Below are 115,343 nucleotides of genomic sequence, written 5' to 3'. Positions count from 1 at the left end.
TCAGCAAAACCCTCTCTGTTTTTCAGGGGTTCAATTGCTGAGGCAGCAATATTAATGCAGTCGGGTTTCGCATGTTTTTGCATATGCCCCGCAATATCAATTGCCCGATCACTGACTTGTTCCAGCGGAGTATCATCATCGATATAAACAAAGCCGCCATTTATGCCGCAGCGGACATGAAAGTTTCGTTTAATCTGTTTTGAGTGTTGATTAAAGTCAACCAGGCGTTCAAGAAGCATTTTGGCCGCGCTAACCGCCTCATCAATATTTTGAAAGCAGCTCATCATACCATCAGGAGTCATTGCATATTTAATGACATGGTTTTCTTTCAGGCACTGTATTACTAATTCATTGTAGCGATCGAAATCATAGGCCGCGAGGTACTTGTCTTCATTACGTTTCATTCCTGTGGAATCCACTACATCAATGGATAGAAATGCTAATTGCTGTCCCATCGCATCCAGTTTACTTTTAAGACGGGCAAACTCTTTCAACATTTTTCGCCGCTCGCTGGATGAGAGAGAGGAATCGAGCCGCGAAAATTTACTGTCGATTTCCTGCATCTGCTCCCTGGACAGGCGTTCCTCAAGTTTTTTTCGCCACTGCTGGTATTGAATACTTTCTCGTCTTTTGTATAGCAATAAACCGAGCTTATCCTGTATTACGCTTAAAAAGTGCAGGACTATTGAAATTAAGCCTATCAGGATGATCTGACTGAAGTCTGTCCCGGAAAATTGGTAGGGAACCGTTCTTTTGATTAATCCGATTGCTTCGGCGGTATGCGAGTTTGTAAACTGATTCAGTTTCATCAGGACAGGGTAGGCCTTTGGATCGGAGATATAATGGCTTAGAAATGAAATGGCAATGAGTATTATAACCAGGGTGCATAGCATTTTAATAAATCTGACAAGGTAAATGAGTCCTCTTGCGGTTGTGACTTGCATATAGAATGACCTCTTTTTTTTTGAAATAGCTCATTAAGCAGATTATATTTTCTCGCAAAAATCCTGATTCAGTGCAAGGTTCTCTTAAGATTTTAGCCCAAAATTCAACCTGCGCGTATTTTGAAGTTGTGGTGCACTGCCAAGGCATAATACAGAATTTTCATAATTCGAGCCGATTTGGGAGTCTGGAGTTTGTTTTGAGAGCTTAATTTACATAGAAATAGTCTTATTCATGGCAATTTTTCTTTAATTCTAGTAAATTAAGCGCTTTTGACGTGCAAAAAATCACAGGGGATTATTAGGCCATGCTAAATACATTGATGAAAAAAATGTTTGGTAGTCGGAATGAGCGGACCTTGAGACGCATGGAGAAGGTTGTGCTGGCTATCAATGGTTTTGAGCCAATGATGCAAAGCCTCTCTGATGAGCAATTGGCAGCAAAAACCAAAGAATTTAAAGCGCGCCTGGAGCAGGGTGAGTCGCTTGATGAAATGCTGGCTGAAGCATTTGCGGTCGTCAGGGAAGTCTCTGTACGGACAATGGGCTTGCGGCATTTTGATGTGCAATTGATTGGGGGAATGGTTCTGCATGAAGGGAATATTGCCGAGATGCGAACTGGTGAAGGTAAAACCCTTGTAGCCACATTGCCCGCTTACCTAAACGCGATTAGCGGGTTAGGTGTCCACGTGGTGACTGTAAACGATTATCTCGCCAAGCGGGATAGCCAGTGGATGAAGCCAATCTACGAATTTCTGGGCTTAACGGTTGGCGTCATTACCCCCGACATGGCTCATCCAGCAAAACAGGAAGCGTATAAAGCGGATATCGTCTATGGAACCAATAATGAATTTGGTTTTGATTATCTGCGCGATAATATGGCATTCAGCCTGGCAGATAAGGTTCAAAGAGAGCTTAACTTTGCTATCGTCGACGAAGTCGATTCCATCCTCATTGACGAAGCGCGAACGCCTTTAATTATTTCTGGTGCTGCAGAGGGTAGCTCTGACCTTTATGTGAAAGTAAATAAACTGATTCCCCAGCTTAAGAAGCAGGAGGAAGAGGGTGATGGCGGCCATTACACTGTAGATGAGAAGCAGAAACAAGCGCATCTGACTGAGTCTGGTCATCAGATTATTGAAGAATTATTGACCAATGAAGGCTTACTTAATCCAGGAGAAAGTCTGTATCATGCAAGTAATATTATATTAATGCATCATGTTAATGCGTCCTTGCGTGCGCATGTCATGTTTCATCGTGATGTCGATTATATCGTCAAAGACAATCAGGTTGTTATTGTGGACGAACACACTGGACGAACCATGCCCGGCCGTCGATGGTCCGAAGGACTGCATCAGGCTGTTGAAGCCAAGGAACGAGTGGCTATCCAGCATGAAAATCAGACGCTTGCGTCTATTACCTTCCAGAACTTCTTCCGTATTTATAACAAGCTGGCTGGAATGACCGGTACAGCGGATACTGAGGCATATGAGTTTCAGCAGATTTATAACCTGGAAGTAGTTGTCATCCCAACCAATCGCACGATGCAGCGTCAGGACCAGGCCGATCTGGTTTATCTGACTCAGAAAGATAAATACGAAGCGATTATTGAAGATATTCGTGATTGCATTACCAGACGTCAGCCGGTGTTGGTCGGTACGGCGTCTATTGAAGCCTCTGAGCTGGTTAGCCGCCTCCTGGACAAGGCCAAAATCAAGCATCAGGTGCTCAATGCAAAATTCCATGAAAAAGAAGCGCATATCATTGCTGAAGCGGGTCGGCCTGGTGTAGTGACTATTGCTACCAATATGGCGGGCCGGGGAACTGACATCGTATTGGGAGGCAGCTTGTCTGCCGCTCTGGCTGAATTGCCTGCCGATGCTTCAGAAGCTGATCGCCAGAAAGTAAAAGAAGAATGGCAAAAGCGTCATGAAGAGGTATTAAAGGCAGGGGGCTTGCGAATTATTGGTTCCGAGCGCCACGAATCTCGCCGTATTGATAATCAGTTGCGTGGGAGAGCAGGTCGTCAGGGGGATCCTGGCAGCAGCCGCTTTTATCTGTCGCTGGAAGATAATTTAATGCGTATCTTTGCTTCAGAGCGTGTGGCGAATATGATGCGCCGTCTGGGAATGAAACCTGGAGAGCCAATTGAACACAATCTGGTTACCAAAGCAATTGAAAATGCACAGCGTAAATTGGAAGGGCATCATTTTGATGTGCGTAAGCAATTACTGGACTACGATAATGTTGCAAACAATCAGCGTAAAGTGATTTATAGCCAGCGTGCTGAAATCATGGCAATGAGTGATCCTAAGGAAACTGTCGATTCAATGCGCGAAGATGTAATATTCGGTCTGGTTGATAATTATATTCCTCCCCAGAGCCTTGAAGATCAATGGGATTTAAAAGGTTTAGCCAGTACTCTGCAGGAAGATTTTCAAATTAAAGCCGATGTAGAAAGCTGGGTTGAAAACGATCACTCTTTGCAACCTGAACAAATCAGGGATCGAATCTTTGATTTATGCTTGAAACGCTATGAGGAAAAAGAGCAGCTTGCCGGACGCGAAGTGCTTGCACAATTTGAGAAATCAGTAATTCTCCAGACGATGGATACTCAATGGCGTGAGCACCTGGCAGCAATGGATCACCTGCGTCAGGGAATTCACTTACGGGGTTATGCTCAGAAAGATCCGAAGCAGGAATACAAACGAGAGGCTTTCACCTTGTTTACGATGATGTTAGACAATTTGAAATACGATATTATTCGTCTGCTTACCTCTGTTCAAGTGCAGACTGAAGAAGATGTGAATGCGGTCGAGGAGCAACGCCGCTCTGAACAGGTTCAGAAAATGCAATTTATTCATGAAGACGAGTCATCAACTGAACAAGACCAGCAGCAAGAAGGACAAACTACTTTTCGCCGAACAGAGCAAAAAGTGGGCCGCAATGAGCCTTGCCCTTGTGGTTCTGGTAAAAAATATAAAAGCTGTCATGGTAGTCTTGCGTGAAAGTAGTTGTTGCAGTCATTGTTGACCACTTGCAGAAAATTCTCATTACTCAAAGGCCCTTGCATGTTCCGCATCCAGGGGCCTGGGAGTTTCCCGGAGGGAAAGTCGAGGCTTCAGAAAATGCAGCCGATGCGCTGGTACGTGAAGTTCATGAAGAAGTTGGTTTAGCTGTAGAGAGTTATGATTTCTTAGGAGAAGTAATTCATTGGTATGGAGAGAAGCTGGTTCAACTCCAGGTCTTTATTGTTTCTGGATTTTCAGGCGTTGCGATTTGTAACGAGTCCCAACTTGGCCTGAAATGGGTTAGTCTTAATCACCTAAACGATTTTGAGTTTCCAGAAGCAAATCTCAAAATTATTCCAATGATAGAAAAGGCTCTTCAATAAAAAAACACCCAATTATCTGGATAGAGAAGGGACTAGTTATGCGTATTGAGAAGTTATTTATTTTTTATCTCTTATCCATTCTAATGCTTAATTCCAATAGCGTATTTGCCATATCATCGGGAGAGAGTGGTGATGCCTTCATTAAAACCTGGATAAATCAGGAGGGAAGTAAGACGTATACTTTAACGATCGAACGCAACCCCGCTGGATCCCGCTATCCTTTTCTTGTCAGAGGCAAGTCGCCTTTTAAGACATATGTATCTGATACTTGTGAGATGAAGTCATCTATTCTAATTTGGTGCGGTGTATATAGTCCGCCTGCTTTTTTTATAGAATTAAGGAGAAATGATGAGTTGCACAGAATTACCTATAATGATTTATCGGGTTCTCAATATCATTACTATGCCGAAGGTTCCCTTATTTCGGATAATCCAGCAAATAATTAACCAGTTTCAGTATTTCTAAGAGTAAGCACGTCGCAACTTGCATGATGCATGACTGCATTGGCTGTACTTCCTAAAAATGCAGGAATGCTGGAGCTATGACTGCCAAGGATAACCAGATCGCAGCCTAATTCTTTAATTTTTTGCAAAATATGCTGAGAAGCTGTGCCAATTTCAATGTATTGCTGTTCGGGCGGTATACCCAGACTTTCGCATAGTAGGTCCATAACTGTTTGGGCATCTTCCTTGGATGGCTTGGCAATTTCAGCAAATCCCAGGCTTTGTGCAAATTGAAGCGACTTGGGGGGCTCGATGACATGAAGAAAATGAAGCTCGGCATTAAAAGCCTTTGCTAACTTCACTGCCTGTTGACAGTAAATTCTATGATTTTCTTTTAAGTCCGTCGCGTGCAGAATTATTTTATACAAGATCGCCTCATCCATAAAACAGGTATCAACTTAATTGTAGTTTCTTTCAGTAAAAACAACAACCTTTATCCAGGCCGGTTTGTTCTGGTCTGATATATTTATAAAACCGAGGCTAAGTTGTCGTCTTTGCGAACAACGTGAAGCAATCCAGATGGAAGCTTGAATAAAGTCAGTATCTGGATTGTTTCGCTAGGCTCACAAAGACGGTTTATGCTAAACATAGACAACTTCCTCGTGAGAATCACTTAATTTGAAACAGTCTTTTTTTAAACGTTAAACCCTGGTCGCTGAATATCAGCCTGATCTAGTGAATTCATGTCCTGTACTGCAGGTTCCACAAAGGGAGAGGTAAATGAATCTACTCTGTAAGCATGTATTCCAAATTTCGAAAGATGCACTGCATTTTTTAATCGTGACTGATCTTCATTCGCTTTCTGTTTTTTAAGAGTATCAGTATCTTCGCTGTCATTAGCTCTTTTGAAAACTACACCACTTGCTATTACCTCATCGTCCTGAAAGGGATCTTCAGGTAATAGAGGGGGTTCATTAGAATAATCCGAAGACATTAATGCCAAAGCAGATGCTGCCATTAATTTCTTATGCTCAAACTCATCAACGCAGGTTTCATTTCTTATAAATTCTAAATTTTCTGAGATTTGCACCGGAATCGGCTTTTCTAGTGGAAATGAGCCAAGATATCTCACCAGGAATGTTGGGGTGCTGTGATACCGGGTATTAACGAACTTGCCGAGCTTTTCTAATTGCGTACATTTGCCGAGATAAGTGTCAATATCGCCTGGTATATCGATTGATCTATCCAGGGCGCTTCCCATTTCAATGGCAATAAAGCCGCCCGCTTCCAAACCCATCTGCGCCTGGCTAATTAATGGTATCATAAAGTTTTTGAACCAGTCCTCATATTTGGGATACAGTTTGTGTGACTGTTGTTTGCCTGGATAGTTCTCTTTATCGAAATAAGGAGGGGAGGTTAACATCATATGGTTTGGTTTGCCGTCTGGACATAACTGAGCTGGTGTGAGAGCCTCCATAGGAAGCGCATAAGTAAAGGTTTGGAAGTTTTCAGGTTGATGGTTTGCAATGATCTCGTTATAGGCTGGTACCAACTCAGTGTTCGGATCGGTCCCAACATAACGTTTTAGGCCCAAAGGGGAGGCACCAAATGCACCTGCCATCCGATCGCCCCATCCCATACATAAATCGAGATAGCTTTCCACTGAGTAACCGTATTCTTTTTTCAGGAAATCAATAAGTGAGCCTACGTATAAGGGATGATACTGGTTTACACCATATTTTCTTATAAGTGCATATCTAATTTTCGAGCATGAAAGATGCATGTCGAGCCTGTAAAAATTATACATATCTGATGATGTATTTTCAGATAGATTGAGAGATCTCTCCGCAGTTTGTACTTTCTGAGCATTTTTTCTGGCTTTCATTGCAGTCTGGCGAAGTTGTCCACAAAAAAATGAAGCCAGATTATCTGCAGCCCAGGCACTTAAAGGGGTATAGGCATTTGTCTTGGCACGTTGTCCATTGCTGACTGCATAACGGAAAGGATCCATATAGCGGGCTGAGGTAGATGCTCCTATTAGAGTTTGTGGAAAACTGTCGTTAAAAGACAGGGTCAGTTTTTTTGTTGTACCAAGCTTTGGCATAATATTTTTTAAAGCTTGCAAATCTTTTTCCGCGTCTTTTCTGCTTATCGGTTCAAACGGGAGTTCCAGTTTTCTCTCCCTGATTTCCTTGAGCAATCGTAAACCAATCATTTGGCATATCAGGAATTCGATGGCGTCGATCTTAAGCGCTTTTTCATCGGAGCTTAAGGGTGAGTGGCAGACCTGGATATAATTCTGCACTTCAATTAATTTGCTCTTGAAATAATCTGCACTGACAAAGATATTTTCTTTGAAGTTAAGAAAGTCAAAGCAATCACTGAATAAGATAGAAGTAATCAATTTGAGTAGTTGAGGGTTGTCCTTTACTTCTTTTTCAGTAGGAATGAAGTCCGAAGGAGATGCGTTTATAAGTTTCTTTTGTGAAAAGTACTTATAATTTTTCATTTCCTTAAAGTTAATATTTTTATAAGCAGCGCAATCGAGATTAAATTCCTTGCTAAGAAGATTGATTATTTGCTGAGAATTATTTAAAAATCGGGGCATAGTGTTCAGTACCGGAGTATTGCTTCAAAATCGGCTATTTTAGGTAGTTTATGGATGAATTGTCAACAAACAGATCATTTTGCTTTAATTATTTAGAAATGGTAAAACAGGTTTGGGTTGGATTTTTTGCAATAGAATCTGATACCTTACTGCCGTCGGGTAGTCGAATTTTCGGTGAGATTTCTAATAAGGGAAGAAACATAAAATCGCGCTCCAACAATCTTGGATGTGGGATCTGAAGCCGTGGATGGCATGAGAAATGCTTACCAAAAATCAAAATATCAATATCCAGGGTACGAGAACCCCAGCGTATTCGTCGGATTCTGCCATGTGTTTTCTCAATTTGCTGGCATTGTTTCAATAAATCTAAAGCCCGGAGCCGTGTTTTAACCTTGATGACTGTATTAAAAAAACAAGGCTGAATTTTTCTGCCCCAGGCAATACTCTCATACAGGCTGGCTGTCTTGAGTACCTGGGTCTTGGGTAACGAGGCAATAGCCTGAATTGCCGTTCGTATCTGTCTTTCAGGACTTTTCAGGTTACTTCCAAGCGCAAGATAGCAAATCATTCTGAAACCGATTTGCTCCGTTGTCTGCGTCTGGGTTTTCTTGACGGTGGGGGAGATATTTCGGTGATCATTTCATGCTGTCTGGTTTCGTCTGCATCCTGAAAATTCGTCCACCATTGGGCAAGCTCCATGGATTCATCACCAGCTAGCGCCCTTAATGCCAGAAAATCGAATGCTGCCCTGAATCGGGGATGTTGCAACAAATTAATCGCTCTTCCGCCATGCCGCTTGGTAAAACGAAATTGCAAAAGCCAGATTTCACGAATAACCTGAGTAAACCGTTTGGGAATAGCAATGACCTTATTCTGTTCAAAAATCACATGATTCATTGCTTTTTCCAGTGCCGATAAAGGCGGTAAATTTTCTGCTTGCTGATAAATCGCTGCCTGCTGTTTCAGAGGAAACCATAGCAATACGGCAAAAAGAAAGGCAGGGGTTACCGGTTTATTACCTTGTATTCGGGTATCTGTACTTTCCAGAGCAATCCCTAATAGCGCACTCACCGGGTACTCGGAATGAAGCAATTGCGAGGTTTGGCTGAAGAGCTCCGCAAATAAGCCATGCTCAATCAGCAAGCGCTGAACGGCCTCACCTTGTCCGCATTGATAGAGCTTGGTGATCTCATCAAATAATCTGGAGCTTGACACATGACGTATTAACGAACTCATTTTAGTCAGGGGTTTCGCCGTTTCTTCTTCCAGAGCAAAATTAAGTTTGGCGCTGAAACGAATGGCACGAAGCATCCTTACCGGATCTTCCTGATAGCGAATGAGCGGATCTCCTATCATACGCAATTGTCTGCGATGTATGTCATCCACTCCGCCAGTGAAGTCGACAATGGAGGAATCTTCAATATTATAGTAAAGCGAGTTAACGGTAAAATCACGCCGCCAGGCATCTTCATCCAGACTACCGTAAACATTATCACGCACAAGCATGCCGCGCTCATTAACCTGCTGGCTTTCATCAATTGACTGATTGCCGCGAAATGTGGCTACTTCGATAATATCGCGATGGAATATAATATGAACTAATTTGAAGCGGCGACCAATAATCCGGGCATTTCTAAATAAGCTTTTGATCTGGTTGGGTGTGGCGTTAGTTGCCACGTCAAAGTCTTTGGGAGCCTGACCTAGAAGAAGATCACGCACGCTTCCGCCAACAAGATAAGCTTGAAATCCAGCGCCATTAAGGCGGTTTAAAACCTTCAGGGCATTAGGGCTGATATCCGTTTTTGAAACATTATGCTGTGTGCGGGGTATGATGAAGCTGGCTTCTATAGGAGTATGTTTTCCCCTGGATTTTCGCAACAGCTTTTTTATTAACTTAATTATTGTAGTCACCTAAATAAAGATTGTATAACGCTGTCTATTATAGCTAAGATATGTAGTAAAGTGAAATGGTTATGTTTAATTAAAATCATAGTCTTATTCTTAAGAGAAAATTCATTTTTTTAACTCAATAAATAATTGATTTCGATCAAGTCATGAGAATTACAAATGGATATGCTGGATATCATATTTAGTCTGATAGCATTGGTTATATTAGAGATTGTACTAGGAATAGACAATTTAATCTTTTTATCAATCCTTACTGAAAAACTGCCTTTGGAGCAGCGTAAGGCCGCCAGACGATGGGGGCTTACATTTGCCTGGGTGACCCGTTTATGCCTGTTAGCCTCGGCCGTATGGCTGGCAGAGCTTAAGCATCCCTTATTTTCAATTGCCAGGTTTTCCTTCTCGGCACGGGATCTTTTTCTTTTCGCGGGCGGTGCGTTTCTCATCGTCAAGGCGACACAGGAAATTCATGATGAAGTGGGAGAGGATCCCCCGCTTATGATTGATAAGCCCTCCAGGAAAACCACTATGAAAGCGGTGGTAACACAAGTTGCAATTATGGATGTGGTGTTTTCACTGGATAGTGTTCTAACTGCGATTGGCCTTACTAACCGCTTCTGGGTTATGGCCGCTGCAATTACCTGCGCTATTCTGGTAATGATTTATGCCAGCGAACCAGTCAGCCGCTTCATCGATAAACATCCGACGATAAAAATGCTGGCCCTGTCTTTTCTTATTTTAATAGGTACGGTTCTTATCGCAGACAGCTTCTCATTCCATGTTCCCAGGGCTTATGTATATTTTGCGATGGGTTTTTCAATTAGCGTAGAATTGCTAAATATGTTAAGACGCTCGCGTCACAAACGAAGAAAAATTCATAAATAAGAAGTTCTACTTAATCCATTTAACTACATTTTCATCGACTGCGTTATCTTTTCAGTTAACACTGAAAACAGGAGCATAGGTTTGAGTTGGTTGAAGGCAACCTGTCTCAGTTTAAGGAATGCTTTGGTAAATTTGAAATTGCCATCTTTCAAAAGATGATAAGCCGGCTTGTTACGGGCCAGCTCGTGCAGAAACTCCTCTCGTGAGGAGAATGAAATCAGGGGCGTTTGAAATCCTGACGCTGGCGGATTGATTTTCCGAATCACAATCTCTTCGCTTTGCATCAAGTTTTTTAAAATATCTGGCGGAATGGTTAATAAATTGACGCCTGCAACTGAAAGCACCTGCTCTTTATTCCTGAAGCTGGCTGCCATAATTTCAGTAGAAATTCCATGGACACTATAATAATCAACTATCGATTGTACCAGCTCAGCCCCCGGGGATTGTTTCGATTCGATATGATTATTGGAATAATATTCATTCAGGCGCCCCACAAAAGGGGAGATAAGTGTTATTTTCGACTGTGCACAGGCTGCTGCTTGCACCAGGGAAAACACCAGAGTTAAATTACAATGAATCCCTTGCTTTTCCAACTCTTCTGCTGCCTTAATCCCTTCCCAGGTGGCTGCTACTTTTATCAGAATGCGCTCCGGCGCAATTCCATTTTTTTCATAAAGAGAAATTAAATATTGAGCTCGCTTGATTGTTTCAACCGTATTGAAGCTTAAACGAGGATCCAGTTCACTGGAAATTCTGCCAGGAATTACCTGTAAAAGTTGTGTTCCAATTTTGGTAATGAAGCGTGCTGCAAAGCGAATCGCTTGCGGGTAGCCGGAATTGTCATCTTTTTCAGCTTCGAACAGGGCTTCTTTCAATGTCCGTTGATAATCCGGATTAAGTGCGGCATCAAGAATCAGTTTTGGGTTGGTTGTTGCATCGCGCGTTTGAAATTCATTTAACAGTTTGATATCCCCAGTATCTGCAACCACTTCAGAATACTGTTTAAGTTGTTCTAGCTGGTTCATCATACCACCTCTCCATCATTGCCGTGAATTGGGCTGTATTGCTATTCCTGCTTATACAAGAATAGCAATAATTTGAGGGAGGTGCAGAAACGAAATTATTCCTCTATTTCAACCATCTCAAAGTCTTCTTTTCCTGCGCCGCAATCTGGACAAAACCAATTTTCGGGAACATCTTCCCAGCGAGTCCCTGGCTCAATGCCATCTTCGGGCCAGCCTTCCTGCTCATCGTAAATAAAACCACAAATCACACAAATGTATTTTTTGAAATCCTGCATAAATGAAAGTCTCTACCTTAAAAAAGCTGTAATTTAACGATTGTATTTTGTCTTGTAAAGTAAATTACAGTTAAGTATAGGAAGTGGTTATTTTTGATCAAATGGTTAAAAAAAGGTAGAATGACCCTCTTTCTTAGGCAAAGGAGTCGTCGTGAGTCAGTCTCAACAACTTTTTAATGAAGCTCAGGCCATTATTCCCGGTGGAGTTAATTCTCCTGTTCGTGCATTTCGAGGAGTTGGCGGTGAGCCCATATTCTTTAAACAGGGGAAGGGAGCTTATCTCATCGATGCAGACAATCGGCATTATATCGATTATGTGGGATCCTGGGGGCCATTGATTCTCGGGCATTGTCATCCAAAGGTAATTGAAGCGGTTTCTTTTGCCCTTCATAATGGAATGAGTTTTGGTGCGCCTACCGAGTTGGAAATTCGTCTTGCCGAAAAAATAATCCAGTTAATGCCCCGTATTGAAAAAATACGTATGGTTAATTCCGGCACTGAAGCGACAATGACTGCGATTCGCCTGGCCAGAGGATTTACCGGAAAAAATAAAATCATTAAATTTAATGGATGCTATCATGGTCATAGTGATAGTTTACTTGTCAAAGCCGGTTCAGGTCTTTTAACTTTAGGGATTCCGTCTACCCCAGGTATTCCAGCCAGTATTACTGAGCACACACTGACTGTAGATTTCAATGATCTTGCGTCTACCGCGCAATTATTTGAGGCCTATGCCGATGATATTGCAGCGGTAATTCTTGAGCCGGTGGCCGGCAATATGGGATTTGTTTTACCTCGTCCTGAATTTTTAGAGGGTTTGCGCGTACTTTGCGATCATTACAACTCGCTTCTGATTTTTGATGAAGTGATGACTGGTTTTCGTGTGGCACTGGGCGGTGCACAGGCGGTTTTCAGCATTGCCCCGGATATTACGACATTAGGCAAAGTGATTGGCGGCGGGATGCCTGTAGGCGCGGTAGGCGGCAAGGCCTCGATTATGAGCCATCTTGCGCCAGAAGGGAAGGTTTATCAGGCCGGTACTTTATCGGGCAACCCTTTGGCAATGGCCGCGGGATTAGCTACATTAAATGAAATAGAAAAGCCTGACTTTTTTGAAAATCTTGGGCAAACAACAAAAAACCTGGTTCAGGCCTTGGCCGAAGTGGCAGAATCATTAAAGATACCATTTTGCTCAGCGTCACTGGGCGGAATGTTCGGTTTCTGCTTTAGTGAAGCATCGCAGGTCTTTGGCTATGAAGACATTGCGGCATCTGATGAAGCACTATTTAAACGCTTTTATCACGGCATGCTTAACAAGGGCATCTATTTTGCGCCGTCTCTCTACGAAGCGGGATTCGTATCCTCTGCACATCAGAAAGAAGAAATTCAGATGACACAGGAGGCAGCGGCAGAGGTGTTGGAAAAATGTTTTAAAGTTGGGCAAGCGTCCGCTTAGAGAAAATCCCCTTTTTGAACCCCTCTCTCTAACTCTCTCCCCTGAGGGGAGAGAGGACTTGTGAAATTCCTCGGAACTGATTTATTTCAGTCCAAACACTTTCTCTGCAATCATCGCTTCCTCATCCCCGCGTATCACCAGTATGTTATGACCTACATCCGAGATGTTATCGCAGTTGTCTATCTTCTCGGAATTTTTTTCCTCATCGATAAAAAAATTAAAATGTTTTAGCGGGCTTAGAATCATTTTACGAATTTGAACGGCATTTTCACCAACTCCGCCTGTAAAGATAAGTGCGTCGAGTTGTTCTATTTGGCTGAGATAAGAGCCTATTACTTTTTGAATGGTATAAACATACATATGAATGGCCAGCTTTGCCTTCGAATCGCCTTTTGTGAATCGAGAAGATAAATTGCGCATGTCATTATCCCCGCCAATGCCATAAAGTCCGCTTTTTTTGTTTAACAGATGATCTACCTCTTTGGGGCTTAGGCCTTTATCTATTAAATAGAGTGGAATTGCCGGGTCAATATCGCCGCAACGCGTTCCCATAACCAGGCCAGCCAGTGGTGTTAATCCCATTGTAGTATCTGCGGACATTCCTCGTTTGATTAGGCATGCACTGGCTCCATTTCCCAGATGCAAGCTGATGAAATTACAGGCGTTCAAAGGTTTATCGAGGAACTGGGCGGCGCGTCTGGCAACATATTCATGATTAATGCCATGAAAACCGTAACGTCTGATTTTAAATTGCTTGCTTACTTCCATGTCAATTGGGTAATTGTAGACATGATCAGGCATCTGATGATGAAACCCGGTATCAAAAACAGCGACATGCACAGCGTCCGGAAAATTCTGCTGCGCCAGTTCAATTCCAATAACATTAACAGGATTATGTATCGGCGCAAGAAAACTTAATTCTTTAATTTGCTGGAGCGTTTGCGGAGTAATGACAGTAGGTTCAAACAAATCAGTACCTCCATGTACAACCCGATGACCAATCCGCGTGAGGGGATGATGGGCGAGATCTGATTTCAAGCGGGTAGACAACAGTGAAAACGCCTCGGCATGATTGGCTAATTGCTCCTGGGAAACAGAGCTGTTTTTAAAGTGGTGATGCCAGCTGGCACTTGATTCGCCAATTCCTTCAATCAAACCGCTTAGCAAAAGCTTGTGCCCTTTGCTGGTAAACGTATAGGCCTTGTATTTAATAGAAGAGCTGCCCGCATTAATAGAAAGAATATTCATAGTTTTTCCCGGTTGACCTGAAGTGCTGTAACCAGAATCGTATTGATCACATCCTGGGGTGTGCATCCTCTGCTTAAATCATTAATAGGTTTGTTCAACCCCAATAATACGGGGCCAATTGCCAATGCTCCACTTTCCCTCTGTACTGCCTTGTAAGTGTTATTCCCTGTATTCAAGTCGGGAAAAATTAACACATTCGCTTTGCCAGCCACTTTGGAATCAGGCATTTTCTTCGCGGCGACTTCTGCATCCACCGCTGCGTCATATTGCAAGGGACCCTCAGCGGCTAACTTAGGGTGTTTCTTGCGTAGAATTTCCATAGCGCCCGCTACTTTCGCTACACTTTGGCCTTTTCCGGATTCTCCTGAAGAATAAGATAGCAAGGCTACTTTGGGGCTTATTCCAAGTCTTCTTGCCATATCCACTGCCTGTTCAGCTATTTCGGCGAGCGTTTCACTGTCTGGTTCTGGATTAATAGCGCAATCGCCATAAATCAGCACACGGGTAGGCATACACATGATGAATACTGAGGATACCTTGGAAATGCCTGGTTTAGTTTTAATAATTTCCAGAGCAGGACGTACAGTATCTGCCGTAGTATGGGCTGCACCGGATACCATCCCATCGGCTTCACCACTGTAAACCATCATTGCTGCAAAATAATTCACATCCGTCATACGTTCAAGTGCAATGGGGAAATTGATATTTTTATGCTGCCTTAGTTTGAAATACTCATTCGCAAAAATTACCTTGTCAGTGGACTTGTCAATGTCAATAATACGGACATTGGGAAGTTCCAGCTCCAGACGTTTGGAATGCATCTTGATCTTTTGCGGATCACCAATGAGAGTGATTCTAACCACGTTGCGTTTGAGTAAATAATCCGCAGCAATGAGAATTCTGCTGTCTTCGCCTTCAGGGAGAACGATGTGGCATTTTTTTTCTCGGGCCTTACGGATTAATTCATAGAGAAAAATTGCCGGACTCATTGAGCGGATATAAGTTTTGCTGCTTAATACACTCAACAAGGGCTGTGACAGATAAGGCACCAGGGCCTGCATCGCTGTTTTAACCCGTTCCTCGTCATGGGTACTCAGGCTGAATTTTGCTGAAAATAATCGCGTGGCTGTTTCATAGGTTTTGTGTTCAACTAATAATACGGGGAAGCAATGTTCAAGACCGGTAATAATATTCCGGATAATGATGCCAGGTTTTTCCCCGCCGGTCAGGACAATACCAGCGATTTTTGGATAGTTGGCGGATTGTTCGGCCAGTAATGAACCCAGCAGAATGTCGATTCGATCATCCGGGGTAATAATCAGCATGCCGCCTCGGTCCAGACGTGATTCAAGAAAGTTACCTATGGTTTTTGCTGCGATGGTAAATTGCCGAACTGGTCTGTCCAGCTCCTCTTTACCGCAAAGTACTTCAGCCTCCAGCAACTCTGCAATCGCTTTGACCGAAGGACTGGATAATTGTTCAAACTCGGGGATAATTACAAGAAACGGGATGGAGGCAAACTGTTTTTTAAATAATAATTCAGCCTCTGTTTCATCCTGCACACGGCTGATAATGATCCCTGCAACGGCCACATGGGAGCGCCTGCACATTTCAATTGCCGTATTGAGTACTGCAAGAGTATGTTCCAGTGTTCTGTCTTTTGAAGAAACGACCAGAAATAATGAACAGTTTAACTGGTAAGCCATGTTAATATTAAACTGAAATTCATACACATCATTATCGCTTTCAAAATCAGTGCCTTCAAAATAATCGAGAGACGAGGTGTTATCAAGCTGCGTTTTTTCAAGAACCATCCCGAACAGATCATCGGGTTGAGTTCGCATCATGGATATCGCCTGGTTTACGTCCATAATTGCTGGAACCACTGTGCCGGTGGTTTTTTCTAACAGACACTTCTGGGCATCGTCTTTTTCGCTGAAAAGCTTAAAGCAGCGAAACGCAATATGCTCTGCTAATAAGGTAGAAACGATTCCCAGGGAGATGAATGATTTACCCGCTCGTTTCTCAATACCTGATAGATATATTTTTTTGTGCATATTGATTCTCTCTGGGTCAGTCTTAGTTGATTTTAGACTATCCGGATATCCAAGTTAAGAACTTTAATACAGTTTTTTATTTAGCTATTCATAAAAAGGGTGGGGTAAAGGCATAGACAGCTTAATAATTGCATGGCATAGTCAAAACAGACAATCTAAGAGAAGGACGTATTGTGTCGACAGAAGATAGAATCCAATCAGCCTTAACTCATTGGCCACGAGGTGTTTTTGCTCTGTTTTGTATTCAGATTTTTTCGACTTTAAGCTTTAGCGTTCTCTATTCAACTCTTGTTCTTTATATGACAGGCCCATTAAATCTCTCGGCGCAGAACGCCAACAGTATAATGGGCGTATTTGTCGCATTTAATTTTGCTCTTCATCTGCTGGGCGGTTGCTGGGGTGGCCGTTATCTTTCCAACCGAATGCTTTTTAGCATTGGAATGCTTGCTCAGGTTATTGGTTGTATTTTACTTTCAACTGAAAGTCTGGATTACCTTTATTATGGACTTGCCGCATTTTTAACAGGTTGTGGTTTAAATGTCACTTGTATTAACTGCATACTGACGCAATTGTTTTCTCCTGAGGATACGCGCAGGGAAACGGCCTTCTTGTATAATTATGCCGGCATGAATATAGGTTTTTTTGTTGGATTTAGTTTAAGTGGATATTTCCAGCTTTCTCAGGGATATGAACGATTATTTTTATTAAGCAGTCTGGGAAATTTAATAGCGTTGGTTATTTGTCTCTATAATTGGCCATCGCTTGCTGATAAGGATACAATTTATGCCAGGCTGCCAAGACAAAAGCAAAAAAAGTTTCTTGTAATGGGCGCTATAATGGTTTTCCTGCTATTCCTTATACTGCAGCCGCTGCTTCATTTCGCGGCATTTGCTAACAAGCTCGTTCTGACAACCGGTGGAGTGATGCTCCTGGTGATATTGTACCTTGCAAGATCACAGGACACCGTTGTGGCTCGAGACAAGATTTATGCATTTATTATATTGATGGCCGTAAGCACAGTATTCTGGACCTTGTATCAGATAGGCCCGATGGGACTGACTCATTTTATTGACCATAATGTCCAGCGTCACTGGCTATTTGTGACCATTCCCCCGCAGTGGTTCCAGAACATTAATACAATTTGTATCGTTTTCGGCGGACCGCTATTAAGTGTGATACTTAATAAATTGAGAGCCCGTAATATTGGTGTAAATATCCCCACGCAATTCGCGATTGCCTTGGTATTTATTGGCGTTGCCTTTGCGATATTACCGATAGGTATCAGCCATGCCGACGCTAAGGGACTGACTTCACCGTTTTGGGTTGTTAGCAGCTTTATTTTACAGAGCGCAGGTGAGTTATTAATTTCACCCATAGGCTATGCAATGGTGGGGAGCCTGGCTCCGTCTTCGTTGCAGGGGGCAATGATGGGAATGTGGATGCTGACCACAGGCGTGGGGGCAACGCTTTCAAGTTACAGCTCTAACTGGATGACAGCTGGAATGAATAGCCTGGATCCGCTTATTACAAATCCAGGATACGGCCACGTATTTCTTATTCTGGGTATAGCGGCTATCGCTGCAGGTTGTTTATTATTTACATTGACTCCATTATTGAAACGATGGATGTATAAATCCTCGCTTAATTCACAAGCAAATGTCAGCACATTAGCTGCAATTGGATAATAATTCAAAGGATTTCAGTGTTCATAAAGAGCTAATCGGGATACACTGTTGTCAGTTGTATTTTTGAAGAGCTCTTCATGTGAGTAATCCTTTTATTCCTATAGAAACTGCCAAAATTGACTGGCAGGAAAATACTCCTTATTCACTTGTGTACAAAGATTTCTATTTTCCCAGAGCAAATGCTTTGTCAGAGGTGAGAGATGTTTTCATAGAAGCTAATGATTTAATCCATCGCTGGTTAAAATTACAGTCAGCTTCACACAAGCAGTTTTGTATTGGAGAAACCGGATTCGGAACTGCCTTAAACTTTCTGACAACCTGGCATTCCTGGCTTCAATATGCGCCTGAAGAGGCCGTATTGTATTATTACAGTTGTGAAAAGCATCCATTATCTATTATTGATTTAAAAAAATGCCTTGCTCAATGGCCTGAGTTTGAATCCTTATCGGCGGAGCTGATAAGCCAGTATCCTTTATTGACGCCAGGATTTCATTATCTTTCTTTTTCTGAAGGAAGAGTCAAATTAATTCTTATGCTGGGCGAAGCGGACTCCTGTTTTAGGCAATTGCTAGTGTCAGGTGATTTAAAGCTGGATACCCAGCTAAAATGCGCACGATTTGATGCCTGGTATTTTGATGGATTTGATCCTGAAAAAAATGAATCCATGTGGAGTGTAGATCTTTTTAAAGTAATTGCTTTGCTGTCCAGGCCAGCCTGCACATTTGCGACATGGTCTACAGAAAGCAGGGTCAAAGACAATTTATTAAACTGTGGCTTTATAATCAACAAGCAAAAAAAACAGGATGCGAAGTCTGATATGCTAAGCGGAGAGCTTCTTGCCGCGCGGTATAGTGGCGGCAGGCGAAGTACTCCCTGGCAGTTTTCAACGAAAAAAGAGGTAGCAATCCGCAAAGCAATTATTATAGGCGCGGGCCTTGCAGGAGCAATGACTGCCAATGCGCTGGTCAGACGGGGATGGAAAGTCACAGTGCTTGAAAGGGCAGCCCATCCAGCTCAAGGTGCTTCAGGAAACTCGCAGGCGATTTTATATCCTCAGCTATCTGCTTTTAAGTCTCCGCTGACCGATTTCATGCTGATGGCCTATCTCTATGCGCTGCGGTTTTATAAGCAATTACCCGCAATTGAAAAGTTTGCTGATTTAAAGGGTATCATTCAGCTCGCTTATAGTGATAAGGAGCGTAAATTACAGTCCAGTTTAAAAAAATGGCTCGAACGCTACCCCGAAATGGCTGTTCCAATCGATGCAAAAGAGGCTTCTCAAAAAGCTGGTATCGTTTTGGAACAGGGAGGTTTGTTTATACCTGAAACCGGGTGGATTGATCTGCCTGAATTATGTCGTTTTTTACTGGAGCACTCCGAAATTAATGTCCAGACTGAGACATGCGTTTCTCAAATTTACTACGAGAACGGATGCTGGCTGGTTAATGGACAGAGAGCGGAGGTCCTGGTTATTGCTAACGGAGCTGAGGCAAGCCAGTTTGAGCAAACGAGCTGGCTGCCATTGAAACGAATCAAAGGGCAGATGACCTGGATTGATGAATCATTGGAAAGCCGTACTTTAACGCGGCCGCTGTGCGGCGATGGCCATGTGCTTCCTGCTCGAGATGGCCTTCATGCTTTGGGTGCTACCTTTGAATTAAGTTTTACGCATGATCAAGCGGATGAGCAGGGGAGCGAGCTGAACTTGGACAGGCTTTCAACCTTGGCTGCTAATGTAAACTGGCAAAAAGAAGTTCGGGCACAATGGGCAGGTGTTCGGGCTGCAGCTCCGGATTATCTTCCAGTGGCAGGACCAGTACCTGATGCGCACGCTTTTTTGCAACGCTTTGCAGGATTGGCCGATGATTCCAAACGCTGGATTGCGGCGAGTGGGGCCTATCTGCACGGATTGTACCTGTGCTCAGGATTTGGTTCGCGCGGCCTGACCAGTGTACCTGTCTGTGCTGAATGGCTTGCCGGACTTATAAATAATGAACCTGGATTTTTGAATAGAGAGACTATTCGATCACTATCCGCGGGTCGTTTTTTAATCAAACGTATTGTGTTTGGGAAAAAATAATAAGTATGCACAAAAAATAGATTCTGCGTTCAAATAACTTTTCCTTGATTCTGATTGCAGAGATAGTTAATCTTGGCAGCATTTGTTAAGACCGACTGCCATGAGGGGTTTGTTGTGTTAAGTATTGAAATTTTTCAAATAGATGCGTTCACTGACAAGATTTTTCATGGTAATCCAGCGGCAGTCTGTCTCTTAAGCGATTGGTTGAATGATGAGTTGATGCAGGCAATCGCGGTAGAGAACAATTTGTCCGAGACTGCATTTGTCATTGAAACGAGCAACGGCTTTCATATCCGCTGGTTTACTCCTAAAGGCGAAATCAGTCTTTGCGGTCATGCTACTCTGGCTGCTGGATTCGTTCTGTTTGAACTGGGCAAGTGCAGCGGCGACGTGGTCCATTTTTCCAGCATTGGGGGACAGTTAAGCGTCAAAAAGAAATCAGACCGTTACATGCTTGATTTTCCCAGACTTGGATATACGCAAATCCACGCACCGGAACAATATGAAACGCTGATCGATCAAAAAGTAGTGGAGTTTTACGAAAGTGAGCTGGATTATCTATTCCTGCTCTCTGATGAAACTGCGGTGGCTTTGGCACAAATAGATTATCGAAGTTTAAGCTTGTTGCCCAAACGCGGTTTAATTATTACCTCTGCTGCAGCAGATCATGATTTTTACTCGCGCTGTTTTTATCCAAAGCATAATATCACCGAAGATCCCGTCACTGGATCAGCGCATTGCGTACTGGCGCCATTTTGGGCTGAACGCTTGCAAAAAAACGCTTTAAAAGCAGTTCAGGGCTCTTTAAGAAAAGGCGAGCTTTGGTGTGAGGTGTCCTCTGATAGAGTATATATCACTGGCAGCTGCAAGTGGTATCTTAAAGGCCATCTGGTGATTTAACCTGGGAAAGATTCATTTTTAAGAGAAAATCCTCTCTCCCAGGTTTGGGAAAGAGACAGGGATTGCATGAAGGTTGGGCCCTTGGCCCAACATTGAGTTCTGGAGTGGTTCAACCCCTTTGTTGGGCCAAAGACCCAACCTGCGATAACTCCTTAATTTAATTGCAGTGAGGGTTGATTTAAATCTCTCTATCTAACTATTCCTTTGGAGAAAAGATATTTTTAAAGCATCGTCTGAATGTCAATGGCAAGTTTTAATATTATGGTTTATGCTGAATAAGTCGTCGGTAAAGACGATTTTTATAAATTGACTAAGGATAGTTAAAATGATGAACAATTGGAACAGCGTTATTTTCTTAAAAACTGAAAAATCATCTTCTGACATGATGAACATGATGTCCAAATGGGACGGCATAGAAAATATGTGGTCAACCACTGGCGATTGGGACTGGTGCATCAAGCTCGATAGCAAATCTTCAAGCCCTGAGAAAACTGAAGAATTTGTTAATCGCATGCGTGAAGGCCATTGGGCTACTCAAACCAAAACCAATTGGTGGAAGCAAATCGATAAACGATAAGCTGAAATTGTTTCTCGAGTGTTAAAGATTTAGTGCGCAATCCAAACTAAGCACTGATGATTTAATTTGGATTGCTCACGCAAGTCTCACTGTAGTCCGTATCAGTTGTATTCATTTAAGCTCTTGCTATTTCACATAAATTGCTTTTAAAACTTCTTCTTTTTCGTCTTGCCATACATCATCCATCATGTAAAAATGCCAACACACTCAGGATGGAATCATGTTATGGCTGAATCTGCAGGGAAACGATTTAGGTTATTAGTAAAAACCCAGGCACCACTTCAGGTGATGGGAACAATTAATGCATATTGCGCTATGCTGGCAGAGCGTGCAGGTTGCCAGGCAATTTATTTATCTGGAGCAGGTGTTGCCAACGCATCTCATGGTTTACCCGATTTGGGTATGACCAGTTTGCAGGAAGTTGCTGAAGATGCGCGACGGATCACCTCTGTTAGCGAGCTTCCGCTTTTAGTGGATGTCGATACGGGTTGGGGGCATGCATTCAATATTGCCAGGACAATCAGGACAATGGAAAGCGCGAAGGTTGCCGCCATTCACATAGAAGATCAGGTTATTGCCAAGCGTTGCGGTCATCGCCCCAATAAAGCAATAGTCAGCATGAGCGAAATGGGCGATCGAATTAAAGCCGCGGTGGATGCACGTACTGATGAACAGTTTGTCATTATGGCAAGAACGGACGCTTACTCGGTAGAGGGCATGACTGCTGCTATTGAGCGTGCCCAGCTCTGCGTTGAACTGGGTGCTGATATGATTTTCCCAGAGGCAATGGCTTCGCTTGATGAATACAAGCAATTCACAGATAGTTTGCCTGTACCTGTGCTGGCAAATATCACAGAGTTTGGCAAGACCCCTCTATTCACGCGCGACGAACTGAAGAAGGCAGGCATCAGCCTTATCCTTTACCCGCTGAGTGCTTTCCGAGCCATGTCAAAGGCTGCTTTACAAATGTATGAAACAATTCTAAATCAGGGAACCCAGTCTTCATTGCTTGACTCAATGCAAACGAGAGAAGAATTATATGATGTTTTGGGGTATCACCGCTATGAACAAATTTTGGATCAACTGAGGGAGAAAGAGGATGGTCAATAATACAGCCGGATTAGCTGGAGTTGTTGCTGGACAGTCAGCAATTTGTACAGTAGGAAAAGCTGGAAAGGGCTTAAACTACCGTGGATATTCGATTGATGATTTGGCCATGTATGCCAGCTTTGAGGAAGTGGCCTATCTTCTTCACTACGGTCATCTACCCACTCAAAAAGAGTTGGATGCTTATAAAGACAGATTGATGAGCTTGCGCAAATTACCTGAGCCATTAAAACAAGTCCTTAAAATGATTCCCAGGAATTCGCATCCAATGGATGTATTAAGAACAGCATGCTCGTTTCTGGGAAACATTGAGCCAGAAACTGATTTCAAACAGCAATATGATATTGCTGATCGCCTGCTTGCTTCATTTCCGGGAATGATTTGCTATTGGTATGCTTATCATTTTGAAGGCAAGGAAATTAGCCTGGAGACGGATGAAACTTCCATCGGCGGGCATTTTCTGGCAATGCTTCATGGCAGAAAGCCAGAAAAACTCGAACGAGACATGATGAATGTATCATTGATTCTTTATGCAGAGCATGAGTTTAATGCTTCAACTTTTGCTGCCAGAGTGACTGCTGCCACATTATCTGACTTTTATTCTGCAATTACTTCAGCTATTGGTACTTTGCGTGGACCCTTGCATGGCGGCGCCAACGAAGCGGCGATGGAAATGCTGGAACAGTTTAAAAATCCTGATGAGGCAGAATCACGGTTGATGTCAATGCTGGCCAATAAAGAAAAGATTATGGGATTCGGCCATCGGGTCTATACCGTCAGTGATCCTCGCTCGGATATTATCAAGGAATGGTCGAAGAAATTAGCTGAGGCGCGTAATGATACTCAGTTATTTCATATATCTGAGCGGGTTGAAGCGGTGATGCGCAGAGAAAAGAAGCTCTTTCCCAATCTGGACTTCTACAGTGCCTCTGCCTACCACTACGCAGGTATTCCAACCCCTCTGTTTACTCCTATTTTTGTGATGTCTCGTATCACCGGATGGGCTGCCCATGTGTTTGAACAGCGAGCGGATAACAAATTGATTAGACCTACTTCAGAATATACCGGTCCAGAGCCAAAATCTTACCTGCCCATTGAAAAACGAGGTTAATATGCATTCCTATGTTGAAGATAATATAAAACCAGATTATGACTCGGTGATTCAGGATATTGCAGACTACGTTCTGAACTATGAAATTAATAGCCCCGAGGCTTATGAGACTGCCAGGCTGTGCCTGATGGATACTCTGGGCTGTGGAATGCTTGCGCTTAATTTTTCTGAATGCACTAAGCTCCTGGGACCTGTTGTACCGGGGGCTGTGCTGCAGGGTGGGGCTAGAGTGCCAGGAACCTCCTACGAACTGGATCCGGTTCAGGCGGCTTTTAATATTGGCGCGATGATTCGCTGGCTCGATTTTAACGATACCTGGCTTGCGGCAGAATGGGGGCACCCATCGGATAATTTGGGGGCTATTCTTGCTGTTGCCGACTACATTACCAGACTTAATTTAAAACAGGGCAAGTCGCCTTTGTATATGCAGGATGTCTTGACTTCTATGATCAAGGCGCACGAAATTCAGGGTTGTCTGGCACTGGAAAACAGTTTTAATCGTGTCGGACTGGATCATGTTTTTCTGGTCAAAGTGGCCAGCGCAGCAGTTGCAGCTCAATTGTTGGGTGGTGATCGCGATATGCTGTTAAGAACCCTGTCGCAGGTTTTTGTCGATGGCCAAAGCCTTCGCACCTATCGCCATGCGCCTAATGCCGGTTCGCGAAAATCCTGGGCTGCCGGGGACGCTACTTCCCGTGCAGTTCGTCTGGCCTTAATTGCCGAGGCAGGTGAAATGGGCTATCCAAGCGCTTTGTCAGCACCCAAGTGGGGCTTCTATGATGTGCTTTTCAAGGGTAAGCCATTCGCTTTCCAAAGACCCTATGGCAGTTATGTCATGGAAAATGTCCTCTTTAAATTATCCTTCCCGGCGGAGTTTCATGCACAAACTGCAGTGGAATGCGCAGTGAAACTTCATCCGGAGGTTATTGCAAGGTTTGATGAGATTAGTCAAATTAAGATGATTACCCACGAATCGGCTATTCGTATCATCAGTAAGCAGGGGAAGCTGCATAATCCGGCGGATAGAGATCATTGCCTGCAGTACATGGCTGCTGTTGCCTTATTGCATGGTGATTTAAGAGCTGAGCATTATGAAGATGACTATGCTTCCGATCCACGTATCGACCAGCTGCGGGAATTGATGCATGTTACTGAAAATGAATCTTTTTCCAAAGATTATCATGATCCGGACAAGCGTTCGATTGCCAATAGTATGCAACTGGTGTTCAAAGATGGAAGCAAATCTGAACTGATAAGCATTGAGTATCCAATTGGACATAAGAGACGCCGTGCTGAAGGGATCCCGGTGTTAAATGATAAATTTATGCGTAATCTTAAAACCCGCTTCTCAACGCCGCAAACGGAGAAAATAGCCGCTGCCATGTATGATACCAATTCACTGGCTGCAATGTCTGTGGATCAGTTTATGGCGATGTGGCAGGTTAAGTAACTCCCTAGGTTCTTTAAATAGCTCCCTACATCCCTTGGCTTGTCCGAGGGATCCAGGAATCTCATGCCAGGAAGGGGCAAAGCATTTTAAAATTCACTACCATTTTTATGGATACCCCGCATAAAGCGGGGTACGTAGGCTCTTCTAGGATGGTTAAATTTTGTGACCATCTCTCAGGGACAAGCCGAGGGACGTAGAGTAGAGTGCCAATTATCTAAAGATAACTGATTCTAAAACTTACGTTTTATATTTGCAGCAGCGAGAATTTTGGTAGCGATTTCTTCAATAGAAAAGCGGGTGGAGTTCAGATAGGGAATATTCTCGTGTTTATACATCGCTTCAACTTCCGCAATTTCAAGCCTGCATTGTTCAGCAGAAGCATACTGACTATTTGGACGTCGTTCGGTTCTTATGTGCTGCAAGCGTTCGGGATCAATGGTTAAGCCGAATAATTTACTCTTGTAGGGCCGTAATATCTCGGGTAGATGATAATGGAGTGTATCCTCCTCAGTAAAGGGATAATTGGCGGCCAGAACACCGAAATGCAAAGCCATATAAAGACAACTGGGCGTTTTTCCCGAGCGTGAGACGCCCACAAGAATAATATCCGCTTTATCGTAATCCCTGATTTTTATTCCATCATCATGCATGAGGGCATAATCGACTGCCTCAATGCGATTACTGTAAGATTGAGAGTTGGCAACCCCATGGGTACGTCCTACAGTGTAGGATGATTTTGAGTGCAGTTCAGTCTCAAGCGGGCCGATAAAGGTATTAAATAAATCAAAAACACAGGCCTCTGCCAGTCGAATCGTTCTGGCGATTTCCATATTGACCAATGTCATAAACAGCAAGGGTTTAACGCCAGTTTCTTTATAGCAATTATTTATCCGCTCAACGACTTTTTCCGCTTTTTCATGAGTATCCACATAAGGGATGGTTTGTTTTTCAAATACGATATTTTCAAACTGGGTCATCAGGCTATTGCCTAAGGTTTCAGCAGTTATCCCGGTGCCATCTGAAATCATAAAAACATACCGTTTCATTCTTTTGCCTTTTGGTTTAGCAGATTGACACTATATTACAAAATTTATCCAGTCTCGGCAAACTTGGCAAGAGTGCATTCTTCTGCTATGTTCAATTTAATCATAAAGTTATAGAAACAATTTGAATGACTGAATTAAAAGAGAAAACAAGAGATTTACACGCCATTGCCACTGAAATCCAGGCAATAGCTCAAATCGGATTGGCATACAGCAAAGATCCTTTTGATCTCGAGCGCTACCAGCAATTAATGCGAATTGCTGCAGAATTATTTTCACCTCTTTGCGACTTAAATTCCGAGCATCTTTCTGTAGAATTTCTTACAGAAATTGGTTATTCCTGTCCTAAAATAGATGTCAGAGCCTTTATTCGTAAGGATGATCAATTATTATTAGTCAGAGAGGCTCAGGATAATAAGTGGTCTCTGCCAGGTGGATGGGCAGATGTAAATCTTTCGCCTTCGGAATGTGTGGCTAAAGAGGTATTGGAGGAAACCGGGCTAATCTGTCAGGTAAACAGATTACTTGCTCTCTGGGATACAGCAAAACATGATCATCCGCCGCATTGGCCCTATATTTATAAGTGTATATTTGATTGCAGTATAATGGGAGGGGAGTTTTCTGTAAGCCATGAAATTAGTGATGTCAGATTTTTTCCTTTAGATGATTTACCGCCCTTATCGCGCTATCGAATAACAGTTTCTCAAATAGAAAAACTGGTGGATTTACAAAGTGATGGAACATTATGCACAGTATATGATTAAGAGGATATGCGATGGAACCCAGTCGATTTGAGTACAATAATAAGTTGTTCATAACGGGTATGATTAGTCTTGCCATGTGCCTGGTGCTGATTTGCCTTGCCCTTTATCTGTTTCCTTATCTCATTTTCAACTGGGTTTATGATGTGCCAGAGTTTGCTATTACCTTTCGTCAATGGCTGGTTGAAAAGTATGGCATTAGTGAAGCAGCAGCTGGCTGGAGTGTTTTTCTGATGTTTTTAATCCCGGCGTTGATTACAGGGTTAATTTCTTATAGTACTTCCAATGCCATCGACAATAAAATTCATGGGTTCGACAAGCCTTCAGATGAGAAAGTAGAACAGAGTAAAAATAGACTTGAGAGCGTGACATTCGGATCGCAACTGTTACTTTTAATCATAGGGATAGTGATGCTTGTTCTTTTTGTGGACTGGTTAATGTTTTCGATATGAGTTATATCTCATAAATACAAGGAATTTGGGGGTAATCATGACATTTTTTAAACGTTATAAAATCAAATCGCTCAATAAAAAATTAAAGGCTTTACAGCAAAGTCGTTTAAGTACTCAGCCGAGCGAAGAGGCTCTGATTAAGGAGCGCGCAATTTATAAGTCACTGGTTGATATTTATAAATCCCTAAGAGGAAAGAAAAAGTACCCATTTGCTGATCAGATGATTCGGGAATGCCAACGTGCAGCGGCAGCAATTGATGATGCAGAAGCCCAGTATTTACTGGGGAAAGATCTCCTGGAGGAAGCTAAATTTAGAGAGCAACTGGAGAAAGATAAAATTTTTGCCAGCACAATCAATGAAAAGCGTATGGCTCAATTGTATGAGGAGGCGCATGCCTATTTTATTGCCGCACAGAAACTAAATCACATACAAGCCAAACGCTTGCAAGGCCTTGCCTATATCAATGGCTGGGGCGTTGATCCAGATCGTGAAAAAGGGTTTGAGATGATTGTTGCCAGTATCAATCAGGAAAATAGCTGGGATAAGGTACCACAAATCTTTGCTTCTCTCGGTTTAAATAAACCTGAGTTCTTTTCTGCCTTAACCAAACTCAGAGGTAAAAGTTAGCACGCCATATCTGCCTCTTTTTCTGTATCGCCTATTCTAACTTCCACGTCCCTCGGCTGTTCGAGGGATCCAGAAGCCTCATAGAGAAAACACCGGACCCTGGGGAGTAGGCCCATAGAGGTCAGGCTAAGAAGTAATGTTATCCCCTCTCCCCCGCGCGCAGCGTGGGGGAGAGGGTAGGGTGAGGGGGTTAAAAAATTTATCACGCTAGTGATTCCACTTTGTTGTGACAAACCATAGCCACAGAAAAATGATAATGAATCGCAACGCGACCTTATTATAGCCCCCTCTCCCTAACCCTCTCCCCCGCTGCGCGGTGGAGAGGGGATCTAATATTCTTAGCCTGACGGCTATGGGGAATAGGTCCGAGCTTTAAAAACACCAACCTTTATGATATAACAGCCTGAATCTGAAGTGGTTAATTAAAGGAATTATGATGTTATCTGGCAAGTTATGGAAGCTGGGAGCTCTTTCAGTTGGTCTATTATCATTCTCTGTATCTTACTCAAACACGGGTCAATCAGTCGATACCTCCATTTGGGAAACCTACCAGGGCAATGCTGCCCATACAGGATATGTTCCCATCGCCATTGATCCTGAACTGATCAAACAGCTTTGGGCAGTATCCGTGGGACGGGATGGCTTTCCAGGTTGGAGAACTGAAGTTCATCAGGCCTCAATTGGTCAGAAGTATGTATTTGTCTCAAGATATAACTATGGCCAGGCAAATTCATTAGAAGCATTTTCGTTTACAGACGGGCAGGTTGTCTGGACCGCAGATTTAAACCACGTTGCCGTTCAGCCAAGTGCCTATCATGATGGTGTGGTTTATGTACAAACGGTGTATAGCGATTCGTATAAAACCAGGCTTAGGGCATTTGATGAAAATACAGGGGAATACATTTTTTCATCGCATTTTCCTGCACAATACCAGGATTACAAGGCGCCTGTGATTGATGAAGGCGTTGTGTTCATTAGCTCTGGTTATTACTCTGGAATTACTGCTTTTGATGCACATAAAGACAATAAACTTTGGCATACTCCTTTTCCTCGTTTGTCTAACGGAGCTTCTCCTGCTGTAAATAACCAGTATGCTCTTTATTATAATGCCGGATATCTGTATAAGCTGGATAAAAAGAAAGGCAAGGTTCTCGCTAAAATACACGATGATCATTGGGAATGGAGTAATGATTATGATCCAACGCCCGTCCTCTCGGGTGACTCGGCTTTCGTGACAAGTAATCATTATTTGACAAAATTTAATATTGCAGAAGATAAAATTGAATTTGCAATTTCCAATGTGTCCAGCAATCCATCAGTGGATGATAAAAACGTCTACGTCATTAAAGACTCTCATCTTACGGCAATCAATGCAGAGACAGGGGATGTGGTGTGGAGCATTAATGAGTCTGAATACCAAAAAGCTGAGGATCTCCTGGTTACTAAAAACCTGGTTTTTGTTTCGGATGGGAAAGAAACAAAGGCCTACTCAAAATCAAAAAAACATGAAGTCGTTTGGCAGGCACCCGTGGGAGGTAAAATGTCTTTATCATCTAAAGGCTTGTTTATAGTTTCAAAAAAAGCAACGCTTACAGCGTTTGATATAAACAGTACCGTAGAAGCTGACGTCAAATAGAATTGTCAAATTCGTATCACCATAGGAATCGCCTTCATGAATGAAGATAGTCTAGTGATTAATCCCGAAATATCTTCCACAGAAGATATTAATTATCCTGCCACCGAAATAGCAGATGACTGGAGTGATAGTGACTCATTCTCTGATGAGGACGATTCGCCCCATATTTCTTACTTTTCCAGAGACTGTATCCTGAAACTTAAAATTGATGTGGACGAGCGTTCCCTTGAACCCGCATATCAGTTAAGCGCAGTTCCTTATGTGTCGAAAGATAACCCCTTAGCGAAGCTTAAAGAAAATAACTGGTGTATCGGGGAGCAACAAGCTGTCTATGATCATTTTCAAATTTCTGGCAAGGATGAAATCCTTTCACAATTCAAATCACTGGTAAACCGAACCCCTTTAGATATTAATGACATTCGTTATTGCCTCTCCTTCCATGCAGTCATTGGCGGGTCTCTGGGTAAACATTTGCTTCCCGTTAGGTATTACTCACGAGAGTATTCCAAGGAGCAATTTCGCTTGTTTATTAGTGTTGCTGATCTTTTGCTGCGCAATGTAAGTCTTGAGGATAATGCAATTAATGAGGCCTTTGAGTATCAGCAGCAAGCCTATGGACTTTTTCTCTCACCGGAAGAAAGAAAAGAAGTAATCAACAAATTAAACTACCATCCAGCACGTGCTCGAAAGAAACATCTAAATACAATCAAAGCGCAATGGTCAGTTTCAGAGAGCCCTCAGATTGGATATTCCAATCCTGCACTTGATTATCTTCATACATTTGGCAGTTGGCTTTCAGAGCAGTTGGTTCGCTTCACGCAGGCAACTTCGTATGTTGCTCCTCAAACAGAGGTATTAGAGGAGGGGGATCGCTTAAATGTTATTGCCAGATTAAGAGCCAATCAATACGATTCCCTGACTGCGCAAAAAAATGATTTAAAACGATTGATTAAATTACGCTCATCATATAAACCCGAGGATGGGTTTTATGCCCGTCTGGTTCATACCTCCAGGTTATCAAGAGAGTTTTGGCACTCAATTAATAAACCAGAATGCTGGGAAAGCCCAGAAATAATTGAAAAGGCCAGACAATTAGTTCTGGAACATATTATCTTAAGCGATGAAATTCTTGCGGATATGGAGTATTTCATTCGTGAAGCTGGTTTTGAACCCACGCCATTTCGTGTAGCAGCTCTTTTAGATAATCAGGATTTGCCATTTGGCAGAACATTTATTTATTCAGGCATTGTTGATTTTTACGCCTATTTCAGAGAAAAAGGTTGGACTCATGTTGTAAATGGATTGCTTATTAATGGTAAACCAGCAATAGGTTTTGAATTCGCTGAACCCGCGCAAACCAATTTATTGTTCTTCAATAAGAACTCTCCCGAATATAAACTACGTAAGCTGTATAATACGTTCATCAAGTACGGTTTTTATCAGAGATATGGTGAGGAAAATGGGGAAGATTTTAGAAAAGCGCTAAGTGTTGCGGACAATCGCTATGTTAACTGGACTTCGATTGATAAGAAAATTGATAAACCTTGTCCTGAAACCTGGCCCCAATTTTTCAAACGAAGTATCCTGGGCGGCGACCAGCCTACAGAGGAATCTTATACTTATTCTCATCCAGTGCATGATACCAGACCCACCTAGTTTGCTTGCTATTTAGTTAAGTAATGCGATAACTGCATTAAGGTAAAAAGCGAAGACAAGCCAGGTAATATAAGGAACTAATAATGAAAAAACTAATTTATTCCGGGTCCGGATTTTTACCATTAATATTAAATTAATCACAATAAGAATCATTAATAGAAAAGCACTGAAAATCAAGTAATGAAACTGAAAAAAAAAGGGCGTCCAAAGCCAATTTATAAGCATCTGCAGTGTAAATAAATAACGGAATGAGTGAGGATGATTATGTTTTTCCTTACTCCATAAAGTCCAGGCTATGAATGCGAGTATCCCATATAAAATTGTCCAGACAATCGAGAAGGTGAAACCTGGAGGGGTGAGAGATGATTTATTAAGATTTTCGTACCAGGGATGCAGGTTGCTTTGTGTTAATAATCCTAATGAATATCCTATCATCTGAAATATAAGGATCCAGATGAGTAGTTTAAGGAAGTTGTTCACCGTCAAATTCCATCTCCATGATGTTAATCCCGCACTTATTGATTATTATCAGAACTGCTATATATTTCAAGGAGAAGTGTTAATTTGGATTAAATGTCTTACCACAGGGGTGATTTTATAGTGAGTACATATAAAGTAATTAGTATTTACATCCTTTCCTATTTCTTATTTGGTGTTATAGTTTTTCTTTTAGTATTTGGCTTTGCTGATAGTTTCAAAATTTTAAAATCTTCCCCCCTTAGCAATGACATAAATGGAACAATTATTTTATGTTCATCACTCATAGCCAGTGTCTTAATAATTAAATTAATGAGGAAACGTTTATCACTCCAGCCGTATTCCTATTTTATATTAGGTTTTTATATTGGAAATTTATCTTTATTATTAATGTTCCTATTAGATGCTCTGCTGAATAATTATGTGGTTTGGAAATTCCCTGAATTTTTATTATTATTTTTTGCGCCATTTATTGAATTATTTATTTCCTATCTCTTTGGTTTTGCATTTTTGGCATTAATTCCCTCTTGTTTAAGTGCATATATTCTTTTCAAAGTGATACAGAGCAAAGAAAAAAAACTTCTTAGGCTTGGTAGTAGATAGAATATTGTACAATGCATGATTACTCTCTCCCAATTGGAAATTTTGCTATAAAGGAATTGCCTGGCAATTTAGGTAACCTTCTAAACGGAGATTAAATGAAAAACGGAGTCTTTCAAAGCGATCCGTTTCAAAATAAGACCAACCCAATGACGGTGGATGCCAACCCGAGAAGTGGCTTATGCATTCTAAATAAAGTTATGCGTTTCTCCGGAGTTTGATTGTTGCCAGAGCACGAGTTCTAATGAATAAACATCCTCATCAGCTACACTAATAGAAATAGACAATGCGGTATTAAAGATGCCTTATTTTGCTGCAATCCGCTGGCTACCGAGGGGGTTCTACAAGCCCCCCGTGATTCAATATCTACTGCTCGATGAGCAGCTAGACTACCTGATTTCGCCTGCAATAATAGAAGCTCATGATTTAAAACACAGTGTTAACCAAGTGCTTCATCACATAGAGAGTAAAATTTCAAATAAAAATAATTTAAAAATACATTATAAATCCATCACCAAAAGTTATGGCCGGCATCGCAGGGACTCTGCACTATTCGACCAGCTCATCAGGCAATGGCTCAAAAAAAATCATCTATTAGAGCCAAATTCCCGCACGGCCATTCTATTGAAAAAGAAACAGTTGAAATTATTTAAGGATGCGCTCTATTTATTAGATATCGATTGCAAAACAAGGGGGCAGGCCTTTGTCGCTCATTTATGGGCAATCGCACTTAAAGCCACGCCTAAGCGAATACCGGACGTGATAAAAACCATTTGGAAGAGTCGCTATGGCATCAAACGAATGACCCCGAACTTTTTAGAAAAATACAATGAATTTTATGCCCATCTGCAGTAAATAGTGATAGTGTAATGACCGCTTTCGCTCCACGCCATGCAACACATAAAGAGTTGAGGCTTCGGGGTGGGTATGGAGTCATCAGTTAGTCAGTCAATACCAGAGAGATGAACTCTGGCCGTTATCAAGCCGCATTTGCCGGATATCCTCGATTGGCAGCTATGCTGTCAAGCACCCGGGTAACTCGATGGGCAGGCAGGCTCAGATCCACTTCGATGGCCAGTGCTTCCCTGCCTGCATTTGTCTTACCGCGCAGTAGAACACGATATCGCGATATTAAAAAATAAATCATGCTCGTAACATTGTTGAATTGGTTTTTAAAATAAATAATCAATTAAGAGCTTGATTTAATGAATTGTTAACCATAAGTAGAACAATTCATCTTTTCAATCGAGTCACAGCCAAAATCCGAGATACCAATGGATTATTGATTTGCCCCAAAATAAAGCGACTAGTGCAGCGAAGCATAGAAACGGGCCAAATGGAATCGGGGTATTGCGGTCTTTATCTTGTATGCGTAGATAAATCAAGCCGATAATTGCCCCGCAAAATGATGCTAAAAGTAAAATCAGAGGAAGCATTATCCAGCCGAACCAGGCACCAAAAGCGGCAAATAACTTGAAGTCCCCATTTCCCATTCCTATCTTGCCGGTTATGAGGTAGAAGATTTTCATAATCGACCAGAGGAATAGATAAGCCGCTGCGGCTGAAATGACTGCATTGGGTAAATCTGCAAATAAATGCCTTGTATTAGCCAAAAGCCCAAGCCATAAAAGACTCAGGGTCAGATTATCAGGCAGGATTTGATGTTCAAGATCAATATAGACCATGACAATTAATATCCACAAAAACAAAAAAATAAGCGGCAGAAACCAGGTAAAGCCGAATACCCAGGTCGCATAAAGGCTAAGGACGCAGGTCAGCAACTCAATAAATGGGTATCTAAATGGAATGCTTTGCTTGCAGGATTTGCACTTTCCACACAAAAAGAGATAACTGAGCAGTGGAATATTAGCAATTGCAGGAATGGTTTTTTTGCAGGAAGGGCAGAATGAGCGGGGGAAAAAAAGATTAATATTTGCTGCCGGATTTTCTGTTTCAAGGTTCAAAAGACACTTGCACTCCTCAGCCCATTGTCTTTTCAACATAATTGGCAGACGATAAATAATCATATTGAGTACACTGCCTACTGACAATGTAAATAGGGTCATAAAAGTATATAATACACCGGGATGTAGTTGTGAGAGTTGCTCAAGCATGAAATTACACCACAGAACCAAGTTTGAAAATAGGCAGATACATAGCAACAACTAATCCACCCACCAAAATACCCAGAATCGACATAATTATCGGTTCTAACAAACTGCTTAGGGCATCAACGGCATTGTCAACCTCTTCTTCATAAAAGTCAGCTACCTTGCCTAACATCTTTTCAAGAGTACCTGATTCTTCCCCAATGGCAACCATTTGAATCACCATATTGGGAAACATATGGGTATTGTGCATGGCAAGCTGCATTTGCTGGCCTGTAGAGACATCCTGGCGAATCTTGTCGGTAGCTTCTGCATAGAGAATATTTCCTGTCGCTCCAGCAACCGATTTCAGGGCATCCACCAGCGGTAATCCAGCTGCAAAGGTAATGGAGAGCGTTCGGGCAAATCGGGCAATTGAGGCGTTGACGAGAATAGTACCAATAACCGGAATTTTAAGCAGGCTGCGATCGATTGTATGCGCAAATTGAGGCGAATGATTTTTGGCATAGATAAAGGCATAAATAGCACCGCCAAGCAACCCAAAGATAATATACCAATAGGATTGGAAAAACTTTGATAAATCAATAACGCCGCGTGTCAGAGCAGGTAAGTCCGCGCCAAAGCCTTCAAAGAGAGATTGAAATTGCGGCACTACAAAGATGAGTAATGCAGCGGTTACCAGAATCGCAACGATAAGGACGGCGATAGGATAGGTTAATGCTTTTTTAATTTTCTTTTTAATGGTTTCGATTTTTTCTTTATAGGTGGCAACCTTGTCCAGCATGATATCCAATGAACCTGATTTTTCTCCGGCATCCACGAGATTTGTAAACAATTCATTGAAATACACTGGATGCTTTGATAATGCTTCCGCCATGCCCGTACCGGACTCAATATCTTTTTTTACATTTTCAAGCAGTTTGATCATTCGCGCATTCGTTTGGCCTTTTGTGACAATATCAAATGATTGAATGAGAGGGATCCCTGCGGCAATCATAGTCGCGAGTTGCCGGCTAAAAATAGTGATATCGGCCTGCTTGATTTTTTTATTTTTTCTATCAAAAAAGGGCTTTCTCTTTTTAACAACTTTTTTGACGATATAGCCTTGCTTGTTAAGATCTGCTTTAGCCAGAACCAGAGTTCTTGCCTCAATAATGCCTTTTACTTTTTCACCAGCCCGATTGACGCCTTCCCAGCGAAAGCTTTTTAAATTATTTTCATTTTTTTCCATAGATTAATCCATTGTGACTCGGTTGACCTCTTCAATGGTCGTAATCCCTTCCTTTATTTTTTCAAGTCCGGCATGATAAATTGTCCACATTCCTTCTTTCTGTGCCTGCTTTAGAATGTCCAGGGATGTGCCGCCTGACATGATAATCTCACCCAGTGCCTTGGACATTGGCATCACCTCAAAAAGCCCAACACGCCCTCGATAGCCGTTTTGATTGCAATTGGGACAGCCGACTGCCTTATAGATTTTAATTTTTTGGCTATCCTCTTCAGAGAACCCCAATTCAATAAGGCTTTTTGGAGTGGTATCATCACGAACTACTTTACAGGAATCGCATAATTTACGCGCAAGTCTTTGCGCAATCAATAGGCTGACAGAGCTTGCTATATTAAAAGAGGGGATTCCCATATTTACCAGACGGGTGAGGGTTTCCGCCGCACTATTGGTGTGCAGAGTTGATAAAACCAAATGTCCTGTTTGTGCTGCTTTGACAGCAATTTCTGCCGTTTCGAGATCGCGAATTTCCCCCACCATAATAATATCCGGATCCTGACGTAAAAAAGCTCTCAAGGTGTTTGAGAAGGTTAATCCCGCTTTGGGATTAATGTTAACCTGGTTAATTCCAGGCACCTTGATTTCCACTGGGTCTTCCGCTGTCGAGATATTGCTTTCTTTAGTATTCAAAATATTCAAGGCAGTATAGAGGGTCACTGTTTTACCGCTTCCTGTCGGGCCGGTTACCAGTATCATCCCCTGCGGTTTTTCAATTGCTTTTAAAAAATGACCTCGTTGCAGGGGACTAAATCCGAGAGCCTCAATTCCAAGTTTTGTGGATCCGGGATCGAGGATTCGCATTACAACCTTTTCTCCGGCGATTGTCGGACAGGTGCTTACCCTGAAATCAATAGAGCGCGCACGGGAAAGTTTCATTTTAAAACGTCCATCCTGAGGGATTCGTTTTTCTGAAATATCCAGGTTGGACATAATTTTTATTCGTGCGGTAATCCGGCTTGCCAGACTGATAGGGGGGGCAGCTACTTCATTTAAAAGGCCGTCAAGCCGATAACGGATGCGATAATCACGCTCGTAAGGCTCAAAATGAATGTCCGAAACGCCTTTTTTAATTGCCTCATAAAGAATTTTGTTGACGAATTTAACAACGGGAGCATCTTCGCCGGCCGCACTGCGATCTGCTTCTTCCTCGTCTGCGCTTATTTCGAGATCATCAAGATCATCCTTAACGTAGTCATTTAGTCCCTGATTTTCTTTTTCATTGAGTAATCGATCAACCAGTTTTGTCAGCTTATTGCTTTCGACAACAATTGTGTTGGTATGAAGACCGGTATGAAATTGAATTTCTTTGAAAGAGGCTTGTTTGCTAGGATCATCCGTGGCCAGGAAAAGATGATTTCCACGGGTAAAAAGGGGTAGAATAGTATGACGTCGAATAAGCTTTTCGTTAACGAGTGATACAGGAAGCACTTCAGGATCCACGCTATCCAAATCAATAAAAGGCAGGCCGAAATTCTGTGCGACAATCAAAGCCACCTGCTGTGCGCTTAAAATATGATTCTGCACCAGATATTGCAATAAAGTTTGCTTGTTCTGGTGAGCCTGGGTTTGACATTCAAGGGCTTTGGTCTTGTCAAGTAGATTTTCATGGACCATTAGCTGCGCAATCCCTTGTAGTCTTTGTTCTTCCGTTGTGATTGCCATCAGTTTATTAAGAAGTTAATACTATGATTACTATAGACAAAAAATCAGTTCAATGCACGAAATAGACGAGTCTGTGCTAATCAGGAAATACAGGAGAATCTTGCTGTTTCGGTTATCCCTGTGATACAAAAGAAGCTGGTTATGTAACTGGAATAAAGCTTGTCCCTGGAAAAAGAAAAGAGCCGATTCAGGATGCTGGATGAATGGTTTTTAAGCGAGCCTGGTCTGTCGGTATCAAAAGCGTTCTGCGATGAACTCCAGCCGTTGAAAGAATTGCTTCATGGTGAATGCCTGCTGCAACTAGGTTGCTGTGGGCAAAACGAATGGATGCCTCTTTTACGTTATCAGCACAAATGGATTGCAACAATGCATTCCAATGTGAATCTCAGTACGTTTATTTCAGAACTGGATCAGCTACCTCTCGACAGAAATAGTGTCGATTGTGTTTTAGCGCCATTAACTCTGGAGGGTACTTCTCGCATGACGGTTGTGGATGAAATTGACCGGATATTAAAACCTATGGGCTATGCGGTATTTCTTGGCATTAATCCAATCAGTCTATGGGGGGCGCGCCTGCGCTGGTCAGAAGACTTGTGTTTTGGTCATACTCGAAGTACAACACGCTCCGCCTTCTCGGTCAAAAGGGCGATGATTCACCGAGGCTTTATTCAATGCCATTTATCCTATTTCCATTATATCCCGCCCTGCAGTAATCCTTTATGGATACAGAGATTTAAGGTATTAAATCAACTAAGCAAGATGATATCGATTCTTCCTTCAGGATTTTATTGTCTGGTTATGAAAAAATATCAGGAAGATCCCATTCATCCTCAGGCGATAACCTTCAAAGAACAATTGGCTGAAATGCGTATCCAACCAGCCCAGCAGGGTTGTAACTCAGAGCAGACTCGTTGATTCAAGTTGAACAGGAACGTGTAAACTCTGAATAAATTCGGTATAATCGCGCCAGGTTCTGCTTCACAGAGCCTAAGATTGTCTATCGTTTTATAGACTGTACCCAAGTCACTTACTTCAGGCCAAATTATGTCAAAAAAAACTATTTACCGCATTATGTTTAATCATCAGGAGACGGTGTATGAAATTTATGCTCGTAAAATTAGCGAAAGTGAAATGTTTGGCTTTCTTGAGGTAGAAGACTTTGTATTTGGTGAAAACTCTTCGCTGGTAGTCGACCCTTCCGAGGAGCGTCTTAAACTGGAGTTTAGCAACATTAAAAAAACATTCATCCCGCTTCATTCCATTCATCGAATCGATGAAGTGAATAAGCAGGGAGTTGCTAAAATTAAAGAGCATGGCAAGTCGGAGGCCAAGGTGAGTATGTTCCCAGTGCCTGGTAAAAGAGAATAATATTTAATGAAGACGATGCTTGCAAATTAATTAATTCAATTTTAGGAATTCTGATGTCAATACCAGTTAATATTAAAGAAGTTTATGAAAAATCATCGCTTCTTTTCAGCACCCAGGAAGTGGAAGCTGCCTTGGACAAGATGGCGGCCAGTATCAATGAAGTGCTTCAGGATAAAAATCCGGTCATCTTATGCGTAATGATTGGCGGTCTGGTTCCTATGGGCAACTTGCTTCCCCGGCTTAACTTTCCTCTGGAAGTCGACTATGTCCATGCGACACGCTATAACGGTGAGATTCGCGGCGGTGAGCTTATATGGAAAGTAAAACCCAGCGTAAATCTGGAAGGGCGAACGGTATTGGTTGTCGATGACATTCTTGATGGGGGTGTTACCTTGGCAGCTATTATCGACACAGTGGCTGAAATGGGGGCCGAAGCAGTTTACAGTGCAGTTCTGGTTGATAAATATCGCAAGCGTGTTCCTAATGGCCTGCAAAAAGCAGATTTTGTCGGGCTTGAAGTAGAAGATCATTATATTTTTGGTTATGGAATGGACTACAATGAGTATCTGCGTAATGCACCTGGAATATTTGTAGTAGCTCCCGAACACGAATAAGTCGATTATAGACTCTATGTGCCTCGGCTTGTCTGAGGCATCCTGCCACAATGCCTGAAGCAGAGCCTCGAAGGCTAATATCAACTTAAAACAACATCTGCAGAACTAGTGTTTACTCCAAAGGAAGTTGAACAAACGAATTATGAAAAAGCCACTGCGATTTTAAATAATCAGGGAAAGATAGGTAATACGATCAAAAACCTGATTACCCGTTTGGCTGAGAATCAAAATAGCTGGAACCCTTACTGGCGTAACAGCAGCGCAAAAATGGAATTGATAATTAACGCTGTATTAAATTTAGAAGAGGGATCAGATTTTGCATCGATATTAAACGATAAGCAGTCTGAGCTTTATACAGCACTCAATATGCAACGATTACTTCCAGTGACTGTTTTAGGCAACCTGGGGTTTTATCACGCTAAATCTGCCATCAGAGCAGAGAATGAATTAGCGAAACACAATGATATTAAAGACTCATCAGCCAGTATCATCTGATATCTGGTTAACCATTAAGTTCATTGGTAATAAACAGCGAGTCAAAACAGGCAGTTGTGTCAGTATCTCGAAGTAATTATTTCGAGATACTGCCCTTAAATACACTTATCTCTCGGTCAGCGCATTTTCCTTGGCTTTCAGTATAGGTTTGAGCAAGTAATTCAAGACGGATTTATGCCCGGTCAATATATCCACTGTCGCCATCATTCCGGGGATAATATATAGCGGCTTTTGCTCGGTTCCCAAGTAATTTTTCTCTGTTCTCACCCGGATAATATAATAGGTTTCCTCTTTTTGTTTTTTTTCATCGGTTATCGTATCGGCACTAATCTGCTCTACTTTTCCGGGAAGACCTCCGTAGATGGAAAAATCATAGGCAGTTATTTTTACCATTGCTTCCTGCCCAATCTTTATAAATCCAATATCGGAAGGTTTGATTTTGGCTTCAATTAATAAAGTATCGTCGAGCGGTACAATTTCAATGATATCCATTCCTGGTTGAATTACTCCCCCAATGGTATTTACCTTGATTTGTTTGACTATTCCTTTTACTGGAGAGCGCACGGTAGTCCTGACTAATCGGTCCTTGTCAGCCATATGCGCTTCGTTTAGCGCCGCAAATTCGCCCTTGGCTTTATTCAACTGTTCTAAAGCCTGCGATTTAAACTGAAATATTTTACCCTTTAACTCGTTAACACTGCGTTGCAGGCGCAAAATTTCCACTTCGGATACAGCGCCTTTGTCAACCAGGGGTCTGGAAAGATTTAATTCCTTAATGGCATTGTCGAGGGCTTCTTTCATCTGTTCCAATTCTTCTTTTCTGGAATTGAATAATGCTTTTTCAGCTTCGACCAACCCTGGATTTTGCTTGGAAAACTCAGAGGGTACTGACATTTTCGATCCGCTCATTTCCGCGTTCAGGCGCATTATCTGGATCTGTAAGGCAGCCATCTTCTTTTGTGCTTCATTAAAAGTAGCCATAAAACGAGTATTATCGATTTGCATCAGGATTTGGTTTTGCTGAACAATCTGTCCTTCTCGTACATAGAGTTTGTGAACGATTCCGCCCTCAAGATTCTGAATAATCTGAATCTGACTGGAGGGGATTACCTTGCCTTCTCCTTTGGTTACTTCGTCCAGAATGGCAAAATGGGCCCATAAAAATGCAACGCAGACAAAGATAATCGTTCCCCATAGGATTAAATGTGAAAATATGCGTGATTTTTCAGACATTATTTTTTTCCTTTTGAACAGTCATCCCTGTACGAAGGGTTGCCAGGACCGTTTCTTTGCTGCCATTGGCGACTAAGCGGCCTTCGTCAAGTACAATAATGCGATCGACTAATTCCAGCATGGACAATTTATGGGTAATAAGAATCAGAGTATGCTTCGGAGTCAAAAATTGGGTAAGCTGCTCTTTCACATAGCGCTCACTGTTGTCATCCATTGCTGAGGTCGGTTCATCCATAATCAGTAAATGCGGATTACGAAGCAGAGCGCGGGCAATTGCAACGGATTGGCGTTGCCCTCCTGACAACTCGCTTCCTTTTTCGCCCACTTGCCGGTCAAAACCATCCGGATGTTTATTAGTAAAACTACCGACTCCTCCAGCATTTGCTGCTCTAATGATTGATTTGTCGTCAATAAAGGGCGCGCCAATAGTGATATTTTCTCTGACGCTTCCATAAAACAGGCTGACATCCTGGGGTACGTAGCCAATCTGCTGTCTAAGATCGTCAGGATTAATCTGCCGATAATCGGTATCATCCAATAATATTGCACCCTCGGTAGGGAGATACAGCTTAAGAATTAATTTCGCCAGAGTGGATTTACCTGAACCGACACGTCCGATTACTGCTATTTTTTCACCGGCTTTTATCGAGAAAGTCAGATTTTTCAGAATAGGAAGTTTTTTATCCCCATAATCAAAAGAAACTTGTTTAAACTCGACATTACCCTTTAAGGCAGGGCGATGTAGAAAATGCGATTCCTCTGAAACATCGAGAGGCATCTGCATCACTCGGTTCAATGATTTAAGCGCATTAACGGACTGGTAGTAACGAGTCAGCAAGGAAGCAACCTGCGACATGGGCGCTAGCGCACGGCCGGTGAGAATAGTGCAGGCGATTAATGCTCCCATTGTTAAATTCCCTTCGCTAATCATATATACACCGGCAATAACCATAATTATCGTTGCCGATTGCTGTGCGAATGCCGTTAAATTCATACTGATATTTGAGACACTACGCAGTTTCATTCCGGTTTTGGCGGAAAGACGGATAAGCTGCTCCCATCTCGATTGTAAAGCCGATTCTGCTCCCACTGTTTTCACAGTTTCAATATTAGCCAGCGACTCAAATAAGGTCGCCTGTTTTTCAGCGGCTAATTGATAGGATTGCTTGGTTAGTCTGACTAAAGGGAGTTGCAAAATGAATCCGACTAGAAAAATTATTGGGACAATAATTAATGGAATAAGAAAAAGATTACCCCCGATAAAATAGATTACAAGTATAAAAATAGCGACGAAAGGTAAGTCAACCAGTACTGTCATTGTGCCTGAAGTTATAAAATCCCGGAAAACTTCAAAAGATTGAACTGTATTGCTTAAAGCGCCCACAGATTTGGGCCTGTCTTTCATATTAACGCCCAAAATCTGTTGAAAGATAGAAGCAGAGAGCTCAACATCACTGCGCTTACTCGCCTGATCAATAAAATGTGCGCGCAAGGTCTTGAATAATAAATCGAATAAAAACACAAGGCCCACACCGCCGGCCAGTACCCACATGGTTTCTATCGCATGATTGGGCACTACCCGGTCATATACGTTCATGGTGAACAGAGGCAACACCAGGGCAAAAATATTAATTAACAGAGAGGCAACCAGTACTTCGGAGTAGAGCGGCCAGGATTTTACCAAAACCTTCCAAAACCAGTTTCTTGAACGTTTACCAGTCGTTTCTTCAGATCTGGTTGTGAATTTATATTCAGGCTGGACGAGAAATGCTTTACCAGTATATAGGGGTAAAATGTCGTCCACATTGAACAGTTGGCTGGAATCCTCTGGTTTGAAGATTTTTCTTTGTCCTTGAGCGTCATGAATCAGTAAACAGGCTTCATCCTCTTTTAAAAGTAATACTGTAGGCAAGCTTTCATCCGAAATTTTACTTATGGGTGTTTCTTTAAGCTCGGCATTTAGCGATGCTCTTGCAGCAGCGCGGGAAAATAGGGCGGGACTTAGCCTGTTACGTTTTAATGGCAGTCGTGCTGAAAGCGATTGAGCAGAGTAAGGGTTTTGATAATACCTGCTTAGTAAAACGAGACAGGATAATAAAGAATCATTAGGAGGAAGCGATTCTTTATCAATAGACGACCAGGATTGTTTTTGAAATATTGTCATAATAATTATCTTTTATAGTTAGTTTGACAAAAAAATTAAACCTCAAGCCATCATAAAAAGGTTATTTTTTTCACGCTATTTCTCAGCGCCGTCTGCTTTTTCAAATGGTAATTTATAAAAACTCAGTGCAAACGAAGAGAACGCCAGTATTGCAATGACCAGTAAGAAAGAAAACTTATTCTCTAAAAGGCTTAAAGCGATAACTCCCATGAAGAAAGAACTTATATTAAGGAGAAGAGAGTAAAGTGAAACTTTAATCATAACTGACTCATCATTACTCTCAACAGCAAGCCGACTAAACACTGGAAATCCTATCCCCAAAGTAAAAATAAGCGGTAATAATGTGGCTATAAGCGTTATGAGCGTAAAGACTCCCAAGAGACTAAATAGTATAGCCAGAAAGCCTGAGATTAGAACAATTATACTGCATAATGTAGCAATACCCCTTAGGGAATACCGTTTTAATAACCAGCCTATGCATCGTGTTCCAAGAATAAAAAAAGCAAAAATCAAGCCTTGTACCACACCAAATGCTATCGGATTGTACTTCAGGTAGCTGATTACGAAAAATGGCCCGCAGATACTCCATGCGGTCATACCGGCAAAAAGTAAACACCATACGGATGCAGGACGGAGAAACCGAGGATTAAATGTTGTTTTCAAATATTTTTTGATCAAAAGGATAAAGTCACTTTTGTGAGCATCCTGACTGGCTGTTTCTGGCATAATTTTGTATAAGTAAATAAGACAGAAAGAAGCAGCCAGGGCAAGAATAAGAAATATCCAGCGCCAGCTGGCCAGCTTCATAATAAATGCTCCCAATATAGGCCCTACGGCAGGAGCAAATACGGTAATACTTCCCATCCATGCAATAATTTTTACGGCCTGTTCCTGGTCATAGAGAACATGTATGGTGCTATAACCTGCAATTATAAGGGAGGTGATGGCCATTCCCTGCAGAAAACGAGCAAAAATTAATACTTCAATTCCAGGAGCAAAAGCGGCCATGAAGGATGCAATGACAAACACAGCTCCTCCCCACAACAGAATTTTTCTCCGGCTATATTGTTCAGAAATCCAGCCTAGCAAAAGCTGAGCAAATACATTACCCAAAAATATGACTGTTAGCGTGAGCTGGACCAGAGAGTCGCTAACCTTAAACTGTTGGGCAATTATCGGCATTGCGGGAAGGTAAGCGTCGATGGATAAATAGCTGATTAATTCGTATGCGACTAGAAATACCGGAAACAACTTTAGATTAGAAGATCTTAGCATTTGTCTGCTGCCTTATTAATACAGCTGGAAGCCCAGCCTCATTATTTTGCTTCGAGTATTGATACTATTGTAATTTTAGCTCAAATTCTAATTTTATCCATCTACAGACAGGCAGTACCTGCGAGGTAGCCTTCAAGTGCCATTTCAAATTTATCCTGGCTCATAAGAATGATTTCACAGATTTCTCTGACCGCTCCTTCGCCGCCGCTCCGCTCGGTGATCCAGTGTGACCACTCTTTCACCTGTTGTACTGCATTGGGTACAGTGACGCCTAATCCGACTTGTTTCATAATCATCAAATCAGACAGGTCATCTCCGATATAAGCAAAATCAGCATCATGTAATTGCAATTCTTCCTTGAGCTGCGTATATGCTTTTCGCTTGTCAATTTGGCCGCAAAAACACAAGATGCCCACTTTCTGCATTCGCTCATAGATCACATTGCTATTGGAGGTGGTGATAACTGCGAGATGAATGCCTGCTGCAATTAACATTTGCATACCAATCCCATCATGGGCATTAAATGCTCTCGTATCCTCGCCGCTACTACCTATGTATACTTTTCCGTCCGTCATTACCCCATCAATGTCGCTAATAAGACATTTTACTTTTTTCGCACGCTCAAACAAATCGCCTTTATTTAATTGATTCATTTTATATTTTCCGAAAAGAGTTTTATAAGTTTTGATTATGTTCTCTCAGTATAGGTACAAATCTTTGATTTTTTTCAGAGTCATGCATAATTTTTAATAGGAGTTTTTGTTTATGATTGCTGTCATGACCGCTTTAAAGTAGCGCCGTGTGTCTTATTTAAGCACACGGATTGTATAAGCCTGAGGGGAAAGCGAAGCTTTTTCCGGGGCAAGCGGCACTACACCATCGTTTTTTAATCAGGAAAAAGTATTTGGGCTTTATGAATGTCGTCATAAATTTGTCCAATAAGGGCATCTATAGATGAGAACTTAATTTCGTCACGCAACTTATGGACAAATAAAATTTCCAGCACCTCACCATACAGATCACCAGAGAAGTTGAAAATAAAAACTTCCAGCACCTGGGTAGAGCCTCTTACTGTAGGTCTTTTACCCACACTGGCAACCCCCTGATAACTCTGGCCATTTTTACGTCTTATCTTGACGTAAAAAATGCCTGACAGGCAAGGGTACATATGCTCAGCATCGATATTTGCTGTAGGAATACCCCATTGACGACCCAACTGTTTTCCCTTTTGAACTCGTCCGATATAGCGAAAGTCGTCTTCGAGATCATGTACGAAATGATTGCAGTCGCAAAGCTTCTCAAACTGTTTAAAATGCACAGAGAACTTTTCGTTGTGGATTGAATTTTCAGAGATTAGTGAAATTTTAGGAGGGTCGCCCAAGGGCTGGTAAGTAAATTTTGACTGTGTAGACTGTTTGATCTCGTTTGGAGCGGACGCTTTATCTTGATAATATTTCATGACAGGGCCTCTTTCATACAAAACTGCTAAGCCAATCTCGCAATAACAGTAATGAATAACTTGATATTGTTGACGATCCTACCGTTCAACACCCAAATCTCTCACGATAAAAATTGAACTCAGCCGAATTCGACTGAGCAAATAGTTGTATTTTGTCAGATGAAACATTTTTTTTAAAAATCTTCATATCAGACACCTTTCTTACTAAAGTCCTGGCCATCCTGGTAATTAATAAGCATCTTGGTCAGGATCCCATCGTTTGACAACTCCAGAATCAATATCAAAAAGATCCAAAGCTCGACCCACACTGTGGTCAACGACATCGGCTACAGTTTGTGGATTGTTGTAGAAAGCAGGCATCACTGGGCAAATAATGCCGCCTTGCATGGTTACTTTAACCATATTTTCCAGATGGCCAAGATGCAAAGGAGATTCTCTGGTCATTAGAACCAGTTTTCGTCTATCCTTGAGCATGACATCAGCCGCACGTCCGATAAGATTGGTGCTGATACCATGTGCAATTTCAGCCAATGTTTTCATTGAGCAGGGAGCTACGATCATCCCCAGGGCTTTAAAGGACCCGCTGGCGATATTGGCACCAATGTCGTTAATAGGATGATATACATCCGCCATACTTTTTAGTTCTGAGACAGAGAGCTCTGTTTCGTATTCGCGAGTCAACTGAGCTGACTTACTGACAACCAGATGAGTTTCAATCGGGAGAGAGCGTAAAAGCTGTAACAAACGGATTCCGTAAATAATACCGGACGCACCACTTATACCCACAATAAGGCGAGGATTATTCTTCATCCTATGACTCCTTCAATTAATAATTTTTTGCAGATTCAAGTCAAAGGTAAGTATAGCAGTGTTTTTTTCCTGCATGGCTATGAATTGGTAAAAAAGAAATCGCTTAAAAATTATACTCCTGCAGATAAAATCTAAAAGAAAGAGAAGTCATTGATACGTAAACGGATAAGTTTGAAGCGTATCTCTGTCACAATGACTTGATAATTACCTGAACTTTTACTTATCAATGGAACATGGGATTAAATCTTATAATGAAACCTTTTTTGCAGCCATAAATACCAGCACTGAAAGGCTTTGTACTGATCATGTCGAGTCCATGCCAAAATAGTCTTTCGCATTCTGGATATCCTGGCGAATTTGTGTAATTAAAGCTTCCACATTCGGAAATTTTACTTCATCACGCAGTTTATGTAAAAAAATAACCTTTATATTTTCGTTATAAATGTTTTCATTGAACTCAAAAATATAAACTTCTAAAACATGGTTTAACCCATTTACAGTAGGGCGACTTCCTAAATTTGCGACACCGATTAATTCGCGGTTCCCGAATTCAACTTTCACACAAAAAACACCCGTAAAAGGTAAGGGGCGATTAGCCATATCTAAATTAGCCGTTGGTATTCCCCATTGGCGGCCTAATTGAGCCCCTTCGATAACACGTCCAGAAAACTCATAAGGTTCTTTGGAATCCTTTCCAACTTCATATTGCATGGCTATATTTTCTACGTATTTCTGGCAATATTTCCTTGGCAAAAATAGGAATGTCGTGCAAATAATCAGGAAAAATTATCATCATGCCATCAATATGAGTGCGATCAAATATTTCCAGAATCCGCTCCCTAATGGTTTGTGTTGAACCGGCTATCCGCATCGATAGAAAACCAGTGCGTGCAGCTTTAACGTAGTCATTTTCTTTACCAATTTCTTTGTCCAACAGGCCATAAGCTTTAAGCATCCCGTTTAGCGCGCCTTCATCCAATCCCTCGCTATAATACCTGGCACGAGCCTGAGCTTTAGCATCGGTTTCATCCATGATTAAAGTCATCTGAATATAGGTGCGCATATAGCGATTTTTTTGCTCAGCATGTTCTTTGACGGACAAGCTAATCTTTGCCAAATCTTCATCTGTTTTACCACTTAGGAAAATAGCATCGGTTTCATTAATGGTAAAATTCATGCCTTGTGGAGAAATACCCGCGCAAATCAGGAAAGGCTGCTTCTCAGGTTTAGGGCCAGATTGACAGTCAATAAGGGTAAAATACTTACCTTTCATTGTGACCGATTCCTCGCGCCAAAGTGCTTTTATTGCCTGAATCCACTCAGTGGCCAAATCATAACGTTGATCATGATTAACATCATCCAACCATGCTCCCATTTGAGCAAATTCATCCTTATAGGAACCCGTTACTATATTTAAACCAGCTCGGCCGTTACTTATCTTATCCAAAGTAGTGATTATTTTTGCCGCAACCGCCGGGTTTTGTAATAGAGTATGAATGGTTGTCCAAACTTTAACCCGTGATGTGATGGCTGCAATTGCCGCTGCCAATAACGTAGCATCAAGCGTATCGTTCCAATGTCTAGTCTCTCCACCGTATCCTCGATACTTAGCCATTGACATAACAAAATCAAAGTCTAACTTCTCGGTCATTAACGCAATTTGTTTATTAAGCTCATAACTGCCATCAAGTTCAGGTTTATTCTTGGATAAAATCCAACCGCCGTTACCCATAGGGAGGAACACACCAATATCTTTTCCATGGGTGTCAGACGGTAAACCAAAGCTATTTTTATAGATGCTCATTTTTTTTTTCGACTCCTTCCCGGTTCATCAGCGTTCCTTCATTTTGCTGAACGCAAAAAGAGAATGAAATAATATAAAGGCCCTTTATTCAAGCAGTCCTTCGATAATAATCCTCAATAGTTGATTCAAGCTTGTTCTGCGCTGATAAAATAAACTCACAGACTTCACGTACAGCGCCATGGCCGCCTTCTTTTTTTGTCTGCCAATGAGAAATTTCCTTTACCTGCACTACTGCATTAGCGACTGCAATACTAAGACCGACCCGGCTCATAACACATAGATCGGGAAGATCATCACCGCAATAAGCGATTGCCTCATCATCTAATTGAAGCTCTTCTTTAAGATGATAGTATGAAGGTAATTTATCACTTAGTCCCGTGTAACAAATTACTCCAAACCGTTCTAAATGATGAGTAATTGAAGAAATTTCGGAAGTAGTCAAAATAGCAAATTTAATGTCATTCTTTATGAGCATATTTATACCGACACCATCTAAGGCATTAAGTACTTTTAAATCAAACCCACTCTGTGACATGTAAATTGAACCATCAGTCATTACGCCATCCAGATCACAGATTAGACATTTTATTTTTGATGCCCTCTGAATCGGATCATTGATTTTTGTTTTTGTGGTAAGATTGCTCATAATTATAACCTGCTGTGTTTAAATTAATTTTTTGGGTTTTTAATCTAAGAAATGGATTCGTTCTTTGGGTCACTCTATAAGGTATAGCTTACCCTTATTGAATTGGTCAAGCTTCATTCACAGTCCCAGGAAGTGCATAAATCAATCTGTCATTGATGTTCCAGAAATCCAAGCCGCTATTTTTGGAACCATTGCTTTTTCTGTCCATGGATTACACAACCTTTTAACTGCTCATAATAAATCCTCTGCCGCATCTTTTTGTCTAGTAAACTAAAAAAACTATCTTTTTTTCCACAAAAATCAAAATATAAAACTATAGTTAGATAAAAGAATAAATAGTTAGTTGCCAGCATGGATGAAAATTATCTTTTAGCCGCCTTAGAACAGGCCTTTCTGGGACGAGGAACTTGTGCTCCCAACCCAAGTGTTGGAGCGGTTGCTGTCCGTGAAGGGAACATTATCGCTCGGGCATTTCATAAAGGAGCCGGTACTCCACATGCGGAGGTTCTGGTTTTTGAGCAGTTTCCAAAACATCTGGAAGGAGTCACCCTTTATGTCACCCTGGAGCCTTGTAATCATTGGGGACGCACACCGCCTTGTGTGAATGCGATTATTGCGCAGGGAGTCGATAGAGTGGTGTACGGGTATCGAGATCCCAATCCTGTAGTCATTTCCAATAATACCCCTTCTATTCTGAAAGAACATGGCATCGAAAGCCGTTATCTTCCTTTGAAAGAAATCGATGATTTTTATATCAGCTACCGACACTGGCGGCTTACTAAAAAGCCATTCGTAAGCACTGCGGTAAAACAAAATCTATCAGGCGAATTGAATTTCAGTTTGATTAATCCATCACAGCATAATTTTTTTCAAATGCAACGGAAAAATGCAGATATCATTTTAACTGTTGCTGAAGGTGATTACCCTGACAGTCAAATGATTAATATCAATATAAATGGCAATAAATATCAGAAAAATATCGCCATCATAGATGATAATCTTCAATTAGATAATTCCTCTGAAATCTTTAATTCATCTAAAAAAGTATTAATTTATTTTGATGAAGGAGAGGAACCAATAGCTCAAAACAAATCAGCGACATATTACACTAAAAAATCGAAAAATTATGAGTCAAGTTTAAATGAAATAATCACTCATCTTGGCGAACTTGGATATCATGATGTATGGGTGGAAGGAAGTGCTGATCTTCTGACAGCTTTACATCAAGCAGATCTTGTGGATAGAACTTATATTTATTCTGATGAAAATCAGAAGAATATAAGTGACGGAGAATTATTGAAAAATAGCCTGAATCATCAAAAAAAAGCTGTATTAACCTGGCAAATGATGGATGAAGAATCCATACTTTGCTGTGATTGGAGGAAACGCTAGTGTTTACAGGTTTAGTAGAGAAAGTGGGGAAAGTTTTGACCAATACACCTGTGTCGTCTGGAAACAGGCTGGTAGTCGAAGCATTTATACCCGATTTACAGGAAGGTGAGAGTATTGCTGTCAATGGAACATGTTTAACCTGGTTGCCTGAATCGCCAACAAAACTACAATTTGATGTTTCACCAGAAACACTCGATGTAACGACTCTGGGAAGTCTGCAAGAGGGGGAACCAGTTAATCTTGAGCGTGCGATGATGGCATCCACGCGTCTGGGAGGTCACTATGTATGTGGCCATGTCAATACAACAGCATTTGTAAAAGAGAGGAGGAAAATTAAAGATTTTACAGAACTTGTGGTCGGTGGTTTTTCAGAAGATCAAAGGAAATACCTTATACCAAAAGGGTCAATTACCTTGGATGGAGTGAGTTTGACAATTAATGATGTTAGAGGGCGAGAAATTTCATTAATGATTGTGCCATATACTCTCGAAAATACCACGCTGAAGTTTATAGGAGAAGGGAAAAAAATCAATGTGGAATTTGATTATATCGCACAAATTGTTGCATACAATTTGTCTCTAGTTGGTTAATTTTTTACAGATATTTAGGGGTGAAAAATATGTCAAATAGTGCCTTTGCATCAATAGAGGAAGCTGTTGCAGCGTATAAAGCCGGTAAAATGATCATTTTGATGGATGATGAAGACCGGGAAAATGAAGGCGATTTATGTATCGCTGCGCAATTTGCGACACCGGAAGCAATTAATTTTATGGCTACACACGGCCGGGGACTCATTTGCCTTGCTATGGAAGGAGCCATCATTGATAAGTTTAACTTACCCATGATGGTCGCTAAAAATGGTTCGCCTTTTGGCACAGCTTTTACAGTTTCAATTGAGGCTTCGACAGGAGTGTCAACTGGTATTTCTGCTTATGATCGAGCTCGAACAATTCAGGTAGCTGCGGATCCAAACAGCAAAAGTGGTGATCTTATTTCCCCAGGACACATATTCCCATTGAGAGCCAGAGATCGAGGGGTGCTGGAGCGTGGCGGTCAAACCGAGGGAAGTGTTGACTTGGCCAGGTTAGCGGGTTTAACTCCAGCTTCAGTGATCTGCGAAATTATGAATACCGATGGAACAATGAGTCGACGTGATACCTTAACATTTTTTGCCAAGAAACATGGGTTGCTCATGGTAACCATCAAAGCGCTTTTAGAATATCGTATCCGCAATGAAACACTGATTCAACCACAGGCAACCGTTAATTTACCAATGAAAAACTACAAAGATTTTCGCATGACTGTGTTTTCAAATCAGCTTGATAATTCAGAACATTTTGTGCTGATTAAAGAATCAGTTAATAAAGATGTTCCTCCTTTAGTCCGTATCCATTCGGAATGTATAACCGGGGATGTTTTCGGTTCATTCCGATGTGACTGTGGCATGCAATTGCAAAATTCAATTGACCGTATCGCTCAAGAAGGGGGAGTTCTAATATACTTGCGTCAGGAAGGACGAGGTATTGGTCTGGCTAATAAACTCAAAGCCTATGAGCTGCAGGAAAAAGGTTTGGACACAGTGGATGCTAATCTGAAACTGGGATTGCCGGTTGATAAACGCGATTATGCGATGGCTTATCAGATACTACGCCATTTAAAAGTGGACTCTATCAGACTTTTAACTAATAATCCTTCAAAAATCGAAGACCTGGAAAAGTATGGTATCAAGGTGGTCGAACGTATTTCAGCACAAATGCCGCCCACCATGGAAAATCATTTCTATCTGAAAACCAAAAAAGACAGATTAGGGCATTTTCTTAATTTAGGTGAGGATGTGTCATGATACATTATAAAAACACTGAAGAAGAAGGTATCGTTGAATCTTTTCCGGTTGGAATCGTATTCAGCCTGTTTAATCCGTCAGTATCAAAGCCCCTTTTAGAAGGGGCTCTTGAACACTTGCGGGCAAGAGGATTCAAAGAAGAGCACATAACGGTTGTAGAAACGCCCGGAGCGCTTGATATTCCCTATTTTGCGCGTATGTTGGCAGCTCAGAATCGCTTTGAGGCACTCATTGTGCTTGGCTCAATTATTCATGGTGAAACCTACCACTATACCTGGGTTGGCCCACAGGTTTGTAAAGATTGCCAGGATATATCAAGAGATTTTAATATTCCTGTTATATTCGGGATTCTAACGACCGAGCATGCCTCGCAAGCGATGGAAGCTCTTGGTGGACGCTACGGACATAAAGGGGTGAATTGTGTAGATTATGCGATTGACATAACCAATGTGCGACGGCAGCTCGCTGCAAGTTAAATAAGTCATGACCGATTAAAAGTAGGGAGAATATAATGCAATATTCAAAGCCGGCTGAAGATCTCAAGCCTGTGAAATCGTTTCCTGTTGCAATAATTACAAGTCAATTTAATTCTGATATTACAGCGGCATTAAAGGAAGGTGCTGTGGATCAACTGCGCAAGAGGGGGATTGAAGATAAGGATATACTGCTCTTTGACGTTCCTGGTGCTATTGAAATCCCGCTGGTTGCGCAACGTATCGCCAGTAAGAAAATGGCAAAAGCAATCATTACTTTAGGCTCGGTGATTCGCGGTGATACCAGTCACTATGATTTGGTCTGTGATGTGGTTAGTGATGGCTGTATGAGAGTCTGTCTGGATCACAGTATTCCAGTTCTTTTTGGGGTGCTGACCACTGAAAACAACGAGCAGGCATGGGATCGTCTGGGAGGCAAGTATGGCCATAAAGGCAGAGAGGTAGCTGATTGTGCCGTGGCAATGCATGAGCTGTTAACCAATCTGGGTTAATTTTCACCATTAAAGATGTTGAAAACTGTTTGTGGAGTTCACAAAAGTACCTTGCGAAAATCGCATAGCTCTTTCATGAGCTCCACTTATCAAACAGCCTTCAATAAGTGACAATCAGTAGTGAGTATCTTTATGGCTAATGAGTTTGAGCAGTTTGAAAAACGAAAACAAGATCATATTAAACTGGCATTGATGCCTGAAAATCAAACCGATAATCTAAGCAGCTTTGATAATTTACATTTTGAACATGAGGCTTTACCTGATTTGGATTTTGATGAAATTTCAATTGAAAGTAACCGCTTTGGGGTTAAGGTAAAATCTCCTTTTTTAATTAGTTCAATGACAGCTGGTCACCTCCATGCAGCCTCAATTAATCGAAACCTGATTGAAGCCTGTGCGCAAAGCGGGTGGGCCATGGGTGTTGGATCTCAACGGCGCGAATTAACCGATCCGAAAGCTGCTTTTGAGTGGCGCTCTTTACGCCAGGATTATCCTCATGTCAGCCTGTTTAGCAATATTGGCATTGCCCAATTAATCATTTCTTCAGTGACTGACATTCAACGTATTACAGAGTCACTTCAGGCCGATGCGTTAATTGTCCACTGTAATCCCCTGCAAGAGTGTATACAGCCGGAAGGAGATACTACCTATAAGGGGTGTTGGAACGCATTGGAAAATATTGTTAAAAAACTTGGATTACCGATCATCGTGAAGGAAACTGGCTGTGGATTCTCAGCTTCCACAGTGAGAAGACTGAAAGATATTGGTATTGCTGCCCTTGATGTAAGTGGATTGGGTGGGACCCATTGGGGACGTATTGAAGGACATCGGGCTATTCATGATCCTGTACGTTATCAGGCCGGTATTACATTTAAGGATTGGGGCGTGGATACAGTGGCGTCGGTGAAAACCGCTGTTGAATTACAACCTGTTTTTGAAGTTTGGGGATCCGGTGGTGTTCTGAATGGCTTAAATGCCGCAAAATTATTCGCATTGGGTGCAAGCACCGTAGGTTATGCCAAGCCAATGCTTGAAGTGGCATTAGAATCGGTTGAGCAAGTCATGTTGCGCATGTCCACCATTGAATACGAATTAAAAGTAGCCATGTTTTGCACTGGGAGCCGCGTACTCAGTGACTTAAAGGGGAAACTATGTGCCTAGAAGATGATACAGCGGAATTATTTCATGGGTTCTCCAAATTAAATTCACAGGAGCGATTCGAGCGATTGATGGCCTTTGGAGTTCTTAACCCTGAGGATGTCAGCTACCTATCCAGGGGAGGGGTTCAGCATATTGATTTATCAGAAAAATTAATCGAAAACTCCATTGGTTATTTCCAGCTCCCTTTAGGTGTGGCCACTAATTTTCGCATCGATCAAAAGGACTATACTATCCCTCTGGCAGTGGAGGAGACATCCATTATCGCGGCTCTATCAAAAACTGCTCGCTGGATAAGACGGCAAGGGCAGATTGAAACCAGAATTAATGGAGAGGGGATTATTGGGCAAATTCAACTGGCTAATGTGAGCAACTTTGAGCAATTTGCCTATCTTTTTGCTGAAAATAGGCAGCGATTGATCGACCACGCCAACTCAGAAGTTGCTGCAAATATGGTCAGGCGGGGCGGAGGTGTCACCGATTTAACTCTGAGACGAGTTCCTGTGGATGAGCAGCGCGATATGGCAGTCATTCATCTGACTCTGAATAGCTGTGATGCGATGGGTGCTAATTTAATCAATCAGGTATTAGAGTTTTTAAAAGAACCCATAGAGCAGCTGACCAATGAAAAAGTAAGCATGTGCATCTTGTCAAATTTAAACGATCAGAAGTTAACCACTGCGAAAGTGTCAATCGAGGGCGTTGACTCGCATCTGGGGAATCGCATACAAGAGGCCTCATTTTTTGCAGAGAAGGATCAATATCGAGCAGCCACCCATAATAAAGGGGTGATGAATGGGATTGATCCGGTGCTGATTGCCACTGGCAATGATTGGCGAGCTGTGGAGTCTGCGGTTCATGCCTATGCCTCCAGAAATGGCCGTTATCAGGCTATTACCATCTGGCGATATAAGGATGGGGTACTAACAGGAGAGATTACTGCACCGATTATTGTGGGGATAGTTGGCGGCGTGACCACCCTGCATCCCACAGCCAGGTTATGTCTTGGTATGATGAAAGTACAATCTGCCAATGAATTATCTCGTGTGATTGCTGCAGTTGGCCTGGTACAAAACCTCGGGGCGCTCACCGCATTATGTACAGATGGGATTGTTAAAGGGCATATGCGTCTGCATATCAATAACTTACTGATGGCGGCAGGAGCCAGCAACGAGGAAATAGACGCTTTGAAAGAACGATTACAGGCCTATCTGGCCTTAAATAAGCGAGTCAATTTAAGCGATGCTCAGCAGTTGTTGGAAGAGTTAAGGATACAAAAACAAAACATTTCCTCATTATAGGGATATCAGGGAGATTGTAATGACAAACAGTAATTCCGAGGCACTGACTTATTTGCAAAATCCCTTTTGGGATTTTTCAATTTCGACTTACGGTAATTCTCGTGTTCAGGAGATTACGCACTCATTGCAGGATAACGAGGGCGCCAACGTCAACTTGTTACTCTATTGCTGCTGGCTTGCTTTTTATGTTGAAAGATTATCTCAGGAAAAATTCAACAAAGCCTGTCAGACTGTATTTGCATGGCAACAGGAAGTCACTTCAAATTTACGTCAGGCGAGACGTGCTATTACTGAATTGGGAAAAGAAAATAAGGCATGGGTCGATCGTTATTTAAAGCAGGTCTTAAACGTAGAAATATTTTCTGAATCCTATCAACAGCAGCTACTGTTTGCCGCCGTGCAGGATAAACATACTCAAGCGAATGGGAGTGATATCAATCTGGCAACTAATTACCTGGTGTGGCTGTTTGAATTAATGGGAAGACCAATAAAAGAAGAACATAGACAGTTGTTTAGTGAGTTAGCCAATGAAATTAGTTTCATCATTAAATAATGAATCATAAGATCCAGTTTTAACAGAGTCGTCCTTGTAAACGTAGTGATGCCCCCTACGTGCCTCGGCTTGTCCAAGGCATCCAGCAAATGCTTATGGATTCCGTGAGCAAGTCGCGGTACGTAGCAGGTAGTAAGTGACGTTCTGTCAAATTTATCGAGACTGCTCTTTTAAAGCCCGTCGCAGTATTTTCCCGACATTTGTTTTCGGTAGCTCGTCAACAAACTCAACGATTTTAGGGATCTTATAACCTGTCAGATGTTCTCTGCAGTGCTCAATGACCTGTTCTGCTGTCAGGGCAGGATCGCGTTTGACAATAATGGCTTTCACCCGCTCACCACTTTCTTCATGCTGAACGCCAATAACACCTACTTCATGTACGCCAGGCATCATCCCGATGACTTGTTCTACCTCATTGGGATAGACATTAAAACCGGAAACTACAATCATATCCTTTTTCCGATCAATAAGATAAACGAAACCGTTTTCATCGATTTGCGCCATATCACCTGTACGTAAAAACCCGTCTTCAGTCATCACCAGAGCAGTTTCATCCGGACGCTGCCAATATCCAGCCATAACCTGGGGGCCTCTGACGCAGAGCTCGCCTGTTTGATTGAATCCAAGCTCCACACCGTCGTCATTACGTATCGATACTTCAGTCGAGGAAATGGGTAAACCAATGCTGCCATTGTAATCTTCCATATACATTGGATTAATGGTTACCGCGGGACATGTCTCGGTTAATCCGTAGGCTTCGAGAATACGGCTTTTGGTCAGCTCGACCCATTTCAAAGCAACGGCTTTTTGTAAAGACATTCCGCCGGAGAGCGCCAGTTTTGACTTGCTGAAATCAATTTCATGGAAAGCGGGATTATGCATCATCGCATTAAACAGAGTGTTAACACCTGTAATCGCTGTAAACTGGATATTTTTAATTTCCTTGATAAAGTGGGGAATATCTCGCGGATTAGTAATCAGAACATTCTTCGCTCCGGCCTTTAAAAAGGTCAGACAATTGGCTGTCAGTGAAAAAATGTGATAAAGCGGCAGGGCGGTAACGATAATGTCCTGCTCACCCACATCCATTGGGCTAATCCAGGTATAGGCCTGCAGCACATTGGCAACCATATTTCCATGAGTCAGCATGGCACCTTTGGCCACCCCTGTTGTTCCACCGGTGTATTGCAGAAATGCAATATCATTGTGATTCAGATCAACAGGCTGCATCGTTTTGCCGCTGCCTTGACTCAGAGCTTCGTTAAAACTGATGGCCTGAGGCAAGTGGTATGCTGGAACCATTTTTTTAATGTATTTAACAACGGCATTCACAATAATCCGCTTAACAAATGGAAGCAAATCACCAATTTGGGTGACGACTATATGTTTAAGCATTGTATGCGGCAAGGCTTTTTCCACCGTTTTCGCAAAATTAGCCAAAACAACAATGACCTCAGCTCCAGAATCATTCATCTGATGAATCAGTTCATCGGCAGTATAGAGCGGATTGGTGTTAACTACCATATAACCGCCGCGTAGGGCGCCAAATAATGCAACCGGATATTGAAGCACGTTAGGCATCATAATAGCGACGCGTGCGCCTTTTTTTAAACCCAGTTGTTGCAGATAAACCGTAAACTCGTTGCATTTCCTGTTTAATTCTTCATATGTTATACCGTGCCCCAGATTTTCATAGGCAATTTTATCAGCATGCTTGTTGCAGGCTTCGTCGAATAACTGTGCCAAAGAACTATATTCATTAATATCAATTTCTGCGGGCACACCTTTCTGATAATTTTTAAGCCACACTTTCTCCACAATAGTGTCCTTCTGTTATCTGTCCTCTCGTGTTAGTATAAACAAAAAATGCGACGCTGGATATCAGAACAATGATAGATAATTTATTGAAATCTCAGGCTTTTAAACTAAAAGGACGGTTATACACTTTTACGGTGATCCAATTATTATCCACGGACAAGACTCTTTTTGTTCACCAATTAAATGAAATGATAGCAAAAGCACCCAGACTGTTCGACAATACTCCTGTTGTATTGGATTTTAGTCAGCTGAATAACCAATCCATAGATCTGGATGCTTTTTACCAGGAATTAAGAGAACATAATCTTTTTCCGGTAGGAGTCCAGGGCGCTGATCCCCTGGTTTCCACTGTGGCCCAATGCAAGGGTATGGCTGTTTTGCATGCCTCTATGAATCATGATAAACCGCTCCTCGATGAGCAGCCTGAAGAAGTACCTCATCATGAGAATTCCAAAAGCAAATTATTGACGACTCCTGTTCGATCTGGTCAGCAAGTAGTGAGCAAGGGAGGCGATTTGATTATTACCGCATCGGTAAGCCATGGAGCTGAGTTGCTTGCTGATGGAAATATTCACGTATATGGCACACTCAGGGGACGCGCTCTTGCGGGTATATCAGGCGATAAAACAGCTCGTATTTTCTGTCAGGCTCTTGAGGCCGATCTGGTGTCTATCGCGGGCTTTTATCGTCTTAGCGATGCAATTGAGCCTAGTACAGCCCCTTGTCAAATCTATCTTCAGGACGAGCACATTCACATAGAACCCCTATGCTAGAAGCTGTTTTTATTTCCGATTTGCATCTGCATCCTGGCGATAATGATATCGCCAGGCGTTTTGAAACATTTCTTAACTGGATAAAAAATAATCCCTGTCGTAAGTTATATATTCTTGGTGATTTTTTCCATGCCTGGGCAGGTGATGATGGTATGAATCCCTGGAGCGAGAAGATTGCCGGGTCGCTAAGAGAGTTAAGATCTATTGGCATTCATACCTATTTCATGCATGGCAACAGGGATTTTTTGATTGGTCATCAATTTATTGAAAAAGCATCTCTCCAGTTACTTGCTGATCCATGCATCATCCAGTTGGACGGACAAGCCATCTTATTATCACACGGCGATCGCTATTGCACGCTGGATAAGGCTCATCAACGCTTTCGACGTCTAACCCGAAACAAATTGTTTCGCTTTCTTTTTCTAAGTCTGCCTTTAAGTACCAGGAATCGAATGGTTGAGCGCGTTCGTCAGCAAAGTAAGTCAAATCGTTCTTTAAGCTACGAATCAATGGACGTGGTTGCTGATGACTGTATTAAAGAAATGCAATTTCAAAAAACCCCCATCCTGGTACATGGGCACACTCACAAGCCAGGTCTCAGCGAATACCTGATGCCTGATCATTCGATGCTGAGACGGTTTGTGTTAAGCGACTGGGATAATACCCCAAAGATTTTAAGTTTTGATAGTGTTAAGGGTCTGAGTTTTATTAGTTTAGAATGAGAACGTAAATGCCTAATGTAAAGAAATCGAAAAAAAGTTTAAATTCTATAATTCCCGATCATTTTACAGGATATTCTAGTGCAAAAATTGATCATTCATGTCTTGATGGATATGTTATTATTTATTAATAGAGTAACATTTAGACAGCCGAACCTTGCTTAGAGGATAGATTATGAGTACGAATGAAAAAGAGATAGAAAAACGCCTGCGTGAAGAAATTATTGCTAAGGAAAATGCCAGTATTCAGGCAACTTACGAAGCAAAAAAACGCATTGCCGCGGAAACTGACTGGGCTAATTCCCAACCTTACTGGAAGGAGGTTGATGACAAGGCGACTCATTTAATGGACCGGAGTATGGAAGGGTTCACCGAATGGTCAACAGGAGCATCAGAGCTGGTGAATGCGTTTATGAAATTAAATATTGCACTGCGAGTGACTTTTGCCAATAGCCACCCGGTAGAAAACGCAATTATATGGCTTGGTGGAAAAGCGATGGACGTCGTCAAAGCAGGTGCGGAGAAAGTTGGAATTTATACACCTCAACCTGAAGAAGCCGTTGATTATGCCGTTAATTTTGATGCTGATGGCAAATTAACTACTCATCTGCGATATAAAGATGAAGAGTTTACTAAAGAACAGAAAGATCTAGTGGATACAGGATTAATGGTCTGGTTAAAGAAAAATGGATTTAAAAGAGAACCTGATAACACCATTAAAAATGTAGCAACAGGTAAGCCCATGACGCAAGATGACTATATCAAGATGAATGCGGATAGTAAGAACGGATTAAGAGCACACTTTGTAAAACATTTCCAAATGGCTTTTAATAATGTGAACGAGAATACAGAGGAAAATACAAGCAGACCGTCTATGAGATAGGCTTGGAGATCGTCTCTCCCCTAAGGGGAGAGAGTTAGAGAGAGGGGTTTAAAATCAACCGTCAACTTAGCCTCACTGCCATTAAGTAAGCTCAATTGTACATTAAGCTGTCATCCCGCGAAAGGAGGGGATCCATCTCTGAGCTGGCTATAATGCCGATTGAGGAATGAATTCCCGCTTTTCGCGGGAATGACAAAATTCCTTAACTGAATAGCACCTCGCTCTCTCCCAACTTGGGAGAGGGTATTTCTTATAAATACAGCAAATTCAAACCGGAATACCGCTGTGGAAGCGAAATAACTCATCTCTATCTGTTATGATCTTATTCTCTATCTCAAGAAAAAACTGCAAGCGTGGCTCAACATTTTTGCCATATAAATGAGCCAGTTTCAGATAGTCCTGAAAATGACGCGCTTCGGATTTAACCAGCGACGAATAAAAGCGGCTTAAAACCGGATCATCCAGTAAAGGAACCAGAGCATAAAACCGTTCACAGGAACGTGCCTCAATGATTGCTCCTACTATCAACTGGTCTCTCAGACGATCAAAGCCTCCCCCTTTAGTTACATGAGCATGTAGTTTCTGGGCATAATTACATGACTGTAAAGGGCCGAAAGAATAGTTTCGTTCCCGCATCAAATCGAGTACTTTTTCAAAATGCAATAACTCCTCGCGAGCCAGAGGAGACATCGTTCTAACAAGCTCAGCCAGCTCTGGATATTTGCTGATAAAATTAATCGCAGTGGCTGCGGCCTTACGTTCGCAATGGGCATGATCCAATAACAGCAAAGGAATATTATTTAAGGCTGCGTCCAGCCACTCGGCGGGGGTAGGTGTTTGTAAAAAATCAATTAAAATTTGCAAATCATTGGAAATAGGGCTTAGCATGGGGGTATTCTATAATTCAAAATATGCCTTATAACATAGATGTATTATGTCCTCAATTGGCGATCCTCCGAGTTTTCTAATTGAGATTCACTGGTTACAATTTTAATTGGACGCATCATGAGCGAAGAAAAAACAGAAAATGATTTATCCAAATGGTTTTCAAGCTATGGAATAATTACCGCCAAGCGGATATTGGAAAATTATAAGATAAAGCTGGCTGATGAAGATTTACTCTATGCATTGAAAACACCAAACAATTTCTATCATACGCTGATGCGCATGCCTTTAAAAAATGTGTTCAATGGCATCATTATGCAGCAAGCGAGAGACTATCAGCTTTATGCGCAGAAATTGTTCATCGATTACCTTCTCTCCGGTGAGACAGGAAAAGTTGAGGAAGCTCCAGGCGGCGCCACCAGAGAGGATCTGGAGGCGGAACGTCAAACCCTTTTAAAGATTAACGATGCATTTCATATCGATGAACTGGCTCAAGAACAGTTAATATCAGAAAGTCAGAAAAAACTCAGATACTACGCTGAAGAATGGCAAAAGAAAGTACAAGCAATGGCAAAGGAAATTAACCAGGAATTCGCTTCCCAAGGCATTCATGAATCTGATAACTCAGTTGCGCAATTCCTCACCAGCCTCCTGGTCCATTACGATTTTACCAAAGGAGACAACTCCATTAGCAAGGACGTTTGGACCAGAGTCGAAACAAGCCTCGGAATCACTCTGGATGCAGAGCAGCACCGGCAAATTTTAGGTCGAATCAGCGCATTAAAACCGGTAGTAATTGCTGCGGAACAGGATTTGGAGGAATACTTCGATCGAGTCATTGGGATGGGAGTTAAAATGAAAGACTACCGCAGTGTTTTTCATGATCTTATTATACGCATCAATGAATTAATCAAATTGCTTCCGGATTACAAGCCGGATGTAGCGCAGGTTCAGGAGAATCAGGAATCTTTATTATTTGATGCCAGTTTAGGCGAAGATGAGAAATAAGAAGAATTTCCAAAGAATTTCGTGTATAATAGCGCGCTTTAATGAGAACTGAATGGAGTGACGATGTCAACTGAATTAACCCTTTCCATTATCAAGCCCGATGCGGTTGCCAAATCGGTTATCGGTCAAATCTACTCACGATTTGAAGAAGCAGGCCTTAAAGTAGTTGCTGCAAAAATGGCACATTTGACCAAAGAGCAAGCCGAAGGGTTTTATGCTGTTCATAAAGCACGCCCATTTTTCAACGATTTGGTGAGCTTCATGATTTCTGGTCCTGTTATGATTCAGGTTTTAAAAGGCGACAACGCGGTCATGAAAAATCGTGATCTGATGGGTGCAACAAACCCTAAAGAAGCTGCTCCAGGAACGATTCGTGCTGACTTTGCTGACAGCATCGACGCTAATGCAGTACATGGTTCTGACAGTGTTGAAAACGCTGCTACTGAAGTTGCTTTTTTCTTTGAACCTCATGAAATTTGCGACAGATAATTCTGTTTTCAATTCGCACGAGCTCCTGATTAGGAGCTCGTGAACACGGCCCAGTTAATTTCTGATAAACTTTATAAATGCTGCGAAGCGCGCCTTATCTTTTGAGGTTGTCATGACTAGTAAGATCAACTTGTTGAATTTTAATTATCAGCAAATGCAAAACTTTTTTTTAGAACTTGGCGAAAAAAAGTTTCGCGCGCAGCAAGTCATGCAATGGATTCATCAGGCGGGTTATCATGATTTTGCTCAAATGACCAATCTTGGAAAGGCTTTGCGCGAACGTCTTTCTCAAATTGCTGAAATCAAACTTCCCGAAATAGTTGCCTGTCAGCAGTCAAAAGATGGTACCTGCAAATGGCTTTTAAAGCTGGACTGCGGTAATTGCATTGAAACCGTTTTTATACCTGAAGCCAATCGAGGAACTCTCTGCGTCTCATCACAGGTTGGATGTGCCTTGAATTGCAGTTTCTGTTCCACAGCAAAGCAGGGATTTAACAGGAATTTAAGCACTGCTGAAATTATTGCTCAGGTATGGTTGGCTGTAAGAAGCTTGTCTAAAAATGATGGACATCATGATAAACATATAACCAATGTCGTTATGATGGGAATGGGCGAGCCCTTGCTGAATTTTGATAATGTAGTTGCGGCAATGGACATCATGATGGATGACCTGGCCTATGGACTTTCCAAGAAACGGGTAACCCTGAGCACATCCGGTGTATTACCTGATCTGGAAAGATTACGCGAAGTCAGCCCGGTAGCTCTGGCTGTATCATTACATGCACCTAATGATGAATTGAGAAATGTGCTTGTTCCAATCAATAAAAAATATCCCCTTGAACAGTTGATGAAGCTTTGCAAGTCGTATTTTAAAAATGAGCCAAAGCGCAAAGTGACATTTGAATATGTGATGCTCAAAGGGGTGAATGATCAGCCTGAACACGCGAGACAGCTGGTTAAACTACTCAAGGATATTCCATCAAAGGTGAATCTGATTCCTTTTAATCCCTTTCCCTTAACCCAGTATGAACGGTCTTCCAAGGAGGCAATTGATGCGTTTCGGGACATATTGGTGTCCAAGGGAATTAACACCATTACAAGAAAAACACGAGGCGATGATATTGATGCCGCCTGCGGACAACTCGCTGGAGAGGTGAAAGATCGCACCACGCGTTCGCAACGATGGCAAAAACTGCATTTTCAATCCAAAGAGGAAGCAGTCAGTCAAAACGAAAATCAAAGCTAAGTCTTTTTAAATTGCGTTATTCGCGGTTATAATGGGCGCTCTTTATCATAGTGGTGAAAAAAATTGTGTTAATCTGTTCACGGCTTTTATTACTGACTCTTTTTTCGTTGCTCATATCTTGTCAACACAGCTCAGAAATTCAGGCTGAAAAAAAACTGGAGACACAAAAACGTAATGATGCGTCCTCCTATAACGTTCAGTTGGGAATGGCATATCTGAAGCAGGGTGATATTCCGAGAGCTAAACGAAAACTACTAATGGCTCTGGATTTAACTCCAAATTCACCGGACGTCAACGCCGCTATGGGATATTATCTTGAGAAGACGGGTGATAAGGCTCAGGCGAAAACCTATTATCTGAAAGCGCTTGCAGCAGCACCGCAAAATGGCTCCCAGCTAAATAACTATGGCGCATTCCTGTGTCGTGAAGGTCAATATCAGCAAGCAGAGCAATATTTTCTTAAAGCCGTCAAAGATGTTCAATATGTTCATACTGCCGGAGCCTACGAAAATGCAGGGCTTTGTGCAGAGCAAATCCCTGATTTTCCAAAAGCTGAACATTATTTTATAAAAGCACTGGAGCATGATTCTCAGCGCAAACAGTCGCTTTATGAATTAGTTAATTTAGAGATTAAACGCAATAAAACCGAAAAAGCGCTTACCTATTTAGAGCAATATAAGGATTTAGTGAACAGCGATACGGTCCTTTTAACAAAAGCAATGGACGCGGCTCATGAAGCAGGACGCTTCGACATGGAAGAAAGCTATAAACAACGTCTTAGCAAGTTGGAACAACCAGCGGACTATACCGGAGCAAAAAATGAATACGACAACATTAACGGATGAAGTTAATCAAATCAATCAGGAACTTCCTGGTTCACAATTAGCTCGTATACGTGAAAAAAAGGGCTTTAGTCAGGAATATGTAGCCGGAAAACTTCATCTCAGAGTACGTGTAATTGAGTTACTCGAGGCTGATAATTATGAGCAGATGCCTGAACCGGTATTTATCAAAGGTTATCTGCGCGCTTACGCAAAATTATTGGGGATTTCACCGGAACCTTTTCTGTCAACCTATAACAGTTTATTTAACTCCGAACGCAAGCTGGAAAAAGCCTTATGGCAAAGTAGACGCGAATCCAACCGTAAAGAGAAAGTGGTCCGCTGGATAACTATGATTGTTGCCTTGGCAGCAGTGATTTCTGTAAGTCTCTGGTGGCAAAAAAATAAAACAAATCAAACGGTTATTTCTACTGAAAAAGTATCTGAAGAGAAGCCTATGGCTGTCAATACAGAAGCTGATACCAAATTAACTGAACTGTCACAAATGCAATCCATGTTTAGCAATGATTCAGACAGCAGCGCTTCGGAGGTCCAAGGTGGTTGAAAAAATCCAGGCCATCAGAGGCATGAATGATGTTTTGCCCCAGCAGAGTGCTGCCTGGCAAAGACTTGAAGAACAATTCAAATATTGCATGTCCCGCTATGGTTATCAGGAAATCCGTTTTCCAATCGTAGAGTCTACTCAATTATTTAAACGATCTATCGGTGAAATTACTGATATCGTTGAAAAAGAAATGTATACATTCAACGACTTAAACGGAGAGAGCATCAGTTTACGGCCAGAGGGAACGGCAGGCTGCCTGAGAGCATGCCTCGAACATGGGTTATTACACAATCAGCAGCAGAAGCTCTGGTATACAGGACCAATGTTTCGCCATGAAAAACCTCAAAAGGGACGTTACAGACAGTTTCATCAGTTTGGCGTCGAAGCACTGGGTATGCCTGGACCTGCAATTGAACTGGAGCTGATCGCTCTTTGTTTTCGCTTGTGGCGTGAGCTTGGAATACAGGATCATGTCAAGTTACAGATTAATAGCCTGGGTGAAATCAGCGAAAGGCAGCGCTACAAGGAAATTCTCAGCAATTATTTAAATCAGCATTTTGAATGTCTTGATGAGGACAGCAAACGCCGATTATATAAAAATCCATTGCGAATTCTGGATAGTAAAAATCCAGAGATGCAAGAACTGCTATCAAATGCTCCAAAATTGGGCGATTCCCTTGGAGAAAAAAGCAGCCAGCATTTTTCAACGCTTTGTGATGGTCTTGAGCGCCTGGGAATTCCATACACCATAAATCCTCAGCTTGTCAGGGGGCTTGATTATTATGGCCATACTGTTTTTGAATGGGTCACAGACAAGCTTGGCAGTCAGGCCACTGTTTGTGCCGGTGGACGTTATGATGCTTTAGTTGAACAATTAGGCGGAAATCCTGCTCCGGCAGTGGGTTTTGCTATTGGTGTTGAACGAATGCTGTTATTATTGGAAACTCTTGACCTTAGCTTGCCAGTACCCGCTTACCCCAGCTTTTTTATCGTAGCGACAGGTGAAAAAGAATTGTTACAGGCTCTGGTTATCGCAGAACAATTAAGAGCGACAAACCCGGAGTGGCAGGTATTGACGAATACTGCAGGCGGCGGTTTTAAGAGCCAGTTTAAAAAAGCAGATAAGAGCGGTGCTGATTATGCCATCATTATTGGAGAGAATGAGTTACTTAATAATGAGGTCAGTATTAAAAACCTGCGTAATCAGGAAGAGCAGATCACAGTTTCACAAACTGCCTTGGGCCAATTTTTAACAGATCATCTTGGATGATGACAGGAGAAGATAATGTCAGTGTACATGACAGAAGAAGAACAGTTAGAAGCAATTAAGAAATGGTGGAATCGCTACAGCACTCTGATTACTATAGTGCTTTCTGTTATTCTGCTGGCCGTATCCGCTTATAAGTATTGGAACTGGCATGTTGAAAAGGTCAACATGCAGGCATCCAACGCTTATGAGCACATGATGGTTGCTTATTCCAATAAGGATAATAAATCAATCAAATCCTATGCGAATGATCTGATAACCAATTATAGTGAAACGGTCTATGCAGATGCTGCACGCATGATTTTGGCTAAATTGCTGACTGCTCATAACCATTTTGGCAAAGCACGCACAATGCTTGAGGGCGTGGCCTCCCATTCCAAAATGAAAGCCTTGAAACAGGTTGCCCGCATTCGCATTGCACGCCTTCTGGCTGCTGAAAAAAATTATGACAAGGCGCTTGAGGAGTTGACATCGGTAGACGATGCCGCCTATATGCCTGTTATCAATGAACTGAAGGGAGATATTTTTGCGGCAACGGGTCACTACCAGCAGGCAATTACTTCTTATAAAGAGGCGATTACAGAGGTGAGGACACATGGCATAGGCAATTTGTTTTTGGAAATGAAAACAAATGAGTTAGCCGCATTATCTCAATCAAGCGTAACAAAAAGTAATTTACAGGCTGCATAGAATAAAGAGGTCCTATGTTTAAAAAAAGTTTATTATTAGTTGTAATTTCGGCTTTGAGTGCCTGCTCTACGGTAGATGATTACCTTTTAGGTAAAGATAATACCCCTGTTCCCAATGAACTTGAGCCAATTAAGCCCAAAGTCGCTTTAACTGAAAAATGGTCTGTTCCTGTCAGCCATGCCAAGCACTCAGGTAATTATCTTAAATTACAACCCGTTATCGTTGGAAATACGATATATACAGCGGATGCCAGTGGCTCAGTTGAAGCAATCGACAAAAAAAATGGAAAAATCCTTTGGTCACGTAAGCTGGACAATGTGTTAGTTAGCGGCCCAAGTATAGGCGCTGGCTACATTGCAGTGGGTACTGAAAATTCCAAAGTGATCGTTCTAAAACAGGCTGACGGTAGTGACGGTTGGCAGGCCAGTGTATCGGGTGAAGTATTGTCCAAGCCTGTGATTGCTCAAGGTAAAGTGCTGGCAAAAACCATTGATGGTAACTTGTACGCTTTCAACCTGGTTTCCGGCGAACAATTATGGGTATCTGATCATGGCGCACCAGGTCTGGTATTGAAAGCCAGTTCATCTCCGGTGGTAGTGAACAATCAAACCGCATTAGTAGGCTACTCCGATGGGAAAATGGATGCGGTAGATATTCAAACAGGGCATGTCATCTGGCAACGTAGTATTGCATTTGCCAGTGGTGCCAGTGATGTCGAGCGTCTGGTAGATATCGACGCGGATCCCATCGTTGAAGGGCAAACAGTTATTTTAGGCAGCTATCAGGGTTATGTCGGTGCATTTTCTCTCTCTGATGGCCAGTTTATATGGAGAAAACCAGCCTCCATTTATAAGAATATGACAGTACAAGGCAACACGCTCTATCTGACTGATAGTGAGGATGTCGTTTGGGCTATTAATAAGCAAAACGGGCAGGTGAACTGGAAACAGGTCGCATTGAAAGCACGTGGCTTAACGGAGCCGGTGATCTCGGGCGACCGTTTACTGATTGGTGATAAAACGGGGATGCTGCATGTTCTTTCAGCTCAGTCAGGGGAATTTATTTCGAGAGCTCAGGTAGGAAGTGCAATTACTTCAACACCAAGTGTTTCAGGTAAAGATGTGTATGTTATGACCAATAACGGCAAATTAAGCCGATTTTCAGTAGGGTAAGCATGATTCCAGTGGTTGTATTAGTGGGCAGGCCTAATGTAGGCAAGTCCACTCTGTTTAATCGGTTAACGAAGACTCAGGACGCCTTAGTGGCGGATTACCCCGGGTTAACTCGAGATCGGCAGTATGGTCAGGCAGAGTTTGGAGACAAATCATTTATCATTGTTGACACAGGCGGGGTAGGTGTCGAGGATTTGGCTGTGGATGCCTTAATGTCCAAACAATCGGCAATGGCTCTTGAAGAAGCCAATGTCATTCTTTTTCTGGTGGATGCCAGAGATGGACGAACAGGAATTGACGAAACAATCGCTGTTCAGCTGCGCAAACTGGGCAAGCCTGTCTATCTTGTTGTAAATAAAATTGATGGTCTTGACGAAGAAATTGCCATTTCAGAATTTCAGCAACTGGGTTTTTCTGATATCTATCCCATTTCGGCAACTCATGGACGAAACATGTCCGATCTATTGCATGATTTAACAGCTGATTTTAATGCTGTCGAGTCAAATCTGGATAATGAGAATCCAAACGAGATTAAAATTGCATTTGCTGGCAAACCCAATGTTGGGAAGTCTACCTTAATCAACCGCATACTGGGCGAAGAACGGGTTGTTGTTTACGATATGCCTGGAACGACTCGTGACAGCATATCAATCCCCTTTGAGCGAGATGAGCAACGCTATATATTAATTGATACAGCTGGAGTTCGCCGCCGAGCGCGGGTTGATGAAAAAATTGAGAAATTCTCGGTTATTAAAACTTTACAGGCTATAAAAAACTCGCATGTCTGTTTAATGCTAATTGATGCAAAAGAAGGTCTAACCGAGCAGGATATGCATATTCTGGGCTTTATTATAGAAGCCGGGAAGGCGCTAGTTATCGCAGTCAATAAATGGGATGGATTGGAGGAGGATCATAAGGAGCATGTTCGTAGTGAAATCGGACGACGTCTCCATTTTGCAAATTTTGCCAAAATCCGTTTTATTTCTGCATTGCATGGCAGTGGAGTCGGTTTACTCTTTAAAGATATTAAAGAGGCTTTCGCGTCTGCAGTACAAGCGTTCTCAACGCCCAAGCTCACCCGGTTGTTACAGGATATTGTTAGCCAGCATGAGCCGCCTTTGGTTCAGGGGAGACGTATCAAACTGCGGTACGCACATGCAGGAGGACATAATCCTCCTATTATTGTTATTCATGGAAATCAGCTTGAATCTTTACCAGGCAGCTACAAACGGTATCTGACTAATGCCTTTGTAGAACATTTAGGCTTGATCGGCACTCCATTGAAACTAGAGTTTAAGAGCAGTTCCAATCCCTTTAAAGATAAGAAAAATAAACTGACTGACCGACAGATAAAGAAGAAAAGACGCCTGATGAAAAAAGTCAAAAGCAAATAAATTTTCTCTGGAGCCTTGATTAGTAAACTATATCGGGCTTCGGTTTGGCTTTTGATTTTTTTTTTTAACTTCCAAATGCAAAATCTGGCACTTGATTTTTTCCGTTTTAAGGACTATCTTTTATTGTGCAATGCAACAAAACGGGGATTGTCATGATTATGGAAAATTATATAAATCAGCTAAATCAATTTGCAAGGCAGATTCAAAAGCCTATGGAAGAAATGATGCAATTGAATATCAAAACCTTACAGTCATTCCAACCTTTTAAAGCAGAAAATTTACAAAAAATCGAACGTCCTGAAATGATTTGGGAAAGACAAATCTTTGCCCTGATTGATTCTGGACACAAGTGGCTTGATTATGTTGAAAAATCGTATGAAATATCTGAACGGGCCATGCTCCAATTGTTGAAAGGACTTGGTCAAATGAGAGAAGAATCAAAAGCAGGGAAAAGTGCCTTTGATACCGCCATGTCAAACATGAGTCAATTTAACCCAATGACCGCCTGGCAAAATACGGCAAAGCAAGTACTGGATCCAGCTGCAATGGAGGGTATCGATCCAACTCAGATAGTTCGTGAGGTTGCTGAGGCCGCTGGAATGCCACAATATAAGAAAGAGGTATCTAAGCCTGAGGGCAATGGCTCTATGAGTCAGAACAAGCCCGGTAAACGCTCAGAAAGAGCTGATAAGAAAGACAAACACTAGACTTTTTTTGTACGTCGTTGCTGCAAGACAAAATAAGTAACCGTCTTTGCGAGCGTCAGCGAGGGCAATCCAGTTCCTATCTTCGTTCAAGGTTTGATCTGGATTGCTTCGCTGACGCTCGCAAAGACGGTTTTGCACACCATTTCATATATGCAATAGGTCTAATGCGTAGCCAGGAAATCAAATGTCTCTATTTTTATTTGTTCAAATAATTTGTACCCTTGTTGGGATAGTACTGCTTTTCGTGGCTTTTAACATGCTGCGCCCCAGAGAAAAAGAACAAAAAAGAATTCAGGATCAGTTTATGTTTTATTTAGTTCTTGGCCTTTTTTTAATCTTTTTTCCCTTTGTTATTGATTATCTTTTACTATAGCGGTGATTAGAGCTTGAGCTTAGATGTTCATTGGCTTGGCTTGCTGAGTACAGTTTACACACAAAATGGGCTTCTGCGGTTCGGTCTCCATTTCTTCTTTTTTCTCAACTGACAAATCAAGATTATCTGTATCTTCAATCTCTACTTTAATGCCACAATTCTCACAGTGTTGTACAAAAGTCATGTGTTGATTTCCCTTTCTTAGATTATTTATGCTTATATTTTTAGTTTAGCTTATTTCTTGGGAAGACGAATTGCTTTGTAAATGTGGTCAACTATGATCATTAATAATAGACTGTTGAGGAGATCGTAATGCCTATCTGGTCAAGGGAAATTACCATTGAACAGCTTAATCAATATATCGAAAATACCATGTCCGAAGTTTTGGGTATGGAGTTTGTGGAAATAGGGGATGATTTCTTGAAGGCAAGTATGCCGGTTAATGAGCGAACCAGGCAGCCTTTCGGCCTTCTTCATGGCGGAGCTAATGTAGCGCTGGCTGAAACTGTTGCCAGTATGGCTGCCAATGGAGTGATTGATCCACAAAAGTATTATTGCGTGGGTTTGGAAATCAACGCGAATCATCTTCGCGCTGTTAAAGAGGGAGTTGTAACTGCAATCGCTACACCAATACATCTGGGGCGTACTACTCAGGTTTGGGAGATCAATATTTTTGATGAAGGAGGGAAAAAAACCTGTGTATCAAGAATGACTGCGGCAATAGTGAAGCGCTAGATCTATGGATACCGCGAGCAAGTCGCGGTAAGCAGGTATTTTATACCGAGCAAACTATCTGGCTTAGCAAATAAAACTTAGACTAAATTGCAATTCATGAGTGTATAAATTGGATAGCTTGGGGTAACCATAACCCCAGGGGTCAGGCATCTCATTGTTTAATCGACTCTTACCCCAATCAGCAAACTCATATCCCAATCCTACTTGCCAATGACGGCTCAGTGACTTTTGAACCCCGGCTCCCAGCGTAAATGAGAAACCTTGTGTGGTGTTACTTTGATAGCCTAGTTGCACTAATGCAACACCAGGATTCAGTAGATAAACAGGAGGCTGCGTCGAAAAACTGTAGGCGTGATTAAAGCCGATTCCGAAGCTGCCGCTCAGATAGGGTTGCACATAATAGCCGGGATTTTCTGTGGCTAATAAACCTTTGATAGCTACTCGGCTGTGGTTAATGTGATAGCTATAATTTGCTACGCTTGGAACCCCAACTAAATCCATTGTTCCCTTGACTTCTACCTGACTGGACCCTGCAAAGGCAAGACCAAGCCGACCAATCATGTTCGGACCAGTTTGATGTTGTAATGCCAGAAAGACTTCACCCGTTCCAAGAGTGCTGGCATCCTGACTTCCCCTGAAACGATGCACTTCATCGAAGTTGACGGGATAAACATATAGACGACCTAAAGTCTGGTCATCGCCCGGCCAAGCCCAGGCAGGTCCCGCACTCAAGGTAATCACTTTTGACCATCCAATGAGATAGGGTTCATCTTCAAGAATGCCATCGGCATAGCTGTTTATAGAAGATAAAATCCCAATCGCTAAAGAAATTGGCTTATAAAACCTCATCTTTTGTCCTTAAATTAATAAGAAATCTATTCAAAAATATATTCCAGGCGTCTATTTAACGTTGACTCTTCAGGTGAGTCAATCACTATTTTAAAAATTTGATAAGCATGATAATTCCTCTCAAGCGGCTGTGCATTTATTGTGCTATATATTCATAAAGAAGTAACCTCGAGTGTGACGTTTATGGCACTGTCAGACCAGCTTTTTGCTCAAATTGGTATATATCAGCAACCTCATGAAGAATCGAACTACCAATTGGTTAACCGATTGCTATCAACTGATGCTCAAACTGAGCTATATGCAGGAGTAGGTTCTTACCAGGATCAACATCGGGAAAAGGCAGAAAACTATCTTAACCAGCATAATGTACTGCCGAATATAGCGGCGAGCGATCCTGAGTTTTTCCGAAAGCTGTTTATTCAGCATGTCGAAAAAATAAATTCACAAACAACGAATCAATACAAAGTTGGAGATCCAGATACCAGAGGAACAAATCCAGAACAAGCCACTATTACTATGGAGAGTTTTTTAAATAAAGAGGGCGCGGAACTCTATCGGCTCGCACTTGAAGAGGAGATGAATAGTAAGGAATACCGTGAAGCGGTGTTTAGTGCCTCAACTACCCATTATGAAGGAGAGAAATGGTCAAAGCGGGCAGTGGTTATTGTTGCTGGACCTTCCAGCTCGGGAAAAACAGTTTCTGCTGTTCAGGCAGTGAAAACCACCGCGCAGTTCATGCCTAAGGTGCCTGGCGACATGTCAGGTAATGATGTAGTTGCCGTGGATGGCGGAGTCGCCCGGGAAGTATCCCAAATAAGAAAACTGGCTATTCAGGCCTCGATTGCTAAAGGTTATACGGGGATAAAGGATTTACATGAGCAAAGTGCTGTTCTTGGCAAAGCAAAAGATCGTGTTCAGGAAGCTTTGTTTAAAACGGATACTGGAGTCGGGGTGGTTATACCTGAAACCTTTTCAATGTGGATTAAGCCATTGAACGCTATCAAAAAACTGATGCCTCGTATTGAAACCTTGCCCAATACCAAGCATGTTTTTTGCAGGGTAGAGGGTGAGGAGCCTGGTTTGTTCCAGAAAGTGGTGTCTTTTTTGGGCTCTCGTCGTGCCTGGAAAACTGATCAATTTGACTCAGAGCAAAAATTTGATATGAACTCAAATCAGGGAATACCTGAATCCAAGGCTTATGGAGCCAGTGGTTTTAAATTTGGCGATATGGGTTCCCGCATGGCTGAAAAATGGTTTGAATCGAACAGCAAAGATAAACTCAGAATGGTCGTCATCAACGATATGATTCTGGTTAAGCCAAACCCTAATGGTCAAAAGAACAGCTGGATCCCTGCAGAGCAAAATGACAAAGGGGCTATCGCTATATCGAAACGTGCGTTTGATACCTGGACTAAAAATCCCGATCCCGACAAAAAAGATTTAAAAAGTTACAGTCGAACTTCTGAAGGAAGGCCTCCTCCAATAATTAAAACGTCTGCTGAAATCGATCTCGCTATCGCTTATCAGTCGCTTATTAATCGACGTTTGGATTTACTTACTCAAAGAGCCAATATACTTAATCTGGAAAATAAGCCAGAGAAAGCGGCAATGCTAACCAAAAAAATTGATAATATTGAATTAGCTATTAAGGCTATCGAATCGCCTAATCTCACCGATAAACATTCTGTGGAACAATCAAAGACGCAGGTTTCTAATGTCCTCAAAGAGATGCAGGCAGAGGGTCAGCTTGCGATGTTTTTCAGTACAACAAAAAAAGCGCTGGAAACAGCGATTAGCGCATTCGATAAAACCTCGTCCGCTTTGGAAAACAGCCAGGAAAAAAAGGCGGAGCCAGCCCAGCCCCTGACAGCAACTCCAGAGCAGCAAAGTTCATCCGAGGGGATTAAGAATTTTTCATCATTTAAAAACAATTTTAAATCCCAGCTCATGGCCGCAAAACCGCCCCCTGATTTATCCGAAGAAGTCGAAGCAACAGCGGCCCCCAGTGCTTGAAATTACGAAATATTTTCTTTTTCTGTGCACTGAATTCCGCTAGAATGACAGTTTTTTGGGATCATACTTTTGAAAAGGAAATCATTGCCTCTTCTGGCTCTTCTGTTTACCAAAACGACTCTTGCATTTTCTATCACAATCAACGCCTGCGATCCCCTGTCGGGACCGATGCGTATCCAAAATCCAGCTGAAGAAACTGTATTTGATCATACCAGCGGATGTCCAATTCCTAACGGCGATTATTCGGATAACCCGGCACGGCCTTTTATTGCCGCTGATCGGACGGTTTGGTGGTTTGCAAGTAACTCAAAGGGTTATTTTAAATCAGTAGGGGTGTCTGTGGCTGATGGTGCCAAAGATATTATTTCCAATCTCATACGTTATCAGGAAAACAATCAATGCGTTGCCTGGCTTGAAAGTCAATTTAATACCACGCCGAATGAATATCCCATCGCAAGCTACAACAACGAAATCTGGATGGTTACGCCCTTTACCCTGGATGGGCAGAATGCTTTTACATTTGTCCATAATGAATATCATATAATCCCATCCAATGTGGATGATGTGTATGGAAATTTGATTGGCGCCTTTTCAACAGACGGTGGAAACAGCTTTCAATTTTACACCGATGCACAGCAGCCAGGGTATAATATGCCGCTTATTGTCGCTCCATATCCTTTTAACAGTAGTGGCAAAGGGGGGATGTTCGCGCAGAGTAATATTATTCAATGGGGGGATTATTTCTATATTTTAGTTGAGCAGAATCTACAGCCTTTTAACAGTTCCGCACCTGCGGCGGGAGTTTGTATTTACCGTAATGACAATCTTGCCAATCCCCGAGGATGGCTTGGTTTTGACGGGAAAGCTTATACGGTTCCGCTTGTTCCGGAATATAATCCGATAAAACCGCAACAATACTTGTGCCACAGCGTTCTACCGAATTATTATCGTTTTTCCTGGACTTATAACTCAGTCCTGCAAAAATTTATCATTATCGGGCTGGACACCAATTACTCTCAGTCAGGTCAATCGATCGAGGCATTTGTCTATACCCTCGCAAATCTTGATCCCAATACTGGCATTCTGACATCAGCAACCAATACCGGTTCTTTGTTTAAAGAATATTTTCTACGTCAAATTACCTGGCTTGACCAATGGCAAACTGCAGGCAATGTATTTGGGCAAGCTTATCCGGGTATGCTGGATCCCGACAGTCCAAATTTTAATGGCGATAGAAATTTTCAATATTCAGGCGCTAATCCCTATCTTTACTATACCTCTCTATTTCCAGCTCAGGAGAACCATGGAAGGGATAGGGATGTCGTACGGCAACAATTGATTGTTGAGAACTGCACCCCCCAGTAACAGGATATTTAATCGCAAACGACTGAAGACCTCAAGAAAACTTCTTCAGTTTCGGGTTCGAGATCCTCAACTGAGAAAAAACTTAAATTTTCTTGCCAGCGGCTGACGCTTGCTTTTATTGTAATAAGAGGCGTGTCTTCCGGAGAGTCTGGCTCTTCAACGATACCGGATACAACCACTGAGGTATCTTCTGAAAGGTTTAATTTATCAAGCGCTAAACCATTTACTTCACAGTCATCCTCTACATCGACGACTCTTGGCTGTTGTTTAGGTGCACAGTAAATTGCCTTGGAACATTCATTAAACTCGGGTTGGTTTTCAAAATTTAAACTATTCAGGTCTAGTTTATGGCGAAACTTTTTGGGGCTTCCTGCCTCTATGGTCTCACCTGAGCCAGATTCCGCACGATTATGTAAATCATTGTATTCATGCGTATAGGGAAATGCCACGACAAGTGTCGCTGTGTAATAAAATAAATTTAAATTTTCGTAACGCTTACCTAATGATTGAGCAAAATGAACGGCAAGATTTCTGTTACTGTTATTTTGTTCACAAATGTATAACTTCAGTGCCTTAAGATTGTTGGCAATCTGATCAGTTAGTCCACATGCCTTTAGACGTCCAGCCACTACATTAACTGGTAAGACAAAAGTATCTTCGCCCGATCTTTTATAGAATGAATTAATGTTGCTTACCCATTGAGACTGTCCTATGCCGTCCGCCAAAAGATAAACAGTTGAGCCTTTGGGACAGTTTTTTTCGCTAAATTTAAACTCATCAACATACTCTTCATAATCATTGTCTGTCTCATCGAAATGGCGATAAGTAACAATACTGATGTCTTTATAATTTTTTCTAGATTGCTGATAATTATAGCGCCAGCTGATTGCTCGCACATAAAGTGAGAAATTATTTTCAGTGGCAGAAAAAGGGATGAATAAGACAATTTTCGACATTGCACAAGCTCATAAATGCGAAACTCAGGATTATGTTAACTGTTATTGATTAAGGAAATATTAACGTATAATCCAGACATCTCATTAGATTTCCTGGAGCCCGCCGACAAGTGGGGAGCGTAGGTGAATTGGTGTTGCATGACTAAAAACCCATTCAAGAGTGGTTCATTGTTTTGTTTCTTGATAGAATTATCAGTGACAAACCATAATTCATAGTCTCAGAATCTGACTCAATGATCAATTAACTCGCATCTGCCTTTCAGAGATTAATCGCATGAACGAATTATCAATGGAAAACTATAAAATCCCCCAGGAATCGGAACTAGGGCAGTCATCTGAATATGACGACCACTATAACCCAGAGCGCTTATTCGCTATTGCTCGTGCACCCAAACGCAGGGAAATTGGCATCGAACCGAAGGTTCTTCCTTTTTACGGTTTTGATTGCTGGAATCATTATGAGGTGTCATGGCTCAATGAGAAGGGGAAGCCTGTCGTAGCAATCGCAGAAATTATCTATGATTGTGCAACGCCAAATATAATTGAATCAAAATCATTGAAACTCTATTTTAATTCATTTAACAATACCCGGTTTAAAGATAACGAAGCGGTAAAACAAATCGTTAAACAGGATTTGGAGCAATGTGTTGAAGGGGATGTGCAGGTTCGTATACTTAGCTTAACAGACTCCGGCTACAATCACATTGAATTAAGTGCTGCTGGCGAGTGCCTGGATGATCTTGATGTGACTTGTTCTGTGTATCAAGTTGAACCAGGTTATCTTTGCACAGAAACTCTGCGAGTAGAGGAGATACTTTACTCTGATCTGTTAAAATCCAATTGCCTGGTAACCAATCAACCTGACTGGGCTACTGTGCAAATAGCCTACACTGGTAAGCAAATTAACCGAGAGGGACTACTGAAATATTTGGTTTCTTTCAGAAATCATAATGAATTCCATGAGCAATGTATCGAGCGCATCTTTGCGGACATTATGAATCGCTGTCAGCCAGAAAAACTAACCGTATACGGAAGATATACACGACGGGGCGGTCTCGATATTAACCCTTACCGTTCTACCGAAAAGCTTAATTCAAAAGAATTGAATTTTCGATTAGTGCGGCAATGAGATCTAAGCAGCTCTTTTTTGAATTTTTCATCTACAATTAAGCTAAGCACCTTTTGAAAGGAATTAACATGCTGAAAATAGCAGGGATTTTTGCCTCATTGTTGTGCTTTTTTACTTTGCCTGCTATAAGCCAGGCCGATGATACTTATAGCTCAAAATTTATTAATCAAAGTGATAAAGGCTCTCAGCAATATACATTAGTTAAAACAAGATTCTGGCCTGACTCGGGGTGTATCATGCAAAGCGGTCCAGAAGTTCTTCAACCAGGCGACAGTACAGAGCTTGTGATTGCAAAAAAACAAGGCTGTGATCAGGCGGGTATTGGCTACTCTCTGTATAAAGTTAGCGATACGAAGAAAGAGCAGCTCTTAGGTTATGTCTCGCATCGTTTTCGTGATGGAAGCTTCAGTTTACAGGTATCAGTCTTTTGCAAAAATAAGCACTGTGTTTTTAAAGATCTAAATCCTCAACAAAGTGATTAAACTGAAGATATGCTTATAAAGGTTTTTAATAGATGACTTTTTAAGAAAGATCTATAGACTAGGGCTAACACGAAGCATAGGCAAGAATCTTTTGAATCAAAATACTCAAACCCCTTACGCAACACTTAATCCGAATACTATTCTGGATGCAATTGAAAGCATCGGTTTCCTTTGCACAGGAAGCCTGTACGCGCTCAATAGCTATGAAAACCGTGTTTATCAAATAGGGATTGAGGATTCTGAACCTCTCATTGCGAAATTTTACAGACCTCATCGCTGGAGCTCAGAGGCAATTTTAGAAGAGCATCAGTTTTCATTGGAGTTGGCAGAACAGGAAATTCCCGTTATTGCTCCATTAATTGTAAATGATCAAACCTTACACCATCATCAGGATTTCAGATTCGCAGTTTTCCCAAGGCGCGGCGGGCATGCTCTGGAGTTAGACAATGATGAACAATTAGAATGGATGGGGCGGTTTATAGGACGCATGCATAGTGTCAGCGCCAGCCAAGCATTCCAGCACCGCATTTCCCTGAATATACAAAGTTATGGTTTTGAACCCTATCGTTTTCTTATGGAGCAAGACTTTATTCCTGACTATTTAATCTCTAATTTTTGTAAAATCGTTGAAACAGCATTAGAGAAAATAGCCCAAATATTTGAATGGGTAGGCGACCTCGATCAGATAAGACTACATGGAGATTGTCATGCCGCTAATATTCTCTGGAGGGATTCCGGTCCGCATATTGTAGATCTGGATGATTGCCTGATGGGACCTGCGATGCAGGATATCTGGATGTTACTTTCAGGCGAGCCGAAACAGATGGAGTTACAGCTCGAAAAAATTCTAAATGGCTATTATGAATTTCAGGATTTTAATCTGCGCGAACGTCATTTAATCGAAGTTCTACGCACACTGCGCATGCTGCATTATTCAGGATGGCTGGCAAAGCGATGGGATGATCCCGCATTTCCTTTGAGTTTTCCCTGGTTCAATACACCGGTATATTGGGAAAATATGATGAGAAATCTAAACGAGCAAATCGACTTGTTAGATCAGATTGAATGTTAAATTTAAATATCTAGCGTAATGAAGAAGAAGCATTCTCTTCAGGAGCTTCTTCTTCATTGAATTCGGCAGCTTCCTGCTCCTCTGCATCGACGGTGCTCTCTGGAGTTAGTTCGAGATTGTTTGCTAAATTACTGCTTACTGTATCAGAAAGCGAGCAGTTGTTCTGATTCTGTAGAAATTGATCGCAGGTTTTGGTATTGGCATCAAAAGCGTTCAAATAGGCCTCATACGCCTTATCACTTGCCTTATCATTCTGGTGCTTAAGAGAGCAGGCAAAATCATAGGCCTTGTCATTAGCTAAATCATTTTTTTCTTTAATCGCCACCGCCTCTTCATAGGTCATTTCTCCTGCTCTGTAACTATCAAAAGCAGCTGCCGAATTAGCATTATTGCGCTCACAGGTTTCTCTATAAGCGTCGAAGGCCTCGTCACTTTTAGCATTATTCTGCTTTTGTACAGCAAGATAGCCCTGATAAGCTGCATCATTTGCGCTTTCAGTTCGAGCTATAGCCTCAAAAGGAGATGCCCCCACCATATTTCTATTAAGATCTTTATTGGCTTTGCGCATTTGTTCAATAAAATCTTCGAGTAATTGGGCTAGTTGACGCTGTAGTTTTAGTGCATCTTCTTCGGTTAGATTCATACATAATAACCATCAATACGGGCTTTTATTAGTATAGATCAAGAACAGGCCAATAAGGGCAGAAGGCGACTTAGCTATTTGTCGGTCTTTGAATTTTCCAGTCACATTCATCCTCATGATATAGATTTTCAAAATGTTTAACCAATACATTAAAAGACTGGTTTCCAGTGGCATCATCTCTATAGGTCTCTACCAGTTTCCTCCCAAATGTACTGCTTTGATAACATAAATCCGGCTCCTTCGCTTCAATAGCCTCTGCAAAAACCTGTGCAACCTCTGTTCCTGTTTGAAAAGAAGAGGGGTCATACCACTGATAGGCCTGTTGTGTAAAATTCTTATAATGCTCATTAATAATATCGGTTCTTGACCCTTCAAATCGGGTTAATTCCGTAGCAATAGGCCCTGCCTGGAAATTAATTACCTTAATATTCCATGGTGCCAGCTCGATAGCCAGTGATTCCTGCAGCCGTTCAAAAGCCGCCAGAGCTGAAAAATAGACTCCTACGCCAGGCATACTGATTGGCAGCGAAGTAAAAATGGAGGAAGTCGTAGTCAATATTCCTCTTCGGCGTTGGCGCATTACGGGCACGAACCCTCGAATTAAAGCCAAAGGGCCAAATACTTTGGTCTGATAGGTCGTTAAAACATCTTCTTCAGCGGCTGATTCCACAGGGCCGATTGCGACATTGGCTGCATTGTTTACCAGGATGTCAATATAGGAATATTTCGATAATACCCTTTTGATAAACGCATCGATGGAGTCCTTTTGGCAAAGATCTAAAACCTGAATGTCTAAGTTTTCAGGCTTGGGAATATTGAGCTTGTTCAATTCCGATCTTTCTATATTTCTTACAGTGGCAATCACTTTGAATCCTCGTTCAAGCAGTTCACAAGCCAGGTTATAACCCACGCCGGATTTTTTTGAACATCCGGTAATTACCGCAATCTTTTTATCCATACTATGCACTCCAATGCCTGCTGCCTCTTGGGATAATTGTAGTATTAATGTTAATAAGAATGAAGGATCATTATGTTTGAGCAGGATGTGGAGACTATTCCTTAATTTCAGCACTTAAGGTATAAGTACAAACTAAAAAGTATGGAGAAATAAATTGCTGAATGAAGCCTTAACTGAGTTAAAAAAGACCTGCGATGGCTACTATATTAACCCATTTTCAAATCACCTTCTTTATGAAGCAAATAATGCACTAGTAGAGATAAATCATGAAAAAAGACCAGCTAAGCTGTTCAAATTATATAGAAAGGTTAGTTTTTTGTTGAATTTTTTCTTATATGATTATAGTGATAATTGGATAATACCAACGTGTACAGTTATTCGCGATGCAATTAGTAAATTTGCTCAATTTTCACAGAATGAAGGCTGGCTATTTATAGCCGCCTCAACCCAGACTCAAACCGGAAACACTCAATTAGGATCCATAGACGATACTAAATTTAACCCCTTACCGACCGTGTCTAATAGACATATTCATACCGCAAATAATTTACTGAGAGCTATTAGTAAAGAACAATCATCTGACGTGTTGCTGATAATGGTAAGAAAACTATACTTAAATCTTCATTTGATTGAGCAAGATTTGTCTAAAATTAAAGATATAATCAAAGAAGTCAACTGTTTATTAAGAAGAATTGATTTACAAAAGAATGCGTTCGAAGAGCTGCTTAGGAACAAGCCAAAGCCTGCGAATAAAAAAGAAACAACCATTTCCTCAAAAGAAATCGAAGATCAGGTTTTTCTTGAAATGCGATCACTAGGTTTAAAGCAATTATTAAGAAGTTATCCTCGTATAAAGACACCCAGACCATTGGAGAGGATTGTATCCGCCACGCCTGAAAATTTTGTAGAAGATGATCATCTGTATCTAGACAGACTTTTTACTTCTGTTCCTGAGAAAAAAGAAATACAGATTACTCCAGTTCCTGGGAAAAAAGCCATGCCGAGTTCCCGAGTTGAAAGCTTTGAAACCGTCTGTACGGATGAAGAGGAGCCAGGATTTTCAAAATCTCATCAATCTTTTTTCTATAGAAAAAAAGCCAATAAGTCAAAAGACCATAAAATCCCAGCAAAGCTATGCAGTCCAACTGGCATTTGATGAAGAAAAGGTCGTTGCATTAGCTTGTTGAATCCGCCTATTCCACATTTTCACTAAGCCTGATTATATAGATTAAAGGTACCATGGGATTAGTGTATTTAATGTAGTCAACGTTATTTGTGTAGAATAACATAAGTTTTTAAAGATTCAATATAATTTCCCTGATATGATTGCTGCCTTAAAAATAGAGGTTTTAGAATAAGAATGGCTATAGTTTTTCATCCAAATCCAGGACAAATTTTGCTATGTGATTTCTCTGATTTTAAAGAACCAGAAATGGTTAAAAAGAATCGACCCGTTATAGTCTTATCTAGTGCGCTGAAGGGCAGAGATAAATTGTTAACCATTGTACCTCTTAGCACTGTAAAACCAGATCCAATTCAGCCTTATCATTATTTACTACCTAAAAAATCAATGCCTATGATTGGCATTTTTCAGGAGCGAGAAAGTTGGGTGAAGGGGGATATGCTTTATACAGTAGGCTTTCATCGGTTAAATTTGATTAAACTAAATACGCGTACCGTAGATGGAAAAAGAGATTACTTTAGAAATAAGCTTGGGAGAGAGCAGATGAAGGAAATTTATAAATGTGTATTACATGGGCTAAATTTATCCAAATTAACAAATCATTTGTAATTCATCGTAGAAATTACTATAATTTAATTGTTCCTGCTCTGCTTTAGCATCAGGCATTCGAGACTACACAAAGGTCCGCCCAGTGTAGCTGGCACAACAAAAATGGAGATGACAATCCTTGTTGATGCCACGTTAAAGGCTTCTTCGGAAGCCTTTGTCATTTTTAACTGTGCAACAAAAATACAGTCATTATGCTTTTTAAAAATAGGCATACAAGCCATTTCATATAGAAGGCTAAGTCTACAACGGTTTATGTCGTGGAATAATCTGCAATTAGTTTTCCTTTTCTATGATCATCGCCATTTCGAATAGGCTGTGTATATTCGTATAACTTGCCTCTATTTTTTCTAGCAGCAGCATCTGCATTATTTCGGTCACTATATCGTGCTAAGTCATGATCTCCATTTTCTTTTTCATTGGTGACCACAGCGTAATATTTCTTATCCATATCAAATTATCCTTTTATTAATATAAAACTGTTTACGTCTATACAAATTTAAAAAACTAAAAATTTAATAATTCTGAAAATGAAATAATTTCAATAGATGATATAAATGGGGCTGCTTTTGTTAATTTCCGATCATCTGTAACAAAATAACCACAATATACTGAATCAATTAAATGGTGATAATCATATGTTCTGTCCTTTTTAGGGATTTTTTTATTGTTTATAGCCAAATAGTTCAAGTAGGTGTTTGCACGAATAGCAGCATAAATAGCTTTATAGCAAGATATACTCGAAATCAATTTTTCTGATTGAATTATATTAAGATTAATATCTGTAAACTCATGGATAATTTTAATAATATTTCTATTATTAATTATTTTTGTAATAAAAGCGTCAAAATTTGGCTCATTTTTATTTCCATATAATTTTTCAAAAAGCTTTTTATCTGAATCAAACGCAATTTCTCGTTCATTTATAAATTTAAAATAATCACTTTTAATATTATCGTTACAGATATTGTGCAATGCTTCATCTAATTTAGACTTTATAGATGGCTCCATAAGATAATCAATACTTTTATTTTTATTTTCAAGATGAGTAAGTTCTCTTTTTAACAATTCTTTGGTTTCACAAGAATAAATTGGATTTAGATCAAATAAAATATTAAAAAGCTTTTTCCCTTTTTCTCTTGTATTATGATCCACAAAGGTTCTAGCTAATTCATAAGTTGAATGCTGACTAACAATAGGAGTTAATTTTTTCTTCTGTAGAATGGAATTAAGTTCTTGGCCTGATATTCCTTCATCAAAACATGAATTAATCGCATTAGTTTCTATGAAAACAGTCTCCATTATTTACCATTTACCTTATAAACATTATTCTTGTTTATAAATAGTAGCATAAGCCGCTTCAAGCAATTATTTCAGCTATTGATTATTTAAGTTGGATTAATCTAGCCAATTGAAAAAGGCATCCTCCAGCCTGGTATAACTTCGTTTAAATATTAACCACATAGCGTAAGAGAAAATCAAATAAATAACGGCAGAGGAGGGTATTTTAACCCCTAGATTGGTGAGTGAAGCGACTGCCTCCGGTAAAAAATACATTTTTTTCTCTACTGAAGGAATTTGTGAGGCACTAAGATCTTTAACAACCATTTGAATCTCTGAAATAACAAGTTTATCTCTTTCCTCTATAGCCGAATTAACGGTATTAATCGCATCAGTTAATAAAACAATCAGGAGATATCCTGATAAGAGCAACAATATTGTGTTTACAAAAGTTTTATAGTTTCTAATTAGCCGTTTAAATTCTTTTAGTCCTTTATTCATCTAGTACCTATTGTTTTATAAATTGCAGCATAGGAAACTTCAAGCTGTTTTCTAAGCTCATCTATTTGTTTTCTAAGCATTTTATTTTGTTTTGATAATATTTCAATTTCTTTTTCTTTCACTTTAAGTTGAATGGCTTGATCGCGCATCAATTGATTATTAACACGTTCCTTTGCTTTCTCAATTCGGGATTTAATAGCTGACTCTTTATATAGCCAGCTTCTTGATACCCCTGTGAATTTATAAACTGAAAGGTAATTAATTGGAATCGACTCTTTCTCCATAAGATCTAAAGCTTCTACCACTTTTTGAATGGTTTCAATTTTTTTCTCTTTTGAAGCCTTTACTATTCCCTCAGTCTGCTTTATAAATTTTGTCATGATTACCCGTCCAAAGTGCCTATAATATTTGTTAAACTGGAAGCAACTCCTTTATTCATTTCCTCAATACGTTTCCAACCATTTTGATTCGCTTGAGCAATAATTTTATTAGTTTCCTCAAGTTGTGATTTATGTTGAGCTAAATGTTTCTTCGATGTTCTAAAGTGTGTGCATGTTAAGCAAGCATTAGCATGAGGACACTTTTGCTGAGTGAGGTAATGCACATAATCCGTTGGGTAAGGCTTGTGTCATTATATTTTGCTTTAACCAGCGTGCGTCTAAATGATCATCTGATGAATTAATTTTTCCCTGAATATCAACTAATCTATCTTGATATCCTACGAATGCGGCTTTCATCGTTGAATTATGAATATGAGCATAGCGAGCTGTCATTTCAGGAGACTCATGTCCGAGGTAATGTTGTACCATGACCTGCGGAACTCCTGAGTTAATCATTTGTGTTCCTACAGTATGGCGAAATTGATGAGAGCTAAATTTATAAATCATACCGTTAGAGTCGACTATTTTATTCTTCACAGCTAATTTATTTAGGGCACGATTGACATGAGGAGCGCAAATTGAAGGCGACTTCGACTGGCGTCTACTTGGAAAAAGTAGGGGAGAGCAAAGCCCATTGTTTTTCAATTCATTTTGCTGTTCTTTAATAACCTTAACACATCCTGGTGATATTGGAATAAGACGCTCTCTTTTAAGTTTCTTCTCATAAACACGCAATAACCAATCCCCATCGCTATCTTGTTCTAAGCAGTCAAATCTTAGGAAAGACACCTCACTTATACGCCTGCCAGTTTCCATTAGGATAATAATAAATCTTTGTAGCCAGTCGGAAAGTAAGTGAAGATGTTTTTTCAACTGGTTAAGGACATCTTGAGGTATGTATTTGGGTGTTATAACTCTATCTCGAGGTAAATCAGTATCAAAAATTAATGATTTATCAGGAAAACTCAACCATTCTTCTTGTAAAGCAATTTGATGAAAAATCCGCACGTTCATTAAACTAATACTTTTTGTAGCGGGCTTTAGTTCTCTTTTAGCTAAGTATTGAATAAATCCAACCATGAGCGAGCGAGTAAAATTTTGAGGTAGTATACTCATTAAGCGTGTTTAAATAAGCATCTAGATGATCAAGGCTTCTTATATAGCCACGGCATGTTGAAAAAGCCTTAGTGGTTGCTTGTAATCTAACAAATTTTTTTGCTGCTCTTTTTAGCCAATCAGTTTTAATATTATTAAAATTTAACCTATAACTACTATGTGCAGCGTCAGCTTTTAACCCTACATCACTAGCAAGCCAGACATCCTTTTCTAACAGTTCATCAAATTTGATTTATTCTTTCTAGCGCTAAATTTGAAAGCTTCATTAGTTATTCTCCTTTGTTGAGAGATAACTTTTAAACGCATCTTTCATTTGCTTATTATCAATATGAGTATAAGTATTGATGGTTGTTTCTATACTTGCATGTCCAAGTCGTTTTTGAACTAATGACATATCCCAGCCTGCTTTTACTAAGGAGGATGCGTGTGTGTGCCTTAGCATATGTGGTCTAATGTAAAAATCACATTTTTTACTTAAAATGTTGAATATTTTTTTAACAGCAGGGTAGGTAAGTGGTGCATAAGTTAAAAAGTTTATAAATACATAGTCCGTGGAGTTGCCCCTATAAAACCGAACCACCTAACTCACCGCTAATAAGCTCCTGATATATTCCCTGGGAGCCATCATTTTTAAGCCCTTATGAGGCGCAACTTCGTTGTAATCGTCAAACCATTCAGGAAGCTTTTTCATAACAGTCTGCGCATCATCAAGATCAAAAAAAGCGACATAATCTCGTTTAAACGTTTTAACAAACGCTTCTGCCATACCATTGCTTTCAGGGCTATATGCTGGTGTTGTCCTCACATCAAAGCCCAGGTTTCTTGCAAAAGAAACAGTGTCCCTTGCCACATAACAAGGGCCATTGTCAGTTAACCACTGTATCTGTTTGGGCATGTATTCTGCTGCACCAAACCGATACTCTACACTTTCTAGCAATAAGTCCCTGATTGCTTCTCCATCAATGCCCACTGTCGAGGCAATATAGCCTAATACTTCTCTGTCACAAGTATCCATTGCAAAAGCGACATGAACTCTATCACCGTTAGCGCACTGTATGGTAAAACAGTCTGAACACCAACGAGTGTTGCTATGCAATGTAATGACTTTCCCATCATGTACTCGTGTTTGTTTTTTGCCATACGCCGGCAGTAATAATTGATTTTGCTTCATAATACGATAGACACGTTTATGATTGACGCAGGCAAGACCTGTCTTTTTTAACTCATGATTAAGAAGCGTTGTAACCCTACGATAGCCATAGCTACTCCGTTTATCCGTTATTTCACGAATGTAAGGCAGTAGTTCCTGATCACGTATTTTAACCGTTTGTTTTCTGGAGTGTTCCATATTTTTCAACCTCTGCGTTAAGTGGGAGCGAGAAACCTGCAGTGCCCTGGCAACTGCTCTTATTCGAAATCGCTTATCCCGTACAAGGGTTGTCGCGAGATCAGTTTTTTTTCTCGACCCAGCTTAACTGCTTCACGCAGAATCTCATTTTCCAATGTCTTTTGTCCCAGAACTTGCTCAAGTTGCTTAATACGTTTTTTCAACGCCTTGGCTTCACTTTCAGGGATGACTTCTTCTTCTGTTTTAACGCTGGTCAATGCACCATTCTCCATTATTTTTCGCCAGTAAAATAGTTGACTGGGGGGAATACCGTGTTTGCGTGCAATAAAGGATACTGTTACGCCTGTTTGGTAGGTTTCATGAACTATTTGTTGTTTTTCGTAAGCTGTCCAACGTTTTCGCTTACGACTGGAGTGAATTATTTCGCTACATTCTATTGTTGTTATAGTCATATTACTAGTCCTATTCCTAGTCGTTAATTTAAAACTAGGTGGACCGGTTTATTTGGGGGGCATTACAGTCCGTAAGCTTATTTTGATCTAATGTACTAACATATATGCTGTATGAATTAATAAAATGATTAGATACTTGTAACACATTGGGTTTATAGGTTTTATTTCTTACTTGATTTAAATTATTTGTACGATATTTAACGTGAATTTCATTGTTCCATGCAATTATATCCTCATGACGCAAAGCTAAAGCTTGTCCAATTCTCAAGCCAGTTTCGAATAAAAGGCTTACTAAAAAACGATCACGGTAATTTGTACATGCATTACTCAATTGCAGAAATTGATCTTCAGATATTGTTTTTGGAAGCTCTTTAACTTGTCGAAGTGAAATAACACGTTTTTGAATGGGTTTATTCTTTGTTACGTGATAAAGAAGCGATTTATATCGATTTCCTCCAGGAATATTCTTAGTCTCTGTAATAGTAACGTTACTGTTGCCAATTTGGTTATGAAAACGATAAAAACTAGATAAGCAGCCTAAAATCACATTAATTGTAGCGGGCTTACGCTTAGAATTGTCGTGAATGAAATCAATAATGTTATGTTCAGCTTTAAACTCACGGAGCCAACCAACGAAGGCAGATAGATTAGAAAAATTTATATTCGCCCAATCCAGCTGGTTTTCATTTAAAAATTCCCAAAAAAGCTTTAAATGATGTGCGTAACTTTGAACTGTAAATGGTGATTTATCAATATCATTTAAATAGCGAATAAAGTCAGTAATTGGTTTTATCGGTAAATAATTATCATCTAATACCAGCCAACTGTATTCATAAGGACTAAGTTTTATTTTTTGTACTTTCATTATGTAACCTCTGTTAGGTGTGCAATTTTACATCACAAATCTAACGTTAACTACATTAACTACACTTATTAAGTACGGTCTGATTATCAAAATAATCAGACTTAGTGTTTCTTGATTCATCACTGATGCAAATTATACGGTAATGCCCCATTCCGAAAAACAAAATATATGTTTACCAATGGATTTCAATTTTTGACGCTCTGTGGCTAGCACTTAGTAGCTCTAATGGCCCTCGTTTTTGCCCCTATTATGGAGGAGATTGTTTTTCGAGGCTTCCTCACTCCTTTTTTTCGCTATTTTTTCGAAAAAATTGGCATTGAGAAAGAATTAGCAGAGCACAGCACTGTTGGTCTCACAAGTATTATCTTCGGTTCAGCCCATTCTAATTAGCAAGACTACAGACGACCTACTTGGCTTTTAATGCTGAAGAACTGGTAAGAAAAAATAATGGGAGTTTATGGGGAAGTATTTCCTATCATTTTACAAACAATCTTTTTGCAGTAGCTGGCTCTGTTGTGAAGAAAGGATGTAAAGAAGCATTTAATTCAATAACATCATTTACCCTTTAATTTATACAAAATGCGGCCACTCGGAGGACCGCATTGGTTCTTTTCCGTATTTTTATTTAAGGCTATCAGGTACGACACCGCCACTTTCGGCGAGTTTAATCATAACCTGCTTGTGGAGCCAGACATTCATCTCAGCCGAACCGTCGAGGGCTCCAGTGTAGCCAAGTTCCTGGGCAAGCTGCTTACGGGCGCTAAGGCTTGAATCAAGATTCAGTAACTTCATCAAATCGACAATGGATTGTTTCCAATTGTAGTCCTTACGACCAGTAGTATCGGCGACATTTTGGATCATCGCTTCGACTTCGGCTCTTGTCATCGGCTTTGGGTTAGAGGGGGCTGCCGCCGTATTGCCGCCGGTGACCACTGCTGTAGCTGCTTTTGCAGTTCCAAAAATTGCGGAAACGATGCTACCAAAAATGCTCATGTCTTCCTCCTTGAATTAATTCCAGGCGCATCGCTGATGCGCGTTCCTGGTTAAGTCTAGTGCCCACTTTCTGATCTTACAACCTTTTATAGACAAAAGGGAACAATTCATCGATTTAGCTAAAATGCCACTACTTAGTATCCTTGCTGATCCAAAGCTATAAAACCGTGTTTAGACATTATAACTCAAACCCGATATGCTTAATTACAACTAGTTATAATGTAGAAACACTATGCTCACCGTTTACTGGAAGCGCGATTTTTTCACGCAAGGAGACTGCTTAAAACTTACCCATGAGAGTGGTGACTTTTTTGCAACAGTTGCAGCCCGACTAAAAAAAGAAGATCGCACGTTTAAATTTCAACATATACTCTGGGAAGGGATTGATTATTTAACTATAAAAGAATTTAAGAAATTGTTGAGGACCGAGTCTTTTTTAGGTTCGATGTATTTGAACTCTGAGGAAGAATTATGTTTAAAACTAGTTTTATCACCACCCCCATTGTCTGATTTTTTTACTGAAGAAAATATACAAAAACACCCCTGGATTCCTGGATTTCGACGAATGCGGGAGTATTTAGCAAACGCTTTGGAAACGAGCAGCAACAATTCGAAAGATTTACACTTTAGCGAAAATGAAGGTCATGTTCCTTTATCTAACTTAATCCACCAAACATATAAACAAAAATCGGTGACAACCGTTATTGCTTTACTTAACGATTTACCAGCCCAGCAACGAAGTTACTTCCTCCAAAAGTTTGCACTAGACACCTTGAATAACTATCGTGAAGGACGATTTCTAGTTATCTATTGCCCCCTATCACGATTGACTTCTCCCACCAATCTAAAGATTGAGACACTCTCTTTATATGGTTTAAATCCTCATGCCTATCTTTTGCAAAAACTTCCGATAATATGGGTTATTGATGAGCTGGAGCAATTTTTTGACAAACATAATTTATTCAATGTCCTAAGCGGAGAGCGTTATCGCTTTGATCTCTGGAACTGCCATTTTCTCCTTAGCGCCGCCGACAAGCCCAACCCTGATAGATTCTATAGTGGTTGTTTCAATCCAATACAGACCATTCGGGTTATAGGAAGGAGAGAAGACGAAGGACCGTCTATTTATCGCTTTTTCTACAATATGACCGCAGAGCCCATTCAGAATAACAGGATTTCTACAGCAATATCAGGCATCCCAATCTCAATTGAAGAACTGCTTGCTTTCTCCAAAGAAAAAACGAGCGCAACTATTCCACAACATCACCCTACTCCACCTGAGCTTCAAGGACCTCTGGATGATCCAAAAGCCATCGAAGAGTTATCAATAATCATGCAAGATACAATCAACACCATTGAACGCGCTAGTTTATTTTGTGTGGGAATACAAAATGTGCGCAAGGTAAGTGAACTACGACAGTCTCTAAATAACGCAAAAAGCAAGAGCACAGGAACGTTAGAAGAGTTTTTAAATCACAAAGAAAAAGGAACTAAATCAATTCTTCAAGCATTCGCTTATTATCGCGTCGGGTTATTTGGCGAATCACGCTCTGTGAAACGATACCACGAGCATGTGGAAGCGTCTTCTTTAGCAAAAATATATTAACTAGACTTCACGGAGTTCTTTTATTTCTATAACTCCAACTTCTTGACCAGATGAGGACTACTAGAGAATGTCATCTCGATTACTGTAAACTGCCACTAATTTGTGGTGATAATTTTAAAACATGCTATTAGAGTTGGCTGATTTTACTGGGATATCTTGGATCGTGTCCCAATGCTCCATGATTTTCCCGTCTTCTAACTTGAATAAATCAAAAATAGCTCTACCTCGAGTTCCAGGCTCACGAGTAGAGTGAACATGAAGAATTACATAGTTCCCATCCGCAAAAATTTGTTTAATTTCACTATGAGAATTAGGATAAAATTCAAGTAAGTATTGAATATATGCTCTTAAACCTTCAGCTCCATCAGCGGCAGCAGGATTATGTTGTTTGTAATGTGTGCCCAGATATTTTGATGCTGCTTTGAAGTTTTTTTGATTAATTGCTTTATTATAAAACTCTGTGACGATTTGTTTATTTATTTTTTGTTGCTCTTCAATAGATGCATAGCTATTGTCAATAATTGATAGCAGAAGCAAACTTATCGCAACTATTTTTAATCTATCTATAATCATAAAACAACCATTGGTTATTGATTCATGGGTTATTTTAAATAGTCATCAAAAAACTCGGGTAAATCTTTCAATGCCTGTGCTCTTGCTGTTTCGTTAAAACCAATGTGATAACGTTCTCCTTTTTCGTCAATGATCTCTTTTGAAGCTGGAAACTCAAAGTTATCAAACCCATGCAATGCGTTTTTATAAATTTTTATGGAAACATTTTGATGACTATCAGAACTTTGCTCGACTAGCTGAATGCAATCTTTGGTGGTTGCGCGATCATCATTTTCTCCAATAAATATTTTGGTGATTGCCCTTAGTTTTGTTCCGTCTTCAAGACGATGACATACGCCATAAAACGAAGCCGCTGCTTTAAAAGGAAGCTTTTGATAAGGTTTCGGATCTTGTTGTGATAATGCCATGATTTTCAATACATCAAAGCCTCCCATGGAGAATCCTAAAAGCCCTATCCGGGCAGGATCAACTGAAGGAAGCTGCTTAAGATATTCGTAGGCAGGAACGATATCATCAAGCTGCGCTTGCGTTGCTCTTTCCCAGCCTACTGAGCGACGGTCTTCCCAACCTCTGGGTTTAAAACTGTCTATCATATAAACTACGTACCCATGCTCTTTTAATCGGGTGGCCCAATCATAATTCACTTTTTCAATACCGGTACTCGCGTGCAACAATAAAATAGCAGGTGAGCGCATCGTTGCATCAGGAATATAAAGACTGTGATGGGGATCATTGGGATCAAAGACATATTCTTCATTATGTGCTAGTACTTCAGTACACAGCAATAAAATAAATATTATAAACAGCAACCTAGGGTGGAGAAACATAATTTAAATCCTTAATTTTATAGCTGAGCTTATCCATTTGTATGAGGTTTAGGGGTAAAAGAGGTGAAACTCACCCTCATTTAACAAAGTGGTTATTTGTTGATAATCCAGAGTATTGGCTGTTTGAGATGCATTTTGGAATTTCAAACCGATGACGGATGCCATTGCTGACCAGGAAGTAGGTTTAAAATTGTATTGTGTAATATAGCCTTTCTCATAAAGGTTTGTTGTTACAAAATAATCATAACCTCGAGCTATATTATCAGCTCTCCAAATTGATTCTTCGGCTGCTGGGGTTAGAATAATTTGGTTTGCTTCTGCTATTTCTTTTTCGAGATTGTAGTTATCAATACCATAGGTAGATAACAAAATTTGTATTCGATATTGATTGAGCAGTTCCTGAGTTAGGCTTATGAGTTTATCTTTCCTGGATTCAGTGTCCAGATAAACAATATCGGGATCATAAACCTGATTGTCAATTAACAGCCCGCCGCTTTGGATAACTGTACTTTTCCAATATTCATATCCTCTTAGCATTTCACGCCCTTTAGCACCATCCTCTCCTGTCAATGGTAAAGCAACCCCCATACGCAGTTGTTTGTGTGAACCTGGGTTACATTCAGGGACGAATGCCAAACCATTGGGTCCAGCATGGGTTGCAATAGAGCTGAGCTCAAAACTATGTAAATTTATCTTAGATAAATGCTTGTCGGTTGCATTAGATACATAAGCATATAAACCTTCTGGATCAATCAAAACGTTAATCGGATTTAACCCGGTGACTAAACGTTTTATAACCTGACCTGAATGAACATCAATCACAGCAACCTGGTGATCAAAGGGAGCAGGTGCTAATACATACTTCTGATCCGGCGTAATATCTGAGTAAAGAATCGGTCCTAAATTCAAATTAGTGAATTGTTTTTGGATGGCAAGGGTCTCTGGATCGATGAATACGATTTGATTGACTGCGGATACCATCAAAGAACGATTATCTGGCGTGTATTTTAAGCCCCTTACAGCTGAGGGCAACGTGAGGCTTCCCGTAATCACTCCTGAATCAGGATCGATTCGAATGACACCGTCTTTACCGGCCATTAACCACAATGTTTTTCCATCATTAGAAAAGAACAGATTATGCGTATTTGGACTAACCGCAATTTTTTTCACAATCGTTTTGGTATCGATGTCAAAGACAAGGATCTTCCCACCCTTTTCCACATTAACATAAAGCTGTTTTTCAAAAGGAGGTCTTAACTTCACACCATGAGGCGCGCTATCGATGTCTGAATAGTCCTTATTTTCTAGTGACTGAAAAGTAAATAAACGATATTTCTCAACTTGATTTAATAAATCGATAACAGAAATGGACACACCGGGTATGCCAGAGCCGCTGTCGTAGTCCCTAATACCAAAATTGCTGACATAAGCCGTTTTTCCATCTTTTGTAACAGCAATCTCATGAGGAAGGAAGGCAAGTTTCAGACTCCCTTTTCTTGCACTAGTCTCAGGATTATAAAAACTGATACGATCGGCATTTTCCTCCACAACAGCTAACGTGGAATTGATAGAAGAGGAATAAGTGAAGCTATTGAAAATCGATAAAGCAAGGAATAGGCTGTAGCTTTTTTTGAACATCATTAAATCCCTTTATAATTAAAAAAGTGTCGCCATGATAGTGACAGAATATAATATTTGTCAATATATATAGGGGGCTATATAATAATGAAAAAAGGAACAATCCATGACATTTAACTTAAATGAACATACTGGTGTCTTGATTAAAAAAGCAGCCCGCTTATTTGAACGTGTTTCCAATCTCAACCTTGAAGAGCTGGGTGTGACCTACAGTCAGACTATTTTTCTGGTTCGCTTGTGGGAGCGGGACGGCCAAACGCAAATGGAGCTTACAAAAAGCGCCGGACTGAAACAACCTACCGTAGTAGGTATACTTGATAAGATGGAAAGAGACCAGCTTATTACACGGGTACGAAGTGAATCTGACAAGCGCTGCTACCATTTTTTTCTTACTGAAAAAGCCAAATACGCTTGCCGTAAATTAGAAACACAGGGAATGTTGATGCAGAATTTGTCTACTGGTAATTTATCCGACAAAGAAGTTAGCAAGTTAAATGAGAACCTGTTATCTATTATAGAAAACCTGGAGCGTTTCATTGAAAACATCCGGGGAGAGTCTTAAAATACCCCGGTGTTACATCACAAACCCTCTTGCCAGCTCTTCCCTGCCCTCACTAGCGGTTTCTGGCAAAAGCATAGGAGCAAAATGATCCATCACCAAATTTAAATCATGTTCAACCATGAATGACGAATGAGGAGTAGGCACAGGATGATTGTAATGTGCTACGGGACCCACACACACCAGATTCTGATGTACCTTTCCATGTACATCGATGACTTGATAATGATCCGTTACATGAATGCCACCATTAGTCTTGGTACTTATTAATCCGCTTTTTGCCAGCTTGTCTAATAACATGGGCTTGACACTATTAGGGTCCGGTTTGTAACGATATCCAGTTGCGTCAATTAGAGTTGCAGCATTTAAAGTTTCGCCAGATGAGAATAATAATTGGAACCTGTGAGTTACTTCATCATAGCTTACAGAGACCAGACCATGATGTTCAATAATCTTATTGTTCTCATAGAGATGGAGCATAGTTCTGGCATTCACTGGGGTGATTCCAGTCAAATAGGCCATTAAAAGAGAATAAAAATATTTTAGAAATTGCTCTTTACCTTCTACATCTAAACTTTGCCACATGTGAGTATAACAACCACTAAAATAAAAAGTTTTTATAAATGCTCGTAGCTCATCAATATTACCTGCTATGGGATTACCTTCTGGAAGCTGATCAAATTTGTTCATTTGATAACGTAAAGTCTTAAGTGAGTCAGGATGATGAGTAGGATCGACAGGATTTTTAGCGTCATTTTGGTAAGCATTCCAAAATGATGTTTTCGCTTCGAAAAAGGTTAAGCTGCCAGGAAGGCTTTTTTGTAGACTATTTGATAATTCCTGTTGTTTGGTAGTATTACAACTATCTGTATTGTAGTAGTTCAAACTAGATCTGACAGAACGCTGCACATGATTTTGCTTTAGGGCCTCAATAAACGCCCTGCTCGCATCCCCTGCCACATTCGCCAGATTAAGAAAATCCTGTCCCCCGAGTTGGTAGGAAAGCTTCGCTCCTTCGGGCTGAAAATCCAGTAATACGTGGCTCACCATAGAAAAGATACACTTCAGGCGAGTTAGGGATATCATCGAGATTAGTTTTGAGTTTTGGCGGTAAACTACGTCGTTTTGCCAGCTTTTCTGGGCTATACGATTTTCCAACATTTCCCCTCAAGTCATTGCTGCCACCATCGCGGTTGCCGCAGGGGCTATACTTACCATGCTCGTTGACACCATGATTCCGGAAGCTTTCGCAGTAGCCCATAATTTTGCAGGTCTGAAGGATAGTCAACCCCGTAGTTCTACGGTATTTTTTTATCGCACCCTGGTTTAAAATAATCCTTCCCTAAAGATCCGTTGCAAAGTAAATTCACACCTCAGTACTTTAAAAGAGTCAGCCCACCATGAATGAAAAGAAAGAAAAAGACGATAACCAAACCCCTTTACGTGAAAATCTTGGAAAAGCCGCTGATGTCATTGCAGATTCTGCAAGGCAGGTTAACCGAAGTGCCAAAGCTGTTGGAGAAAGTATTCCTTATGTAGGAAAAATTTCAAGAGCGGCAACGGTTGTATCGGATGCTGCTAAAGATACCGAATACGGTTTTGGTGAAAGCCTGGTTTGCAATGGACTCAAGAATGTTGTCGAAGTGGGGGCTGGTGCGGGGGTCGTGACATGGGGGTTAGTGCGCGGAGCAGCTGTTGGTGGTCTTGCCGCTGGCGGGCCTGTACCCAATCCCTATGTTAAAGGAGCCGGCGCCATAATTGGGGGATTAACCGGGGCAAAATTAGCATCTGATGCGGTTGCTCCAATCGTTAAGCCGCTAGGCGAAGTTACCCGGAATGTTTGCCATGCCACATTTGGCTGGTTAAACGGCCGAAATATGCCTGCATCGCCAAAAGCAGAGCAAAAGCAGGCAGCACAGCAACAGGCGTCAACGAACACCGCCCGTTATCAGGCGACTAACCTACATTCTAAAAATACCTCTTTCCAGCAATTCATCTGCACAAGTAACCAGTTTAATTTATCTTATCAGCCGCGTTATTTCGCATTTAATAATCTTTCAATGATGACCTGGAGTGCGCAACAACAGGCGGTCAGGGAATTTCAGCTGCGCTACGGCTTCATGTCGCCATCGATTGAGTCGGCGATTTACCGTGAAGTTTCTTTATCAACGTCTTCCTGGAATAGCGCTTATTTTCAAACATCCGGCTTGGCTGATTTTTCGCATGTGCTTATGGCAACCAATCTGGTCAGTAGCTTTAACGCGTATAATATAGTCAACAGAGTCTATTCTCAAATGGAGGCATCCGGGGAAATTGGCGGTGTCGCTTCTGAGGTATCCCTCATTGAGAACCTCCTCAACAGTGAGGCGCATGCAGTTACCGATCATTTCTATCTGTGCTTTCCCGAGGACAAAATGTCTGTTTCTGATGAGTGGTTTAATCAGGTTCAGCATGAACTTTACAATGCCTATCACAAAGAAAAGACCCTGCCGATTTTTAGTTTGCATATTAATCAAAAGGGTTTTAACTATCCCGTTTTGCCTAAGGCATTACAAGACACATCTGTCGGCAGGCTCATTGGATTCCTGGATTTCTGGCTGAAAGGCTATTTAAATGGCGGCATTTTTGATGAGGCGTTTTTAGAGCGATGGCATGAGCAGGAAAATTGTGATGATGCTTTTTTAAGAGCCAACATGATTGACCTTAAGAAATACTGCAAAGAGAAGATGCCGGGCCTTGCTTATATTTCATTGCGCGAGTTGGAAAGCCGTTATGGAGTACAATATAAATCAAGCGATTCTGCTTATCAGCAGCCTTTCATGACCTCATTTCGCATTATTTCCATACTTCCAAAAATCGAAACGATTGACAATATACTGCTTCCCCATCCCGATATAAGGATTGAGTACAGTGTTGAATTAATGCCGGACTATAAGCAATATGTCGATTCCTATTTATTGGAACATGGAAAATATCCCCCGGAATATGAGAGCAATTTACGCTGCTATGAATTGTTTGCCCAGGAAGTGGCTGAAAAAATGCCGCAACTGCAGTTCTGTAAAGAGCTATTCAAGCGTTTAGGGATAATCACTGTACTGTCATATCTTTATGTAACCTTCGAGAAGATGGGCAAGCTTCCTCAGCTTCCGCCTTTAAAAGAGGCAGCTATTCATCCCCATTTCCCCAAATCTTTACCGCCAATTCCAGTTCGTCATTTTCAGACCTATCCTTTGAGCATTCAGTTTAATGAGATACTTGAGCGCTTCAGGCAGACAGAGGGGCGTGAGCAAAGCGATCAATTATTTTCCGAGCTTTTTAGATTTAAAAAAGCAGAGGCGCTTCCCAATGGCATTGCCGAGAAAATGCAGGCAAGTGTTATTTCGCTGATTAAGGAAAAACTGAGCCCTAAGCTTCCGCAGGGTGAAGCAGTTGAGATCAATGAAGATGAGAGTGAGCGAATCACAAAAGCCGCGAGTGATTACTTAGTGAATAATATTCGCCAATTGCACAGCATCATTGAAAAAGCCGCTAACAAAATGGCCGCCGGCTTGACCAGGGAACAGCAAGCGATGGCCAAAGAAAAAGCATTGGCCTCGCGGATTGAATATGTCATAGGCGCCATTACTCAAAAGCAGGCAATATTAGAGGCTGAATGGAAAAAAGATCCTCGGAAAGCACAGGACGGAATTCTTGCGGTAATTCCGGAAGACGCTCTGGTAAAAGACAAAGAGGGAAAACTAATCTCATTGCGGGCGAGCATACGCGATAATTTCAAGGCTATCCAACAAAATCTGGACACTACGAAACAAGCTGCTATTTCTGAAATTAAACAGAAAAGCGAGTCGAGTTTAGCCGATGATCTCGCAGAGCTGTCAAAAGCCTATGAGGCTGGATTGCTGGCAAATAAAGAGCGTCATGAGAAACAGGCTGCAGAAGCTTTTTCCCAACAAATCACAGCGCTTAAAGATCTTATTATCAAGCAGCTTGAGGAAGCAATAAAAAAAATCGAAGCCAACAAAAAGGCTCAGTTCGACGCTGTACCGGTGCATCTCCGTGCAGCTAATGAGGTTCAAATTACGGCGTTCATTAAAGGGGAGAACGACCGGATTGAAGGGATTCGACAGTCGATTGAGCAGGTTAAACTTGAAGCGAGCGAAACAGTTCCGGGGACAAGCCCAAATCCTGAAGAGGCTATACAATTATTGCGCACCAGAAAAACCGAGCTGGCAGCACTAATTAACCCACAAGTTGAAAAATTCATTAAAGAAGACAGCGAAAAATTAAAAGAAAAGTATGATGAGGAAATAATAAAATGCAAACAGCATTATACAAACCTTAACCAGGAACAGGCTAAAAATATCGAAGCGGCGGTAGCCGAAGACGTTATCAGTGCTTGTTATCAGGAGGCATTAGGACAGTTGGGGTATTATTTCGCCCATGAAATAAAACGACTTACCAGTTATCTGCAGAATATACAGCATCTCATTGATTGCCTGCTTTCTCACAAGGAAATTGCAGAAAATCCTGTCAGTAAGCAATACACCCACAGCTTCGTCTCTTTCACCAGCTCGGATTTAACACGAAAATATTTCGGCGGCTGTGCTCCCGAGCTTCCCAATATAAAAGCTGCCCCGCTGCTGCATGGGGAATTATTTGCAGAGTCACTGTCTGCCGCTTTTAAAGCGGGCAGACAGGACAAAGTCAGCTTTCAGTTCCAAGGGCAAAGCTATATTGCTTATCGATTAAGAGCCAAAGATTCTGAACTGGTGCTCGCTGATTCAGAGGAAAATGAGGCACTGGATACTCTGGCCGTGGAGGCGATTAATCGCATAAATAATGATGCCGCCCAGGCTGTGCATTTAAGTCAGGAAAGCTTAAAAACAATTGTTGACAGCAATTGCGCCACCCTGATGCACTATGCGGCAGCGTCCTTAAATCCCGCTATTTTAAAAACTATATTCCAGGCAAACGGTATAGAAGTGCTTCGACTGGCGGATAAAGCAGGTAATTTGCCGGTGCACATGGCAGCACAATCGGGTCATGTAGAAGCGCTGCGGTTAATGCTTGGCATTGCTCCTGATCTGGTGAACGCCAAAAACAAACGTGGACTGACACCGCTCATGCTGGCTGTGCAGCATGGTAAACAAGAGGTAATGGAAGCATTGCAGCTCGCAGGAGCCGATTTTAACTATGCGCTTCCAAATGGTCTATTTCCCTTGTTCATGGCGTTCCAGAAAAATTTCAGATCGCTTGCATTATGGATGATGGAGCATGTCCCTGGACTGGATCTCAATCAAATGATTGACAGCCGTATGACCAGTTTACACCTGGCCATTCAAGGCGGTGAAATAGAAGCAGCCAAAGAGTTGGTTCGCCGAAAAGCCCGGCCGGACATCCGCAGAAAATCCGATGGCTACACCGCGTTTCATTGTGCGGCGTCTCAGGGTGAAGTAGAACTGCTTCAAATCATGTTAGCGGCTAACCCGGATTTAGCCGTGGATATGCCTTTGGAGTCTAAAAAAACAGCCTTGCATCTTGCGGCACAGGCAGAACAGTTGGCTGCAGTTCAGTTTCTCATTGGAAAAGGCGCTTTAATCGATGCCCAAAACCTGGAAGGAGAAACCCCATTAATCCTAGCTATTAAGGCGGGACAGCTTGAAACAGCCCAATGGCTTGCTGAGCGGGCAGCTGTTAACCAGCCTAATCATAAAAAACAGACTGCTTCACAATTAGCTATTCAGTATGCGCTGCCTGCCGTTAGCGATATCTTGTTCAGGCGCGGTGAAGACTATCACGCCAAAGACAGAAATGGCTTTTCAAGTCTGTATTTTCTGGTGCGCAATGGGGATTATGCACGCGTCAGGCAGTTGCTTCGAAAGAATGTAAATTTCAGGGAGATGTATGAAGGCAATAGCTTAACAGCGATAGCGGCGCAGTTTGGCCATTTTCTCATTGTTTATGCTTTGCTTGAAAAAGGTGTTGCCTATAAAACCTCTTCATCGCTGACTCTGCTTGATTGTGCAGTAATGGCTGATGAAATTGGTTATTTGCGGGATAATCTGCAAGAAGACAATGATATGACCGCTTTGAGTTTGAAGGCAATTCAAAATAGAGCATTTTCCTGCCTGGAATATTTATTCAAAAAAGGTCAAAAGAACTCTATTCAGACGTCTCTTTTAATAGCTGCGGCAATTGAAAGTAATGATGAAAAAATAGCTTCTTTGGTTTTCAGATACTGCAAAGATATCGATCAGCCGCTGGATACTGAGAGAAACTATCCAGTCCACATCGCGATAAAGACTGGCGCCCATCGTATTTTACCCTTGTTAAAGGAAAGGGCTTGTCAATTTGCAAGTGTTAACAGCAGGCAGCAAACGGCTTTTCATTTGGCTGTAAAACTGGACGATGCTGCGCTCCTTAAACGTTTGTTTAAATTAAGCCTGCCGAGTGAATGGCCGAAAGACTTGTTTGTATTGGAAGAAGTGTCTGCTGATATTCGTAAGCTGCTCAGTAAATATGAAAAGCGTCAATCCCCCTCTCGAGAGGCTGCTAAATCAAAAGGAGCTCCAGTTCAGCCCTCCTCAGCTCCCAGCAAGCCGCTTCCTACCCCTGTTCTTGATAAAAAGGGGAGGAAGGTTATAAAAAAATTCAAACTGCATCTACAAAAACTGCAATTTGATAAAGCATTGTCATTATTTAACAAAGAAAAAATTCTGTTGACGGCTTTCAAGTCCACAAAAGGGGCTTCTTTACTGCAACATCTTATCGCAAATACCTATCATCTGGCTTCACTTCAGGCAGGTGAAGAAGGCTTGGCCCTGGGTAATCTTGATTCCTCTTTGGAAAAATTGTTGGCCGCCTTAAAAAAGGATGGAGTCTCTCCTGGTTTGTTTAAAGGAGATAAAAATGTATTACGGGCGATTATCAATGCAAATGATGACGCAACGGCATGCTACCGCTTTGATGTCCTGGTCAAGTATTTTCCTGACCGCATTGCCGATTTAATTTCCGACAAAATCCGCGGCCTGAGTATGCTGCAGTTAGCTTCAGCAAAGTCACATAGCTTGCTCTTTACCAAAATGGATGCGGTTTGCCGTAGTGCTGAAACATCGGATCATAATGGTTTGCATGAAGCCATAAAGGCCAACAAGTATGAACTGGTGAAACAGTTGCTGCCCTATTATGCGGTTAACCGCCCCAATCATAAAGGGCAGACTGCCCTGATGTTTGCAGCAGCCACCGGCAATGTCGCCTTAATGAACCTGCTGCTAAAAGAAGGGGCAAGAGTTGATCAGGTTGATTTAAAAGGTAATAGTGCCTTGCATTATGCCCTTGAGAAGCCCTCTGAGGCCGCCGCATTAACGCTTCTTCCTCTGATGAAAACACCCAATCAGAGCAACCGTCTGGGCATAACGCCAATGATGTTAGCTGCTGCCAAGGAATCGCTGCCTGTCTTGCGATACCTTTGTGAGTCGGGACATAGCATTTCCTCTGTTGATCAATCCGGAAACAACGCCCTTCATTATGCGGCGATGCTTGGAAAAGTAAAAAGTATTGTGTATCTGGCGAGGCAGGGCTTTGATTTAAATCGACCCGAGACACCTGAGGAGACTAAAAAACTTGAAAAAAGTGCGAGGCGAACCGCTTTGCATCTGGCTGCTTTGAATGGACATGTTAAAGCCGTACTTTGTCTGCTCGAGTTAAAAGCTGACCTTGAAAAAGAGGATAAGCATGGCTTTGGGGTATGCGAGTATGCCATTTATTCGAAGAATCAGGAAATGCTGGATTTTGTTAAATTAATCCCGCTTTATCATAGAAAAGAACGCAATCGATCGCTTTTGCATGCAGCTGTAACAAAAAATAACAAAAATGCATTGGCAGAGCTGATTCTGGACGATGTGGATCTCAATGTCCTGGATAAGAATGGGCGATCTGCTTTGCACTTGGCCTGTATTAACGATGCCAGGGACGCTGCTGCGCTGTTGCTCAAAGGTGGGGATCTTGTTCTCAATGATACTGATCGGCTTGGGTATGCGCCGATTCACTATGCTGCCCAACTTAATCATGTGGGTTTGATTGAATTGCTGGCTAAAGCGGGTGCAAATCTGAATCAACCAGCAAGCGGCAATGGCACTGCATTACACCTCGCTTGCCAGAATGGAAAAATGCCTGCAGTGCTGGCATTGATAAAGCATGGAGCTGATTTAAACTCCATCAATGCTGATGGTTTAACGCCTGCACAAACGGCTCTGGGTAAAGGGCATTTTAGAATTGTCAGGGCACTGGTGCAAGCGAGGGATAAAAGTATAAGCCCTGCAAGTTTTGCTCATTTACCTAAGGAGCGTAATGACGAGTTAAATCGCGCGCTTAGCCAATACCATGCAGTGTCTAAAGTGAAGGAAGGTTTAATGATGCACAGTTTTTATAAAAGCCTTCATAAGCCGATGCAGCCATCAGCTGAACAGTCAAAAACAAACGTCCCAAGCTAATGTTTTAAGAGAAAATAATAATGAGAACCCCTGAATCGTATCAATCGGCAACTTTTCAAAGTCAAAAAGAGGCAGTCCTGGATGAAGTGGATTATTTTTCGCATCAAAAGAAAGCAGAAATTTTTTTCAAGAATTTCCATACAGCGCCCTCCTGGCAGCAATGGAATCAGTTTTGCAATCATTTAAATGCCAGCCAGGATAAGACAGCCGAGAAATTTTTATTACAGGAGCTTGTTTTTCAATGTTTTGAGCAGCCTTTGGCTGTGAAGGAATTGGCGCAGCTTATCACCCTGGCTTCCTATTTTAAATCAGTTTATGGCCTTGAACTGTATCGAAAATTATTAGAGGCAGAAGTGCCAGATAGCGAACGCCGAATTGCCGATTACCTTGCTGTCATGCAATTACTGATTAATCTGCAGGATGTCAAAGGAATTTCTTCTCTGCTTAAGAGCCACCTGCCTGATCTACAGGCACTGCGCAAGGCTCTGCAGTCAGAATATGGTCTTTATCTGGAAAAGCGTTATCCCAACCGCGATATCGATACAGTTTTGGAGCGCTTTGCAACGGCTGATGAGTTTACGGCAAACCCCTTGCCCGCGGCAGTCCTACAGCGTTTTAAACCGGAATATCTTGGGATCAGGGCAAAGGCAAAAACACTTCAGGAATTGAGCCAGAATGCTTTGAAAACTTCATTTCTCGAAGCGGCAAAACGATTTCGTGAGCAACAGGATAATGAAGCCAAGCAAATAATGATTGCTGTAATTATCGAAACCCTGCGCCGCTTTTTTAAAATATCCCCTTACGATACTCAAATCATGGCCCTATTGGCTTTAATAGGTCAGGAAGAGACGGATATCAAGGGTTGGATTGCCCAAATCAGAACGGGCGAGGGCAAGTCGACTATCTCTGCCATGTTGGTTGCCTTTCTGGCGGGACAGGGGCATTTTGTCGATGTCATCACGTCTTCTTCGGTGCTGGCAATCCGCGATTACAGAAAGTATGCAGAGTTTTTTGAAGCCCTGGGAATATCCAGCTCACACATCAGCCGTGTCGAGCAGAAGCAAGCGCATTTCCATGCACAGGTTTTGTTTGGTACAAATTGGGATTATGAATTTGCACAATTAAGAGACGGTCTGAATAAGGAAAAGTTACGGTTTTCTTACAATCTAAATGGAGAGCTTGTCCCTCGCACCCACGACGCTGCGGTGGTTGACGAGGTGGATAATCTCCTGCTGAATACAACCGGTGCTGCCCGTATTTCCTATCCTGGAAAAGACGATTTAACCTGGATTTACGCGCCAATCCTGAAATTCACTATAGAAACTGTGAAAGCAGGCCGAATTACTCCAGAACATATTTCAAAACTAAGAAATCAACTGGGTATGGAGTTTAACAGTCCCGCGTTTCTGAAGGAGTTACGCTCGCTATCGGATACTGCCCTCAGCCGATGGATTAAAAGCGCGCAAATTGCTTATTACTACAAGAAAGAAGGGAGAGATTATATTATTCAGGCGGATGACATTCGCATTGTTGATTATTCCAATACCGGAAGTATTAGTGAAGGATGCCAGTGGCAGCATGGTATCCATCAAATGCTGCAAGCCAGGCATCAACTGAAAATAACGCCTCAGTCCCTCATGGTGGCGTCCATTTCCCATCCTTCCATGTTTAATGAGTATCAATTGCTCTTTGGTTTAACAGGAACAATGGGAGAGAAAATTGAGCGGGAGGAAGTTCAGGATATTTATAAAATAAAGAGTTTCGATGTCCCGCCGCATTTTCCCTGCCAGCGAAAGACATTGCCTCCCAGAATTCTCGATGATATCCCTAATCAGTACCTGGCTATATATCAACGCATTCAGGAAATGCAGGCGCTTAACAGGCCAGTGCTGGTGCTTTTTGAAAGTATCGCTGAAACCGAACGATTTAATGCATATCTTGCTGAAAAAGGCATTAACAGCCAGTTGTTAAATGAAACCCAGCGGGAATCGGGCGAGTACATTATTGCGCGAGCCGGACAGGAAAGGATGGTGACGATTGCCACCAATATTGCAGGAAGAGGAACTGATATTATCCTGTCTCCCGGAAGTAAGGCAGCCGGCGGATTGCATTTTATTTTCACCTTTCATCCTGAGGATTCCAGAGTACAGGAACAAGGGGATGGGCGCTCTGCAAGGCAGGGAGAACCGGGCAGCTCGGAAATGATTTTACAAGCCAAAGATCCCAATATATTAACTTTATTAAGCAACCAATCACTGGATTCTTTAGTGCAGAATTGGCTCAAGGGGACAAATGAAGAAAAAATAAATTTTCTTCGTCAGCTAAGAAACGAGCAGACCGAAAGGCATTCGAAAGAACGCCGCTATAGTTCAAAACTGGAAACAATGCTCTACAGCGTATTGAAGGAGTTTTTCAGCAAACTGCAGGAAATTCGTGAGGATTTTGATACCCTTAGCCTGGAAGAGTGGCAGCAATCCTGTCAGATTAATGCAGCGCCTTCACAGGGAGATCCTTTAGTGCACTCCCCTGCCTGGCATTCGCTTTGCAACAGGGCCAGCATTTTGCTTGGTTATCACTCAGAAGGCAAGGCGGTCGATTGGTCCTCCTTCATTGAACAGTATAAGCAGCTTTTCATTGAATCGATTAACGAGGAATGGGCTTCTTTTTATAGCACACTGGACCATACTGTCCGGGATATGGATCTTAAACTGGCTCAAAAAACGATTCAGGAGAATTTCGCCAAACTGAACCTGGCAAGAATGAATAAAGAATCCGCCTTTGCAGGTCTTAGCCATCTATTGTATCAAGCCAGTCTTTCACAGGAGGAGGCACCGAAGAAAGTTCAGTCAGGATTTTTTTCGCTGAAACCGCGTGAGTTATATGATAAAGCAGTGGCTCATTATAAGCTGGAGGATTACCAAACGGCATTCAACTATTGTGTGGCTGCAAAAGAAAGCTATGAGCAAAACAAGGGATCCGATTTGGAATTAGGGTATTGCTATTCGGTGCTAGGGTCTTGTAATGCGAAGAAGAATCTGATTCCTGAAAGTATTAATGCATTTGAAAAGGCTCTTTCGCTATTTTATCCACTTAACAACAATAAAGAGCATACTGAATTATTGAAGCGTACGCAGAATAAATTTAATGATTCTATGAATCTTGGTAAATTTGATTTTAAATTTATTTATGACAAGGCAGTAAGAAATTATCAGGCGGAAGCTTATGTCGTCGCGGTGTATCAATTATTGTATTTAATAAGCTATTTTCCTGGACAGGCCAAAGACGAGCGTGCAATTTGCTACTCAACATTGGCGTCCTGTTACAATAAATTGAAACGAAGCGAAGAAGCTGATGCCGCTTGTATAGAGGGGATTAAGCTTGCTAAAGAGGCGGGTAAGTTACAGTTGGCGGGGAGGATTTCGGATAAGAAGGATAGCTTTGATAAGGTCCGTGTGTCGGGGGTGTCAGCAGGGTTGTGATGTTGTTGAGCATTAGGTTACCTTATTCTGTGAATAATCGCTATTTCTTAATTAATTATTCGAAGGCGGTATACATTTGAAGACTGAAACGGTGGTTGCGATGGACGTCATAAACGGAATTTGTCTCGGCATCAGGAAGATGCCCTCCACAAGGATGTGGATTACTACTCTTAAACGTCACCCTAATAAATGCTTAGTTTAACCCCTATAGAACCACTACTTCATCCTGGGGCCGTTCTTCCTTTAAAAACTGCTTTAAAATTCGATACGTATCCCTATCCCAATAGACTGCGTGCAAGTTCCCTGTGAAAGCGTTTAAGTCCTGCTCATTATCGAAGGTTCCCAGATAGCGCCACTGATTAAACAAAAGCCAACTTGTGCGCTTCAGGTGTTGTTCTTTAATCGCAATGCTGCCAGGATAAGGCCAGGTTGCGTTTTTAAAGAGAGTAAGCGCCTCATGAACTCGTTTATTATAGGACAAGGCCCCCTCCTCTTCATTGCAAGCCCCAAGACAGCGGCCCAACTGAAATGAAAAACAAACACTGTTTGTTTTTTCCAGTCCACAAAGCTTGGGACATAATTGATAGTTTTTTATTAATTGTTCCAGGTGGCGCTTGGCGGCATGGACACTGGTAAATGCATCCAGTACAGTCTCTTCTTCGGTATCCTCCATGACCATTTGCGTGTGAATGTGCAGCGTCAGATAACCCAAAACATTGGTCTTGAGTTGATACCCGACAATGCGTTTTTTTCGTCGTAGTTTTTGATTATAAAGCGGTAGCTGCTCTTTAAATTGAGCTGCTTACACTGAATGGCTAATCCCTGTCCTTGCAGGGTGTTTTTCAAGAAACTATGGGTTAGACGTACATTCCATGCCAACAGAATGCTGCCTGCGCACCAATCAGCGATGGATTGTGCCTCACTGAGTGCGAACCCTGTTTCGGGTGAAAAGGAGGGAATGATTATGCTGCAACACTCTCTTTCCCCATCGGGGTGATATCGGCTTAATGCAATCTCAATAATACGGTCTTGGGTTATTTTTAAACCGGTGGTTCGAATGGCGGCTAGAACTATCGATTTTGACATGCAAGCTTGCCCAAAAAAGAAAGCGATTGTAGCAAATTTTTCATCCATAGAACCCTGCTCTTCAATGGCCAACTCTACATTCTGTTGAATGCTAGCACCGACACCTTGCGGTATCGTTTACTTTCCAAGCAATAATGGTTTAAGTTGCAATGGCCCTTTCCATTGACGCGCGATAAACGCTTTATGGTGAACTCACCGCAAGGATGCAATCAAAGTCTGTCCCTGCTCAGAAGGTTGGAAGACTCTTCGATGCTGTGTAACCCCTAATTAAGATTTATTTCCGATTAAGCATTGTCACTATAATAGAGGATCATCCTATACTAATTCCTAATTATTGAATCACAGGATATACGCACTTGAATAACGATAACGCAGCGATTCAATGGGCAACTGATTATTTGAGATCTCGTCATTGCAAGGTAATTGCACTAGAAAAAGCAGCTGAACCCGCTCATTCGATAGTGACTAAAATAACCACATCGCAAGGGATCTTCTATTTGAAACAAACACCGCCTGCCCTATTTCGTGAGCCTGACACCATCGCTCTGCTTCAAACCCATGGCTGTCAGCAAATTCCTGTCGTTATTGCAAAAAATGACTACTATCATTCTTTCTTGACAGCCTCCTGTGGCGATATCTCTCTGCGTGAATTGTTTTCAAACTCAAATCGATCATATTCTAATCACCCCAAAAGGTATTTTCGTTATAGAAACCAAGCATTACAAGGGGTGGATATTCGCGAAAGAAAACGCCAGAAGCTGGTCTCAATCCCTTTATTACGATAAATTCAGATTTCAAAATCCCCTCCGTCAGAATTATAAACACGTGAACGCAATTCAGAAAGCGCTTGATTTTATAGAGCCTCATCATGTTCATAATATCGTCGTTTTTAGCGGGAAGCCGTATTTAAAAGCGCCAAACCTCCCAATGTGTTTTATATAGACGAATTAATCCCTGCAATCGAACAATTCACCGACGGGGTTTTAAGTTTAAATCGTGTTCAGTTTTGTGTGGGAAGACTTGAATATATGCGTCTGGCATTAACCAAGGAAACGGATATTGAGCACCAGGCCTATTTAAGAAAACGGTTTGGTGATTCCTGGAATGATAGAGTCTGAAGAACCTAAGGAACTAGTTTCCATGTTCCAAGCCCCGGTCGGATAGCGTAGACTATTGGTCAATGGTCTCCAGTGACTCCGACCACTTGCCGGGCGGTGGAACTGGCTTACAACATTATCCGGTGATGTTAACAAACCGCATTCTAATGAGCGAGCAATCGAATGAGTTTTAGCAAATGGCCTTATACTTTTTATTTCTTACTCGCGACTTTCCCGGCTATGAATGCATTCGCGATGGAATCTTTAACCATTGAAGAGAAAAAGGTCATCAACCGTGTGACAAAAGCCAGGATATTAATCGAGACAAAGGGGAAAAAGGCGGCGTTGAATGCGTTTCAAAAAAATTCAAGTCAGATTTTTGCCATTGAACTGGATGGTACAGTGCTCGCCTCCCCTATTCATCCCGAAATGATAGGAACTAATCAATGGTTGTATAAAGATGATTTGGGCGTTTTAGTCGTTCAAGAGGAGATTGCAAAAGCCAAGGCCGGAGGCGGATGGCTTAACGCCCGCTTTAGGAAAAATCACCTTACGGGCCGTTATGCCTGCCGAAAACTTTACATTCTTCCCATACAAAACGATTTCTTCATCGGCTCCTGGTATTACTATCCTGCCCGCCTAAAGAATAACTGCCCCGTGTAGTCGGGATTGGCGTTAAGACTGACGAAAGAGAAAATGCTATTCGTTGTTAATTCAATTGATACCCACCTTTATCTCAATTTTTTATTAGCGATATCGTTTCGCCTGACGTGTTGATACAGAGCGGATCTTCATCCACAATGGCTTCATCAAAGAATCTCATTCGCGCCTTATTGTGTTTGCTTGTTTTTTCCAATTCTCTTTGAGCGATGTAGGCGTTTATGAGCTCCAGTCCGGTAAAGTTATCCGCCAGTATCGCGGTGGATTTTGCTTGCTTTAACACATCATCAAGAGTTGTGGAGAGGGGTATAAATGGAATATTACATAGCAATATTCTTGTCAATTCAATTTGATCGAGTCGTGCCGCTGAATCGATTAAGGCCTTTTGATAATTGACAGTATCTCTAATTTCTAGCCTCACTGTTCTATCAAGACAGTCAAAACCTTCTATCAGAGAATCTAGGCAATGCAATTGAAGCTGCTGGAAATAGTTAGAAACTTTAAACTCCTGCAAAACCCATTGTTGCATTGAAAGACTAATGTCAGATGTAAAGTTAAAGGGATTATTCGATTGGTTTATCCCATTGGGAAAAATTTTATTCTGCCATGGATCGGCTACAATAATGTCTTCATTATCTAAAAACAATTCGGCATCGACAGTCATTGGGTTGGTCTTATTTTGAAACGGATCGCTTTGAAGTAATTGATTAGAACGTGGAATAATAAGTACAAAGCCGTGATTGACCTGTTCGCTTTCATAGGCTGCATAGAACACTCTATAGCGTTTAGATAAGTAAGTAGTATTGGATAGCAGAGCCGCTAAATAGGCGGATTGATCCCCACAGTCGCCAATATGATATTGAAGCATTAAACGAATGCAAACGTAGTGTTCATGCTCAGCTGCCAGGGCATTGATTGTATTGTAAATCAAATTTTGTTTATTCCCCATTGTTTTATAGGGCCCAAATTCCTCTCTATCAATGTGATATAAAGAGCCACTGAACGAATAATCAATTTGGGATCCGATGAACCTGCAATAATGCTCAATATAAAATAAGACTCCGTTTTTCATTTAATCTCCGTTTAGAAAAGGTTACCTAAATTGCAGGGCAATTCCTTTATAGCAAAATTTTTAATTGGGAGAGAGCATTTCTCTTCCCATCATGGGTTCTTTCTGGTTATGTTCACTACTGTAACCACTTAGATTGCCTGGTGAATCACATGCGTTACAACAACCCAAATCACCAACCCCTACTGTCGGTAATAGCGATGGGAGGAAAGGAAAGGTTTTCAGGTAAGAGCAGTACTTCGCCATGGATTCGAGATAACCGTTTGGGCGTTAACTACCCATCGATAGCGCGATGACAATTTTTCTATGCGAAGGCGATAAGTTCGCATCCACAATCAATAAATCCCCATGATGAGTGCCCGCTTCTTTCATGGAATCACCAGAGGCTTTAAAAAAAAAGTGGCGTCAGGATGGCAAAAGGAAGTGTTACCAAGCTGATAAAGAGTTGGTTTAAATGAACATCCAGAGGGGTGAAGTACCTTATCTACCCCCAAGCTTTTGATTTTTGTCATTTTATCAATCAATAAATTCAAGACCGTCTACTGAGTACTTTTTTCATTATACCCTGTTTGGGTAGATAAGGTACGTTATCTACCCCGGCTACTGAAATTGCATGTTGGATGAAGAGGAATGCTTAAATCCTTGCAAACCAAGAAAACTTAATTTCGAGGTTAAAGCTACTGCCAGGTTAAGTTTGAACTACTATTTCTAAACCTGGCAATAAGACACATCTAAAGCATCCATTAGCCCCTATCTAGTTTTGTCGAAACCTCGGTAATTCCACATCCCTGCTGGTAGTGGCACAAGGATTAAACCCTCTGAAAAAGCCAAACATACCCATAGATTTTTGCCGGCTCTGAACAGGTTTGCTCTCCAGCGATTGTAATTCACTATCGCTAATTGATAGAGATGGCTTTTTTGCAGTAAGACGCACACGCTGGTTCGCAGGTTGTTCTGCTGAAGAAGAATTATTTGAAGCAGCTGTCTGAGAACTATTTTTGACATTGGTACCTATTACTACTTCATCAATGTCCGCTTTTTCATCTATAACCACCTTGTCTACAGCAGATTTCTCTTCTCTCATCTGATTATAATTTTTCTCGTCAAAAGAGATATAGGAAAACTGTGAAAAAATCTCTTCTAACACTGCAGGCATTAAACTGCTTTCAAATTCCTCAACAAAGGATTTCTTTACCTCCTCCCGTATTGAATCCAGGATTAAATCCGGTATATCCCAGGTTGGAATTTGATCGGCTGTTTTGGATTGATCAATTAGGAACAGTAGTGATTCTTTTTGCGATGAACCCATAACGAATTCAACCGCTTTTTCTTTTCCTAAGGCTTTTAATTTTTCACTAGCTGTTTCCCGGGTAATATAAATAATCTCCACATCATCATGTATCCCTGCATTTAGCGTATCAGTTAGCTTATTAATAGTGCCTCCTACGCAAATGGGTTTATCATTATCGCCTAAATCTCTTCCTTGTGAATCCAGATTGTAACCCCTCTGTATTTCATACAGATGTTTAATAAAACTTTCCTCAACTGTCTGTATGTCGCACTTCAGAGCATCTGTTTTTTGATCATGTCCTGCTTCCCAAATGAGTGCCAGGATATGCTTGATCGTTAAATTGGAACCCACCTCTTTATTATTAAAAAGTAAATCCATCCGCGCTATAAAACGAATCGCGGCTTCCCGCTCCAACTGAGAAGTATCGGGAAAATTCAGTGCAGTAATCCGTTTGGCAAATTCTTTAATAGCATTTATATTTGCGTCAATATTAATTCGAGAATATCGATGGTGTAATCGCTGTAAAGACTCAGTTACTGATTTATGGACACTCGCCGTATGCGTGCTTTGCCCAGTATTAAGCAGTACAGGGGGCGTTACAGGAGCTGTGGGCGTGATTACCAATCCAGCAGGCAACTCAGGCCTTCTGGGCTGCATCCTTCTGCCTTCCAGACCCCTCACGTATGTCGATGGAAAACAGGGCGGTTCTGCAAAATCATAGTGAAGCATATCATCGATATCAGCAAACCCTAATATTCGATAATCATCATTGTTTAGTAATTCATAGCGAACCATTACAGTTTGAATTCCTGGAATCATAGTCCATTCGATTAGAACATCCCTGACCTCTTCTTCAGTTGGAAAATCAAGAAAAGCTTCATGAGAAAAATCGCCAGCACCAATGCGTTGAGCAATCTCTTCCCGGGTTAGTCTTTGTGGTCGATAATGTTGTGCTTGTCTGATGTGTATGGCTGTATATCTTGGCATGTTGACTCTCTCATAAAATAAATTAAGCCATAATTTTAGAGTTCTTCAATTAAGGTAGTTTTAATCAACACAGAAATTTGAGAATGAGTGTAAGTAGCAGGTGGAATACTGAGATAACTTTTTGTATATGTCTGGCTTTAGTATTAATCTTAAAATAGGACTTGACATTTTCTATAGCCGTGAGTGGATTGAAGCAGGGTTAAATGAATAGTAATGAACTTAAATCCTTTTTGCTGGTGTATGAATATCGCTCCTATTCAATTGCAGCGAAGAAACTTTTTGTTACTCAATCTGCTATTAGTAAACGCATTTTCAATCTGGAAAAAGAGTTAAGGGTAAAACTATTTGAAAATCGCTCTAATATGGTTTTACCTACAATTAAAGCTAAACTACTTGTTCCTTATGCTCGACAATTAATCAATATCTTAAATAATACTTACTCTGATTTAAGAGGAAATCAGTTATCTAACCTATCCGTATCGCTGGGAACTACTCTCTATCCCGCACTCGATTTCATACCCGCATTTATAGAGCTATTATCAAGCGACCAGGGGATCCACCCCAGATTTCATATCAGGCAACTTCCAAAAACAGAATTAGTTAATTCATTGCTCAATGGGATTTTAGATCTTGCGTTAGCGACTGAAGATTTAATTGTGGATCCTTCCATTCAATGCACTGTAATTGCCTCAGAGAAATTGTGTATTGTGGTCTCGCCTAAAAATCCTTTAGCAAAGATAAAGGAAATTAGCTGGCGTGATTTATCCAGATACCCTTGTGTGCATTCGCCGCCTGGTTTTTCAGTACGCGACCGACTGGACCGAATTTTTACAAGCTTTGAATTACCTCTGTTGATTGAACATGAGCTTTACTCATTCGAGGCATTGGGTAAATTAGTGAAGACAGGCTTGTGCTGGAGTGTGCTGCCTTTGCATTATTGTGATCCGGAATTGGTAAAATTAAAAGTGACAGGCTTTAACGAAACCATTAACCTATGTTGGTACTGTCACAAAGGGAGGGTAGACTCATTCATTATTCAGTACACTACTGAGCTATTTAAACAGGCACTTACAAAAAATACAGGGTTGTTTTGTAGCATGTATAGTCGCGGGGTTTAGGTTAAATTAACAACCAATCCACACTATACGAATTAAGTCCGATGCGAGCTATTTTGCTTATAGGCATTAATGGCAAGCCCATTAAATACCCTCAGCACGCCTCTCAGCTGAATCAGTTATCTCTAAATCTCAACGCGTTCTACTCAAAGGCTTAAAGTTAGCACTTGCAACTAAAACACTAATTAGGGCATCTCTTTATCAAGTGCACTTCATCGTTTCATTGATACCGAATCATAAACTTCCTAAAAAGTAGTCTTCAAAAAGATCAACAATCCATTTGAGGAGTGAACGGCTTTTGAAACTGAATGTCCAAAATAAAATCATTCAATTTTGCATAATCGAGCTGGATTTCGTAAATCATAACGCCTTTTTGATAATGAGCCAGGTGAAATGGAAGCTTGATATTGCCAACTTCCCGCCAATCGGATTCTAATCGGTACTCTTCAGAACTGCCGATAGCATTCACTAACCCGGTTGATAAATCAAAACAATACGCTCGCTTCGGATTTCCTTCGTTAGCTTGAATACATTGACTGTTCTCGGGTGCCCATGCGGGTGGGAAATCCATCATC

Annotated in this window: 110 protein-coding genes and 2 pseudogenes (2 of these 112 only partly in view); 62 read left to right on the top strand and 50 right to left on the bottom strand. The window is 41.3% G+C overall.

Annotated features, from left to right (window positions below; all coding sequences use genetic code 11):
• Positions 1–944 carry the 5' portion of an adenylate/guanylate cyclase domain-containing protein gene (locus DYH61_RS07940; RefSeq protein ID WP_058508357.1) on the bottom strand. It extends 58 nt beyond the left edge of the window, so 944 of the gene's 1,002 nt are visible here — the first part of the coding sequence; the start codon lies at positions 942–944; its stop codon lies off the left edge, out of view.
• Positions 945–1,249: 305 nt separating this feature from the next.
• On the opposite strand from DYH61_RS07940, the gene secA reads away from it, so the two are divergent.
• Genes secA through DYH61_RS07925 form a run of 3 tightly spaced genes read left to right on the top strand, consistent with a single transcriptional unit; the run spans position 1,250 to position 4,781 of the window.
• The gene (secA, locus tag DYH61_RS07935) at positions 1,250–3,949 is read left to right on the top strand and encodes a preprotein translocase subunit SecA (RefSeq protein WP_058508356.1); all 2,700 of its coding nucleotides are present in this window, start codon (positions 1,250–1,252) and stop codon (positions 3,947–3,949) included.
• Complete coding sequence (locus DYH61_RS07930; RefSeq protein ID WP_058508355.1) at positions 3,946–4,335, top strand: (deoxy)nucleoside triphosphate pyrophosphohydrolase; 390 nt, start codon at positions 3,946–3,948, stop codon at positions 4,333–4,335. Before secA ends, DYH61_RS07930 begins: the two co-directional genes overlap by 4 nt.
• A gap of 38 nt (positions 4,336–4,373) precedes the next feature.
• Positions 4,374–4,781: a hypothetical protein gene (locus tag DYH61_RS07925; protein WP_058508354.1), complete on the top strand. Its 408-nt coding sequence runs from the start codon at positions 4,374–4,376 to the stop codon at positions 4,779–4,781.
• On the opposite strand, the gene DYH61_RS07920 is transcribed toward DYH61_RS07925, so the two are convergent.
• The 4 genes from DYH61_RS07920 to pcnB all read right to left on the bottom strand — a co-directional run bounded on the left by DYH61_RS07920 (position 4,778) and on the right by pcnB (position 9,267).
• Positions 4,778–5,206 (bottom strand): universal stress protein, encoded by a 429-nt coding sequence (locus tag DYH61_RS07920; RefSeq protein ID WP_058508397.1) that lies wholly within the window; start codon positions 5,204–5,206, stop codon positions 4,778–4,780. The genes DYH61_RS07925 and DYH61_RS07920 overlap by 4 nt on opposite strands.
• Before the next feature lie 266 nt (positions 5,207–5,472).
• Positions 5,473–6,903 (bottom strand): hypothetical protein, encoded by a 1,431-nt coding sequence (locus tag DYH61_RS07915; RefSeq protein WP_133129104.1) that lies wholly within the window; start codon positions 6,901–6,903, stop codon positions 5,473–5,475.
• A gap of 571 nt (positions 6,904–7,474) precedes the next feature.
• A complete protein-coding gene (gene folK, locus DYH61_RS07910) occupies positions 7,475–7,954 on the bottom strand; it encodes a 2-amino-4-hydroxy-6-hydroxymethyldihydropteridine diphosphokinase (protein ID WP_058508352.1) in 480 nt (159 codons plus the stop codon).
• Positions 7,951–9,267, bottom strand: coding sequence for a polynucleotide adenylyltransferase PcnB (pcnB, locus tag DYH61_RS07905; protein WP_058508396.1), 1,317 nt, complete (start codon positions 9,265–9,267; stop codon positions 7,951–7,953). The genes folK and pcnB overlap by 4 nt, the downstream gene beginning before the upstream one ends.
• Before the next feature lie 186 nt (positions 9,268–9,453).
• Between pcnB and DYH61_RS07900 the strand changes: the two genes are divergently transcribed.
• Positions 9,454–10,176 carry a TerC family protein gene (locus DYH61_RS07900; protein WP_058508351.1) on the top strand — a complete coding sequence of 241 codons (723 nt, stop codon included), beginning with the start codon at positions 9,454–9,456 and terminating at the stop codon, positions 10,174–10,176.
• A 23-nt stretch (positions 10,177–10,199) separates the two neighbouring features.
• On the opposite strand, the gene DYH61_RS07895 is transcribed toward DYH61_RS07900, so the two are convergent.
• Together DYH61_RS07895 and DYH61_RS07890 are read right to left on the bottom strand one after the other, a co-directional pair.
• Entirely contained in the window at positions 10,200–11,204 is a 1,005-nt protein-coding gene (locus DYH61_RS07895) for a transaldolase family protein (RefSeq protein ID WP_058508350.1), read from the bottom strand.
• Positions 11,205–11,296: 92 nt separating this feature from the next.
• On the bottom strand, positions 11,297–11,476 hold the full coding sequence (locus DYH61_RS07890; protein ID WP_058508349.1) for a rubredoxin: 180 nt from the start codon (positions 11,474–11,476) through the stop codon (positions 11,297–11,299).
• A gap of 151 nt (positions 11,477–11,627) precedes the next feature.
• On the opposite strand from DYH61_RS07890, the gene hemL reads away from it, so the two are divergent.
• Positions 11,628–12,932, top strand: a complete 1,305-nt coding sequence (gene hemL, locus DYH61_RS07885) for a glutamate-1-semialdehyde 2,1-aminomutase (RefSeq protein ID WP_058508348.1) — start codon at positions 11,628–11,630, stop codon at positions 12,930–12,932.
• A gap of 81 nt (positions 12,933–13,013) precedes the next feature.
• On the opposite strand, the gene DYH61_RS07880 is transcribed toward hemL, so the two are convergent.
• Together DYH61_RS07880 and pta are read right to left on the bottom strand one after the other, a co-directional pair.
• Positions 13,014–14,180, bottom strand: coding sequence for an acetate/propionate family kinase (locus DYH61_RS07880; RefSeq protein WP_058508347.1), 1,167 nt, complete (start codon positions 14,178–14,180; stop codon positions 13,014–13,016).
• Positions 14,177–16,237, bottom strand: coding sequence for a phosphate acetyltransferase (gene pta, locus DYH61_RS07875; protein WP_058508346.1), 2,061 nt, complete (start codon positions 16,235–16,237; stop codon positions 14,177–14,179). The genes DYH61_RS07880 and pta overlap by 4 nt, the downstream gene beginning before the upstream one ends.
• 173 nt (positions 16,238–16,410) lie before the next feature.
• On the opposite strand from pta, the gene DYH61_RS07870 reads away from it, so the two are divergent.
• From DYH61_RS07870 to DYH61_RS07840, 7 genes are all read left to right on the top strand, one after another.
• Positions 16,411–17,922 (top strand): peptide MFS transporter, encoded by a 1,512-nt coding sequence (locus DYH61_RS07870; RefSeq protein WP_083499256.1) that lies wholly within the window; start codon positions 16,411–16,413, stop codon positions 17,920–17,922.
• A gap of 79 nt (positions 17,923–18,001) precedes the next feature.
• On the top strand, positions 18,002–20,002 hold the full coding sequence (gene mnmC / locus DYH61_RS07865) for a bifunctional tRNA (5-methylaminomethyl-2-thiouridine)(34)-methyltransferase MnmC2/FAD-dependent 5-carboxymethylaminomethyl-2-thiouridine(34) oxidoreductase MnmC1 (protein WP_058508345.1): 2,001 nt from the start codon (positions 18,002–18,004) through the stop codon (positions 20,000–20,002).
• A 114-nt stretch (positions 20,003–20,116) separates the two neighbouring features.
• Positions 20,117–20,902 (top strand): PhzF family phenazine biosynthesis protein, encoded by a 786-nt coding sequence (locus tag DYH61_RS07860; RefSeq protein WP_058508344.1) that lies wholly within the window; start codon positions 20,117–20,119, stop codon positions 20,900–20,902.
• 328 nt (positions 20,903–21,230) lie between these two features.
• Complete coding sequence (locus tag DYH61_RS07855) at positions 21,231–21,479, top strand: hypothetical protein (RefSeq protein WP_058508394.1); 249 nt, start codon at positions 21,231–21,233, stop codon at positions 21,477–21,479.
• Positions 21,480–21,704: 225 nt separating this feature from the next.
• Positions 21,705–22,589 (top strand): methylisocitrate lyase, encoded by an 885-nt coding sequence (gene prpB / locus DYH61_RS07850; protein ID WP_058508343.1) that lies wholly within the window; start codon positions 21,705–21,707, stop codon positions 22,587–22,589.
• A complete protein-coding gene (prpC, locus tag DYH61_RS07845) occupies positions 22,579–23,697 on the top strand; it encodes a bifunctional 2-methylcitrate synthase/citrate synthase (RefSeq protein ID WP_058508342.1) in 1,119 nt (372 codons plus the stop codon). The genes prpB and prpC overlap by 11 nt, the downstream gene beginning before the upstream one ends.
• A gap of 1 nt (position 23,698) precedes the next feature.
• Positions 23,699–25,147, top strand: a complete 1,449-nt coding sequence (locus DYH61_RS07840; RefSeq protein ID WP_058508341.1) for a bifunctional 2-methylcitrate dehydratase/aconitate hydratase — start codon at positions 23,699–23,701, stop codon at positions 25,145–25,147.
• Positions 25,148–25,377: 230 nt separating this feature from the next.
• On the opposite strand, the gene ppsR is transcribed toward DYH61_RS07840, so the two are convergent.
• Positions 25,378–26,193, bottom strand: a complete 816-nt coding sequence (gene ppsR, locus DYH61_RS07835; RefSeq protein ID WP_058508340.1) for a posphoenolpyruvate synthetase regulatory kinase/phosphorylase PpsR — start codon at positions 26,191–26,193, stop codon at positions 25,378–25,380.
• 125 nt (positions 26,194–26,318) lie between these two features.
• Here ppsR and DYH61_RS07830 point away from each other — a divergent pair, with 125 nt between their 5' ends.
• The 5 genes from DYH61_RS07830 (at position 26,319) to DYH61_RS07810 (ending at position 31,323) form a co-directional block, all read left to right on the top strand.
• On the top strand, positions 26,319–26,954 hold the full coding sequence (locus tag DYH61_RS07830) for an NUDIX hydrolase (protein WP_058508339.1): 636 nt from the start codon (positions 26,319–26,321) through the stop codon (positions 26,952–26,954).
• 11 nt (positions 26,955–26,965) lie between these two features.
• Positions 26,966–27,403 carry a hypothetical protein gene (locus DYH61_RS07825; RefSeq protein WP_058508338.1) on the top strand — a complete coding sequence of 146 codons (438 nt, stop codon included), beginning with the start codon at positions 26,966–26,968 and terminating at the stop codon, positions 27,401–27,403.
• Positions 27,404–27,440: 37 nt separating this feature from the next.
• Positions 27,441–28,031: a hypothetical protein gene (locus DYH61_RS07820; protein ID WP_058508337.1), complete on the top strand. Its 591-nt coding sequence runs from the start codon at positions 27,441–27,443 to the stop codon at positions 28,029–28,031.
• A gap of 433 nt (positions 28,032–28,464) precedes the next feature.
• Positions 28,465–29,667, top strand: coding sequence for a PQQ-like beta-propeller repeat protein (locus DYH61_RS07815; RefSeq protein WP_083499255.1), 1,203 nt, complete (start codon positions 28,465–28,467; stop codon positions 29,665–29,667).
• 36 nt (positions 29,668–29,703) lie between these two features.
• Positions 29,704–31,323 carry a hypothetical protein gene (locus tag DYH61_RS07810; RefSeq protein WP_058508335.1) on the top strand — a complete coding sequence of 540 codons (1,620 nt, stop codon included), beginning with the start codon at positions 29,704–29,706 and terminating at the stop codon, positions 31,321–31,323.
• 12 nt (positions 31,324–31,335) lie between these two features.
• Here the strand turns inward: DYH61_RS07810 and DYH61_RS15985 are convergent, their stop codons facing one another.
• Positions 31,336–31,758, bottom strand: a complete 423-nt coding sequence (locus DYH61_RS15985) for a TspO/MBR family protein (protein WP_083499254.1) — start codon at positions 31,756–31,758, stop codon at positions 31,336–31,338.
• A 165-nt stretch (positions 31,759–31,923) separates the two neighbouring features.
• On the opposite strand from DYH61_RS15985, the gene DYH61_RS07800 reads away from it, so the two are divergent.
• Positions 31,924–32,403: a hypothetical protein gene (locus DYH61_RS07800; protein ID WP_234999851.1), complete on the top strand. Its 480-nt coding sequence runs from the start codon at positions 31,924–31,926 to the stop codon at positions 32,401–32,403.
• Between the two features lie 297 nt (positions 32,404–32,700).
• A complete protein-coding gene (locus DYH61_RS07795) occupies positions 32,701–33,255 on the top strand; it encodes a hypothetical protein (protein ID WP_234999850.1) in 555 nt (184 codons plus the stop codon).
• Positions 33,256–33,343: 88 nt separating this feature from the next.
• On the opposite strand, the pseudogene DYH61_RS15980 reads toward DYH61_RS07795, so the two are convergent.
• From DYH61_RS15980 to pilB, 4 genes and pseudogenes are all read right to left on the bottom strand, one after another.
• A pseudogene (locus tag DYH61_RS15980) lies at positions 33,344–33,487 on the bottom strand (IS3 family transposase); the annotation flags it as partial.
• 163 nt (positions 33,488–33,650) lie between these two features.
• On the bottom strand, positions 33,651–34,514 hold the full coding sequence (locus DYH61_RS07790; protein WP_058508332.1) for a prepilin peptidase: 864 nt from the start codon (positions 34,512–34,514) through the stop codon (positions 33,651–33,653).
• 4 nt (positions 34,515–34,518) lie between these two features.
• Positions 34,519–35,739, bottom strand: coding sequence for a type II secretion system F family protein (locus tag DYH61_RS07785; RefSeq protein ID WP_058508331.1), 1,221 nt, complete (start codon positions 35,737–35,739; stop codon positions 34,519–34,521).
• Between the two features lie 3 nt (positions 35,740–35,742).
• Positions 35,743–37,455, bottom strand: a complete 1,713-nt coding sequence (gene pilB, locus DYH61_RS07780; RefSeq protein WP_058508330.1) for a type IV-A pilus assembly ATPase PilB — start codon at positions 37,453–37,455, stop codon at positions 35,743–35,745.
• Positions 37,456–37,614: 159 nt separating this feature from the next.
• Here pilB and DYH61_RS07775 point away from each other — a divergent pair, with 159 nt between their 5' ends.
• The 4 genes from DYH61_RS07775 (at position 37,615) to DYH61_RS07760 (ending at position 39,932) form a co-directional block, all read left to right on the top strand.
• Complete coding sequence (locus DYH61_RS07775; RefSeq protein ID WP_065236173.1) at positions 37,615–38,370, top strand: methyltransferase domain-containing protein; 756 nt, start codon at positions 37,615–37,617, stop codon at positions 38,368–38,370.
• Positions 38,371–38,499: 129 nt separating this feature from the next.
• Positions 38,500–38,823, top strand: a complete 324-nt coding sequence (locus DYH61_RS07770) for a DUF1820 family protein (protein ID WP_058508328.1) — start codon at positions 38,500–38,502, stop codon at positions 38,821–38,823.
• Between the two features lie 53 nt (positions 38,824–38,876).
• Complete coding sequence (locus DYH61_RS07765; RefSeq protein WP_058508327.1) at positions 38,877–39,437, top strand: hypoxanthine-guanine phosphoribosyltransferase; 561 nt, start codon at positions 38,877–38,879, stop codon at positions 39,435–39,437.
• Between the two features lie 108 nt (positions 39,438–39,545).
• Entirely contained in the window at positions 39,546–39,932 is a 387-nt protein-coding gene (locus tag DYH61_RS07760) for a hypothetical protein (RefSeq protein WP_058508326.1), read from the top strand.
• Positions 39,933–40,037: 105 nt separating this feature from the next.
• Here DYH61_RS07760 and DYH61_RS07755 read toward each other — a convergent pair whose 3' ends face one another.
• From DYH61_RS07755 to DYH61_RS07715, 9 genes are all read right to left on the bottom strand, one after another.
• Entirely contained in the window at positions 40,038–41,165 is a 1,128-nt protein-coding gene (locus tag DYH61_RS07755) for an HlyD family type I secretion periplasmic adaptor subunit (protein WP_058508325.1), read from the bottom strand.
• On the bottom strand, positions 41,158–43,329 hold the full coding sequence (locus DYH61_RS07750; protein WP_058508324.1) for a type I secretion system permease/ATPase: 2,172 nt from the start codon (positions 43,327–43,329) through the stop codon (positions 41,158–41,160). Before DYH61_RS07750 ends, DYH61_RS07755 begins: the two co-directional genes overlap by 8 nt.
• A gap of 75 nt (positions 43,330–43,404) precedes the next feature.
• On the bottom strand, positions 43,405–44,604 hold the full coding sequence (locus DYH61_RS07745) for an MFS transporter (RefSeq protein WP_058508323.1): 1,200 nt from the start codon (positions 44,602–44,604) through the stop codon (positions 43,405–43,407).
• Between the two features lie 101 nt (positions 44,605–44,705).
• Entirely contained in the window at positions 44,706–45,257 is a 552-nt protein-coding gene (locus tag DYH61_RS07740; protein ID WP_058508322.1) for a KdsC family phosphatase, read from the bottom strand.
• Between the two features lie 233 nt (positions 45,258–45,490).
• A complete protein-coding gene (locus DYH61_RS07735) occupies positions 45,491–46,063 on the bottom strand; it encodes a riboflavin kinase (protein WP_058508321.1) in 573 nt (190 codons plus the stop codon).
• Between the two features lie 228 nt (positions 46,064–46,291).
• Positions 46,292–46,873 (bottom strand): UbiX family flavin prenyltransferase, encoded by a 582-nt coding sequence (locus DYH61_RS07730; protein ID WP_058508320.1) that lies wholly within the window; start codon positions 46,871–46,873, stop codon positions 46,292–46,294.
• 303 nt (positions 46,874–47,176) lie between these two features.
• Positions 47,177–47,584, bottom strand: coding sequence for a riboflavin kinase (locus DYH61_RS07725; protein ID WP_058508319.1), 408 nt, complete (start codon positions 47,582–47,584; stop codon positions 47,177–47,179).
• A complete protein-coding gene (locus tag DYH61_RS07720) occupies positions 47,574–48,677 on the bottom strand; it encodes an LLM class flavin-dependent oxidoreductase (RefSeq protein ID WP_058508318.1) in 1,104 nt (367 codons plus the stop codon). The genes DYH61_RS07725 and DYH61_RS07720 overlap by 11 nt, the downstream gene beginning before the upstream one ends.
• 88 nt (positions 48,678–48,765) lie before the next feature.
• Entirely contained in the window at positions 48,766–49,323 is a 558-nt protein-coding gene (locus DYH61_RS07715; RefSeq protein WP_234999849.1) for a KdsC family phosphatase, read from the bottom strand.
• A 351-nt stretch (positions 49,324–49,674) separates the two neighbouring features.
• Between DYH61_RS07715 and ribD the strand changes: the two genes are divergently transcribed.
• The 8 genes from ribD to DYH61_RS07675 all read left to right on the top strand — a co-directional run bounded on the left by ribD (position 49,675) and on the right by DYH61_RS07675 (position 56,555).
• A complete protein-coding gene (ribD, locus tag DYH61_RS07710) occupies positions 49,675–50,715 on the top strand; it encodes a bifunctional diaminohydroxyphosphoribosylaminopyrimidine deaminase/5-amino-6-(5-phosphoribosylamino)uracil reductase RibD (RefSeq protein WP_058508317.1) in 1,041 nt (346 codons plus the stop codon).
• Positions 50,715–51,305 (top strand): riboflavin synthase, encoded by a 591-nt coding sequence (locus DYH61_RS07705; protein WP_058508316.1) that lies wholly within the window; start codon positions 50,715–50,717, stop codon positions 51,303–51,305. Before ribD ends, DYH61_RS07705 begins: the two co-directional genes overlap by 1 nt.
• Positions 51,306–51,334: 29 nt before the next feature.
• On the top strand, positions 51,335–52,558 hold the full coding sequence (locus DYH61_RS07700; RefSeq protein WP_058508315.1) for a bifunctional 3,4-dihydroxy-2-butanone-4-phosphate synthase/GTP cyclohydrolase II: 1,224 nt from the start codon (positions 51,335–51,337) through the stop codon (positions 52,556–52,558).
• Entirely contained in the window at positions 52,555–53,034 is a 480-nt protein-coding gene (ribH, locus tag DYH61_RS07695; protein WP_058508314.1) for a 6,7-dimethyl-8-ribityllumazine synthase, read from the top strand. The genes DYH61_RS07700 and ribH (DYH61_RS07695) overlap by 4 nt, the downstream gene beginning before the upstream one ends.
• Positions 53,035–53,069: 35 nt before the next feature.
• Positions 53,070–53,543, top strand: a complete 474-nt coding sequence (gene ribH / locus DYH61_RS07690) for a 6,7-dimethyl-8-ribityllumazine synthase (protein ID WP_058508313.1) — start codon at positions 53,070–53,072, stop codon at positions 53,541–53,543.
• Between the two features lie 132 nt (positions 53,544–53,675).
• Positions 53,676–54,704, top strand: coding sequence for a type 2 isopentenyl-diphosphate Delta-isomerase (gene fni / locus DYH61_RS07685; protein WP_058508312.1), 1,029 nt, complete (start codon positions 53,676–53,678; stop codon positions 54,702–54,704).
• The gene (locus DYH61_RS07680; RefSeq protein WP_058508311.1) at positions 54,695–56,002 is read left to right on the top strand and encodes a hydroxymethylglutaryl-CoA reductase, degradative; all 1,308 of its coding nucleotides are present in this window, start codon (positions 54,695–54,697) and stop codon (positions 56,000–56,002) included. Before fni ends, DYH61_RS07680 begins: the two co-directional genes overlap by 10 nt.
• Positions 56,003–56,021: 19 nt before the next feature.
• On the top strand, positions 56,022–56,555 hold the full coding sequence (locus DYH61_RS07675) for a TIGR02444 family protein (protein WP_058508310.1): 534 nt from the start codon (positions 56,022–56,024) through the stop codon (positions 56,553–56,555).
• A gap of 153 nt (positions 56,556–56,708) precedes the next feature.
• Here the strand turns inward: DYH61_RS07675 and DYH61_RS07670 are convergent, their stop codons facing one another.
• Positions 56,709–58,373 carry an AMP-binding protein gene (locus DYH61_RS07670; protein ID WP_058508309.1) on the bottom strand — a complete coding sequence of 555 codons (1,665 nt, stop codon included), beginning with the start codon at positions 58,371–58,373 and terminating at the stop codon, positions 56,709–56,711.
• A gap of 71 nt (positions 58,374–58,444) precedes the next feature.
• Between DYH61_RS07670 and minC the strand changes: the two genes are divergently transcribed.
• From minC to DYH61_RS07655, 3 genes are all read left to right on the top strand, one after another.
• Positions 58,445–59,146, top strand: a complete 702-nt coding sequence (minC, locus tag DYH61_RS07665) for a septum site-determining protein MinC (protein WP_058508308.1) — start codon at positions 58,445–58,447, stop codon at positions 59,144–59,146.
• Positions 59,140–59,868, top strand: coding sequence for a UDP-2,3-diacylglucosamine diphosphatase (locus DYH61_RS07660; protein ID WP_058508307.1), 729 nt, complete (start codon positions 59,140–59,142; stop codon positions 59,866–59,868). Before minC ends, DYH61_RS07660 begins: the two co-directional genes overlap by 7 nt.
• Before the next feature lie 172 nt (positions 59,869–60,040).
• Positions 60,041–60,748 (top strand): hypothetical protein, encoded by a 708-nt coding sequence (locus tag DYH61_RS07655; RefSeq protein WP_058508306.1) that lies wholly within the window; start codon positions 60,041–60,043, stop codon positions 60,746–60,748.
• A gap of 267 nt (positions 60,749–61,015) precedes the next feature.
• Here the strand turns inward: DYH61_RS07655 and DYH61_RS07650 are convergent, their stop codons facing one another.
• Positions 61,016–61,636 carry a MiaE family protein gene (locus tag DYH61_RS07650; RefSeq protein WP_058508305.1) on the bottom strand — a complete coding sequence of 207 codons (621 nt, stop codon included), beginning with the start codon at positions 61,634–61,636 and terminating at the stop codon, positions 61,016–61,018.
• A gap of 117 nt (positions 61,637–61,753) precedes the next feature.
• On the opposite strand from DYH61_RS07650, the gene DYH61_RS07645 reads away from it, so the two are divergent.
• The 10 genes from DYH61_RS07645 (at position 61,754) to DYH61_RS07600 (ending at position 70,992) form a co-directional block, all read left to right on the top strand.
• The gene (locus DYH61_RS07645; protein ID WP_058508304.1) at positions 61,754–62,641 is read left to right on the top strand and encodes a hypothetical protein; all 888 of its coding nucleotides are present in this window, start codon (positions 61,754–61,756) and stop codon (positions 62,639–62,641) included.
• A gap of 63 nt (positions 62,642–62,704) precedes the next feature.
• Positions 62,705–63,130: a nucleoside-diphosphate kinase gene (gene ndk / locus DYH61_RS07640; RefSeq protein WP_058508303.1), complete on the top strand. Its 426-nt coding sequence runs from the start codon at positions 62,705–62,707 to the stop codon at positions 63,128–63,130.
• Positions 63,131–63,242: 112 nt separating this feature from the next.
• A complete protein-coding gene (rlmN, locus tag DYH61_RS07635; protein WP_058508302.1) occupies positions 63,243–64,376 on the top strand; it encodes a dual-specificity RNA methyltransferase RlmN in 1,134 nt (377 codons plus the stop codon).
• Between the two features lie 65 nt (positions 64,377–64,441).
• Positions 64,442–65,221: a type IV pilus biogenesis/stability protein PilW gene (gene pilW, locus DYH61_RS07630; RefSeq protein WP_065236175.1), complete on the top strand. Its 780-nt coding sequence runs from the start codon at positions 64,442–64,444 to the stop codon at positions 65,219–65,221.
• Complete coding sequence (locus DYH61_RS07625) at positions 65,196–65,762, top strand: helix-turn-helix domain-containing protein (protein WP_058508301.1); 567 nt, start codon at positions 65,196–65,198, stop codon at positions 65,760–65,762. The genes pilW and DYH61_RS07625 overlap by 26 nt, the downstream gene beginning before the upstream one ends.
• Positions 65,755–67,032, top strand: a complete 1,278-nt coding sequence (gene hisS, locus DYH61_RS07620; protein WP_058508300.1) for a histidine--tRNA ligase — start codon at positions 65,755–65,757, stop codon at positions 67,030–67,032. Before DYH61_RS07625 ends, hisS begins: the two co-directional genes overlap by 8 nt.
• Before the next feature lie 15 nt (positions 67,033–67,047).
• On the top strand, positions 67,048–67,719 hold the full coding sequence (locus tag DYH61_RS07615) for a YfgM family protein (protein ID WP_058508299.1): 672 nt from the start codon (positions 67,048–67,050) through the stop codon (positions 67,717–67,719).
• A gap of 14 nt (positions 67,720–67,733) precedes the next feature.
• A complete protein-coding gene (gene bamB / locus DYH61_RS07610; protein WP_058508298.1) occupies positions 67,734–68,891 on the top strand; it encodes an outer membrane protein assembly factor BamB in 1,158 nt (385 codons plus the stop codon).
• A 2-nt stretch (positions 68,892–68,893) separates the two neighbouring features.
• On the top strand, positions 68,894–70,285 hold the full coding sequence (gene der, locus DYH61_RS07605) for a ribosome biogenesis GTPase Der (protein WP_058508297.1): 1,392 nt from the start codon (positions 68,894–68,896) through the stop codon (positions 70,283–70,285).
• 152 nt (positions 70,286–70,437) lie between these two features.
• The gene (locus DYH61_RS07600) at positions 70,438–70,992 is read left to right on the top strand and encodes a hypothetical protein (protein WP_058508296.1); all 555 of its coding nucleotides are present in this window, start codon (positions 70,438–70,440) and stop codon (positions 70,990–70,992) included.
• A 392-nt stretch (positions 70,993–71,384) separates the two neighbouring features.
• Here the strand turns inward: DYH61_RS07600 and DYH61_RS15625 are convergent, their stop codons facing one another.
• On the bottom strand, positions 71,385–71,549 hold the full coding sequence (locus DYH61_RS15625) for a hypothetical protein (RefSeq protein WP_157072303.1): 165 nt from the start codon (positions 71,547–71,549) through the stop codon (positions 71,385–71,387).
• Between the two features lie 128 nt (positions 71,550–71,677).
• On the opposite strand from DYH61_RS15625, the gene DYH61_RS07590 reads away from it, so the two are divergent.
• Positions 71,678–72,100, top strand: a complete 423-nt coding sequence (locus tag DYH61_RS07590) for a hotdog fold thioesterase (protein ID WP_058508295.1) — start codon at positions 71,678–71,680, stop codon at positions 72,098–72,100.
• Between the two features lie 63 nt (positions 72,101–72,163).
• Here the strand turns inward: DYH61_RS07590 and DYH61_RS07585 are convergent, their stop codons facing one another.
• Positions 72,164–72,949 carry an outer membrane beta-barrel protein gene (locus DYH61_RS07585; RefSeq protein WP_058508294.1) on the bottom strand — a complete coding sequence of 262 codons (786 nt, stop codon included), beginning with the start codon at positions 72,947–72,949 and terminating at the stop codon, positions 72,164–72,166.
• 183 nt (positions 72,950–73,132) lie between these two features.
• On the opposite strand from DYH61_RS07585, the gene DYH61_RS07580 reads away from it, so the two are divergent.
• Positions 73,133–74,962: a hypothetical protein gene (locus DYH61_RS07580; RefSeq protein ID WP_058508293.1), complete on the top strand. Its 1,830-nt coding sequence runs from the start codon at positions 73,133–73,135 to the stop codon at positions 74,960–74,962.
• Positions 74,963–75,031: 69 nt separating this feature from the next.
• Positions 75,032–76,327: a hypothetical protein gene (locus tag DYH61_RS07575; protein ID WP_133129105.1), complete on the top strand. Its 1,296-nt coding sequence runs from the start codon at positions 75,032–75,034 to the stop codon at positions 76,325–76,327.
• A gap of 8 nt (positions 76,328–76,335) precedes the next feature.
• Here DYH61_RS07575 and DYH61_RS07570 read toward each other — a convergent pair whose 3' ends face one another.
• On the bottom strand, positions 76,336–77,283 hold the full coding sequence (locus DYH61_RS07570; RefSeq protein WP_058508291.1) for a hypothetical protein: 948 nt from the start codon (positions 77,281–77,283) through the stop codon (positions 76,336–76,338).
• Between the two features lie 274 nt (positions 77,284–77,557).
• Between DYH61_RS07570 and queF the strand changes: the two genes are divergently transcribed.
• From queF to DYH61_RS07555, 3 genes are all read left to right on the top strand, one after another.
• Positions 77,558–78,412: an NADPH-dependent 7-cyano-7-deazaguanine reductase QueF gene (queF, locus tag DYH61_RS07565; protein ID WP_058508290.1), complete on the top strand. Its 855-nt coding sequence runs from the start codon at positions 77,558–77,560 to the stop codon at positions 78,410–78,412.
• A 68-nt stretch (positions 78,413–78,480) separates the two neighbouring features.
• Positions 78,481–78,894 carry a hypothetical protein gene (locus DYH61_RS07560; protein WP_058508289.1) on the top strand — a complete coding sequence of 138 codons (414 nt, stop codon included), beginning with the start codon at positions 78,481–78,483 and terminating at the stop codon, positions 78,892–78,894.
• 91 nt (positions 78,895–78,985) lie between these two features.
• Positions 78,986–79,966: a serine/threonine protein kinase gene (locus DYH61_RS07555; RefSeq protein WP_058508288.1), complete on the top strand. Its 981-nt coding sequence runs from the start codon at positions 78,986–78,988 to the stop codon at positions 79,964–79,966.
• 10 nt (positions 79,967–79,976) lie between these two features.
• On the opposite strand, the gene DYH61_RS07550 is transcribed toward DYH61_RS07555, so the two are convergent.
• Together DYH61_RS07550 and DYH61_RS07545 are read right to left on the bottom strand one after the other, a co-directional pair.
• Complete coding sequence (locus DYH61_RS07550) at positions 79,977–80,609, bottom strand: hypothetical protein (RefSeq protein WP_058508287.1); 633 nt, start codon at positions 80,607–80,609, stop codon at positions 79,977–79,979.
• A 70-nt stretch (positions 80,610–80,679) separates the two neighbouring features.
• Complete coding sequence (locus DYH61_RS07545; RefSeq protein WP_058508286.1) at positions 80,680–81,567, bottom strand: SDR family oxidoreductase; 888 nt, start codon at positions 81,565–81,567, stop codon at positions 80,680–80,682.
• 154 nt (positions 81,568–81,721) lie between these two features.
• Between DYH61_RS07545 and DYH61_RS07540 the strand changes: the two genes are divergently transcribed.
• Together DYH61_RS07540 and DYH61_RS07535 are read left to right on the top strand one after the other, a co-directional pair.
• Positions 81,722–82,723 carry a hypothetical protein gene (locus DYH61_RS07540; RefSeq protein WP_058508285.1) on the top strand — a complete coding sequence of 334 codons (1,002 nt, stop codon included), beginning with the start codon at positions 81,722–81,724 and terminating at the stop codon, positions 82,721–82,723.
• 204 nt (positions 82,724–82,927) lie between these two features.
• Positions 82,928–83,359 (top strand): type II toxin-antitoxin system PemK/MazF family toxin, encoded by a 432-nt coding sequence (locus tag DYH61_RS07535; RefSeq protein WP_058508284.1) that lies wholly within the window; start codon positions 82,928–82,930, stop codon positions 83,357–83,359.
• 250 nt (positions 83,360–83,609) lie between these two features.
• Here DYH61_RS07535 and DYH61_RS07530 read toward each other — a convergent pair whose 3' ends face one another.
• From DYH61_RS07530 to DYH61_RS07495, 8 genes are all read right to left on the bottom strand, one after another.
• Positions 83,610–83,807: a hypothetical protein gene (locus tag DYH61_RS07530; protein ID WP_058508283.1), complete on the bottom strand. Its 198-nt coding sequence runs from the start codon at positions 83,805–83,807 to the stop codon at positions 83,610–83,612.
• A gap of 56 nt (positions 83,808–83,863) precedes the next feature.
• The gene (locus tag DYH61_RS07525) at positions 83,864–84,658 is read right to left on the bottom strand and encodes a hypothetical protein (RefSeq protein ID WP_058508282.1); all 795 of its coding nucleotides are present in this window, start codon (positions 84,656–84,658) and stop codon (positions 83,864–83,866) included.
• 96 nt (positions 84,659–84,754) lie between these two features.
• The gene (locus DYH61_RS07520) at positions 84,755–85,138 is read right to left on the bottom strand and encodes a hypothetical protein (RefSeq protein ID WP_058508281.1); all 384 of its coding nucleotides are present in this window, start codon (positions 85,136–85,138) and stop codon (positions 84,755–84,757) included.
• The gene (locus DYH61_RS07515; protein WP_058508280.1) at positions 85,135–85,518 is read right to left on the bottom strand and encodes a DUF6262 family protein; all 384 of its coding nucleotides are present in this window, start codon (positions 85,516–85,518) and stop codon (positions 85,135–85,137) included. The genes DYH61_RS07520 and DYH61_RS07515 overlap by 4 nt, the downstream gene beginning before the upstream one ends.
• Before the next feature lie 186 nt (positions 85,519–85,704).
• The gene (locus DYH61_RS07510; RefSeq protein WP_234999848.1) at positions 85,705–86,634 is read right to left on the bottom strand and encodes a tyrosine-type recombinase/integrase; all 930 of its coding nucleotides are present in this window, start codon (positions 86,632–86,634) and stop codon (positions 85,705–85,707) included.
• A gap of 265 nt (positions 86,635–86,899) precedes the next feature.
• The gene (locus DYH61_RS07505) at positions 86,900–87,214 is read right to left on the bottom strand and encodes a tyrosine-type recombinase/integrase (RefSeq protein ID WP_103989320.1); all 315 of its coding nucleotides are present in this window, start codon (positions 87,212–87,214) and stop codon (positions 86,900–86,902) included.
• Positions 87,215–88,434 (bottom strand): IS3 family transposase gene (locus DYH61_RS07500; RefSeq protein WP_420812639.1). Its coding sequence is split into 2 segments (ribosomal slippage): positions 87,215–88,095 and positions 88,095–88,434, totalling 1,221 coding nucleotides; the frame shifts between segments, so codons are not numbered across the junction.
• Positions 88,435–88,468: 34 nt separating this feature from the next.
• Positions 88,469–89,299, bottom strand: a complete 831-nt coding sequence (locus DYH61_RS07495; RefSeq protein ID WP_103989419.1) for a site-specific integrase — start codon at positions 89,297–89,299, stop codon at positions 88,469–88,471.
• A 225-nt stretch (positions 89,300–89,524) separates the two neighbouring features.
• On the opposite strand from DYH61_RS07495, the gene DYH61_RS15975 reads away from it, so the two are divergent.
• Positions 89,525–89,689 (top strand): CPBP family intramembrane glutamic endopeptidase, encoded by a 165-nt coding sequence (locus DYH61_RS15975; RefSeq protein WP_083499145.1) that lies wholly within the window; start codon positions 89,525–89,527, stop codon positions 89,687–89,689.
• A 231-nt stretch (positions 89,690–89,920) separates the two neighbouring features.
• On the opposite strand, the gene DYH61_RS07485 is transcribed toward DYH61_RS15975, so the two are convergent.
• Positions 89,921–90,292 (bottom strand): DUF3597 domain-containing protein, encoded by a 372-nt coding sequence (locus tag DYH61_RS07485; protein WP_058506426.1) that lies wholly within the window; start codon positions 90,290–90,292, stop codon positions 89,921–89,923.
• A 232-nt stretch (positions 90,293–90,524) separates the two neighbouring features.
• Between DYH61_RS07485 and DYH61_RS07480 the strand changes: the two genes are divergently transcribed.
• The gene (locus tag DYH61_RS07480; protein WP_058506427.1) at positions 90,525–91,898 is read left to right on the top strand and encodes a hypothetical protein; all 1,374 of its coding nucleotides are present in this window, start codon (positions 90,525–90,527) and stop codon (positions 91,896–91,898) included.
• A 114-nt stretch (positions 91,899–92,012) separates the two neighbouring features.
• Here DYH61_RS07480 and DYH61_RS07475 read toward each other — a convergent pair whose 3' ends face one another.
• From DYH61_RS07475 to DYH61_RS07465, 3 genes are read right to left on the bottom strand one after another with little or no spacing between them, the layout of a single operon-like run.
• Complete coding sequence (locus tag DYH61_RS07475) at positions 92,013–92,471, bottom strand: nuclear transport factor 2 family protein (RefSeq protein WP_058506428.1); 459 nt, start codon at positions 92,469–92,471, stop codon at positions 92,013–92,015.
• A 29-nt stretch (positions 92,472–92,500) separates the two neighbouring features.
• Positions 92,501–93,298, bottom strand: coding sequence for a dienelactone hydrolase family protein (locus DYH61_RS07470; protein WP_058506429.1), 798 nt, complete (start codon positions 93,296–93,298; stop codon positions 92,501–92,503).
• Between the two features lie 48 nt (positions 93,299–93,346).
• On the bottom strand, positions 93,347–94,939 hold the full coding sequence (locus DYH61_RS07465) for a hypothetical protein (protein ID WP_133129135.1): 1,593 nt from the start codon (positions 94,937–94,939) through the stop codon (positions 93,347–93,349).
• 103 nt (positions 94,940–95,042) lie between these two features.
• On the opposite strand from DYH61_RS07465, the gene DYH61_RS07460 reads away from it, so the two are divergent.
• Positions 95,043–95,498, top strand: a complete 456-nt coding sequence (locus DYH61_RS07460) for a MarR family winged helix-turn-helix transcriptional regulator (protein ID WP_058506431.1) — start codon at positions 95,043–95,045, stop codon at positions 95,496–95,498.
• A gap of 12 nt (positions 95,499–95,510) precedes the next feature.
• Here the strand turns inward: DYH61_RS07460 and DYH61_RS07455 are convergent, their stop codons facing one another.
• Positions 95,511–96,656 carry an FAD/NAD(P)-binding protein gene (locus DYH61_RS07455; RefSeq protein WP_103989420.1) on the bottom strand — a complete coding sequence of 382 codons (1,146 nt, stop codon included), beginning with the start codon at positions 96,654–96,656 and terminating at the stop codon, positions 95,511–95,513.
• Positions 96,657–96,895: 239 nt separating this feature from the next.
• On the opposite strand from DYH61_RS07455, the gene DYH61_RS07445 reads away from it, so the two are divergent.
• Complete coding sequence (locus DYH61_RS07445) at positions 96,896–103,984, top strand: ankyrin repeat domain-containing protein (RefSeq protein WP_058506433.1); 7,089 nt, start codon at positions 96,896–96,898, stop codon at positions 103,982–103,984.
• 20 nt (positions 103,985–104,004) lie between these two features.
• Positions 104,005–107,463 (top strand): preprotein translocase subunit SecA, encoded by a 3,459-nt coding sequence (locus DYH61_RS07440; RefSeq protein ID WP_058506434.1) that lies wholly within the window; start codon positions 104,005–104,007, stop codon positions 107,461–107,463.
• Between the two features lie 205 nt (positions 107,464–107,668).
• Here the strand turns inward: DYH61_RS07440 and DYH61_RS07435 are convergent, their stop codons facing one another.
• Together DYH61_RS07435 and DYH61_RS07430 are read right to left on the bottom strand one after the other, a co-directional pair.
• Positions 107,669–108,136 (bottom strand): hypothetical protein, encoded by a 468-nt coding sequence (locus DYH61_RS07435; protein WP_058506435.1) that lies wholly within the window; start codon positions 108,134–108,136, stop codon positions 107,669–107,671.
• A gap of 26 nt (positions 108,137–108,162) precedes the next feature.
• Positions 108,163–108,597 (bottom strand): PolC-type DNA polymerase III domain-containing protein, encoded by a 435-nt coding sequence (locus DYH61_RS07430; RefSeq protein WP_058506436.1) that lies wholly within the window; start codon positions 108,595–108,597, stop codon positions 108,163–108,165.
• Positions 108,598–108,905: 308 nt separating this feature from the next.
• Between DYH61_RS07430 and DYH61_RS07425 the strand changes: the two genes are divergently transcribed.
• The 4 genes from DYH61_RS07425 (at position 108,906) to DYH61_RS07415 (ending at position 110,309) form a co-directional block, all read left to right on the top strand.
• On the top strand, positions 108,906–109,334 hold the full coding sequence (locus tag DYH61_RS07425) for a hypothetical protein (protein WP_234999886.1): 429 nt from the start codon (positions 108,906–108,908) through the stop codon (positions 109,332–109,334).
• A complete protein-coding gene (locus DYH61_RS15855; RefSeq protein WP_256595724.1) occupies positions 109,216–109,491 on the top strand; it encodes a nuclease-related domain-containing protein in 276 nt (91 codons plus the stop codon). Before DYH61_RS07425 ends, DYH61_RS15855 begins: the two co-directional genes overlap by 119 nt.
• Positions 109,479–109,667, top strand: coding sequence for a hypothetical protein (locus tag DYH61_RS15850; RefSeq protein WP_234999884.1), 189 nt, complete (start codon positions 109,479–109,481; stop codon positions 109,665–109,667). Before DYH61_RS15855 ends, DYH61_RS15850 begins: the two co-directional genes overlap by 13 nt.
• 162 nt (positions 109,668–109,829) lie before the next feature.
• Positions 109,830–110,309, top strand: a complete 480-nt coding sequence (locus tag DYH61_RS07415) for a cache domain-containing protein (RefSeq protein ID WP_058506437.1) — start codon at positions 109,830–109,832, stop codon at positions 110,307–110,309.
• Between the two features lie 73 nt (positions 110,310–110,382).
• On the opposite strand, the gene DYH61_RS07410 is transcribed toward DYH61_RS07415, so the two are convergent.
• The 3 genes and pseudogenes from DYH61_RS07410 to DYH61_RS07400 form a co-directional block, all read right to left on the bottom strand.
• Positions 110,383–111,378, bottom strand: a complete 996-nt coding sequence (locus DYH61_RS07410; RefSeq protein WP_058506438.1) for a hypothetical protein — start codon at positions 111,376–111,378, stop codon at positions 110,383–110,385.
• 267 nt (positions 111,379–111,645) lie between these two features.
• Positions 111,646–111,765 (bottom strand): annotated as a pseudogene (locus DYH61_RS15845) (S24 family peptidase); the annotation flags it as partial.
• Positions 111,766–112,129: 364 nt separating this feature from the next.
• Positions 112,130–113,653 (bottom strand): hypothetical protein, encoded by a 1,524-nt coding sequence (locus DYH61_RS07400; RefSeq protein ID WP_058506439.1) that lies wholly within the window; start codon positions 113,651–113,653, stop codon positions 112,130–112,132.
• Between the two features lie 203 nt (positions 113,654–113,856).
• On the opposite strand from DYH61_RS07400, the gene DYH61_RS07395 reads away from it, so the two are divergent.
• On the top strand, positions 113,857–114,771 hold the full coding sequence (locus DYH61_RS07395; protein ID WP_058506440.1) for a LysR family transcriptional regulator: 915 nt from the start codon (positions 113,857–113,859) through the stop codon (positions 114,769–114,771).
• Between the two features lie 265 nt (positions 114,772–115,036).
• On the opposite strand, the gene DYH61_RS07390 is transcribed toward DYH61_RS07395, so the two are convergent.
• Positions 115,037–115,343, bottom strand: partial view of a hypothetical protein gene (locus DYH61_RS07390; RefSeq protein ID WP_058506441.1) — the 3' end only. The gene runs 440 nt beyond the window's last position; only the last 307 of its 747 coding nucleotides appear in the window; the start codon falls outside the window, past its right edge; it ends in the stop codon at positions 115,037–115,039.

The sequence above is a fragment of the Legionella quinlivanii genome (assembly GCF_900461555.1).
GTDB lineage: Bacteria > Pseudomonadota > Gammaproteobacteria > Legionellales > Legionellaceae > Legionella_C > Legionella_C quinlivanii.
The sequence above is the reverse complement of the archived record's forward strand: the minus strand, read 5'-3'. Positions and strand labels throughout refer to the sequence as shown.

What these genes read in the sequence shown, in the direction of transcription:
- DYH61_RS07400 (WP_058506439.1), bottom strand. Translation starts at nt 113,653, where the DNA reads ATGCCAAGATATACAGCCATACACATCAGACAAGCACAACATTATCGA.
- DYH61_RS07600 (WP_058508296.1), top strand. Translation starts at nt 70,438, where the DNA reads ATGATTATGGAAAATTATATAAATCAGCTAAATCAATTTGCAAGGCAG.
- DYH61_RS07830 (WP_058508339.1), top strand. Translation starts at nt 26,319, where the DNA reads ATGACTGAATTAAAAGAGAAAACAAGAGATTTACACGCCATTGCCACT.
- DYH61_RS07820 (WP_058508337.1), top strand. Translation starts at nt 27,441, where the DNA reads ATGACATTTTTTAAACGTTATAAAATCAAATCGCTCAATAAAAAATTA.
- DYH61_RS07570 (WP_058508291.1), bottom strand. Translation starts at nt 77,283, where the DNA reads ATGTCGAAAATTGTCTTATTCATCCCTTTTTCTGCCACTGAAAATAAT.
- DYH61_RS07715 (WP_234999849.1), bottom strand. Translation starts at nt 49,323, where the DNA reads ATGAGCAATCTTACCACAAAAACAAAAATCAATGATCCGATTCAGAGG.
- DYH61_RS07410 (WP_058506438.1), bottom strand. Translation starts at nt 111,378, where the DNA reads ATGAAAAACGGAGTCTTATTTTATATTGAGCATTATTGCAGGTTCATC.
- DYH61_RS07785 (WP_058508331.1), bottom strand. Translation starts at nt 35,739, where the DNA reads ATGGAAAAAAATGAAAATAATTTAAAAAGCTTTCGCTGGGAAGGCGTC.
- ribH (WP_058508313.1), top strand. Translation starts at nt 53,070, where the DNA reads ATGCAATATTCAAAGCCGGCTGAAGATCTCAAGCCTGTGAAATCGTTT.
- DYH61_RS07395 (WP_058506440.1), top strand. Translation starts at nt 113,857, where the DNA reads ATGAATAGTAATGAACTTAAATCCTTTTTGCTGGTGTATGAATATCGC.
- ribD (WP_058508317.1), top strand. Translation starts at nt 49,675, where the DNA reads ATGGATGAAAATTATCTTTTAGCCGCCTTAGAACAGGCCTTTCTGGGA.
- DYH61_RS07825 (WP_058508338.1), top strand. Translation starts at nt 26,966, where the DNA reads ATGGAACCCAGTCGATTTGAGTACAATAATAAGTTGTTCATAACGGGT.
- secA (WP_058508356.1), top strand. Translation starts at nt 1,250, where the DNA reads ATGCTAAATACATTGATGAAAAAAATGTTTGGTAGTCGGAATGAGCGG.
- DYH61_RS07560 (WP_058508289.1), top strand. Translation starts at nt 78,481, where the DNA reads ATGCTGAAAATAGCAGGGATTTTTGCCTCATTGTTGTGCTTTTTTACT.
- pta (WP_058508346.1), bottom strand. Translation starts at nt 16,237, where the DNA reads ATGCACAAAAAAATATATCTATCAGGTATTGAGAAACGAGCGGGTAAA.
- DYH61_RS07890 (WP_058508349.1), bottom strand. Translation starts at nt 11,476, where the DNA reads ATGCAGGATTTCAAAAAATACATTTGTGTGATTTGTGGTTTTATTTAC.
- pilB (WP_058508330.1), bottom strand. Translation starts at nt 37,455, where the DNA reads ATGGCAATCACAACGGAAGAACAAAGACTACAAGGGATTGCGCAGCTA.
- rlmN (WP_058508302.1), top strand. Translation starts at nt 63,243, where the DNA reads ATGACTAGTAAGATCAACTTGTTGAATTTTAATTATCAGCAAATGCAA.
- DYH61_RS07720 (WP_058508318.1), bottom strand. Translation starts at nt 48,677, where the DNA reads ATGAGCATCTATAAAAATAGCTTTGGTTTACCGTCTGACACCCATGGA.
- DYH61_RS07810 (WP_058508335.1), top strand. Translation starts at nt 29,704, where the DNA reads ATGAATGAAGATAGTCTAGTGATTAATCCCGAAATATCTTCCACAGAA.
- folK (WP_058508352.1), bottom strand. Translation starts at nt 7,954, where the DNA reads ATGATTTGCTATCTTGCGCTTGGAAGTAACCTGAAAAGTCCTGAAAGA.
- queF (WP_058508290.1), top strand. Translation starts at nt 77,558, where the DNA reads ATGAACGAATTATCAATGGAAAACTATAAAATCCCCCAGGAATCGGAA.
- DYH61_RS07725 (WP_058508319.1), bottom strand. Translation starts at nt 47,584, where the DNA reads ATGCAATATGAAGTTGGAAAGGATTCCAAAGAACCTTATGAGTTTTCT.
- prpC (WP_058508342.1), top strand. Translation starts at nt 22,579, where the DNA reads ATGGTCAATAATACAGCCGGATTAGCTGGAGTTGTTGCTGGACAGTCA.
- minC (WP_058508308.1), top strand. Translation starts at nt 58,445, where the DNA reads ATGATAGATAATTTATTGAAATCTCAGGCTTTTAAACTAAAAGGACGG.
- DYH61_RS07925 (WP_058508354.1), top strand. Translation starts at nt 4,374, where the DNA reads ATGCGTATTGAGAAGTTATTTATTTTTTATCTCTTATCCATTCTAATG.
- ppsR (WP_058508340.1), bottom strand. Translation starts at nt 26,193, where the DNA reads ATGAAACGGTATGTTTTTATGATTTCAGATGGCACCGGGATAACTGCT.
- DYH61_RS07435 (WP_058506435.1), bottom strand. Translation starts at nt 108,136, where the DNA reads ATGGAGGATACCGAAGAAGAGACTGTACTGGATGCATTTACCAGTGTC.
- DYH61_RS07430 (WP_058506436.1), bottom strand. Translation starts at nt 108,597, where the DNA reads ATGGATGAAAAATTTGCTACAATCGCTTTCTTTTTTGGGCAAGCTTGC.
- DYH61_RS15985 (WP_083499254.1), bottom strand. Translation starts at nt 31,758, where the DNA reads ATGATAGGATATTCATTAGGATTATTAACACAAAGCAACCTGCATCCC.
- DYH61_RS07515 (WP_058508280.1), bottom strand. Translation starts at nt 85,518, where the DNA reads ATGACAAAATTTATAAAGCAGACTGAGGGAATAGTAAAGGCTTCAAAA.
- DYH61_RS07680 (WP_058508311.1), top strand. Translation starts at nt 54,695, where the DNA reads ATGTGCCTAGAAGATGATACAGCGGAATTATTTCATGGGTTCTCCAAA.
- DYH61_RS07895 (WP_058508350.1), bottom strand. Translation starts at nt 11,204, where the DNA reads ATGATGAACCAGCTAGAACAACTTAAACAGTATTCTGAAGTGGTTGCA.
- ndk (WP_058508303.1), top strand. Translation starts at nt 62,705, where the DNA reads ATGTCAACTGAATTAACCCTTTCCATTATCAAGCCCGATGCGGTTGCC.
- DYH61_RS07750 (WP_058508324.1), bottom strand. Translation starts at nt 43,329, where the DNA reads ATGACAATATTTCAAAAACAATCCTGGTCGTCTATTGATAAAGAATCG.
- bamB (WP_058508298.1), top strand. Translation starts at nt 67,734, where the DNA reads ATGTTTAAAAAAAGTTTATTATTAGTTGTAATTTCGGCTTTGAGTGCC.
- DYH61_RS07485 (WP_058506426.1), bottom strand. Translation starts at nt 90,292, where the DNA reads ATGAGCATTTTTGGTAGCATCGTTTCCGCAATTTTTGGAACTGCAAAA.
- DYH61_RS07740 (WP_058508322.1), bottom strand. Translation starts at nt 45,257, where the DNA reads ATGAATCAATTAAATAAAGGCGATTTGTTTGAGCGTGCGAAAAAAGTA.
- DYH61_RS07415 (WP_058506437.1), top strand. Translation starts at nt 109,830, where the DNA reads ATGAGTTTTAGCAAATGGCCTTATACTTTTTATTTCTTACTCGCGACT.
- DYH61_RS07645 (WP_058508304.1), top strand. Translation starts at nt 61,754, where the DNA reads ATGAGCGAAGAAAAAACAGAAAATGATTTATCCAAATGGTTTTCAAGC.
- DYH61_RS07520 (WP_058508281.1), bottom strand. Translation starts at nt 85,138, where the DNA reads ATGAATAAAGGACTAAAAGAATTTAAACGGCTAATTAGAAACTATAAA.
- DYH61_RS07585 (WP_058508294.1), bottom strand. Translation starts at nt 72,949, where the DNA reads ATGAGGTTTTATAAGCCAATTTCTTTAGCGATTGGGATTTTATCTTCT.
- DYH61_RS07455 (WP_103989420.1), bottom strand. Translation starts at nt 96,656, where the DNA reads ATGTTGGAAAATCGTATAGCCCAGAAAAGCTGGCAAAACGACGTAGTT.
- prpB (WP_058508343.1), top strand. Translation starts at nt 21,705, where the DNA reads ATGGCTGAATCTGCAGGGAAACGATTTAGGTTATTAGTAAAAACCCAG.
- DYH61_RS07735 (WP_058508321.1), bottom strand. Translation starts at nt 46,063, where the DNA reads ATGAAATATTATCAAGATAAAGCGTCCGCTCCAAACGAGATCAAACAG.
- DYH61_RS07660 (WP_058508307.1), top strand. Translation starts at nt 59,140, where the DNA reads ATGCTAGAAGCTGTTTTTATTTCCGATTTGCATCTGCATCCTGGCGAT.
- DYH61_RS07790 (WP_058508332.1), bottom strand. Translation starts at nt 34,514, where the DNA reads ATGCTTGAGCAACTCTCACAACTACATCCCGGTGTATTATATACTTTT.
- DYH61_RS07535 (WP_058508284.1), top strand. Translation starts at nt 82,928, where the DNA reads ATGGCTATAGTTTTTCATCCAAATCCAGGACAAATTTTGCTATGTGAT.
- DYH61_RS07765 (WP_058508327.1), top strand. Translation starts at nt 38,877, where the DNA reads ATGTCAATACCAGTTAATATTAAAGAAGTTTATGAAAAATCATCGCTT.
- DYH61_RS07755 (WP_058508325.1), bottom strand. Translation starts at nt 41,165, where the DNA reads ATGTCTGAAAAATCACGCATATTTTCACATTTAATCCTATGGGGAACG.
- DYH61_RS07480 (WP_058506427.1), top strand. Translation starts at nt 90,525, where the DNA reads ATGCTCACCGTTTACTGGAAGCGCGATTTTTTCACGCAAGGAGACTGC.
- der (WP_058508297.1), top strand. Translation starts at nt 68,894, where the DNA reads ATGATTCCAGTGGTTGTATTAGTGGGCAGGCCTAATGTAGGCAAGTCC.
- DYH61_RS07460 (WP_058506431.1), top strand. Translation starts at nt 95,043, where the DNA reads ATGACATTTAACTTAAATGAACATACTGGTGTCTTGATTAAAAAAGCA.
- DYH61_RS07730 (WP_058508320.1), bottom strand. Translation starts at nt 46,873, where the DNA reads ATGAAGAATAATCCTCGCCTTATTGTGGGTATAAGTGGTGCGTCCGGT.
- DYH61_RS07470 (WP_058506429.1), bottom strand. Translation starts at nt 93,298, where the DNA reads ATGTTTCTCCACCCTAGGTTGCTGTTTATAATATTTATTTTATTGCTG.
- DYH61_RS07900 (WP_058508351.1), top strand. Translation starts at nt 9,454, where the DNA reads ATGGATATGCTGGATATCATATTTAGTCTGATAGCATTGGTTATATTA.
- fni (WP_058508312.1), top strand. Translation starts at nt 53,676, where the DNA reads ATGGCTAATGAGTTTGAGCAGTTTGAAAAACGAAAACAAGATCATATT.
- DYH61_RS07745 (WP_058508323.1), bottom strand. Translation starts at nt 44,604, where the DNA reads ATGCTAAGATCTTCTAATCTAAAGTTGTTTCCGGTATTTCTAGTCGCA.
- DYH61_RS07475 (WP_058506428.1), bottom strand. Translation starts at nt 92,471, where the DNA reads ATGATTATAGATAGATTAAAAATAGTTGCGATAAGTTTGCTTCTGCTA.
- DYH61_RS07440 (WP_058506434.1), top strand. Translation starts at nt 104,005, where the DNA reads ATGAGAACCCCTGAATCGTATCAATCGGCAACTTTTCAAAGTCAAAAA.
- DYH61_RS07795 (WP_234999850.1), top strand. Translation starts at nt 32,701, where the DNA reads ATGCCTTATTTTGCTGCAATCCGCTGGCTACCGAGGGGGTTCTACAAG.
- DYH61_RS07840 (WP_058508341.1), top strand. Translation starts at nt 23,699, where the DNA reads ATGCATTCCTATGTTGAAGATAATATAAAACCAGATTATGACTCGGTG.
- DYH61_RS07580 (WP_058508293.1), top strand. Translation starts at nt 73,133, where the DNA reads ATGGCACTGTCAGACCAGCTTTTTGCTCAAATTGGTATATATCAGCAA.
- DYH61_RS07495 (WP_103989419.1), bottom strand. Translation starts at nt 89,299, where the DNA reads ATGAAAGTACAAAAAATAAAACTTAGTCCTTATGAATACAGTTGGCTG.
- DYH61_RS07445 (WP_058506433.1), top strand. Translation starts at nt 96,896, where the DNA reads ATGAATGAAAAGAAAGAAAAAGACGATAACCAAACCCCTTTACGTGAA.
- DYH61_RS07510 (WP_234999848.1), bottom strand. Translation starts at nt 86,634, where the DNA reads ATGAGTATACTACCTCAAAATTTTACTCGCTCGCTCATGGTTGGATTT.
- DYH61_RS07700 (WP_058508315.1), top strand. Translation starts at nt 51,335, where the DNA reads ATGTCAAATAGTGCCTTTGCATCAATAGAGGAAGCTGTTGCAGCGTAT.
- ribH (WP_058508314.1), top strand. Translation starts at nt 52,555, where the DNA reads ATGATACATTATAAAAACACTGAAGAAGAAGGTATCGTTGAATCTTTT.
- DYH61_RS07625 (WP_058508301.1), top strand. Translation starts at nt 65,196, where the DNA reads ATGAATACGACAACATTAACGGATGAAGTTAATCAAATCAATCAGGAA.
- DYH61_RS07545 (WP_058508286.1), bottom strand. Translation starts at nt 81,567, where the DNA reads ATGGATAAAAAGATTGCGGTAATTACCGGATGTTCAAAAAAATCCGGC.
- DYH61_RS07770 (WP_058508328.1), top strand. Translation starts at nt 38,500, where the DNA reads ATGTCAAAAAAAACTATTTACCGCATTATGTTTAATCATCAGGAGACG.
- DYH61_RS07615 (WP_058508299.1), top strand. Translation starts at nt 67,048, where the DNA reads ATGTCAGTGTACATGACAGAAGAAGAACAGTTAGAAGCAATTAAGAAA.
- DYH61_RS07855 (WP_058508394.1), top strand. Translation starts at nt 21,231, where the DNA reads ATGAACAATTGGAACAGCGTTATTTTCTTAAAAACTGAAAAATCATCT.
- DYH61_RS07590 (WP_058508295.1), top strand. Translation starts at nt 71,678, where the DNA reads ATGCCTATCTGGTCAAGGGAAATTACCATTGAACAGCTTAATCAATAT.
- DYH61_RS07465 (WP_133129135.1), bottom strand. Translation starts at nt 94,939, where the DNA reads ATGATGTTCAAAAAAAGCTACAGCCTATTCCTTGCTTTATCGATTTTC.
- DYH61_RS07880 (WP_058508347.1), bottom strand. Translation starts at nt 14,180, where the DNA reads ATGAATATTCTTTCTATTAATGCGGGCAGCTCTTCTATTAAATACAAG.
- DYH61_RS07525 (WP_058508282.1), bottom strand. Translation starts at nt 84,658, where the DNA reads ATGGAGACTGTTTTCATAGAAACTAATGCGATTAATTCATGTTTTGAT.
- DYH61_RS07655 (WP_058508306.1), top strand. Translation starts at nt 60,041, where the DNA reads ATGAGTACGAATGAAAAAGAGATAGAAAAACGCCTGCGTGAAGAAATT.
- DYH61_RS15975 (WP_083499145.1), top strand. Translation starts at nt 89,525, where the DNA reads ATGGCCCTCGTTTTTGCCCCTATTATGGAGGAGATTGTTTTTCGAGGC.
- DYH61_RS07675 (WP_058508310.1), top strand. Translation starts at nt 56,022, where the DNA reads ATGACAAACAGTAATTCCGAGGCACTGACTTATTTGCAAAATCCCTTT.
- DYH61_RS07650 (WP_058508305.1), bottom strand. Translation starts at nt 61,636, where the DNA reads ATGCTAAGCCCTATTTCCAATGATTTGCAAATTTTAATTGATTTTTTA.
- DYH61_RS07550 (WP_058508287.1), bottom strand. Translation starts at nt 80,609, where the DNA reads ATGAATCTAACCGAAGAAGATGCACTAAAACTACAGCGTCAACTAGCC.
- DYH61_RS07815 (WP_083499255.1), top strand. Translation starts at nt 28,465, where the DNA reads ATGATGTTATCTGGCAAGTTATGGAAGCTGGGAGCTCTTTCAGTTGGT.
- DYH61_RS15625 (WP_157072303.1), bottom strand. Translation starts at nt 71,549, where the DNA reads ATGACTTTTGTACAACACTGTGAGAATTGTGGCATTAAAGTAGAGATT.
- DYH61_RS07530 (WP_058508283.1), bottom strand. Translation starts at nt 83,807, where the DNA reads ATGGATAAGAAATATTACGCTGTGGTCACCAATGAAAAAGAAAATGGA.